The following is a 115343-nucleotide window of genomic DNA, read 5'->3' as shown; positions in this document are numbered from 1 at the left end:
GGTCCCAGTAATATACTACCAGCCCGCCGACAACCAGATTATACCATTCAAAGTACCGCAGCAGGTTCGCATCGGTGAAAGCAATGCCGGTTAGCCGGAAGAAGTAGTGCAGCAGGCCGAATGGTAGAATACGCTGAATACTGTAGGCATTGACGCCCTCAACAAAAACGGCCCGGTAAAAATCCAGCGCTACGGCCCGGTAGAAATATGCTCCCTCGAAGCCAAAGCCATTATTTATCGGAATTCTATCCGGATACCACATAAACCAGCCGGACACCAGCGTAAGCAGGATAAGGAAGAAAGCAGCCGGACAGCGGTACAGGTAGCCTGCCAGAAACGCTGCGCGTTGTTGGTTCATGGAGCGGCGGCCCTAAGCGCACCAAATGCGCCGGAATGTGTGATAGTCACGGATGTAATCGGCCTCGTCGTAGGGCTGCGAGGCTATAGCTACCTGCAGGGTACCAGCCAGGTACTGCATGGTATGCCAGGCATGCGGTGGCACATACAGGCCCAGCGTTGGGCGGTCCAGAATAAAGGTTTGAACTCCCTGAAGGGCCGTTTCCGTCATCACCACGATACGCCCAGCTACGGCTATCAGTACTTGCTGGGTGTGGTAATGCGCGTGCCGGCCCCGTACCACAAGCTCTGGCGTATTGTAGGTCCAGAACGTCCGGTGCACCGGAAACGGGATTGTTTTATCGGCTTCCGCTACCGTCAGGTAGCCCTCCGATTCGCTTCCATACCGTGGCAGCTCAATCAAATATGGGGCTGGATGAACAGGTACAGGCATGAAGCAAAGGTAGACAGAAGGTGCAAAAAAAAGTCCGTCAGCAGCCTGCCGACGGACTTCTTCTATTGGGCACTGCGTATTTAAAATGTCCGCGGCGTGTTATTAACGGTGCCAGTGGCTACACCCGGCACATTCTCTTTGAAATACTCCAGCGTACGGCGCAGGCCTTCGGCCCGGTTTACCTTCGGCTCCCATCCCAGTATCTCCTTGGCCTTGCTGATATCGGGCCGGCGCTTCATGGGGTCGTTGGTGGGCAGGGGACGGTAGTCGGGCTTGAACTCCACGCCGGTGAGGCGGGCAATTTCTTCCCCAAACTCCTTAATGGTAATTTCATCGGGGTTGCCGATGTTCACGGGCAGCGGGTAGTCGCTCAGCAGCAAGCGGTAAATTCCCTCCACGAGGTCGTCCACGTAGCAGAACGAGCGGGTTTGGGAACCGTCGCCAAACACCGTGAGGTTTTCGCCGCGAAGCGCCTGACTCAGGAACGCCGGTAGCACGCGGCCATCGTTGAGGCGCATCCGGGGGCCGTAGGTATTGAAGATGCGGACAATGCGGGTTTCCAAGCCATGGTGGGTGTGGTAGGCCATGGTAATGGCTTCCTGAAAACGCTTGGCCTCGTCGTAGCAGCCGCGCGGCCCTACGGGGTTCACGTTGCCGAAATACTCCTCTACCTGCGGGTGAATCTCCGGGTCGCCGTACACCTCCGAGGTGCTGGCAATCAGCATCCGGGCGCCCTTCACCCGGGCCAGACCCAGCAGGTTATGCGTACCCAGCGAACCAACTTTCAGCGTCTGAATGGGAATTTTCAGGTAGTCGATGGGCGAAGCGGGCGAAGCGAAGTGCAGGATGTAATCGAGCTTGCCGGGCACAAATACGAACTTCGACACATCGGCGTGGTGAAACTCGAAACTCTCGTTGCCAAACAGATGCTCAATGTTTTTCAGGTCGCCGGTAATCAGGTTATCCATGGCAATTACATGGTAGCCTTCCGCCAGAAACCGGTCGCAGAGGTGGGAGCCCAGGAAGCCCGCCCCGCCGGTAATCAATACTCGTTTTTTGTCAGCCATATTTCTGAGAGTTTCTAGTTACTGGTTTCTCGTTTCTGGTTGTTGGCTTCCAGCTGGTATCACACCTAAAAACCAACAACTCACAACGATAAACTCCTTCTTAAGCCGGCTCGTGGTGGGCTGTTTTCACCCCAATGCAGTGGTAGGCGTAGCCGGCAGCCTGCAGCTCCGCTGCATCGTAGATGTTGCGGCCATCGAAGATAACCTTCTGCTTGAGCAGGCGACTCATTACCTCGAAATTTGGTACGCGGAACTCCGGCCACTCCGTCACCACCAGCAAAGCGTCGGCATCTATGAGGGCCTCCATCTGGTCTTTGGCGTAGGTAATGGTATCCTTCAGCGTATGCCGGGCTTCTTCCATGGCCACTGGGTCGTAGGCCGTAACGGTGCAGCCCTCGGCCAGTAGTTTCTCAATGATAACCAGCGAAGGAGCTTCGCGCATATCGTCGGTTTTGGGCTTGAACGACAGGCCCCACACGGCAATCTTCTTCCCGCTTAGTTCGCCTCCGAAGTGCTTTTTCACTTTATTATACAGCACTTCCTTCTGGGCGTCGTTCACGCTTTCCACAGCTTTCAGCACTTGCATCTTATAGCCGTTTTCCTCGGCCGTTTTGATGAGGGCCTTTACATCCTTTGGGAAGCAGGAGCCGCCGTAGCCGATACCGGGGTAAATGAACTTGGTACCAATGCGGGCATCGGAGCCAATGCCTTTGCGCACCATGTTTACATCGGCCCCCATGATTTCGCAGAGGTTGGCAATGTCGTTCATGAACGAAATTTTGGTAGCCAGCATGGAGTTGGCCGCGTATTTCGTCATTTCCGCCGACGGAATGTCCATGAAGATGATGGGGTGCCCGTTCAGCAGGAAGGGCTTATAAAGGCGGCTCATCACCTCCTCGGCCCGCTCAGAAGCCACTCCCACTACAATCCGGTCGGGCTTCAGGAAGTCATCAATGGCCGCCCCTTCCTTCAGGAACTCGGGGTTGGAGGCCACATCAAAGTCGATAGTCTCGTTGCGGCGGGCCAGGGCATCCTCGATTTCCTTGCGCACTTTGGCGGCAGTACCCACGGGCACCGTGCTTTTGGTGACAATTACGCCGTAGGTGCTCATGTTCTCCCCTATCTCGCGCGCTACGCCCAGCACGTATTTCAGGTCAGCCGAGCCGTCCTCACCGGGCGGAGTGCCCACGGCAATAAAGGCTACGTCACACCCTTTAATGGCATCAGCCAGCTTGGTTGAAAAATGCAGGCGGCCGGCAGCTACGTTGCGCGTTACCATCTCCTCCAGGCCCGGCTCATAAATGGGCAGAATTCCTTTGTGGAGGTTGTCGATTTTGCGCTGATCAATGTCAATGCAGGTTACGTCGATACCTACTTCGGCAAAGCAGGTACCCGTTACAAGGCCTACATAGCCCGTGCCTACTACTGCAATTTTCATATGTAAGTCAGTTGATGAGTATTGAGTGGGCGTACTTGTCCTTAGCTGAACAGACCGTACTTGATGATGCAATAGATGGCCCGAAATCCATCGCGCCAGCCTATTTTCTTGCCTTCGGCGTACGTACGCCCGTAGTAGCTGATGCCTACCTCGTAAATACGCACATTGGGCACACGGGCCATCTTGAGCGTCACCTCCGGCTCGAAGCCAAAGCGTTTTTCTTCCAGCGTCAGGCCCTGCACAATATCCCGACGGAACAGCTTGTAGCAGGTTTCCATGTCGGTGAGGTTGAGGTTAGAGAAGGCATTGCATAAGGCCGTGAGCCACTTGTTGCCGATGCTGTGCCAGAAGAACAGGATGCGGTGGGGCTTACCACCCATGAAGCGGGAGCCATACACCACATCGGCCATGCCGCGCACGATAGGCCGCAACAGTACGTTGTACTCCTCGGGGTCGTATTCTAGGTCAGCGTCCTGAATAATCAGGTACTCGCCGGTAGCCTCCCGGATGCCGGTGTGCAGGGCGGCACCTTTGCCCTGGTTTACTTCGTGCTTGCGGTACTGGATGTTCAGCTCCGGATTGGCGGCTATGTAAGTATGAATGGCTTCTTCGGTATTGTCCCGGGAGCAGTCATTCACAATGATTACCTCCTTGGTAAATCCCCCAATCAGCTCCACGGCCTTTACCTGATCCAGAATCAGGTGGATGGTTGCCCCTTCATTGTAAGCCGGAATAATGATAGAGAGCTTACGCGGGAGAACGGGTGCCGACATACAGGAAGGAAAAGCAGGAAGTTGAAATCAAAAGAAACGTGACGTTGCGGAGGCAATCCGGATGTTAGGCCATCATCCATTTTTTCCACCACCACTGAAACACAATCAGGGCCCAGATGCGGGCGTGCACGTCGCCGGGGCTGCTGCTGAACAGCTGCTTTTTCAGGGTGCGGATGCTGTCCACGTCGAACACGCCCTGGGCCTCAATGAAGCCATCCGACAGCAGATCGTCTTCAATCAGGGGGCGCAGCTCGCCGCGGAACCACTTGAGCAGGGGCACCTCGAAGCCGTGCTTGGGACGCTTATACAGCTCCTCGGGCAACATAGGCCGGAAGGCATCCTGCACAATTTTCTTCTTCATCTTCGCGTCAATCTTGCTGCTAACGGGCAGGGAGAAGGCAAAGCGTACCACATTGGGGTCGAGGAAGGGCGGGCGTACCTCCAGGGAGTTGGCCATGCTCATCAGGTCCACCTTGGCGAGCATATCGTAGGGCAGCACCAGCTTGGTGTCGGTGAGGAGCACTTCGTTCAGGTCGCCGTCGGCGTGCAGGTCGGCCAGCAGGTCTTTGCGGCGTTTTTCGGCCAGCTTCTTCCCCACTTTGCGGCGGGAAGAAGCGCTGAGCAAGCCGCGGGCATCCTTTTCGGAGGCAAACGAGGCCCAGTCCCAGTACCGGTCTTTGGGGCCGCTGAGCATCCCGCGCGAGAAGCGCTGAAACTGCCGGATTTTATTGCCGAAGTAGGAGTTGCGCGACTTAGGCAACACGTCCCAGAGCAGGTTGAGGCCGGTTACGGCTTCGGCCTTGAAGCCCCCCTGCCGCACCTGAAACTCGCCCATGTGCTTGTTGTAGCCGGCAAACAGCTCGTCGGCCCCGTCGCCGCTCAGGGCCACGGTGGCTTTTTCGCGGGTGCGCTTGCTCAGGATGTACACGGCCAATGCCGAGGAATCGGCAAACGGCTCATCAATGTAGTTGAGCACATCGAAAATGTGGTCGTACAGGTCCTGGTTGGTGAGGGAGAAAACCGTGTGGTTGGTTTTGTACCGGTCGGCTACGAGCTTGGCGTACTTGGTTTCGTCGAAGAACGGCTCGTCGCGGTAGCCAATGCTGAACGTGTTCAGGTGCTGGGTGTGGCGGGAGGCCAAGGCCACTACCACTGAGGAGTCGATACCGCCGCTCAGAAAGGCCCCCACCGGCACGTCGGCCACAAGGCGGCGGGCCGTAGCTTCATCCAGCAGTTCCACCAGCTTGGCCTGCTGCTGCTCGTAGCTGGTCCGGTTCTTCTCAACCTTTTTGGGGTCGTAGGGCACTTTATACCAACGCTTGCGTACCACCTTCTTGCCCTTCACATATAAATAATGGCCAGGCAGCAATTTCTTAACGCCTTTGAAGATAGTAGCAGGGCCCGGAATGTAGTTGAGCTGCAGGTAGTGGCTCAACGAGACGTAGTCGAGCTTGCGCGGAATGCCCAGGGCCAGCAACGACTTCATCTCGGAGGAAAACAGGAGCTTATCCTCGTCGCGGTAAATCAGTAAGGGCTTCTCCCCCATCCGGTCGCGGGCCAGAAAAACGGAATCTTCCTCCTTATCATAAATAGCGAAATCGAAGAAGCCGTTCAGCTTTTTCAGGAAGTTCCGGCCCTCGGCCATATAGAGGTGCAACACCACTTCCGTATCGGTCTGGGAGTGGAAGCGGTGGCCCTTGGCAACCAGTTTCTGGCGTAGCTCCTTAAAATTGAAGATTTCGCCGTTGAATACAATGGTGTAACGCCCCGATTCATCCGTCATGGGCTGGTTACCATCCGCCGACAAATCGAGAATGGCCAGGCGACGAAACCCCAGCCCGCACCGCTCGAATACAAAGTGCCCCTGCGAATCGGGGCCACGGCTGACGATGGCGTCGGTTGAGGCATGCAGTGAAGCCAGCGAGTTGCGGCCAGCGTCAGTAAAGGCGAATACTCCGGAGATTCCACACATAAGGCGGGCAAAAGTACGAACTATCAGGACTTGAGTTCTTAAAAAAAGTACTGCACGCGCCTGCAACCAAAGCCGGGCCCCTGTAGTACAACCTCTACACTCTCCCCTTCCACCTCCTTTGTTACACCATGACTCTGCAAGATAAAATGAGCCTACAACAAGAGTTTGAAGCCGCTGTGTCGCGGGTAGACCACTTGCCCGGCGACCAGGCCGCCGCCCACATGACCGATTTGTACGGCCTGTACAAGCAAGCCACGGAGGGCGACCATGACACGAAGCGGGATGAAGTAGGCGACGACACGCCCGACAACCCCAACGGCCCTAAGGGCCTTTCGCAGGCCCAGTGGGATGCGTGGAGCAAATACAAGGGTACTGACCAGGACGAAGCCCGCCGCCAATACGTGGAAAAGGTTAACGCAATTGCGGGGCCGGTAGGCGAGAAAACGACCATCATCACCGGAAACGGTCAGCCGGCCACTGCCTCGCAGGTAGGTGGGGCTGATGCCAATTCCCAGCAGTCCGGTAATGGCCCCGGCGTATCGCAGGGCGGCCTGCGGGGTGACATTACGGCTGGTGCTCCTTACGGCGGTGAGGACAAGCTGAAAGGCGCCCAGGAAAATTTGTAAGCACCTGCACAGCGCGCTTACTAGCTCTCCTAAACCTTCTGCTTACAACTACTACAGCGCCCTACCCAGCCTTACGTGCCGGGTAGGGCGCTGGTGCGTGCGGGGCTTGCACTCAGGTCAGGACTTCTTCTAAAACAGAATGCCCCGCCGATTGGTCGCCGCTGGTCCATTGCCACCGCTCGTGCAGGCGCAGGCGCCCGTCGGACAGTACTTCCGGAGTGGTCAGGCAAATGCCCGTTCGGAATTCGTGCTGCTGGTTCAGGTGCTGATAGCGCATGGTCAGGTTGCCTGCGGCATCGGCCAGCGCCAGCAACATTCCCCACCGGATGTCGCCGCCGGAATAAGTAGCCGTTACCAGATTGCCCTCCTGCTGGTAGTAGAAGCTCGTTTCGGCATCTACTTCCCCGTTGGGAGTACTATCAACGGACCGGAAAACGCGGTTGTGGTAGTTGATGGCCGGCATCCTGATTAAAAGATTTTGCCGGGGTTCATGATGCCGTGGGGGTCGAACACCCGCTTGATGCCGCGCATCAGCTCCAGGTTGGTGTCGGGCAGGGCAATGCCGATGTACCCTTTCTGCACCAGCCCAATGCCATGCTCCCCGCTAATGGTACCACCCAGCTTAACGCATAGTTCGAATATCTCGGTGATGGGCTGGCGCAGGCCCACGTTCCACATGTCATCATCGAGGTTGCCCCGGATGATGTTGACGTGCAGGTTACCGTCGCCGGCGTGGCCGTAGCACACGGAGGTAAAGCCGTAGCGGCTCCCAATTTCCTTCACGCCCCGCAGCAGGGCAGGTAGTTCGGCCCGGGGCACCACGGTATCCTCCTCTTTATACACGGAGTTGTAACGCACTGAGTTGCCGATGTTGCGCCGAATGCGCCACAAATCATCCTTCTGGGCCGCCGTATCCGCCAGCAGAATCTCGTCGATGTCGTAGCCTTCCAGCACCCCGTACACGGCCTCCGCATCCTTATACAGTTGGTCGAGGTCCTGGCCATCCAGCTCGATGAGCAAATGGGCCCGGATATCCTCGGGCAGAGTAAGCGGTATTTTCAGGTATTCAGAGGACCAGACAATGGCTTCCCGCTCCATAAACTCCATGCCCGACGGAATGATGCCGGCCCGAAATACGGCTGAAACAGCTTCCGCGGCCTGGGCCTCCTGCCGGAACGGTACCAGCATCAGGATATTCTGCTTGGGGTAGGGCAACAGCCGGAACACCACCTTGGTGATGATGCCTAACGTGCCTTCCGAGCCAATCATGAGCTGGGTGAGGTTGTAGCCGGTAGAGTTTTTGAGCGTGTTGGCCGCCGTCCAGATCAGGTCGCCGGTGGGCAGCACCACTTGCAGGTTCAGCACGTAATCCTTAGTGGTACCGTATTTCACGGCTTTGGGGCCGCCGCTGCTGTGGGCTAGGTTACCGCCCAGCGAGCAGCTGCCCTTGCTGGCCGGGTCGGGCGGGTAAAACAGGCCCACCTCCTTCACCGCATTCTGAAACACCTCATTCACCACGCCCGGCTCCACGGTAGCCTGCAGGTTACGCTCATCTATTTCCAGAATGCGGTTCAGGCGGTCAGTGCTGATAACAACACCTTTATGTACCGGCAAGGCCCCACCCGACAGGCCAGTACCAGCCCCCCGCGGCGTGATGGGCAGGCGGTGCTCGTGGCAGAGGCGTACAATGCGGCTTACCTCTTCGGCGTTACCGGGGCGCACTACCACGTCCGGCGCAAACTGCAGGTCCTCGGTATGGTCGCGGCCATAGTCGGCGTACACGTCTGCCTCCACCCGCTGGGCGGTTAGTACATATGGTGTCCCCACAATGGCCTCAAATTCGGCCACCAGCGCAGGAGTCAGGAGTTGAAAGTCCATAGAAAGATGAGGAGTAAAATGACTGCTTCGCGTATCTTTGCCCCGATGCGGGAACACGCTACGAAGGTACGGCATTCAGCGCAGTGGCAGCGGCCACTCTCTACAGCACTGCTTTTACTGCTGGTCGGCTGGCTGGCTGCCTGCGGCAGCACCAGCAAGGTAAACTACCGCAATGGGCGCTACTATTCGGCCCGCGACATGGCCCGAATAAAAGCAGCTGAGCGGCGCCGGGGCGCGGCCGGCACTACGGTCAAGGCCAAATCAAAGGCCGGAACTACGGCAGGCAAGTCAAAAGTGGTGGTACGGCGGCCCAGCCGGCCTTTGCCGGCCAACGTGCCGGTGCAGTTGGCGGCCGTTATCGAAACCGCCCGCTCCTACCAAGGCACCCCCTACAAATACGGGGGCACCACCCGCCTGGGCATGGACTGCTCAGGGCTGCTGCACGAGTCGTTTGCGGCCATCAATGTGGCTATTCCGCGCTCCAGTAACGAGCAGGCGGCCTGGGGTGAGCCCATAAAACCACAGGATTTACGGCCCGGTGATTTGGTATTTTTTGGAGCCTCGCCAGGCAGCAGCACAATTACGCACGTGGGTTTAGTCACGGAAGCCTCGCCGGAAAGCGTGCAGTTCATTCACTCTTCCAGCTCCTTAGGTGTTGTGGAGAATGCTCTGGAAACCGACTATTACCTCAGCAGATTCATCAAGGCGGTACGTCCCAGATTGTGAATTTCCCCCTTACCTTTGTTCCGTTGTAACCCGACTGAATCCGCTGCAATCATAACAATGCGGTAACGCAGCAGCTAAGTTCATCGAGTAATTTTGCGCCGCTTTTTCACCCCTAACAAGCCCCGCTTTTTTTCACCAATCCCCCTCTTTTATGAAACGCAACCATTACGCTTCAGTCGCGCTGGTACCCATAGCGGTTCTCGCAGCGCAGTTGAGCTGGGCGCAGGGTAGTACCACCTCAGCAATGAACGGTATTATTACCGACAAAGCTGGTGAGGGCTTGCCTGGCGCCACGGTTATTGCCGTACACGGCCCCACTAATACGCAGTACGTTGCCCCAACCAATTCGGAAGGCCGCTTCAACCTGCAGAACATGCGTGTGGGGGGACCATACACCATCCGCGTATCTTTTGTGGGGTATAAGGAAGCCGTGCGGGAAAATATTTTCCTGACCCTGGGCCAGAACCAGCGCCTCGATATCAACTTGAGCGAATCGGAGCAGACACTGGGCGAAGTAGTAGTAAGCGGCCGTCAGGATCCGGTTATCAACGCGGGTCGTACGGGTGCCGCCACCACGGTACAGCGCGAGCAGATTGAGCGCCTGCCCACCATCAGCCGCTCGCTGAGCGACTTTACTCGTCTGACTCCTCAGGCTGGCTCGAACAACAGCTTCGGCGGCCGGAATGGCGGTTTCAACAACGTAACGGTTGACGGTGCCATTTTCAACAATGCCTTTGGTCTGAACTCCACCGTAGGCGGGCAGGCCAGCGCCCAGCCTATTTCGCTGGATGCCATTGATCAGATTCAGGTGAGCATCGCTCCTTTCGACGTTCGTCAGGGCTCGTTCACCGGTGCTGGTATCAACGTGGTTACCCGCTCGGGCACAAACAAATTCTCGGGCTCCGTATACGGCTTCCTGCGTAACCAGGATTTTGTAGGGAATAAGGTAGGCGACTTCAAACAGGACTACCCCAAATTCAACCTGCACAACGAAGGTTTCCGGGTAGGCGGCCCCATCATCAAGGACAAGCTGTTCTTCTTCGTAAACGGGGAGCGGGAGCGTCGTAATGACCCACCAAACGGCAACTTCACGGCTACCCGCGACGGTGTACCGGCCGGTGCTCAGACCTCGCAGGCTCGCTCCGCCGACCTGGACTTCCTGAAAAACTTCCTGCAGACGCAATACGGCTTTAATGCCGGCGACTACGAAAGCTATCAGCTCCGCCAAAACAGCGACAAGGCAACGGTTAAACTGGACTGGAACATCAGCCAGAATCACCGCTTCAACATCAAGTACAACTACCTGAGGTCGTACGCCGACATTCCGCCAAGCACCTCGGGCGCTATTGCCGGTCAACGCTCCCAGTCGCAGTTCGGCCTGCCGTTCTCCTCCTCGTACTACACTATCAACAACAACCTGAACTCGTTTATTGCTGAATTGAACAGCAGTTTCGGGGGTCGGTTCTCCAACAACCTGACGGCTGGCTATTCGGCTTTCCGCGACTTCCGCGAAAGCAGCGGTGGTATCTTCCCGCTGGTTGATATTGGCAATTCCGTTGGTCGTAGCTCGGGTGCTGCCCTGAACGGCATTACGGCTACCGGTTCGCTGACCTCGTTCGGCTACGAGCCTTTCTCAGCTTTCAACATCCTGAACACGGACGTTGCCCAGTTTGGTGACAACTTTACGGCTTACCTTGGTAAGCACAACGTAACGATTGGTACCTACAACGAATTCTACAAGTTCCGTAACGGCTTTGCGCCTAACTACTACGGTAACTACTCGTACAACTCGCTGGAGGACTTCTACGCCTCGGCTGGTTTCAACTACGACCGTACGACCAACCCGAGCAACCCCACCATCACAGCTCTGACGGGTACGCGCCCGGGCCCCGCCCGTTACAACCTGCAGTACTCGGCTCTGCCCGGTGGTGAGTTCCCGTACGCCGATATCAAAGCCGCGCAGTTGGGCTTGTATATCCAGGACGAATGGTCGCCAAAGAATAACCTGCGCATCACCGGTGGTGTACGCGCTGACCTGCCCTTCGTAAGCTCGGACCTACCTCAGAACGCGAATGCCGCGGCTCTGACTTTCCGTGATGGGGTGAAAATCAACACCGGCGACCTGCCCAAGAAGCGTGTATTGTTCTCTCCCCGCGTTGGCTTCAACTGGGATGTAAACGACGACAAGAAAACCCAAGTACGTGGTGGTACGGGTATCTTCACCGGTCGGGTTCCGTTTGTATGGCTTTCGAACCAGGCCAGCAACAACGGTGTCCAGTTCGGCTCGTTCAGCTCGTTGGGTACTAACGCTTCCAGCTACGTATTCAACCCGAGTGTGGACGCTTACCGTCCCCAGAATGCCGCTGCTAACACGTCGTACAACTTGGCCGTTACCGATAAGGACTTCAAATTCCCGCAGGTATGGCGTACTAACTTGGCCGTTGATCAGCAGCTGCCCGGTGGTATCATCGGAACGCTTGAAGGCTTTTACACCAAGGACGTCAACGCAGTTTATCACCAGAACGTGAACCTGCGCGGCAGCGAAGAGGCTCCTTTCGCCCGGGCCAATGGTGCCGACAACCGTCCGATCTTCTACACCTTCGGGGCCGCGCAGACCGGTGCCAATGCTGGCTTGGTATCGACCTCCCGGACTGGTGCTCAGATCTACTCGGGTGCGGGTGGCGTTTCGGCGACCAACCCCAACATCAGCGACGCCATCCTGATGAAGAACACCAGCAAAGGATACTCCTACGCTGTTACCGGCCAGTTGCAGAAGTCGTTCAACAACGGCCTGTACCTGATGGCTGCCTACACCTACTCGGATTCCCGCTCGGTAAACGATGGTGGCTCGATTGCCCAGTCCATCTGGCGTGACCGTTCCATCTCGGGCGACCCGAATGCCGAAGCCCTGAGCTACTCGCAGTTCCTGCAGCAGCACCGCGTAATTGGCTCGCTGTCGTACCGTAAAGAGTACCTGGGCCACCTGGGAACTACGCTGTCGATGTTCTACGAAGGTGCTCCGGCCGGCCGTTACTCCTACGTATACTCGGGTGACATGAACGGGGACAACCAGACGTCGAATGACCTGATGTACATCCCCCGCAACCAGAGCGAAATCAACCTGCGTGATATCACGCTGACGGCTGCGCAAGGTGGTGGTACGTACTCGGCGGCTCAGCAGTGGGCTGACCTGGATGCCTTCATCAACCAGGACAAATACCTGAGCAAGCACCGGGGTGAATACGCGGAGCGTAACGGCGCTGCCCGTCCGTGGCAGCACCGCGTTGACTTGCGTATTCTGCAGGATATCTTCACCAATATCGGTGAGAACCGCAACACGCTGCAGCTGAGCATTGACCTCTTCAACGTAGGCAACCTCATCAACAGCGACTGGGGTACGTTCCGGACTACCAACAAGGTGAACCCACTGACCTTTGCCGGTTACAACAACCAGGGCCAGCCAGTATTCACCTTCCCCTATCTGACTGCTCCGTCGTCGGCGACGGTGAACGGCACGACTACCGTAACGCCCGGCGTTCCGCTGTCCCGCACCTTCCGCGACGACACCGGCGGCATCGGCTCGCGTTGGCAGGGTCAGGTTGGCCTGCGCTACATCTTCAACTAAGCTTCAACCACTTAGCTACCTGAAAGTGGGCTGACGATATCGTCAGCCCACTTTTTTTTATCTGAATGCTTGCGGAAGCAAATAACCGTTGTACTTTTGCCAAACCAAATGCAACCGGTTATTTGGGTTAGTGCATAACACGGGGGATTAGCTCAGCTGGCTAGAGCGCTTGCATGGCATGCAAGAGGTCATCGGTTCGACTCCGATATTCTCCACTCCTACTCGCAACAGGCGAGTGTACTGCCGAACAAACGGGGGATTAGCTCAGCTGGCTAGAGCGCTTGCATGGCATGCAAGAGGTCATCGGTTCGACTCCGATATTCTCCACTCCCGTTGCGAAAGCCCAACCAGAAGGTTGGGCTTTTTCATTTTATCACGGATGAAGACGGATGTACCGGAGTGCGCGGATGTATGCTGCGGGTCGACAGTGAGGAGCGGCAACGGCTACTACTTTAAAGTCAAGAAGCCTTCCAATGCGGAAGGCCTCTTGGTGTATAAAATGATACGGGTGAAGCGCACAGGGCCGCAAAGCGGATCAGCGCACCCCCATACCCCTGGTTACAGCGGAGCTTACACAAACAGCCCCTCTACCGATAGGTACCGCTCACCCGTGTCGTAGCAGAAGGTAAGGACGCGGCCCCCCTGGGGTACTTCGGAGAGCTTTTTGGCAACGGCGGCCAGCGAAGCCCCCGATGACACCCCCATAAAAATGCCTTCCTCACGGGCGGCGCGACGGGCCATGTCGAAGGCTTCCTGCTGGCTTACCTGTATGGTGCCGTCCAGAACATTCTGGTGCAGGTTTTCCGGAATGAAGCCCGCGCCAATACCCTGGATAGGGTGCGGGCCAGGGGCACCGCCGCTAATAACCGGCGACAACTCAGGCTCCACGGCAAATACCTTCATAGCCGGAAACTTTGGCTTCAGTACTTCCGCTACTCCGGTCAGGTGGCCCCCGGTACCTACGCCGGTAATGTAGAAGTCAAATCCTTCCGGGGCGTCGTGCAGGATTTCCTGGGCGGTGGTTTCCTGGTGCACTTTGATGTTGGCGGAGTTTTCAAACTGCATGGGCATCCAGGCGCCGGGGGTGTTTTGTACCAGCTCGTGGGCTTTTTCAATGGCACCCTTCATACCTTTTTCGCGGGGCGTCAGCTCCAGGTTGGCCCCGTAGGCGGCCATGAGGCGGCGGCGCTCTATGCTCATGCTTTCGGGCATCACCAGCGTGAGCTTATAGCCTTTCACGGCCGCTACCATGGCCAGGCCCACACCGGTATTGCCGGAGGTGGGCTCTACAATCAGGCTGTCCGGCTGCAGAGTCCCGTCCTGTTCGGCCTGCTCAATCATACTCAAGGCAATGCGGTCTTTGATACTACCGCCGGGGTTGGCCCGCTCCAGCTTCACCCACACTTCTACATCGGGGCGGTGAGCAAACAGCTTGTTGAGACGGAGCAGCGGCGTGTTGCCGATGGTATCGAGAATGGAAGTGGCTTTCATTTTATTTTGAGAAGTGAGACTGTGAGAAGTGAGATATGGGACAGGAAGAAGTAGGAGGTGAGATATAAGACGGTGAAACAGGCGGTTCGTTCGGCGAAGTCGTCTGTCTCACTTCTCATGTCTCATAGTCCCGTATCTCACCTACTTCAAATTGAAAACAGAATATCCTCGGTAGGGTCCTGGGAGCGGGTGACGTGGATGTGGGCTTGATGGTACACGCGGGAGTGCGAAGGCACGCTTTCCGTGAGCCAGACGTTGCCCCCGATGATGCTGTGGCTGCCCACGGTGGTACTGCCGCCCAAAATAGTAGCGCCGGCATAAATCACCACATGATCCTCAATAGTAGGGTGGCGTTTGATGCCTTGCAACTGCTTGGCCACGCTGAGCGCGCCCAAGGTAACGCCCTGAAAGATCTTGACGCCGGCCCCAATTACGCAGGTTTCGCCGATAACCAGCCCGGTGCCATGGTCAATGCAGAAGGATGGGCCAATTTGGGCGCCAGGGTGAATATCGATGCCAGTGCGCTGGTGAGCATACTCGCTGAGCAGGCGGGGCACGCGGGGCACCCCGCGCAGGTGCAGGCCGTGGGCAAAACGATGCATAGCAATGGCATAAAAACCCGGATAGGTGCTAACAACTTCGGCCATACCCTGCGCGGCGGGGTCGGCGGCCACAATGGCGGCGGCATCGAGCAGCAGGGTTTCGCGCAGGAACGGCAGGGAGCTAATAAGCGCGGCCGCCAGCTCCGGAGCAGGCTGCACAATAGGCACGGCCCGGAGCAGGTCGGTGAGGTCGTCCTGGAGCAGGCGCAGGGTGGCGGCAATGGCATCGGCGTCGCGCAGGGGGCGGGCGGAGCGTTCCGGAAACAGCAGCTCCAGCAGCTGGTCGGCTAAGTGGCAGAAGGCCACCGCGGGCAAGGGCGCAGCCGTGTGCTGATGAGCCTGGGCCAGCTCGTATAAAAAGTCGGACTCGTACATAGACATACGCTCAGGAAAGGCGGCCTCCCATGGCCGCATGGCGGAAGATAACCACACCGAGGCTCCTATAAACTACTCGTTGCCCGGAAGGTTTGGCGGCCGGCCGGGCGCAACCTGCCACCCAACCGGCGCGTTAGTTCAGCAGCATCTTATTCTGTTCTGCCTTCATTTTTACTTCAATGGCTGATACCACCATCACCAAAGTTGACTCGCGCCACTCCCCGACAGGTTCGGACGGCGAAAAATACCTGGCTTCCGGCACGCATATCTCCATGCGCCTGTGGGAAGACGAACAGCCCGGCGAGCCGAAGGAGCCCTCAGCCCGGCCTTATGAAACGGTGGGCTACGTGCTGAAAGGCCGGGCCGAGCTGCATCTGGAAGGCCAGATGGTGCTACTGGAGCCCGGCAACTCCTGGGTAGTGCCCAAAGGAGCCACACACACCTATAAGGTGCTGGAAACGTTTTCGGCGGTAGAAGCCACCACGCCTCCCGCCCAGGTCCACGGCCGCGACGAGGCGTAAGCTGGCTGCGGGTTGCTGGTTTTAAGGCCCTGCCACTGTCCCTCCAACCACCGGGAGGCACGACAGTGGCAGGGCTATTTTATCAGCTCTATTTTATCAATCCGGTCCCCGATGTCCAGGCGGCTTACCACCTCCATGCCCTGCACCACCTGGGCGAAGATGGTGTAGCGGCCGTCGAGGTGGGGTGTGGGGGCGTGGGTGATGAACCACTGGCAGCTTTCGGTGTCTTTGCCGGCGGAGGCCAGGCCCACGGCGCCTTCGCCGTAACGCCGGTCGGCAAACTCGGAGCGTAGGTTGTAGTCGGAGCTACCCCACCCGTCGCCGCGGGGGCAGCCGCCTTGGGCCACGAAGTTGGGCACTACCCGGTGGAAGTTTTTGCCGTTGTAGAACCCCTGCCGGGTCAGGGCCACAAAGCTGGCCACCGAGCCGGGCGCCTGCTCCACCAATAGCTGCAGTATAACATCTCCCTTGCTGGTGCGCACAATGGCCCGCTGCCCCGCCGGAATGGAGCCCACCAGGGCCCAGTCGATGGGGTGGGTAGCGGCGGCGGCCACGGGCACCGGAGTTGCGGGGCGCTGCTGCAAAAAGTCGATGGTTTGCTGCAAGGACTGCCAGGCTTCCAGGTCGCGGGGCAGGATGAGCTGGTTGCGGGCCTGGAGCAGGAAATCGGGGTTGGGCAGCAGGCGGCGCAGCTCCAGCTTGGGGTCCCGGATGGCTTCGGCGGCGGTGCCCAGCAGGGCCACATCACCCGTCAGGACGCCCCGGCGCAGGGCCAGCGCGAAATCGGGGTAGCGGGCCGCCGGGAAATCGGGCTGGTGGCGCAGGGCCAACAGCGCCTCCATCCCATAGGTACCCAGTACCACCGATTGGTTGGGAGTAAAGGTAGCCTGCTGCACAAAGTCGAAGGCGGCAGGGTCTTCACCGAGGGCTTTCAGCAGGTAGCCCTTCTCGTACACGTCGGTGGCGGCGGCGTACCGCTCCTGAATGGCGCGGCGAATAGCCGCCCGCTCCGGACCGGGCTGCCGGAGGGCGGCGGCCAGCAAGGTAGCCCGCACCCGCCACTGGAGCAGGCGGTTGGCTTTTTCCAGAAACAGTGTTCCAGGCTCGTCGGTGGCATGGGCGAGGAAGAACTCGGCCGCCGCCAGGGCCACCTGGGCATTATCGTCGGTGAGGGCCGCCCAGGCGGCTTCCTTCACCGGCACATACATGGCCTTATTCATAGCCCGCAGCGCACTTACCCGCACCCGGTAGTCGGCGTCGCGGCGGGCCAGAGCAGCCAGGGTGGCCGGCACCGTTGGGGCGGTTGCTGCTTTACCCAAGGCCGAAGCCACCCCACTGCGTACGGCATAATGGGCATCCTGCTGGGCGGCGGCACTGAGGGCGGCGGCATATGGGGCCAGGTTCAGCCCCCGGGTACGGGCCAGGGCATTGGCCGCCGCTATCCGGGCACTAGTGGGGTTGGGGCGGCCTAGCAGCTGCACCAAGCGGGCCACGGCGGCCTCGGAGGTGAGCCCCCGCAGTCCGGCCCGGTATAGGCCCCAGGCCTGCCCGCTGAGCGTGGCGGTATCGGCGGGAATATTGGCAGGCAGCTTCGTGAGCAGAACCAGGAGCTTCCGGGACGTGCAGCGGCCGAGGGCCTCCAGCTCGTAGCGGCGCACGGCGGGGTGCTTTTCCTCGGCAACTACCCGCCAGAGCTCTGTTTCAGCGGTGGAGTCGGCGGTTTGCCCCAAGGCGTAGGCTGCCTTCTGGCGCACACGCCATTCGGCATCCTCCAGGGCGGCCAGCAGCTGAGAAGTGGCAGCCTTATCCTGCACGGAAGCCAGAGCCTCGGCCGCCGCTTCCCGGTACTGGGCCGTTGGGCTGCGCAGGTAAGGCAGCAGCGGGGCCGTGCGGCGCTCATCCTGCAGCGTGGCAATCCGCTGCAGCACACTGTCGGCAGCAAAGCGGTTGGCCACGGTGGCCGGAACGGAGGCAGTGGGGCGCGGGGCACAGGCCGCAAGCAAGGCGCCACCGGCGGCCACTGCCACCACACGGGCCAGAACAGAGTAGGTCGTCATGAGTGCTCTAAGGTAAATACTCTGGCAGGGAAGGCAACGCTCCGCGCCGAAAACCCATCTGCAAAGGGAGCAGCTACCTGCCCGGCGCCGTGGCTCCCAGCGGCCGGCTAGCAAGAAACCTATTTATCCGTGCATATTTACGGCCGTATCCCTCCTTCCATGTTCCGCGCCCCCTTCTGCTGGATTTTACTGGTGCTGCTGCTGGCCGCCCGGCCCAGCCGTGCGCAAACTAAACCGGCCCCGCCCCCACCCCAGAAGGTGCTGACGGTGCGCGTAACGCTGCCCACAGTGCTGGGGAAACTGGGGGAAGTAACGGGCCTGTTACCCAACCCCCGCAAAGCCAAAGCCCAGACGTCAACCGATAACCCGGTGGTAACGCTGGCGGTGCCGCTACCCCGGTTTCTGAGCGGCGCTACCAACCCGCCGCCCGAGCCCACTAAACCCTAACCGGGCCGGCCGTTCTTTCACCCGTTTTTTACGCTTCTGCTTCGCCGCATGGAAATCAACGCCTCCGTTTTTTTGTCTGTTGGGCTGGCTGCCGTGGTAGTGCGGAGTATGCGGCAGTTTCTGGACCTGCCTACCCGCACCCCTCACCTGAACCGGCTGATTGGGTATTTCTGGGCCCCGGGCGTGCTGCTGTACCTGTTCGCGCTGCTCATTCACTGGAAAACCGACCGTTTGGATGAGCTGTACACCATGTTTCTGCTGGGCATGGTGGTGCTGGTGCTGGTGCGGGTGCAGGAGTACCGCCCGGCCCGGACGCTGCTGCTGGCGGTGGTGCCGTACGTGCTGTACGCGGCCATTGAACTGCTGTCGGGGGCGCTGAGCAACGCCTTTCTGCGCGAGTACAAGAGTCTGTTCAGCAACACTCAGGGCTTTGCTATTATCTGGCTGGTGACGTTTGTGCTGATTGCCCGTCGGCAGAAAAAGCACCTGGAAGCCGAGCGGGTGGTGCGGGAGGCGGAGGAAAAGGAAAGACGCGAAATAGCCGCCCAGAACGCAGCACTGGAACGCATGGTGGCCGAGCGCACGGCTTCGCTCACCCTGCAAACCGAGGAGTTACAACATGCCCTGGAAGAACTCAAAACCACCCAGGCCCAGCTGATTCAGGCCGAGAAAATGGCCTCGCTGGGGGAGCTGACGGCCGGCATTGCCCACGAAATTCAGAACCCGCTCAACTTCGTCACCAACTTCTCGGATGTGTCGGCGGAGCTGGTGGCCGAGCTGGAAGAGGAGCAGCAGCGCCCCGACCGGGACCCGGAGCTGGAGGCCGAGCTGCTGGCTGATTTGCGCCAGAATCTCCAAAAAATCACCCACCACGGGCAGCGGGCCGCCAGCATCGTGCGCGGGATGCTGGAGCACTCCCGGGCCAGCACCGGCGAGCGGCAGCCCACCGACCTCAACACCCTGGCCGACGAGTACCTGCGCCTGGCCTACCACGGCCTGCGGGCCAAGGATAAGACCTTCAACGCCACCCTCGACTCCCACTTCGACCCTAATCTGCCCAAAATTAACGCCGTGGCCCAGGACCTGGGCCGGGTGCTGCTGAACCTGTTCACCAACGCCTTTTACGCCGTGCAAAAGCGCAAGGAACAGGGCGAAGCCGGCTACGCACCTACCGTAACCGTAGCTACCCGGCGCCTGCCCGACGGGGCCGTGGAAGTGCGCGTGCGCGACAATGGCACCGGCATTCCGGACGGAGTGCGCCAGAAAATCTTTCAGCCGTTTTTCACCACCAAACCCACCGGCGAAGGTACCGGCCTGGGCCTTTCGCTCAGCTACGATATCGTAACGAAAGGCCACGGCGGCACGCTGGAGGTAGAATCGGTGGAGGGTCAGGGCACAGAGTTCAGTATTATTTTACCCGCCTGAGGCGGCCGGCCCGCCGCCGGTTTGTGTTAGTTTTGCTTCCGATGAAGATACTAGTTGTTGATGATGAGCAGGACGTGCGGACGCTGTTTGAGCAGCGGTTCCGCCGTGAAATCCGCAGCGGGGTGTTCACGTTTTCGTTTGCCTATTCCGGCGAGGAGGCCCTGGCCTACCTGCACGGTCATGCCTCGGAGGTGGTATTGATTCTCTCCGACATCAACATGCCCGGCATGAGTGGCCTGGAGCTGCTGCGCCACATCCGGGAGGAGTACAGCGCCCCGCCGCCTACGCCGCCCCAGGTGATGATGATTACGGCCTACGGCGACGAGGTCAGCCGTCAGCAGGCCCTACAACTGGGGGCCAACGACTTTCTGGCCAAGCCCGTCGATTTTGCCGCCCTTAAGGAGAAACTGCTGCACCTCACCGAGCATGAAAACTAAGATTCTGGTAGTGGATGATGAGGCCGACCTGGAGCTGCTCATCAAACAGAAATTCCGGCGCAAAATCCGGGAGAGTGTGTACGAGTTTGTGTTTGCCAGCAACGGACAGGAGGCCCTCAACACCCTGCAGCAGCACCCCGACCTCGACATCATCCTCTCCGACATCAACATGCCGGTGATGGACGGGCTGACGCTGCTCAGCCGCTTGCAGGAAGCTAACCCGGTGCTCAAAACCGTTATGGTGTCGGCCTACGGCGACATGCAGAACATCCGGACGGCCATGAACCGGGGTGCCTTCGACTTCGTGACCAAGCCCGTAGACTTCCAGGACCTGGAGCTGACCGTGGATAAAACTGCCCAGCACGTGCAGCAGCTGCGCGAAACGCTGCGGGCCATTCAGGAAAACAACATTCTGCGCATGTACGTGGATGAAACCGTGCTCAACTTCGTGGGTCGGCCCGAGTTTAAAAACACGCTCATGGCTTCCGAAACGGTGGAAGCCACGGTGGTGTTCATCGACATCTGCGGGTTTACGTCCCTGTCGGAAGTGCTGCCTCCGGCCGATATTGTGACCATGCTGAACCGGTATTTCGACCAGATGGTGCAGGAAATCATTGCTCAGGGCGGCTACATCGACAAGTTTATGGGCGACGCGGTAATGGCCGTGTTCCGGGGCGAGTACCACCTCGACCGGGCCGTGGATGCGGCCCTGGCCGTGCGCCAGGTAGTGCAGGCCAACGAGGACGTGCTGCCCGATGGCCGCCCCTACCAACCGCTGGTGAGTATCGGCATCAATACCGGCGAAATGGTGTCGGGCAACATCGGCTCGGCCTCGCTTAAGCGGCTGGATTACACCGTCATCGGCGACAATGTAAACGTGAGCCAGCGCCTGCAGTCCGTGGCCCAGCCCGGCCAGATTATTATCACGGAGGCCACTTACCAGCGGGTGAAAGAGTCGTTCCAGTGCCGCCCTCTACATGAGGTTACGCTCAAGAATAAGGCGCATCCCATCATGATTTATGAGGTGGTAGCGTAGCAGTGTGATGGTAGTCGTCATGCTTCGGCACCCTGGCTTGATGCGCCACATGGCCTCTGCATGACGGTCACTCACTCACTCACTCACTCACTGCTTCACCAGTTCGTTCTGCTTGCGCAGGCGCTGGCAGAGCACGCGCAGGATGTTGCGCAGCACTTCGGGGCGTTCCTCCATTACATCATAAAAATCGTCCTGGTCGAGGCGGAAGGCCAGTACGGGGGTTTGGGCCACGGCCGTAGCCGAGCGGGGCTCCGCATCAAGTAGAGCCAACTCGCCGAAAAAGTCGCCTTTCCGGAAGGTGGCCAGCTGCTGCTCACCGTGGAAGACGCCCACTTCACCTTCGTACACAATGAACAGCGAAGCGCCCAGGTCGCCCTTGGCGAAAATGTGCTCCTGCGCCGCAAAGGCCACTTCCTTCATAATGGGCACAATGCTGCTGAGTACATTGGCCGGGGTGGCGGCAAACAGGGCGGTGTGTTGCAGCACGGCCACCCGGTCGGCGGCGGAAAGGTGCGCGGCAGTTGCAGAATGGCTCATCAGAAACTCGGGCAAGGAAGGGTGTTGAAGGAGGGCCGCCTGGTAAGCAGCTGGATAAGCGGGTGCCCAGCGCGCCAGAGCAGCGGCGGCACTTTCGCGCACCAACTGGCTGGAGCTTTGCAGGTGGGGCCACAGTAGTGCAAACCCCGCCGCAGCCGGCTGCCACTGCCCCAGCGCCAGACTAATCGTCCAGTCGGAAAATAACGTTTCACCGCGCTCCACTACCAGCGCCACGGCGGGCACCGGCGCGGGGGCAGTAGGCAGCAAACGGTCGAATACCTGGGCTTTTTCGGCAGCGGGGCGCAGTTCCAGCAACGTTTGCAGGGCCTGGTATATGGGCCGGGCAATGAGGTTGTCGAGGATTTCGAGGGCGTTGGCCTGCCGCTCCCGCGCCGCGTGCGTTACGCTGCGCTGGGCGTCGGCAATGGCCTGGGGCGGGTAGAGCTGGAGCAGCAGCCCAAACAGCCGCTGCTCCAGCCGGTGCAGCTCGTAGGCCAGCGCATCGCGCAGGGGCTGCAGGGTGGCGGCAGCTTTGCCGTGCAGCAGCTGCCGGGCCAGCACTAGCTCCTGCTGCACCAAGCCCTGAAATACGGGCGCATCGGTGGGCTCCGGGGCAAAGCCGCGCAGGGCCCGCAAGGCAGCTTCGCGCTGGAGCAAGGCCGGGCGCTGGGCCAGCTCAACCAGCGCGGTCCGGCTGAGCGGGTGCGGCACGTGGCCCAGCAGGTTGGCCAGGCGGCGCAGCTGGGCATCGTCGGGGGCAGAGTGCAGGGCCGCCGCCAGGGCTGGCGCGGCCGTTGCGCCCAGCTGCCGCAGCTTGACTGTAGCGGCGGGGCGGGCAGTTTTGTCCAGCAGGGCTTGAACCAGGCTGATCAGCTCCTCGGCCGAAGCGGCCGTACCATTCGGTGCCTCGGCCGCAGGAAGCTCCTCGGCCAGGGCAAAGCGGCGGCTCACGGCGTGCTGCAATTCGCCGAGGTACTGCCCGTAGGTGCGGTAGAGTAATAGCAGCGCCCCCGTCATCAGCAGGGCCATCCAGCCGAATGCAAAGCCGGTGCCCAGGGCCGGTAGCCGGTGGGGCAGCAACAGCAGCAATCCGGCCAGGCCCATGCCCAGCGGCTCATAGAGGCCCTTGGCCAGGGTGTGGGCCTGCAACCGCTCGGGGGCCGGCAGGGGCTGGAACAGCACCAGAAATACGGGGTCGAAGAAGGCCCGGCGCAGCACTTCCAGCGTGAGAAACAGGGCGCAGAAGTACAGCAATAGGCCTTCATCGGCCCAGGTATCGTGCCAGCCGTACAGCGCCAGGCCGGCCACTACCAGGCCCGGCAGCGCCAGCAGTACCGGCCGCACCCCGGCCCGGTCGAGCACTTTGCCGGTTACCACCAGCTTCACCACCAGCGCCACCAAGTAGGTAAGCGCCAGCACGGTACTCACGTAGCGCATCACCACCGACTGGTCGTGGAAGCGGTGCTTCACGTGCACAAAGAAGGTGTACTCGATGCCGGTGGTTACGGCCGCAATGGCCAGCATACTCAGGCACATGGTAAGCACCAGGCGGCTGCTGCCGAACCACCGCTGCAACGGCGCTGCCACGGCCTCGGTGCGCTCGGCCCGGGCGCGGGAGTGGGCCGCTACCACATGCTCGCGGCCGGTAGCCCGCAGCACCAGCAAAGCCCCCACGTAGGCCCCAAACGCCAATAGCAGCAGCCACAATAGCTCGGTATGATGATGAATAAGCAGCGCCAGCACGGCCCCCAGGGCTTTGGCGGGCATGTCGCCGGAGCTGATAACGCTGAACAGCCGCCGGCCCTGGCGCACATCGAACACCACCGCCGACACGCCCCAGAACTCCAGATTGGTGAGCAGGTAAATCACGCGGTAGCCCGTCATGATGGCAATGGCGGCCCACACCGAATGGCCCACCGCCACCAGCACACCGATTACGGCCATCAGCGCCACCACGGCCAGCAGTACCCGTACGGCTACCCGTTGCAGGCCCAGGTGGTGCTCGTAGTGGGCGTACACCCGGCCGGCCACTATCATGGCCAGGGCAGCCACGCCGTAGGCTAGCGGCAGATTCCGCTCAGGCTGATTTTCTAGCAGAATTACGTTGGCCGCCACGTACACCAGAATGGTGCCGATGCCCAGCAGAAAGTTATGCAGAAAAAACAGCCCTACCGTGCGCCCTTCCTCCGGACGGATGCCCAGCAGCTGTTGCCAACGTGCGCGTAAGGTCATGTTGAGGAGTGAAGTGATGAGGTGATGGGGCTGACAGGTTACAAGTGACAGAGGCAGGTACAAGGGTGCCACAGAATAAAACCTGTTACCCTTTGCCCCCTCCCTTCATCACCGCATCCCCACTACGCCGCAAGATAGGAGGCTTCGGGCGGGTTGGTCACGGATTTTTTGCGCTATTTACGCCTTCTACGCTCTGCCTGCCACCTCATGGACTGCCTCCGCGCCGAAGCTTACGTACTCGACCAGCTCCGCCAGCACCTCTCCCCTACCCTGTTTTACCACGGCCTGCACCACACGCTCGATGTGGTGGAGCAGGCGCTGGCACTGGCCGCAGCAGAAGGCATTACTGATACGGACGTCATAACCCTCCTGCGCACGGCGGCCCTGTACCACGACTCCGGATTTCTGACCACTTACCAGGGCCACGAGGCAGCCGGCTGCGCGCTGGTCCGGCAGGTGCTGCCGGACTTTGGCTACACAACGCCCCAGATTGAGCTGATTGAGGAGTTGATTATGGCCACCCGGATGCCCCAGAGTCCCGGCTCCCGGCAGCTGGCCCGCATCCTCTGCGACGCCGACCTGGACTACCTCGGCCGCCCCGATTTCTGGCCCATCAGCCAGACGCTGTTTGAGGAGCTGACCGTGCGCGGCCTCATGCCCAACGAAATGGCCTGGCTACAGTTGCAAGTGGAATTCTTAAGCACCCACCGGTACTGGACACCCAGCGCCACAATCCGTCGGGAAGCCCAGAAACAGGCCCGCCTGGCCGAAGTGCAGAAGCGGCTGACTCGCTAAAACGGGTACCCCGGAGCTGTGCTCCGGCTCGCGTCAGAAGGTACTCAACTCAAACAGGAAATTACCCCCAGACGCGAGCCGAAGCACAGCTTCGGGGTACAACTTCTGACTGGCCCAGCTTCGGAATACCCGTTCTTTCGGAAAAACCGCCCCTTATACCTCCGTCAGTAGCCGTTCCAGGGCCGCAAACAGCTCCTTATTGCCTTGCTGCTCGTAGCTCCGCAAAGCCGTTTCAAAACCGGAGAGGTCGTAGAGAAATGCTTTCAGGTTGTCGGGGGTAATGGCCGGAAAGTGGCGGCCGTAGCCCAGCTTTTCTACTTCGGCGGCGTTCAGAAACTGCTCGAACTGCGCCGGAATAGGTACTGCACAAATGGGTTTACCGAGGTATACGGCCTCACTGATGAGCGAGAAACCGCCGTTGGTTACCACAGCCCGGGCACTGGCCAGGTCCTGCAAGAAGCCCTGCTCGCTGAAGGCCCGCAGTTGCACGTTGCCGTGGCTTTCTTCCTTGTTGAACCCGTACACCCGAAACTCCTGCCCCGGCAGCTGCTGCAGCTGCGCCACCAAATCCTTCTGCGTGGTGGCCGACTGGTACACCAGCACGTGCCTGCCTTTGGTGGGATGCAGCGCCAGCACCTCGGGCCGCAGAATGGGCGGCACCAGCGTAGTGCGCTCCTTTATAACGGGAAGCTGAAAGAATGACGTGACCAGGTAGTGCCGGCTGCCCGGCAGCTTGGCCCGCACAATCTGCCGGGCCAGCGTGAGGTTGCCCCGCTCCGGCGGCGGCACCGCAATATCCAGCGCCGCCCGGCTGATAATCTGCATGTTATCAATACTGATAACGGGTAGGCGCTTCCACTTGGCAAACAGAAAGCTGAACGACTCGAAGTCGGAAATAACTACTTCGGGCTCGAACTCGCAGAGCAGCTCCCGGTACTTGCGGAAGTTGATGAGCAGGTTTTCCGGGGCGGAGCGCAGCGTAAGCGCCGCCGTGCGCGACTTCGACACCGTGAGGTGCTTGTAGGCCAGGTGAAAGCCCCGGATTTCGTGTACCCGGCCGGGAAAATTGGCCGCCAGCATCTGGTAGGCGCGGGAGCTGCTCACCACGCACACGTTGTGGCCCTGGCTCAGCAGGTGCCCGATAACTACTTTACTGCGGGTTGCGTGGCCCATGCCTTCACCGGGCACGCCGTAGAGAATGTTCACTGTAGAGGAGCGTAATCAAGCAGGAAAAGAAAACCGGGAACCGGCCCAAGGTACAACGCCGGGCCCGACCAGCCCCAAGCCGAGCTGGCAGCCCCGGCGGCTAGCGCAGAGCCAGCCGCCGCGACACCACGTAGCCACCCGCCCCGCGCACCTGCAACAGATACAGCCCGGCCGCCACCGGGGGCAGCGGCACCACTGCCTGCTGCACGCCACTGGTCAGCGGCTGCAAGTACAGCATCCGGCCGGCGGCATCCAGCAGGCAAATATGCAGCCGACCGGCGGGAGCCGGGGCAGGCAGCCGCACCGTGCAGCTGCCCTGGGTTGGGTTGGGGTATACCTCCAGCTGTCCGGCCACCGGAGCCAATGCCGCTGTAGCCAGAGCCAGCGTCCGGAACGGCAGGCCCGCGCCGCCCGTACCGCCGGAAATGACGCCGTTGGTGCAGTTGGTGAAGAAGGTTACATCGTAGAGGGTTGCGGGCGTGAGGCCCGTAAGCAATAAGGGCGAGCTGGTTACGGTGTAGGTGCGCACCAGAGCCGCCCCCACGCCGGGCTGCACGGCGCGTAGCTCCACGGTGTAGTCGCGCACGGAGCCGGGGGCCAGCCCGAATATAATGGTGGCTTCGGTAGCACCTATCTGGGTGGGCTGCACGTCGTTGGGGCCGCCGCAGTAACCGGGCGTAGTGAAGCCCACCTGCGCGGCCGCTGAGGTCAGACCGTTGGTGCAGTGGCGGGCCACGCGCACGGTATAGGTGGTTTCCGGACTCAGGCTCAGCCGGATGCGGCGGGCAGTAGCGGCTACGGTATAGGTCTGGTTGCCGGGCTGCACACTTACCAGGTAGGTACCCGTGCCCGCCGCGGCTGGCCAGCGCACTACAGCCTGGTAATAGGCAATGCTGTCGGCTGTTAGGCTGGCCGGCGGGTCGCAGACGGCCTGAGCGCGGGTGGGCACGGCCGCCAGCACCAACAGTGCGCCTGGCAGGCTACCGGCGGCCCGGTGTAGGTGTAGCATAGTAAAAAGGCTCATAAGGGATGCAGTAACAAGAATAGCTGACCAGCCGCCCGCCCGGGCCGCCCTACTGACAACTTACGAAACAGCCCGCCGTGCGCTGCACAGCGGGCTGCAAAAAATAGGGCCGGCTTTTCCGTCGGAAACAAGCGCCACCGCGGGCGGCGGCTTACCGGCGCGTGGTCGGAATACGGAACTGCAGGCCCAGGCTCGGAATGAAGGTCAGACCGCTGAGCTTGGCGGTTTTGTTGTTCAGCAGCTGATACTCGCCGTAGTTCTGGTAGTATACCGACAGGGCCGGAATGAAGTAGACGTAGCGGTAGCCCAGCTTGGCGTTGAAGAAAGCACCATAGGAGCCAAAATTGCGCCGGGCCGAGGGCAAAGCAGGCAGAGCCAGCCGACCGGCTGTATCAAACAGGTTGCGGGGCTGAAACCCGTATTTGAAGAAGCTATGCGCGTATACTACGCCGTAGGAAATGGCCCCAACCTCTTCCTCCGCTCCCAACGACTTGCTGAACACCAGCGGGATAATCAGGTCGTGGCGGCTGGCCTCAAAGCCCAGAAACGTGGTGACATCTTCCAGAAACGGAATGCTGGGCAGTTTGCTGCGCTGCGTGGCAAACTGCACCCCAATGCTGCCGTAGGTGGCACCAGCGGCCCCACTGCCCGGGCTTTCGGGCGTACCCACGGGGCCCAGAAACTGGTACATGGCGTCGAATACGTGCGAGCCGAAGCCGTACTTGTAGCCCACGTCCAGCCGGTCGATAACCCCGTAGCGGATATAGAGGTCGGAAGTGGGGCGCACGGGGTCCAGCACGTAGGCCAGGGCCCCAATCTGCAGCTTCTCGATGGTTTGGTTGTAGCGGATGGTGTCCTTGTTGGCCGCTGACTTGGCCGCTTCCAGCAGCGCCGAACCGGTTTTACTCAGGGTTTCGGTGGGCACGTTGAAGGCCATATTGCCACCCACCTTGAACTCGCCGCGGGGCGTCACCTTGCCGGTGCTTACAATAGCGCGGGGCGCAGTGCAGGAGGCGGAAAACAACAAGCTTGCGCCAGCCAGTAGGCTCAGGACGGCGCGTAATAAGAAAACGTGGTTCATCTGATAGACTATATTGAAGCAATGGAGCGGAAACTGCCCCCAGGCCAAAACCGGGCCGAAAGTAGGGAATCCGTCGCAACGCTTCCCGCAAATAAATTCCCCTTGGGATACAGCTGAACTCAATGCCCCGTACTGGGCGTTGCATCCGCACGGGTAGTTTTATTACCTTCCATTCTTTCTTATCCCGTTGCATGGCAGCACGTTACTCTCGTCTTTTTTGCATGTGGTGGCTGGTGCTGGCGGGGTTGCTGCCGGGTGGCTTTACCAGGGCGGCCCCACCCAAAGCGGCCACTACGGCCACGGTATACGTGTTTCTCTCCGATACCTGCCCCATCTGCCAGGCGGCTACCCTCACGCTGCGCCAGCTGCACGCTACTTATGCTGCGCGGGGCGTGCAGTTTGTGGGCGTGTTTCCCGGAACCCATGTGCGGCCCGCCGATATTGTGCTGTTTCAGCAGCAGTACGCCCTTCCATTCCCCCTGCGCCCCGACGAGGGCCAGCTGCTTACGCGCCGGTTTCAGGCCCGCACCACGCCCGAGGTAGTGGTAGCCGGGCCCGAGGGCCAGGTGCTATACCAGGGCCGCATTGATGATGGGTACGCGGCCCTGGGCCAGCGCCGTACCGTGGTGCAGCACCAGGAGCTGCGCGACGCGCTGGCGGCCCTAACAGCCGGCCGCCGGGTGGCTGTGGCACGCACGGAAGCCGTGGGTTGCCTGATTAACCGTTGATTTCTCTGGTCTATTCTGTTGTATGAAGCACATCTTCTCTGCCCTGTTTTCGGCTTTTTTCCTACTGCCGGCGCTGGCCGCGGCCCAGGCCCCACAGGCCCTGAACTACAGTGAGCATATTGCGCCCATCGTGTACGCGCACTGCACGCCCTGCCACCGGGCCGGCGAGGTAGCTCCGTTTCCGCTGACCAGCTACCAGGAGGTGGCCAGCCACGGCCAGACCATCAAGTTTGTAACCGGCATCCGGTACATGCCGCCCTGGAAAGCCGACCCGCAGTACACTCACTTTCTGGACGAAAACACGCTGACTACCGCCCAGATTCAGCAGATCCGGGATTGGGTAGACGGGGGAATGCCTCAGGGAAATCCGGCCCTGGAGCCAGCCCTGCCTACCTTCCCCAGCGGCTCCCAGCTAGGTACGCCCGACTTGGTGGTGCCCATGGCCCAGCGTTTCACCCACCAGGGCAACATGCAGGATATGTACCGGGTATTCGTGCTGCCTACCCGCCTGGCGCAAACCCGTGAGGTGGCGGCCGTGGAGTTCCGGGCCGGCAACAAGCGCATCACCCACCACGCCATTCTGGGCCAGGATACCACCCAGCGCGGCCAGCAGTGGGACGCCGCCGACCCCGGCTACGGCTACACGCGCTTTGGGGGCTTCGGCTTTTCGCCCACCGAGGATAACTGGGCCGGCTGGGTGCCCGGGGCACGGGCCCGTTTCTACCCGGCGGGCCTGGGCAAAAAACTCTACAAGAACAGCAGCATTCTGGTGCAGGTGCATTACGGTCCCACGGCCCTCACCCAAACCGACTCTTCGGTAGTGAATGTGTTTTTCAGCCGGCAGCCCGTGCAGCGCACCGTGCAGACGTTTCCGCTCACGCCGCTGCAACTGGTGAACGGGCCGTTTGTACTGCCGGCCAACACCGTGAAAATGTTCCGGGCCGAGCTGGCCGTACCCATTGATGTGAGCCTGGTGAGCGTGCTGCCCCACGCCCATCTGCTGGGAAAGAGTTGGAAAATATGGGCCCTAAAACCGAATGGCGACACTATTCGCCTCCTCAAAATCAACAGCTGGGACTTTAACTGGCAGGGAGCCTACCGGTTTCCTTCACTACTGAAAATTCCGGCCGGCTCCCGCCTGGTGGCCGAGGGCACCTACGACAATACCAGCAGCAACCCGCGCAACCCTTTCTTTCCGCCCCAAACCATTACCTGGGGTGAGGCTACTACGGCCGAAATGTTTGTGGTGTATTTCGATATAGTGCCCTACCGCCCCGGCGACGAAAGCATCGTGCTCAGCGCGCAGTCGGAGCGGGAGCTGCTGCGGCGGCCCGAGTCGAAGCTGTACCCCATTTACCCCAACCCGGCCAGCCGGGGCCCGGTTACGGTAGGCTTCGCCCTGGCCGGAGCCGAGCCGGTTACCCTTACCCTCACGGACCTGCAGGGCCGCGTGGTGCGCCGTCTGGAGCAAGGCCGCCGGTTTGGGGCTGGTCCGCACGAGGTACCGGTGACCACCGATAACCTTCCGGCCGGACTTTACCTGCTGCAGCTACAAACCCCCACCTTCCGCCAGACCCAAAAACTAGTTCTGACGCGCTAAGGCAATAAAACTGTCGAACTAACCCCTCCAAGCTTTTGCGTGGGCAGTGAAACCGCCGACGTCCCGGGTGCTTGCGCTGTGTTACCGAATTGTTACGCCGGGAGCCGAAAATGCTGTAACTTTCCCTTCTGCTTCCCGAATTTGTGCCCTGCCATGCTCCAGTTTTACCTTAATAACCAGCTCATCCGTACCGCGCAGCCGGCCGGCAGTACCCTGCTCGATTTCGTGCGTTACCATCAGCATCTGAAGGGCACTAAAATTGGCTGCCGCGAGGGTGACTGCGGAGCGTGTACGGTGCTGGTAGGCGAGGTAGATGCGGCCGGCGAAACTGTGCAGTATCAGTCCATGACCTCCTGCCTTACCCCGTTGGGCAATGCCCACGGCAAGCACGTGGTTACGGTAGAGGGCATCAATCAGGCCCGGGGCGGCCTTACGCCGGTGCAGCAGGCCATTGTGCAGGAGGGCGGCTCCCAGTGTGGGTTTTGCACGGTAGGTTTCGTAATGAGCCTTACCGGCCACGCCCTCAGCACCCGGCCCAGCACTGAGGCCAGCGTGCGGGCTTCTATTGATGGAAACATCTGCCGCTGTACGGGCTATAAAAGCCTGGAGCGGGCCGCCACCCAGTTGCAGGAGCAGCTGCAGGCGCGGCCGGCCGCTGCTCCGCTGGCCTGGCTGGCAGAGCAGGGCTACGTGCCCCGGTATTTCGCCGATATGCCCGGCAAGCTGCAGGCCCTGCACAGCGCCGCCACGGCCGCTGCCACCGGCGGCTCCGAAACCACTGCCCCAGCGGCCACTTCCAACGGAATTGACACCCAGGCGGCCGTACGGGCCCGCATCTTGGGCGGCGGCACCGATTTGCTGGTGCAGCAGCCCGAGCACCTGCGGGCCACGCCGGTGCAGCTGCTCTACAGCCAGCCGCAGCTGCGCGGCATCCGGCAGGAGGGCAATACAATTGTGCTGGGGGCGGCCACCACGGCCCAGCAGCTGCTGGAATCGGAGGTGATGCTGGCGGCGCTGCCGCAGCTGCCGCGCTACCTGAAGCTGGTCAGCAGCACGCCCATCCGCCAGATGGGCACCGTGGCCGGCAACTTCATCAACGCCTCCCCCATCGGCGACCTGACGATTCTGTTCCTGGCCCTGGGCGCGGAAATTGAACTACAGAATGCCGCCGGCCGGCACCGCACGCTGCCGCTTACTGAGCTGTACCAAGGCTACAAGCAGCTGGCGAAAACCGCCGACGAGCAGGTAACCGAAATCCGGTTCGAGGCCCCGGCCTCCACCGACGCCTTTAACTTCGAGAAGGTATCCAAGCGCACCCACCTGGATATTGCCAGCGTGAATACGGCCATCTGGCTGCGCCTGGAAGCGGGCGTTATCCGGGAGGCGCGGCTCTCGGCCGGGGGTGTGGGACCCACGCCCATGCTGCTGCCCCGGGCCGCCGAGTCGCTCGTCGGCCAGCCCGCTACCGTGGAAGCCTTGCGCCGGGCTCAGGAGCTGGCCCAGCAGGAAATCAGCCCCATCAGCGACGTGCGCGGTACCGAGCAGTACAAGCGCCTGCTGCTGCACCAGCTGCTGGAAGCGCACTTCGTGGAAACCGGCCTCCTCACCGAAGAACAGCTGTAGAGACGCGACACTTCGCGTCTCAATCGTCGGACGGCCCGCAAGTACTGTCAGTCCTCCCTTCGTTCGGCATGACAATTATCCGCCGTTCTGCCCCACTCATTCACTCATTCACTACGTTACTGCTCCCGTGAACCACCTCGACCCTAACCGCCACGTACGCGGCGAATCCCAGTATTTGGATGATGTGCCGGTGCAGCACGGCACCCTGTATGCGGCCGTGGTGGAGTCGGCGGTGGCGCACGGCCGGCTGCTGAGCATTGATGCCACGGCGGCCCTGGCCCTGCCCGGCGTAGTGCACGTACTCACGGCTCAGGATATTCCCGGTGAAAACCAAATTGGCGGCATCGTGCCCGATGAGCCGTTGCTGGCTGAGGGCCACGTCCACTTCCGGGGCCAGCCGGTGGCGTTGGTGCTGGCCGAAAGTGAGCACGCGGCTCACGCAGCCCTGGCCCATGTGCGCGTGGAGGTGGAGCCCCTGCCCATCATTGTAGACCCGCGCGTAGCCGCTGCCCAGGGCGAGCTGCTGGTACCGCCCCGCACCTTCCGCATCGGCGACTCCGGCGCAACCTGGGCCAGCTGCACCCATGTATTTGAGGGCGTGGCCGAATCAGGCGGGCAGGAGCACCTGTACATCGAAACTCAGGGTGCTTATGCCTTTCCCACGGAAATGGGCGGAGTGCGCATCGTTTCCTCTACCCAGGGCCCCACGGCCGTGCAGCGCCACACGGCCCACGTGCTGGGCCTGGGCATGCACCAGGTAGAAGTGGACGTTACGCGCCTGGGCGGCGGTTTCGGGGGCAAAGAGGACCAGGCTACCCCCTGGGGCGCCCTGGCCGCGCTGGGGGCCTTTGTGGCCCGCCGCCCCGTAAAGCTGGTGCTGGACCGCATGGCCGATATGCGCATGACCGGCAAGCGCCACCCCTACTCCTCCGACTTCAAAATCGGGCTGGATGCCGACCTGAAGATTGTGGCCTACGAGGTGACGTTCTACCAGAATGGGGGCGCGGCGGCCGATTTGTCGCCGGCCGTGCTGGAGCGCACCCTGTTTCACAGCACCAACACCTATTTTATTCCGAACGTAACGGCCACGGCCTACAGCTGCCGCACCAACCTGCCGCCCAATACCGCCTTTCGGGGGTTTGGGGGGCCGCAGGGCATGTTTGTAATAGAGTCGGCCATTGCCTGCGCGGCGGAGCGGATGGGCCTGGCGGCCACCGATATTCAGCGGCGCAACCTGCTGCGCGAGGGAGACCTGTTTCCGTACCGCCAGCCCGCCGAGGGCTGCCACGCCGAGCAGGCCTGGGACACGGCCGCCGAGCTATTCAACCTGCCGGCCCGCCGCCGGGAAGTAGATGAGTTTAACCAGCAGCACCGCTGGCAGAAGAAGGGCCTGGCTGTCATGCCCATCTGCTTCGGCATTTCGTTCACCAAAACCGCCATGAACCAGGCCCGGGCGCTGGTGCACATCTACACCGATGGCTCGGTGGGCGTGAGCACCGGGGCCGTGGAAATGGGCCAGGGCGTGAACACCAAAATTGCCCAGGTGGCCGCCCGCACCCTGGGTATTGGCATCGGCCGCATCAAGGTGGAAAGCACCAACACCACCCGCGTGGCCAACACTTCCCCCTCAGCCGCTTCCGCCACCGCCGACCTCAACGGCAAAGCCACCGAGCTGGCCTGCCTGGCGTTGCGGGAACGGCTGCTGCGGCTGGCTTCCACGGAGCTGCGCCTGAACTACGAAGGCCTGCACATCGAAAACGAGCAGGTGCTGGCCGCCGGCAAACCCGCCGATACTACCTGGGAGAAGTTGGTTTCGGCGGCGTACTGGCAGCGCGTGAACCTTTCCGAAAACGCCCACTACGCCACGCCCGACCTGCATTTCGATGCTACTACCAACCAGGGTTACCCCTTCGCCTACCACGTGTACGGCACGGCTCTGACCACCGTGCAGGTAGATTGCCGCCGGGGCACCTACGAGGTAGAAGCCGTACAGATTGCCCACGACTTCGGCCAGAGCCTGAACCCCCAGGTGGACCGGGGCCAGATTGAGGGCGGCGCGGTGCAGGGCATTGGCTGGATGACGCTGGAGGAGTTGGTGTACAACAACGAAGGCCGCCTGCTGAGCAACTCCCTCAATGCCTACAAAATTCCGGACCTGTACTCGGTGCCCAAGGTGCTGGACGTGCACTTCCTGGATACGCCGGGCCACTCCCGGGCCATCATGCGCTCCAAGGCCGTGGGCGAGCCGCCCCTGATGTACGGCATCGGGGCCTACTTCGCGTTGCGCGACGCGGTGCGGGCATTCAACCCCAATTCCACTATTTCTTTCTCCGCTCCTATGACGCCGGAAAAGGTTCTCGTAAATTTGCACCCCCATTTTACGACCACCCCCTCCGACGCTTGGAACTCACCCGCTCCCTTAACCTCCGTAACCACCTCCGCGGCTTCCTGATTTACGCCGCCGGCGACACGGCCGCCGCCCTGCTGCTGCATCAGTTTTCCTGGCCCCGCCTACTGGGCATGGCCCTGGTAGGCGGCATTCTGTACTCCTGGGAAGTACCCGCTTTTTTCCGCTGGATTGACCGGCAGGTACCGGAGCGCCGCAACGCGGGCCTGGGCCGGCAGTGGCTGCGGGCGACCCTGTCACAGGTGTATTTCAACCCTCTCTGGATAGTACGCCACTACGTATTTCTGCACCTGTTCAGTGGGCAGTTCCAGCAGATTTCGCTGGCATTGGTGCCAGTGGCTACCCGCTCGTTTCTGGTGAACGTTCCGGTGGCCCTGGTGGTAAATTACTACATTCAGAACCGGGTTTCGGCCGAGTGGCGCTTCGTAGCCAGTGCTCTGTTTTCCGGAATTATGGCTGTTTATTACGCCCTGAGCGCCACCTGGGTGTAAGCAACGCTTGCGGCTGAAACCGGACGGCAGCTCCAGACTATATAGATTTTTGAAAATATAGTGTCAGCGCAAGAACTCCCTCCTACTCCGGCCAGTTATCCTGCTGTGGATATTCTGACTGCTACGCCAGCTACTCCGCGTGATATGCTGGTGTGGCAGCACGCGGCCGTAAATTTGCGCGCCGGCATTCCGGTAGCTTTGCTGTGCGTGCTGCAAAGTGTGGGCAGCAGCCCCGGTCGGCAGGGCTTCAAAATGACGGTAACGGCCGGCAGCCTGGCTGGGTCCATCGGGGGCGGCATTATGGAGCATAAGTTTGTGGAGCTGGCCCGCACCTTGCTGCGCCAGCCCGGCTTTGCCCCGGTACTCCGTCACCAGGTTCACCGGCGGGAGGCTCCCTCCAACCGCTCGGGTATGATCTGCTCGGGTGAGCAGTGGGTGCTGCTGCTGCCCCTCAGCGCCGCCGACCTACCCGTTATCAGCCGTGTTAAACAGCAACTGCGCGGGCCAGGCCGTAGTCGGCTTTGGCTGACGGCCCGTGGGGGCGTGCAGGTGGAGGAGCTGGCCCCGCCCGGCCCGCATTGTAGCGTACAGCTGGGTTCCGACTGGGCATACTCGGAGCAAATAGGTTTCCGCGACCAGGCTACCATTGTGGGAGCCGGGCACGTAGCCCTGGCCTTGTCGCGGGTGCTGGCCTCCCTGGAATTCGACCTGACGGTGCTGGACGACCGGCCGGGGTTGAATACCCATTTGCTTAACCCGTTTGCGCACTATAAGCGCACGGTGCAGTATGAGCAGCTGCCCCAGGAAATTCCGGCCGGCCCGCACCAATACGTGATTCTGATGACGTTCGGGTACCGCTCCGACCTGGTGGCATTGCGGGCCTTACTGCAGCACCCGGTGCGCTACCTGGGCGTGATGGGCAGCCAGGCCAAAATTGCCGAAATGATGGCCGTGCTTCGGGCGGAAGGCGTTTCGGAGCAGGACCTGGCCCGGGTACACGCGCCCATTGGGCTGCCCATCAACAGCCGCACCCCCGAGGAAATAGCCATTAGCATTGCCGCCGAGCTAATTCGGGAGCGAAACACACCGTAAGCACAAGCCATCAGCAGGCACAGCCCGAAGAGGAGCGGCGGCTCACGCATCCGCGGATGGTTACCTCCGCACGCGGGCCGCAGCCAAGCCTTGGGGTATTGGTGCCGGCGGCGTAGGCCCAGCACTTGTTCTGCACTAGTCGTCGCCCTCACTGGCCGTATTTTGCCCACTGAGGTAGCCTTCGGTGAAGATATGATACTGGTCGAAGATAGAACGGACGGAACGGCGGAGCACAATTTCGCCCTGGGGCCCGGCCGGCACACTCACTCCGGAAGCGTACCCGTTCCAGACGGCCCGATTGGTGCGGTTATCAATCAGCGTAACCAGCAAAGTGCCTTCCGACAGGATAAGCCGTACCGGCTGGTAGCCTTTGCGGTTTTCCTTCGGTGTGTCCTCATCCTCGGTGTAGCCGGCTTTCACCCAGCGCGAAAAATCTTCCTGGGCGTAGCCCCGAAACCGCATGTCCCCCTCGAACAGCCGGAAGTTCACCAGCAGGTCGGGGCGGCGGCGCACGGAGCGGTACCCTTGAATTTTGAGCCGGTTCTGAATGGCCTCGCGCACTGCCGTACCCAGCCGGCTGGTATCGGAGTTGATACCGTCGCCACTGATGAACTCATAGGTGCGGTAGCGCCGGAACTGCCCGGCATAGCTGTAATCGGATTCTACGCGGGCTTCGCGTGACATCAGGCAGCCCGATAGCAACATGCTGCCACCAGCCAACAGAGTAACATACCATTTCATAGGCGCTTGGGAAGTAAGAAGGACGTACCAACTAAAATACGAAAATCCCGGCGCTAATCGATTGGCTATCAGCCGAAAAAATTCATAAATTCTTTTCATGCCTCCCACCTCGCCCAGCTAAAACGGCCTGGAGCCGCTGCTATCCTGTTTATGGCAGTAACTGCCGCCCTTTTCAGGTAGAAAGGTCCAGGCTTTTTTCCAGTACAATGGTCAGCCCATGCTGGCCCTGCAGGGTACCAACTATATCAAAGCCCTGCCGCAGGTTTAGCAGCAGCATGGCGCGCCACCGGTTGTAGGTCTGGGTGCGGATGCGCTGGTAGCCCTGCTCAGCACACCAGGCATGTTGCCGGCGCATGAGCTCAGCAGCAATGCCCTGGCCCCGATACTCGGGATGCACGCCGCCCAGCCAGCTGTAGTAATGGCCCGGCTTTCGCTCGTAGCCCAGCTTGCAGCCAATGAGCCGTTCGTCTGTGTACGCCAGCCACGCCTGCACCGGGCCGCGCGCCTGCTGGTACTGCAGGTCGGCAGTTAATTCGGCGGCCGGGGTTTCCGGGAAAACAGAAGTCAGCAAAGGCAGTAGTGCAACGTGCAACGACTCGGCTGCCAAGGTCAGGACGAATTGGATTTTCACCATCAGGCAAAAGTAATATTCCCGCTTATCGTTACTCAGCAATGTGCAGGTAGAATCCGGACAGGTTGCTGCTACGGCTTATTTGCCAGGGTATTTTTCACTTGCTCTACACAACCAATCCACTCCTTGTATCCCTTCATATGCCATGCAATACGTGCATCAAACGTAGTAGCACTGCCTGCTGGCGGGACGTAGACTATACAACCTTGCTGCTCAAAAAAGTCAGCGTAATTACGTATCTGAGCAAGTTTGGAAGAGGTGTCTCTATTCCCACCTAACTCTAGCCAAACAGTATCCTTCCAGAATTCAAAACTGAACCATACATTCTCACTATCAGCGTGCAGCCTGAAGTGTTTCTCGGGAAACTCTTTATCCAGACATTCAATTTCTCGTTCCAAAAAATGCCCACCAGAGCTGACAGAATTTGAGTCGTACACCTCGGGGTATTTCTGTATCAACTTAGCGGCCACAGCTTTATTGAGTGCAAGAGCGGCTTCAGTGCTTACTTTGATTACTCTATCGAAAGAAAGATCGTAGGCCATCAGGCAGGCGGATAGAAGAGGTAAGGAGTGACATAATTTATCTTACTGATACCCGGCGGCCTGCAGGCGGAACAGCTCGGCGTAGCGGCCACCGCGGGCTAGCAGCTGCTCGTGGCTCCCAATTTCCTGAAACTGCCCGTTTTCGATAACCAGAATCCGGTCGGCCATGCGCACGGTGCTGAAGCGGTGGCTGATAAGCACGGCGGTTTTGCCCTGGGTCAGCTCCTTGAAACGCTGAAACACCTCGTACTCGGCGCGGGCATCGAGGGCGGCGGTGGGCTCATCGAGAATCAGCAGCTGGGCGTCGCGCATGTAGGCCCGGCCGAGGGCAATTTTCTGCCACTCGCCCCCACTCAGGTCCACGCCCCCGTTGAAGCGGCGGCCAATCATCTGCTCGTAGCCCTGGGGCAGCTTGGCAATAACGGAATCGGCGAGGCTTTGCTGGGCCGCCTGCTCGATGCGCGGCTGGTTTTCCTTCTCCTCGATGCGGCCCACGGCCAGATTCTGACCAGCCGGCAGCTGAAAGCGCACGAAATCCTGGAAAATCACCCCAATTTCCTGGCGTAGCTCGGCGGGGTCGTACTCGCGCAGGTCGTAGCCATCGAGCAGGATGCGCCCTTCGGTGGGGTCGTAGAGGCGAGCCAGCAGCTTGACGAGGGTAGTTTTGCCGGCTCCGTTTTCGCCTACCAGCGCCAGCTTCTCGCCGGCCTGCAGCTGAAAGTTTAGGTTACGTAACGCCCATTTTTCGGCAGTACGGTATTTGAAGCCCACGTTTTCGAACGTAAACCCTTGTTTGATTGGCCGGGGAAACGGTATTGGTCTTTCCCCGGTAAGCTCTTGCCGCACAATACGCGGCCGCAGCGCAAAGAAGTCGAAGAAATCCTGCAGGTAGAGGGCACCTTCAGCCACCGAGCTGAACCGGCTCAGAATACCCTCCAGCAGCCCCCGCATCCGGGCAAAGGAGCCGGCCAGAAACGTGAGCTGCCCAATACTGACGCGCCCGTACACGGTTTGGGTGATGATGTACACGTAGGCTGCGTAGTAGCCGGCCGCGCCCACCGCCGCGAAGAACGTACCCCATCCGGCCCGCTTGATTACCAGACTTTTGTTCTGCCGGTAAAACTCATCCGACAGCGTACGAAACCGGTCAATCAGAAACCCCGAGAGACCAAAAATCTTGACTTCCTTGGCCGTTTCGTCGGAAGCGCCGGTCTGGCGCAGGTAGTCCAACTCGCGCCGCTCGGGCGTCCAGCCGTGTACCAGTGAGTAGCTCCGCTCGTTGAAGTGACTTTCACCCAGAAACGCAGGCACCACGGCCACCAGCAACAGCAGCAGCAGCCAGGGGTTGAAGGCCACCAGTCCCACGGCCAGGAAACCCATGGTTATAACATCCTGGGCCTGACCAAGCACCTGGGCCATGAGCACGGTGCGCGAGAGGGTCTGGCGGCGGGCCCGCTCCAGCTTGTCGTAGAAGTTGCTGTCCTCGAACTGGTCCAGGTCCAGCTCGGCGGCGTGCTGCATCAGCCGGATGGAGCTCTGGTTGGCAAACAGGTCGCCGAGCAGCGAATCGAGCAGAGCCACGCCCCGACCCAGGGCATCCGACAGCACCGCCAACCCGAACTCCAGAGCCACGAGCATCAGTACCGGCGTAAGCTGGCGGGCGTCGGCGGGCTGACGGCTCAGGTGCACCACTGCATCAAGAATCAGCTGGCCCACATAGAGCATGGCTACGGGCAAGGCCGCCCGCAACAGGCGCAGGGCCACGTTGCCGAGGGTGAGGGCCGGGCTGGTTTGCCAGATCAGGCGCAAAAAGGCCGGCAGATTGCGCAAAGCCGAAAACCGCTCCTTCACCGTGAGGCTGGGCTTACCGTCGGGGCGGGGCTTTTTGGCGGATATCGTAGAGAAGAAGGAATCGGAACGAGCCATAGAACCGGCTATACGACATACTTCGGGCCGGAGTGCATGAGCAGCCGTTTTGGCAGGAGTTGCCCTGTTCGGGCCACCAGGCCCCACCCGTTCTGACGCAGCAACGTACTTTTACCGTTCTATCTGCCGTTTTCCTGCTTATGCTGCATAGCATTCTGTTTGCTCCCTTCACCGATGCGGCCCTGCAGGCCCGCTACGAGGCTACATTGGCGCTGCTTACGGCGGCCGGTACGCAGGGTATCTTACTCGGCAACCTGCCACTGCCGTCCCATACGCTGCCGGCCGTGCTGGTGCAGCCGGGGAGCGTAGCCGTGTTGCTGTTGGCAGCGGGGGGCGGCTTGCTAACGGTGCCGGCCCTGGAGGCAGGTGGCTGGCTGCTGGATAATAAGCCGTGGGCCATCGAGGAGGAAGCAGCCAATCCGCTGGAGCGGTTCCGGCAGCAGCGCGCGGAACTGGCAAGGTGGCTGGCCCAGCAGCCAGAGCTGCCGCAACCCATCCAGGAAAACGATGTGGCGGGGCTGCTGGTGTTTGAGCCAGCGGTACACCTTGATGCCCGCGCCGAAGCCCAGTTGGCTCACCTGCCCGCTGCCGACGACTTTCAGCTGGTACCCCAGCTGGCTCAGCTACCCCGCCGCCTGGCCCAGCTACCGGTGCGGCTGCGGCTTCCGGCAGCCGCCCTGGCCGAGTGGGCGGAGGCCTTGGTACAGTACGGCCCCGAACCGCCTCAGCCCACCGAAGACCAGCCGCCGGAAGCGGCCCCAGTAGGCTTTTGGGCGCACAAAGCCCGGCAACTCTGGGGTTGGCTAGGGGCCGAAGACGTACCCGCCGACCCACCCTACAGCACCACCCTGGCAGCCGGGGCCCCGCTGGCGAATGAGGAAGAGAAGCACCGGCTGGAACAGTTGCGGCAACAGGTATTTCGGGAGCTTCAGCAGCAGCGCCAGGCGATGGAAGCCCGCGAAGCCGAACGGGAGCAAAGCATTGCCCAGCTTCGGCAGCAGCTCCGGGACGCTCCATCGGCCACGGCCGAAGTGGCAGCCCTGCAGGCCCGGCTAGCAGCCGAAACCCAGGAAAAACAGCAGTTACAGGCCGCTATTCAAGCCTCCCGGGCCGAGGCGGAAGCCCGCAACCAAGCCCTGGATGCCCGCATTCAGCAGCTAGGTCAGCAGCTGGAACTGCTAAGCAGCCGGCCAGCAGCGGCTCTGCTGCCTACTCCCGGCAGTACTGCCGCGCCCCGTCCCGTAGCCGGTGCGCCCCGTTTCCCCGGAGCGCCTGGCTCCGCCCAACCTGCTTCCTGGCAGCTGCAGTGGCAGCGGGCGGCACTGGTATTAGCATCCGTAGTTGCGCTGGGGTCCGGATTGTGGGGGGTAAGTCAGGTGCCGGCATGGCTGAAAGCGTCCCGTCCGGAACAGACCCGCGCCCAAGCCGCTCAACCTACTCCGGCCAACGATAATGCCGAAGCCGCCGCCCCAACGCTGTTCGACATTCAACCAGACACCGTGCAGGTGGCAGACGAAGCTGCTGGTGCTGCCCAGGACTCCGTGCAGCTTACCGATGAGGCTCCGGTTGCCGAGCCACCCACCCCGGGCCAGGAGGAGGTAATGGATTCCGTTGAAACCCTACCCGAGGACATATAACCCGGTGCCCACTCTTGCTATTGGCAGCAGCAACTGAATTACGGCCGCTTGGGTATAGTACGCCAACAGGCCCCCGCCACTTCTGGCGGGGGCCTGTTTTTTCACTGGGCAGTGTAGACAGTCAAGGGAAAGACCATCATGCTGAGCGAAGTTGAAGCATGACGGCCTTTTTGATACTTTTTTGCTGACTGTCCACACAGCCTAGCTGATCAATGACCACCACCTAATACGAGGTGGCGTTTTCGGCAATGGTTTCAGTCTGCTGCACGGTATGGTTGCCGGGCTGGCCGCTCTGGCCCAGACGGCGGCCCATATAACGGCGGGTTGCGGCGCTGGGGTTTTTGGCAGCTGTAGCCAGGCTTTCGCGCAGACGGCGGCCGTACTCGGCGTCGCACTTGCTAAACAGGTCTACCATGCGGGTTTGAATTTCCTCGGTGGCAGCACTCAGGGCGTCGGTCAGGTTGTTGATGAGGTCCTGCTTTTCTTCGTCGTTGTGCAGGCGCCACCGTTCCCCGGCCTGTTTGAAGTCGATGTCGCCGCGGCGGTCAATTTTTTGGCGCACCAGCTTGGCCCGGTATTCCGGCTCGTGCTCGATTCCGGCGCGGGGGCTTTCCGTCAGGCCGTTCAGGGAGCTGGGCTCATAGTTTACGTGGGTATTCTGGTTGGGGGCCGTATCTACATGGTAAGTCATCTGGCCGTCGCGCTGGTTGGTAGCCACATGCTTTTTGGGCGCATTGATGGGCAGTTGCAGGTAGTTGGCCCCCACACGGTAGCGCTGGGTATCGGAGTAGGAGAAGGTACGGCCCTGCAGCATCTTGTCATCCGAAAAGTCCAGGCCATCTACCAGTACGCCCGTCCCAAAGGCCACCTGCTCTACCTCAGCGAAGTAGTTTTCGGGGTTGCGGTTCAGGGTCATCATGCCCACTGGCACATGTGGGAACTGATCTTCGGGCCAGAGCTTGGTGTCGTCGAGCGGGTCGAAGTCCAGCTCCGGATGCTCGTCGTCGCTCATTATTTGCACGCGCAGCTCCCACTGAGGGTAGTTGCCGCTTTCAATGGCCTCGTACAAATCCTGGGTGGCGTGGTTAAAGTTTTTGGCCTGAATGGCTTCGGCTTCGGGTTGGGTGAGGTTTTTGACGCCCTGCTGGGGCTCCCAGTGGTATTTGACCAGCACACCCACTCCTTCTTGGTTTACCCACTTGTAAGTGTTCACGCCCGAGCCCTGCATCTGGCGGTAGTTGGCCGGAATGCCCCAGGGGGAAAACAGGAAAGTGAGCATGTGCAACGACTCCGGCGTGTTGCTCATAAAATCGAAGATGCGGCCCCCATCCTGGAGGTTGGTTATCGGGTCGGGCTTAAGCGAGTGTACCATATCGGGAAACTTCATGGCATCCCGGATGAAGAACACTTTCAGATTGTTGCCTACCAGGTCCCAGTTACCGTCTTCGGTGTAAAACTTCACGGCAAAGCCCCGGGGGTCGCGCAGGGTTTCGGGTGAGTGGCCGCCGTGGATAACCGACGAAAACCGCACAAATACCGGCGTTTGCTTGCCTTTTTGGCTGAACAGCTTGGCGCGGGTATATTTTTCAATGGGCTCGTTGCCTACTTTGCCGTAGGCCTCAAATACGCCGTGGGCCCCGGCCCCGCGGGCGTGCACTACTCGCTCGGGCACCCGCTCCCGGTCGAAATGGCTGATTTTTTCAATGAACTGATAATTCTCCAGAGTAGCGGGCCCCCGGTTGCCCACGGTGCGTGTATTCTGGTTGTCATAGATAGGGTGGCCCTGACGGGTGGTCAGCGTCTGAGCATTTTCGCCAGAGGCCGTACGCTGGTCGTAGGATGTGCCGGCGCCGGTTACGGCCGTACCCGTTCCGTTGCCGGAGTGGCCGTCTTGTGCATGGTTCTGCTGTTCTTGTGCCATAGTGGATGCATGTGGAGGTGTAGGTATACTACTGGTAAGGTAAGCGGGGGGTTGGTCCAGCGGAGAATTTTTCTCCGATAGAATTTTGGCCTTTACGCAAGCTTGCCCCAGCGAGCTGGCAAATACAGCCTGCCCAAACCGCCGTTACCTACCTACCACAACGCACCGCCCGGCGTTTACGGCAAACACCGGGCGGGCCTACTCATCGGCTGAAGTGAGGCTAAGGCTGTACCAGTAGTTGCTGGCTGCCGGCGCCATCGGCCCCCTGCCACCGGAGCCAGTATCGGCCCGGGCGCAGCCCCTGCACCAGTATTGCCGCCGCCTGCGAAACCTTCAGCTGCCGGACCAAATGGCCCTGCTGGTTATAGAGGGCAGCACTGTGGGCGGTGCCCGGCAACAGTATCCGGAGGGCATCGGTGGCGGGGTTGGGATAGATGGTGGCCATAGCCGCCGGGGAGGCCGCCGCACCACGGGCAGCGGCAGTGTTCAAGCGGGCCACAAAGTAGCCGGCCGGCCCGGTTGGGGGCGCGCTTACCGTATTACCCCCAAAAATGCAGAATCCGTTGATGGGCCCGCCCACATGCAACACTGAGCCAGCATAGCCCAGCCCACTGATTTTACTGCTGGCTTCGGGGCTGCCGCTTACTACGCCCAGGCTGCCCTGACTTACACCCGAGGGCTCATAAAACCACAGCTTGCTTTGCGCGCCCAGCGTGCCGGAAGCGGCTATAGCACCGGCCGCCACTACGCTGGTGCCAGAAGCGGCAACCCGCACCGTTCCCAGAGCATCCAACAAGGGTCGCACCCAACTGGTGCTGCCGCTGGCTGCGGTATAGCTGGCCACGTAGCCGCGGGCGGTGGGTGCCAGCAGCGTGTAGGTTCCTCCGAAGGCAATAGTTCCCGAAAAGCCGCCCGTTACGTAGCAGCTGTTGCCCACCACGGCCACGCTGTGGCCGCTGGCAACATCGGTGGTATTGTTGGCCGTGGTACCCCGCAGCCATACTGCCGCCCCGGTAGTTGGGTTGAGCCGGGCCACGAACGACAGACTGGCATTGGCCGCGCCTAGTTGCAAGGTGCCCAGCTGCAGCCCCGAGTAGGCGTAGCTACCCGTAACGTAGCAGTTGCCGCTGGCATCGGTGGCCACACCGCCGCCCCTCGACTGCGTTTGGTAGAAGGCCCCGCCAGTAGGCTGAGTGCTTTGAGCCCATAATACCGAGCCACTGCCGGAATACGCCGCTACGAAAGCCGCCTGTTTCAGGGTGGTACCAATGCTCAGGCTGCCAAACTGCGCGTAGGAGCCATATGTGCCCGTAAGGAAGCAGGTGCCCGCGCTGGTTACGGCCACGCCGGCCGGCGTACAGCTGCGGCTGTTAGTGGTGCCGCCCCCGGCTCCGCGGCCCCAGCTCACGGTGCCGGTGGCCGCTGCAAATTTCAGCACGCAGGTACGGCCCGTGCCCAGACTGCCGCCCACGTACGCTACGGGCACGCCGCCAGTATTCACAGTGAGGGCTGCATCGGCGTAGGAGCCGGCCAGGTAGCCATTACCAGCCCCGTCGAGGGCCAGGCTAATGCCTTCTGCCGTAGCTCCGCTACCGCCCACCTGCCGCGCCCATTTCACGTTGCCATTGGCATCGTAGCGTACCAGAATAATATCAGAGAGGCCTACTGGGGTAAGCGTGCCGGTGAAGTAAGGAGACGAAAATGACACCGGCACGCTGAAGGAACCGGTAACCAGCGCCTCGCCGGCGGCATCGGTTACTGCATCATTCACGGTGAAGTTGGGGGCAGCTTTGGCCCATTGCCAGGAGGCTTGCGCAGTGGCCGTGCGCCACAAGCATAGGCAGCAGGCTGCCCAGAGCAGAAGTGTTTTCATAGCAGGAAATAGAGGGTTAGGGAAAACTGTTCAGGCTGACTCACACGCGCCATTTCTGTCAGCCCGGTACGCGCGAACAGTCAACCATTGTTTTTATAAATCCAAATAAACAGCAGATAAATACTATTATCAATCACATAATAAGGTGGGAATACCCAACCCTGGACTTGGTATATCCAGTTGCGGCGTAGCAACTAGGTTCTGCTGCCAGACTGCTCTACATGATTATCCGAACAGGACAGGCCTTGGATTGTCCGGAATACTCCCAGACAGTTGCCTATCGGGCTTAAAGGGTACCAGCGCCGCTGGGGCCTGGCTCAAAGGCAAGGATATCACGGGAAAAGAAGGCGTGACACCACTGGCCCCCGTATCTTTGCCTTCACAATGCCCGCTACTGTTCCGCCTTCCACTGCTGCCCCGGCCCGCCACGTGTACACCTTCGGGTTCTGGCTGATGTGCTTGTCGTCGCTCTTGTTTTTTATGAGCTTCAACATGTTGCTGCCGGAGCTACCCGACTACCTCACCCGCCTGGGCGGCGCCGACTATAAAGGGTTCATTATTGCGCTATTCACCCTCACGGCGGGTCTGTCGCGCCCGTTTAGCGGCAAGCTGGCCGATACCGTGGGGCGCATTCCGGTCATGGTGTTTGGCTCACTGGTCTGCTTTGTTTGCGGGTTCTTTTACCCGTTCACGGCCACAGTAGCGGCGTTTCTGGGGCTGCGGCTGCTGCACGGGTTCAGCACCGGCTTCAAACCCACCGGCACGGCCGCCTTCATTGCCGATATCATTCCGCTGGAGCGCCGGGGGCAGGCCATGGGGCTGCTGGGCGTGGCGGGCTCGGTGGGCATGGCAGCCGGCCCCATGCTGGGCTCCTGGCTGGCCGAGCGGTTTTCCCTGGATACCATGTTTTACTGCTCCTCGGGGCTGGCCCTGCTAAGCCTGGCCGTGCAAGGCACCATGACGGAAACGCTGCCCCCGGCCCAGCGGCAGCGCTTTAGCTGGCGGCTGCTGCGCATTGAGAGCTGGGACGAAGTGTTCGAGCCCCGGGTGCTGGCCCCAGCCGTGGCAACACTGCTGTGCCTGTTTCCATTCGGCGCCGTTCTGACGGTAATTCCCGACCAGAGCCGGGTACTAGGCCTCATTGGAGAAGATAAAGGCCTGTTTTACACCTGTTACACCGGCGCCTCGCTGGTGGTCCGCCTGGTAGCCGGCCGCACCTCCGACCGGTACGGCCGGCTACCGGTGCTTATAGGTTCTTCCATCATCATTGTGGTGGCACTGGTGGTGCTGGCCCTGGCTCATTCGGGGCCGGTATTCCTGACGGGGGCCGTGCTGTTTGGCCTGGGTACCGGCCTCAACTCCCCTACCCTCTATGCCTGGACGGTGGACCTGAGCCACCCCGAGCGGCGGGGCCGGGCCGTAGCTACCATGTACATTGCCCTGGAGGTCGGCATTGGCCTGGGCGCCCTGCTGGCCGGGTGGGTGTTTGCCAATGAGCCCGCCCACCTGCCGTTTGTGCATGGGCTGAGCGCCCTGAGCGTGTTGGCCGGGTTGGTTTACCTGCTGGTGTGGCAAAAACGCCAGACGGCGTAAGTACCCGGCCCGGCGGGCTGGTTATCCGGGGCAGGAGTGTTACCTTCGTGGTTATTCATTAGGCGGCTGCCTGTTACCACGCTATTCTTGTGTCGTCATCTTACTTCCGGACAGCTGCTATGCTGCTCCTGCTAAGTAGCCTGAACGGGCTCTGTAACCAGGTACTGGCCCAGGAGGCTCCCATCAAATTTGGCAAGCTGGAGGCCCGGGAGGCCGCCGCGCTGCTGGCCAGCCCCACCCCCGACTCGGCTGCGGCCGAGGTGCTCTGCGACTTTGGCCAGTCTACTATTCAGGGCAAGAGCGAGGGGTTTGAGCTACGGTTCGAGCGCACGGCCCGGCTACTGATCCGGCGCCCGGCCGGCTACGAGCATGCCACCGTGCGGGTACTGCTCTACCACGACCCCAAAGAAGGTCGGCGGGAGGAGATTCAGCTGCTGAAAGGCTTCACGTACAACCTAACCGGTGCCACGCTCAGCAAGGAGCCCCTGCGCACGGAGGCTGTTTTCAGCCGCAAAGTAGATGAGCGCCTGGATGAGTACGCCTTTACGCTGCCCAACGTGCGGGAAGGCTCGATTCTGGAATTTACCTACGTGGTCCGGTCGCCGTTCCTGTTCAACCTCCAGGACTGGCAGTTTCAGCAGGATATTCCGGTGCGCTGGAGCGAGTACCGCACCATTATTCCGTCTTTTTACCGCTACAAGGAGCTGAGCCGCACCTACTGGCCTTTCACCATCAACGAAACCGGCACCAAAGCCTATTCCACCACGTACCGGGAGCCCAGGCCAACAGGCTATGGCATGACGGCCGTAACGCAGGATAACTACTACAACATCACCACTATGGCCATAACCCGGCGCTGGGCTATCAAGGAGCTGCCGGCGTTTCGGGCCGAGCCCTTTATAACGACCCGGCGCGACTACCTGAGCCGGGTTGATTTCGAGCTGGAGCGTATTCAGTTCGACCCGCAGCATGACCCGCAGTTTGTGGTGGGGAGTTGGGCCGAAATTGAAAAGCAGCTACTGGAGGACGAAAAGTTTGGGCAGTATCTGAAGGCTACTACCTCCCTCAGCACCAACGCGGCGGCCCTGCGCAGCTTGCCGGCCCTTACCGAGCGGGCCCAGGCCGTGCGCCAGCTGGTGTTGCAGCAGGTAGCCTACACCAGTACCCCCGCCTACCTGGTCCGCCCCGGCAACACGGCCCGGCGCATCGTGGAGCAGCGCCAGGGCAATGCCGCCGAAGTAAACCTGCTGCTGATTGCCGCTTTGCGGGCAGCCGGCCTGGAGGCACAGCCGCTGCTGCTGAGCACCCGCCAGCACGGCCAGATACAAACGGAACTGCCCTTAGTCAGCCAGTTCAACTACGTAGTAGCCTACGTGGCCCTGCCCGACAACCAGGAGTTGCTGCTGGATGCCACCGATGCCAGCCTGCCTCCCACACTATTGCCCGAGCATTGCCTGAATGCCCAGGGCCGCCTGCTGGGCCCGGCTGGGCGCTGGGTAAACCTCATGAACACGGCCTCGCACCTGCTCTATATCCGGGCTCAGCTCACGGCCTCAACTCAGGGGGAGCTGCGGGGTACCATCCGCCAGGAGTATGCCGGCTACGCCGCCTCTGAACACCGGCGGCCCTTGCCGGAATTGCGCCAGCAATGGCAAAAAGAGCACCCCGACTGGCACATCAGCAAAGCCGAAATGAGTGCTCCCGATGTAGCTCACCCAGTGATGCTGGAGCTGACGGCTACGCTGCCCGGGGCCGAGGCCGAGGCCACCACCCTGTATCTGCGGCCGTTGCAGCACCTGCTGATGGCCGCCAATCCATTCCGACACGCGGAGCGCTCCTACCCGGTCGATTTCGCCACGGTACAGCGGGTGGAGTGCGTAACCGACCTGACCCTGCCAGCCGGCTACAAAGTGGCGGAGCTACCCACCGATATGCAGCTGGTGCTGCCCGATGGCGGGGGCCGGTTTCTGTTCAGCATCTCTCAGCCCACCGCCCACACCCTGGCCCTGGTGGGCCGGCTGCACCTGCTCAAAACGCACTACTCTGCCGCCGAATACTCGGCCATTCGGGAGCTGTACGCCAAAGCCGTAGCCAAATTTGCGGAGCCCATTGTGTTGCAGCAGCAATAAGCCGCCGGCACAGGCAGCTCACCTGCCGCCCGGGAAGTTGGAAAACTCGTCTTCACCTATTGTTCATCTTCCAAACAAATAGGATATTTCGGTTCCGATTCTCTGTCCGCTTCTATCCACGGCTATTGTAGTGCACTATTGCCTTCTCTTCTGCCACAGAAGAAGGGAATGTTCGACCCAGCATTTTCATTCCTGACTCATTATTTCTCCTCATGATTTCACCTTTACTGCGTAGGCTGCTGCTGGCGGGCGTTTGCACCGGCGCGTCCGTTTCCCTGGCTCAGGCCCAGGCCGACCCCATCAAATTCGGCAAGATTGACGAGGCGGATCTGACGCCCAAAAATTTTGCTGCCGACAGCGCGGCCGCGGCCGTAGTGCTGGCCGATTTTGGCCGCTCCCGCTTCGAGTACAACGACGGCGACTTTAAAGTGGTGTTTGAGCGGGTAACCCGTATCAAAATCCTCAAGAAAGCGGGCTACGACTATGCTACCGTGGAGGTACCCCTCTACCACAGAGCCGGCAGCGAGGAAAAGATTTCCAGCCTCAAAGGCATGACCTATAATCTGGTAAATGGGCAGGTTGTAAAGGAAAAGCTGAACTCCGACGCCATGTTCCGGGAGGAAACCACCCCCAACATTACTACCCGCAAATTTACGCTGCCCAACGTGCGGGTGGGCTCCGTGGTCGAATATACCTACGTCGTAACCTCGCCGTTCACCTTCAACTTCCAGGACTGGACGTTTCAGCGGGATATTCCGGTGCGCTGGAGCGAGTACCGGGCGGCCATTCCGGAGTATTTCGACTACAAGATGCTGATGCAGGGCTACGAGCCCCTGGAGGTGCAGGAGCGCAACGAAGGCGTTACCCAGTACAACATCACCTGGTCGTCGAGCATGGAATACGGACGCCGCTCCTCGGGCGGGGCGCAGGTGGTTACGCCTCGGGTAACCAACCACCGCTGGGCCATGAAAAATGTGCCGGCTCTGCGGGCCGAACCTTACATGACCACCACGGCCGACTACGAAGCTAAAATTGACTTTGAGCTGGCCGGGATAAAGTGGCCTGATGAGCCCTACACGGCGGTAGCCAATTCCTGGGAGAAAATTGACCGGGAACTACTCAACAGTGACAATTTCGGGGGGCAATTGAGCCGGCCGGCTTTCCTGAAAGAGCAGATGACTGCCCTGCTGGCCCAGCACACCGAGCCGGCTGCCCGCGTAGCTGCCATTCATGACCTGGTGCGCCGCAGCGTGAAGCACAACGGCAGCAACAGCCTGTACGCCTCGGGCTCGGTGCGCCGCGCCTACGACCAGAAAACCGGCAGCGCTGCCGATGTGAACCTGCTGCTGATTGCCGCGCTGCGCGAGGCGGGCCTGCAGGCTAACCCCGTAGTGCTCAGCACCCGCAACCACGGCCGTCTGGAAACCAACGTACCGCTGGTGTCGCGCTTCAACTACGTGCTGGCCCACGTGGCCCTGCCCGACGGAAAATCGATGCTGGTGGATGCCACCGAAGAGCTGGCCCCCTGCGGTATGCTGCCCCCACGCTGCCTGAATGGGGTTGGCCGCTTGCTGCTGCCCCAGGAAGGAGCCTCGCACTGGATAGAGCTGAAGCCTGCCGACCGCCTGCTTTCTTACCAGCAGATTAACCTGACGGTGGATGAGAAGGGTGGCGTGAGCGGCAAAGTGCACCAGGAGCACGCCGGCTACCTGGGTCTGGCGCAGCGGGAAAAGCTGCGCAAGCTGGGTGAAAAGAAATACGTGGAGGAAATGGCCGCCGGCCACGAGGGCTGGAACATTCCGAAGTATGCTTTCAAAGAGCAGACGGCCCTGCACCGCCCGCTTACGCTGGAATTTGAGTTTGCCTCGGCCGGGGGCGAAGCTCCGGTGGGCACCATCTACCTGAGCCCTCTGCGCGACTTTGGCACCGAAAAGAACCCCTTCCTGCACGAGGACCGGCGCTTTCCGGTGGACTTTGGGGCCTCCCTGGATGAAACCCTGCTGGTGAATGTAACCCTGCCCGCCGGCTATGAGCTGGAGGAAACCCCCAAGGCCATGGCCATGGAGCTGCCCGAGGGTGGCGGCCGCTTCACGTATGCTGTGCAGCCCGGCGCGGGTACCGTGCAGATTATGAGCCGCATGAGCCTGGCCCGGCCGGTGTACTCGGCGGAGGAATATGCTTACCTGCGGGAGTTTTTTGCCCGCATGATGGCCAAGCAGAGCGAGCGGCTGGTACTCAAGAAAAAAGGCTAACGGGCTATGCGTACGTTCCTTTCATTGCTGCTGGCCGGTACCGGCTGCCTCCTGCTGCCCACCGCCCCGGCCTGGGCCTACGGTCCGGCGCCTAAATATGCCGTAGCCGACCTGCCCGCTCCCCTGCGCGAAAACGCCCACGCTGTTATTCGGCGGCAGGAAGAAGCACTACTGGTAAAATCGGTGGGGCGCACCGTGGAAACCACCCGCCGCGCCGTTACCATTCTGGATGAGGTGGGGGCCCGCTGGGCCTCGGAGCTGGTGTACTACAGCTCCCTCAACACCATCAGCTACTTTCGGGGGGCGGTATACGATGCCGCCGGCCGCCAGCTGCGGCAGCTGCGGAGCCAGGATATCCACGACATCAGCCTCTCGGATGGGTTTAGCCTGGCTACCGATGCCCGGGGCCGCGTGGCCGACCTCAGCCAGCCCACCTACCCCTACACGGTGGAGTTTGAGTACGAGGTGGTATCCGATAACCCGCTGTTCTACTCTACCTGGCGGCCCCAGCCGGTGGAGCAGCTGGCCGTGGAGCAGGCATCCTTTAAAGTAACCATGCCGGCCGGTATGGCCCTACGCTACCAAGAGCAGCACCTGCCCGCCGGCACAGCCCAGGCCAAGCGTACCCAGGGCAGCCAGGAGGTATACGAGTGGCAGGTGCACGACCTGGCTGCCCGCGAAGAAGAAGCCGACGCGCCCCCGGTAGCCGAGCTGACCCCGACCGTATTCACGGCGCCGGCCGAGTTTGAGGTGCAGGGCCACGCCGGCCACCTCAGCAGCTGGGCCGACCTCAGCCGCTGGACCTATGACCTGAACGCCGGCCGCGACGAGCTGCCCCCGGCCATTAAGGCTGGTATTGCAGCGCTGGTGCAGGGCGAAACCGACGAGCGGGCCAAAATCCGGAAGGTGTACCACTTTTTACAGGCTAACACCCGCTATATATCCGTGCAGCTGGGCCTGGGCGGCTGGCAGACTTTCCCCGCCTCGTCGGTGGCGGCCAACGGCTACGGCGACTGTAAGGCGCTGACCAACTACTGCAAGGCCCTGCTGGGGGCCGCCGGCATCAAGGCCCACGCGGCGCTGGTGAAGGCGGGCTCCGATGAGCAGGACGTTCTTACCAGTTTTCCCAGCTCCCAGTTCAACCACGTGGTGCTGTGCGTGCCCCTGGCCCAGAGCGCCCGGCCCGATACCGTGTGGCTGGAATGCACCAGCCAGACTAACCCGTTTGGGTACATGGGGGGATTCACGGGCAACCGCCACGCCCTGCTGCTGTTGCCCGAGGGCGGCAAGCTGATTCCGACGCCGCGCTACGGTGCCGCCGAAAACCGCCGGGAGCGGCTGGCCAACGTGTTTCTGGATGTGAACGGCGACGCCACCGCCACGCTGCGCACCCTCCGAACGGGCCTGGAGTACGACGGCGTATCCGGACTGCCGGGCCTGGAACTGGCCGAGCAGAAAAAGCGCATCAGCAACCGGCTGGCCCTGCCCAACTTCACCCTGAACAAAGTAGCCTTCAAGCATTCCGGTCCGGAAGCGGCCGTGCCCAGCCTCACCGAGAATCTGGCGCTGACCATGCCGGCCCTAGCCCCGCCCAGCGGCAAGCGGGTGTTCATCACGCCCAACCTGCTCAGCCGCATGGCCCCGCCCCAGGCCACCGTGGGGGAACGGCAAACCGACCTGTGGCTGGACCACGCCTTCACCCAACAGGATACTGTGGTATTGCACCTGCCGGCCAGCCTGCGCCCCGAGCAGCTGCCGGCGCCCGTGCAGCTCACCACGCCATTTGGCACCTACAGCAGCCAGCTGCTGACCCTGCCCGATGGCAGTATCCGCTACGTGCGCCGCCTGGTGATGCCCCGGACCCGGTTTGCCCGCACCGACTATCCGGCCTATCTGGAGTTTCGGCGCAAAGTGAGTGCCGCCGATAAAGCCCAGCTCGTGCTGTTGAAAACGGATGCGTAGCCAACGCACGTTTTACTTGCCACCTATTACCCGCTGCCACTGGCAGCGGGTAATTTTTTGCTAGGTATATGGGGCGGCCGGGACTCCAAGGAGCTGTTTAGGAAGTCTGGCGGAACCTCTCTGAACACTATGCGGAGTGAGGTGGAGCATCTTTCCTGCTTCGTCTTCACACCTGGGGTAGCCGGCGGGAGAGATGCTTCAACGAGCGGCCACCGGATAGCGCACAACGGACTTTCAACTCCCTGAATATATTTATATGATTTTTACGATATAATTAGCCCTCAGGCCTGATAATTTCCCACTAAACTGTGCCCTATTTTGCTAGTTATCCTTCAGTATCAGCCAAATTATCAACGAATACTCAAAATATATCTTTCTTAACCGTCCGCATCCCTAACCAAAAATTCTAACTTGGGGCGCTCTATTTTTCCCTTCCCTCCCCATCGGTTTTCTCTTCTTTCATTCTTATACGATGCAAAAAACATTTACTTTTTCTCCTGGGGCATGGCGGCCGTTGCTGGCTGGTAGCCTGCTGGTGGCAGGCCTGGGTGCCGCCACTACGGCATCGGCCCAACGGGTGCTGTGGGCCGATGCGCCGCAGCTGCCCGCCTCTGCCCGACAAGCCACGCAGCCCCTGTCGCACTTCCGCGCTGTTACGGTTCAGCTGGATGCGGTACGGGCTGCGCTCCAGAATGCGCCGGCGGAACGTAGCGTAAGTGCCCGCAGCTCGGCCACCGTTATTTCATTGCCCCTACCCGATGGTACCTCCCAACGGTTTCGGGTGGTGCAGGTGCCGGTGATGGCACCGGCCCTGGCAGCCAAGTATCCCAGCATCCGGACCTATGCTGCCCAGGGCATCGACGACCCGGCCGCTACGGCCCGCCTCGACCTGAGCCCCGAGGGGTTTCATGCCATGATTCTGTCGGGAGGCAGTACCGTGTACATTGACCCGGCGGAGCGGGGCAATAACACCCACCTGGTATTTGAGCGGCGCGCCATGAACCAGGGTGCTTTCCCGTTTGTGTGCTCTACTCCCTCGCCCGACGGCACCGAGCCATTGCCGGAGCTAACGGCCGCCCAGCGGGCCGCAGTAGCCAACGGCACCACCCTGCGGACCTACCGGCTGGCCCTGGCCTGCACCGGCGAGTACAGCACCTTTCACGGTGGCACCAAAGTAGGTGCCATGGCGGGCATGGTGGCCTCGGTAAACCGGGTAAGCGGAATTTACGAGAAGGAGCTGGCCGTGCGCCTGGTGATTGTGCCCAAGAATGACACGCTCATTTTCCTGGATGCCAGCACCGACCCGTATACCAACAGCAGCGGCTCGGCCATGCTCAACCAGAACCAGACTACGGTGGATGCCCGAATCGGGTCGGCTAACTACGACATTGGCCACGTGTTCAGCACGGGCGGCGGCGGGGTGGCTCAGAAGCCCTCGGTGTGCGTATCGGGTAAGGCCCGGGGCGTGACCGGCTCCTCGGTTCCCACCAACGATGCTTTCGACGTAGACTACGTGGCGCATGAAATGGGTCATCAGTTTGGGGCAGACCATACGTTCAACAGCCAGACCGGCAGCTGTGGCGGGGGCAACCGCGCCGCTGTTTCGGCCTACGAGCCGGGCTCGGGAACAACCATCATGGCCTACGCCGGCATTTGCGGGGGGGATGATATTCAGCCCAACTCCGACCCCTACTTTCACTCCCGCAGCTTCGACCAGATTGTGGCCCACATTACGGGCTTGGGCAATTGCTCGGTGAATACGGCTACCGGCAACACCCCACCCGTGGTGAATGCCGGCCGCAACTACGCCATTCCCATCAGCACGCCTTTCGTGCTGACGGGCTCGGCCACCGATGCCAATAACGATGCCCTTACTTACAGCTGGGAGCAGTACAACCTAGGCCCCGCCGGCGCACCAGCGGCAGCCACCGGCGACGCCCCTCTGTTCCGGGTTTTCTCGCCTACAAGCAGCCCTGTGCGCACTTTCCCTCGCCTGGCCGACATTCTTAACAACACCAATACCCGCGGCGAGCTGCTGCCCAGCTACGGGCGGCGGCTGATTTTCCGGCTGGTAGCCCGCGACAACCGCGTTGGCGGGGGTGGAGTTGACTACGACTCGATGAACGTGGTAATAGTACCCACGGCCGGACCGTTTGTAGTAACGGCCCCAAACACGGCTACTTCCTGGCTGGTGGGTGCACCCCAGCAGGTTACCTGGAACGTGGCCAACACGACGCAGTCCCCCATCAACGCCGCTACTGTGGACGTGCTGCTCTCCACCGATGGCGGCCTCACTTACCCCACTACCCTGCTGGCCAACACCCCCAACGATGGGTGCGAAACCGTAACGGTACCGGCCAGCGTGGCCGGCTCCACGCGGGCCCGCATTCGGGTGCAGGCAACGGGGGGTATTTTCTTTGACGTTTCCAACCTGAACTTTACGCTGGAAGCTCCCAGCGGTCCTACGTTCTTCCTGCAGGGCCCTGGCTGCTCGGCCAGCGCTTTGGCGTTTTGCCCCGGGGCCTCCGGCTCGGTTAGTGTATCAGTGGGTCAGCTCCAGAACTTCAGCGGGGCAGTGGCCTTATCGGCCACCAATCTGCCGGCCGGCGTAACCGTAACCTACGCCAGCCCCACGGTACAGGCCGGGGCCGGCACTACGGCTACGGTAAGTGCTACCAGCGCTGCCGCAGCCGGCACGTATGTTATTCGCCTGACGGGCACCAGTGGCGGCGTCACCCGTTTCCAGGACATCAGCCTTACCGTTCAGCCCTCGGCTACGCAGGCAGCCGTTATTACGGCTCCCAGCGCTACCGCCGGTCCTACTACGCTGCGGCCGGCTATTACCTGGGCAGCAGTGCCCAACGCCACTGCCTACGAAGTGCAGATTGCCTCCGACGCTGCTTTCACCAACGTTATCCAGTCGCAAACCAACCTGACGGCCACCAGCTTCACGCCGTCGGCTACGCTGCAGCCTTCTACTACCTACTACGTGCGGGTGCGGGGCCTGAGCCCCTGCGGCACGGCGCCTTTTTCGGCCGTTACCGCGTTTACTACCGGCGTACAGGCGTGCCAGAACATTGTGGCTACCAACGTACCCCGGCCCATTCCGGCGGGCTCTACGCCTACTGTTACCTCGGTTATTGCCGTATCGACTACGGAACGGGTTTCCAACATTCGCATCAGCAACCTGGCCATTACCCACCCCGATGTAAGCGAGCTGGAAATTTCGCTTACCAATCCGGCGGGTCGGCGGGTAGTGTTGTTCTCACGGGCCTGCCCCGGCACTACCAACCTGAACCTCACGTTCGATGATGCAGCCACGGCAGCTCTGGCCTGCCCGCTTAGCAGCGGCGCCACGGTGCGCCCGGCCAACTCCCTGGGCGACCTGCTGAACAGCTCTGCTGCCGGTAACTGGACCCTTACTATTTCGGACAACAACACCAGCAACGGCGGTACCCTCACGGGCTGGACGCTGGAGCTGTGCACCGTGGGCGAAGTACCGGCCGCTCCCAGCTCCCTTACTACCCTGGCTCCCACCGTTACGGCAGCTTTGGCTACCATCGACATGATCTGGCTGGATAACTCGGGCAACGAAACGGGTTTTGAGATTGAGCGTGCCCGTAGCGGCGGCAGCTTCGCCAAAATTGCTACCGTGCCCGCCAACACCACCTTCTACACCGATCAGGTAACGGCCAACGGCCCCTATTGCTACCGTGTGCGGGCCGTGAATACCACGGGTGTTTCGGGGTACTCCAATGAGAGCTGCCAGACGGTGGCCGGCATTACGGCCGTGCGCAATGCGGCGTTGCTGCAAGGCATTGAGGTGGCTCCGAACCCCAGCGCTGGTGTTTTCAACGTCCGCATCGACAATGCCCAGCGCGGCAGCATTACGCTGCGGGTAACCGACGCCCTGGGCCGCCAGGTACAAGCCCAGACGCTCACTAAAGGGGCCGCTGCCCTTCAGCTGCCCCTGGACCTGAGTGCGTTGAGCACCGGCGTATATACCCTGCACTTCGATATGCCCAACGGCTCAACGGTAGTCCGCCTGCTGAAAGAGTAGAACGGATTCCTGTACCAGCATAAAAAAACTCGGTTCCTGTTTCAGGAACCGAGTTTTTTTATGCTGGTACAGGAATCCGTTTTCCCTTGCCCTTCCTCCTACCACCAATCAAAACCGATACCGTAGCTGCGCCTTTATATCGGAGCGACGGGAGCCTTGAATTTCTTCCAGGCCAGAGCCCACGGTGCGCTGGTAGCGGTACTGCGTATCGGCATAGCGCAGCCAGAGCGTGAGGTGGCGGCTCAAATCGGCCTGTACCAGCACGTAGGCGCGGGTGCCCTGGCCGTACAGAGCCGGTACGGAAAACGCATATAGCACATCCTGCTCAAACACGTACTGTCGGGTGTCGTAATCATCGGTATCGAAGAGGGCGTAGCGAGCCGTTAGGCGCAGGCGCTGTAGGGGCTGCACCGTTACATCCTGGGCCAGCACATAGCCGTGGCGGGCAGGGCCGTCATCTTCCCGGTATGTGGAGCCTTGTACGCGGGTACGCAAGCTCAGAAACGTGGTAGGGCTGGCATCATAAAACAGTAAATAGCTACGGCGCCTGGTAGGTACGGGCATTGGCACTGGCCGTAGGGTATCGGCATCGTAGGACTTGGTGCGCTGCCGGATCTGGGCGTAGAGCAGGCTGGTTTTGGTGGGGCTGAACGCCACCCGTACCAGCCAGTCGTGGCCGGTGCCGGGGGCGCCGGCCTGGTAACGCAGCCACGGAAACCGGAACCGGTCGTAGTACGCCGATACCTCCCAGCGGGCAGCGGGGCGCAGCTTCAGTCCCAGGTACAGGCCACTTTCGTTGCTGTTGCGGGTGTTTTCACTGAGCGCGTTGCCGTAGAGGGTATAAAAGTCGCGGGCGTAATACCGGTACAGGGCCGACACATCGACGTTGGGGGCGAGGCTGGCCAGCAGCCCATTCACGGTACCCAGGCCGCCGCCGCTACTGCGGGCCGTTTCACCGAACAGCAACAGGTTGCGCCACACGTAGTTGTAGTTGGCACTCAGGGCCAGGTTGCGGCGTCCCCGCAGCTCAAAGGCATTATATGGTTCGTCGCGGCGCAGCAGCGGCTTATCGAACAGGGTATTGATGGCCGTGACGCCGGCCTGCAAGTCGCCGCCCGGGCTGGCGTAGCTGAGGTTGCCGCCCGCTACAGTTTCGCGCAGGGCTTGGCGGCTGGCCAGCTCGGTGGGGGTACGGTGCATACCCGTGAGCAACAGGCCAGAGGTAAACTCACTGAAATCGGCCAGGGAGTCGCGGGCCGTTTGCAGGGAGGCATCAACCCGCTTGCGCGACACAAAGGCCGTAGCCCGTACTGTGCTGGTTAGGGCCACCGTAGCCGCCGCCCCCCGGAAAAATGTACTTTCCAGCACCGAGGAGTATGGCCGTACCCCCACTGAGCTGCGTCGCAGGGTGGTAATGGTTTCGGCCCCTTTGCCCACCGCCAGCCCCGACGACAGCAGCAACCCCTGTCCGAATTGCAGCTGGTAGTCGCCCAGGGCCAGGGTTTTGAGCCGCCCGCGCTCCTGCAGCACGAAATGGCCGGAGTAAAAATCGGCCCCGTAGCGGCGGGTTTTGGGGTCCCAGGCAAACTGCTCCCCGGCGTCTTTCTCGGCCGTGAGAGCCAGGCTGAAATCTTTGCTGCGACTCACACGGTAGCGCACCAGCAGCTTATCGGGGGAGCCGAGGTAGCGCGAGGCCGGGGCACCGGTGCTGGTAGTATCGGGCGGAAGGTAGCCGGGGCGGCCCTGCAGGGTCCGCTCGTAGCGCACAAACAGGGCATTGTTATCTTCCTGCCAGATGCGCTGCCACAGCGGCCCGCGGGCGGCGTTGGGGTCGGTATTCAGTACCGATACAAAGGGAGCAACCCGGTAAATGGTCCGCAGATCAAAGCCCTGCACACTCTGCAGCTCGTACAGGCTCAGCAGCGCCCCGTTCCGCTGCCGGTGCTCCAGCAGGTTGGTTATCTGGGTTTCGGAGAGCAGCAGCAGGCCGCGCAGATCCTCGCGGGTGGCCGTGTTGAGATTGAGCGGAGTTTGGTAGTACTGCAGCAGGGTTTCGTAGAGGTCTTCGTACGGCACCTGGTCGCTCTGAATTTCGGCGAATAGCTCCTGCGTAAGCCGGTCCAGGTCGGGCACGGCGGGGCGGGGATACTCCTGAGCCCGGACCCCGGCGGCCGAGAGCAGCAACACTCCGGCCACAACTACCCGGCGACTCATAGCTGGGTGGGCCGTTTAGCCCACACATAGGCCACGCTCAGTTGCTGGCTCAGGCCCAGGGCGTCGTGCCAGGCCGCAGCATAATCTACCTGAAATTGCCCGGCTTTCAGGCCTACGCCCGCAGTCAGCTGCTGCGTGAGCGTTGTGAGGCCCGCGCGCAAAGCCAGCACTGGTATTGGCTGGTACTCCAGGCCAGCTTTAAAATCGGCGTCCTGGGCCACATCTTTCTCTGTTTCGGCCAGCAGTAGTACTTTTTCGGAGGCCCGCCAGGCCAGGCCGGCCCGCAGCACGGTGGGCAGGCGCTCATCCTGGTACTCGTAGAGGCGAGCCTGGTTGAGGTTGTAGAGGGTGGCGCCAAAGGTGAGCTTGCGCGGAATGATATCGGCTTGGCCACCCAGGGAAGCGGCTACTACCCGGCGGCTGCCCAGGCCCTCGAAGCTGGTTTGCAGCACCTCTACCCGCGCCCCTACCCGCACCGTGCCCAGCTGGTAGCCGTAGCCCAGCCCCAGCCGCTGCTCCGAGTATAACTTGCCGCCAAACCGCTGCGCCGTGAAACCAATAACCCCGTAGCGCGGGGCCTGCGTTGCGGCTACGGCGGCTGGCACACCCGCCACAGGTGGAGCCGGCTGCTCAGAGCGGTAGCCTATGGGCACGGCCACCGCCAACGATACCGTGTTTAAAGCAGGCAGCAGATACCGGTTCTCGGCACCTACCCCCACCGTAGGCCGTGCCAGGCTACCCAGCGCGGCGGCGTTGGCGGCACCGGCCCAGCCGTCGTTTTCCAGTACGCTCCCGATGTGTCCCAGCCCGGCCGCCCGGGCACCCCACAAGCCAGGGCCGTTGCCCTGAGCATGGGCAGTACTTGTAAGTCCAATAAACAAACCTGATAAAGCGTAAAGTCTCAGCATAGAGAAGCATAAGAATTTCTATTGCTGTAAAATAGCTACTCCCATTGAACCGTACAATGGCTTGCTCTCAGCTCACAAAAAAAGACCCGATACCAAGTGGCATCGGGTCTTTTTTTTGGGGTTTCATTTTAAGCAGGACAAGTATTCTGACTTATTCATCAGAATCTAACCCAGATTCCTCGCGCTGCCCGGAGTGACATATAGCCTTACAGCATAGCTGCGTCTTTTTTGCGCTTGATTTTGGTTTTACCGCCTTTGTCGGTCTTTACCTTCATCTTTTCCACGTCGCTCATATCGGCACCGGCGGCGGTGGCAGGCCCTACGCCGGGGTTAGGGCCGTTGTTTACCAGCGTCATTTCGTCCACGAGGTGCTTGGCGCCTCCCATTTTCTCAATGCACCAGAGCACGTAGCGAATATCCACGTTGATGCAGCGCTTCAGCTCAGGGTCGTAGGCTAAGTCGCCGGTCATGGCTTCCCAGTTGCCGTCGAAGGCAATGCCAATCAGCTCGCCGCGGCCGTTGATAACGGGGGAGCCGGAGTTGCCGCCGGTAATATCGTTGTCGGTAATGAAGGCCACAGGCAGGTTGCCCTGCTTGTCGGCGAAGCGGCCGTAATCCTTCATTTTAAGCAGCTCCAACTCTTTCTGAGGCACCACAAACTCGGGGTTGGTGGCATCTTCCTTCTCCAGAATGCCCTGGGCCGTGGTTTTGTAGTCGTAGGCAACGGCGTCGCGGCCTTTGTAAGGGCGCACCGTGCCGTAGCTCAGGCGGATGGTAGAGTTGGCATCGGGCGAGTATATCTTGGTGCTGTTTTTCTCGCGCAGGGCCGCCACGTACAGCCGGTTGGCCCGGCCCAGGCCGGCTTGCAGGCCCTGCAGCTTGGGTACAATGTTCTGCACGTAGTTCGAGTACACCGACTGATACGTTTTGTAGCCGGGGTCGGCTTCCAGCTTGGCCAGCGTAGGCGCGGCCAGGAAGGCGTTTACCTTGGCTTCCGAAGTCAGAAAGGAGTTGCTGAACACGTAGTCGGCATATTTCTGCATGGAGCCGCCGTACTGCTTCTGTACCGTCTGGAACACGTCGGGCAGTTGGTCCTTGGGTACATCCTGCATGTACAGATTCATCAGGGCAGCAAATACCTTCTTGTCGGTAGCGGCATTGTAGTCCTTAAAGTACTCCGCTACGGGTTCCTTCAGGTCGGCTACGGCCTTGTCTACAGCGGCCTTATCCTGGGGGGTGGCTTTCAGGGCCGTGGCCAAGGGCATCATGCGGGCTGCCAGCGTTACTATTTCAGTGCCGAAAGCGGCTTCGTTTACGTATTGGCTGCTGAGGTTGTACTGACGAATGCCGGCGTAGCTCTGGTTGATGACGTTGAGGGCGTCGCCGTACTGCTGGGCACGGGCGGGGTCCTGGGCAATCCACTGCAGCAGGGCGTTTTCCTCGGCCTTTTTAGCATCTACCGTTTTCAGGCGCTTCATGCCCTCATTCTGGCCGATGAAGTACTTCCAGTAGTTGGCAATGTTGGCGTACTTGGAGGCGTACTTCAGGCGCAGGGCGGGGTCCTGATCCATATCTTCCTTCCACAGCTTCAAGCGGGTATCACGCAGCTTGATGCGGGCGGGGTTGCTCTGGTCGAGGGCCAGCTGCAGGCCGGCGGCAGGCAGGAAACGCTGGGTACGGCCCGGAAACCCGAACACCATTGCAAAGTCGCCTTCGTTTACGCCCTGCAGGGCCACGGGCAGGTGCTTTTTGGGCACGTACGGAATATTGCCTTCCTCGGGGCCAGCGGTGGGCTGGTTGTTTTTATCGGCGTACACCCGGAACATGCTGAAGTCGCCGGTGTGACGAGGCCACATCCAGTTATCGGTGTCGCCCCCGAACTTGCCTACGGCCTCCGGCGGAGCCCCCACCAGACGCACATCACCAAAGCGCTGGTAGATGAACAGGTAATACTCGTTGCCCCCGAACATGTCGCGCACGTAGGCCACGTATTTGCCGTTTTCCTTGGCGTTGTCGGCCATTTCGCGCTGGCGCTTCTGAATGGTGGCCATGCGCTCGGCTTCGGGGGTGGTAGGCGTAATACCTTCCAGCACCTTACCCGTTACCTCCTCCATGCGCACCAGAATATCCACGAACAGGCCGGGGTTTTTCTTCTCCTCGGCCTTGCTGGCGGCATAGAAGCCGTTTTGCAGAATATTGTTCTGCGGGGTGCTGTGGCTCTGGATGGCATCGTAGCCGCAGTGGTGGTTGGTAAGCAGCAACCCCTGGCTACTTACAAACTCGCCGGTACAGAAGCCGCCCAGCTGCACTACAGCATCCTTCAGGCTGGCAGTATTCACGTCGTAAATTTCATCGGCCGTAAGCTTGAGGCCTTTCTTCTGCATGTCGGCATGGTTGAGGCGCTTTACAAACAGCGGCAGCCACATGCCTTCGTCGGCGCGGGCGGCCAGCGGCAGGAGCAGCGTCAGCAGCAGGACTTTAGCCCAGTGTGTTTTTTGCATGATGGGTAGGGGTGGATGAGTGGGAACTTTCGGCGAAGATAGAAGAAGTGGCCTAAGCGTTGGCTTGGGCCAGGGTACATCTTACTCAGGCGTTGTACTATCACCTGCTTTTCTCCCGGCCCGGCTCCGGCAGAAGCGTAGGCCACATTTTGGCGTTCCTGATCCGTTTCAGGCTAAAGCTTACGCTACTTTCCCGACCTTTACCCACGCCATGACCTACCTGTTCCGCCAGCTGCTGCTGGGCCTGCTCTGGGTGTACCGCCACCTCATTTCGCCGCTCACGCCAGCCAGCTGCCGCTACGTGCCCACCTGCTCAGCCTACGCCGTAGAGGCCGTAACGAAGTACGGCCCCTGGCGGGGCGGCCGCCTGGCCCTGCGCCGCATCAGCCGCTGCCACCCCTGGGGCGGCCACGGCTACGACCCAGTACCATAAGATGGTGAAATGGTGAGGTGGTGAAATGGTGAGTTTAACGTTTTATCCGCGCAGTTTGCGCACCCGGCCCAGACTCGCGCCGTCAGAACGTCAAACTCACCATTTCACCATCTCACTATTTCACCATCTCACCACCTCACTACCTTACCTCTCCGTATAAGGCATTCTGTTGCTGCCGGAGCTGCGTGCTTCGGCGGCATTTTTTTCAGCTTGTTACGGCCATCTATGCGCACGTTATTTTTCGCCGCCGCCCTGGCGGGCACGTTGCTGAGCAGCTGCTCAGAAGCCCAAACCAATACTTCGGAAAGCAAACAGGAAAAGTCGGGCAAGAAGAAGGGTAAGAAAGGGGGCAAAGGAGCCGATATTGCCAACCTCACCCAGGTAGGCTCCATGAGTGGGGTACCCGAAAGCTCAGGCCTGGCCCTGACGGGCGAAAACAACACCTTCTTCACGCACGGCGACGACGGCACCCAGCCCATTCTCTACAAAATCAGCACCACCGGCAAAACCCTGGCCCAGCTGGATATTCCGGTACGCAGCCACGACTGGGAAAGCATTACCCGTGATACCAACGGCCATGTGTACATCGGCGACGTAGGCAACAACAACAACTCGCGGCAGGACCTGGTCATCTACCGGCTCAACCCCGCCAATGTGCAGCAGGTACAGGAAATTCACCTGAAATATCCCGACCAGCAGGAATTTCCACCGGCCAAGGAGGAGCGTAATTTCGATTGTGAGGCCACGTTGTGGTACGCGGGCAAAGTTTACCTGTTTACCAAGGACCGGGGTCAGGAGCAGACCAGCAAAGTATACAGCGTACCCGACCAGCCAGGTACTTATAACGCCCAGCTGGTAACAAAGCTGGCCATTCCGGGGGCCGTTACCGATGCCGCCCTTAGCCCCGACGGCCGCCGCCTGGTACTGCTGGCCCGCCAGGAAATGTTTGTGCTGGAAGGCAACAGCCTCCCCGACCTGTTGAAAGCTGCGCCCCGGCAGATTTCCCTGAAAGGAGCCGGCCAGACGGAAGGCGCCGTTTTTACTGATAACAACACCCTCTACATCAGCAGTGAGCAGGGAGCACTCTATACCTACTCCTTTCAGTAAGCCGATGGCTCCTGCCACATGCAAAAACGGGCCTTTAGCGAAAATTCGCTAAAGGCTCGTTTTTGCATGTGGCAGGAGCTTTTTCTTTTGAGTATGTTTGACCTAAGATTCCAAAACCCGGCGCGGCCTTTCCCCAACCTGCGTCACCATCTTCCAGCAAATGGCTGAACAAACCACTCTCACCGGCCTGCGCGCCGGCGTGCTGCACGGCGACGAAGTGCAGCAGCTCTTCGAACATGCTAAAGCCAACGGCTACGCTCTGCCCGCCGTGAACGTAACCGGCACCGACACGGTAAATGCCGTGCTGGAAGCCGCCCGCGACCTGAACTCGCCGGTTATCATTCAGTTTTCGAATGGAGGCGCCCAGTTCTTTGCCGGGAAAGGCTTGGCCAATGATAAGCAGCAGGCCAGCATTGCCGGCGGCATTTCGGGGGCGCACCACGTACACCTCATGGCCAAAGCCTACGGCGTACCTGTGATTCTGCACACCGACCACGCTGCCAAAAAGCTGCTGCCCTGGATTGACGGCCTGCTCGAAGCCGGCGAGAAGTTCTACGCCGAGCACGGGCAGCCCCTGTACTCCTCGCACATGCTCGACCTCTCGGAGGAGCCCATTGAGGAGAACATCGACATCTGCAAGGAGTATCTGGCGCGCATGGCCAAAATTGGCATGACGCTGGAAATTGAGCTGGGCGTAACCGGCGGCGAGGAAGACGGCGTGGACAACTCCGACGTAGATTCCAGCAAGCTCTACACTCAGCCTTCGGAGGTGGCCTACGCCTACGAGGAGCTGAGCAAAATCAGCCCCCGCTTTACCATTGCCGCTGCTTTCGGCAACGTGCACGGCGTGTACAAGCCCGGTAACGTGAAGCTGCAGCCCGTCATCCTGAAAAACTCCCAGGATTACGTGAAGGAGAAATACGCTTTGGAAGCTGAGCGTCCCATCAACTTCGTGTTCCACGGCGGTTCGGGCTCCTCTCAGGAGGAAATCCGCGAAGCCATCAGCTACGGAGCCATCAAGATGAATATCGACACCGACCTGCAGTGGGCGTTTTGGGATGGTATCCGCGGATATTATCAGAAGAATGAAGGTTTCCTGCAGAGCCAGATTGGCAACCCCACCGGTGAGGACTCGCCCAACAAGAAGTACTACGACCCGCGCGTATGGCTACGCAAGGGCGAAGAAACCTTCATTACCCGCCTCAAGTCGGCTTTTGAGGACCTCAACGCCGTCAACCGCCGCTTCTAAGCTGGTTGTTGGCTGATAACTACCATCCGTAAAACGGCCCCGTGCTCTGGTTGAGCACGGGGCCGTTTTGTTTACCCGCCCCCCGTCCCCTCCGGGAGCCGGGTGCGTTCAACGAATCAGCGTCCTTTAACTCGCGACTGGCACTCCTCTCCCAGAGGATGTCGTGCATCAAGCGAGGTGGGACGGGGGTGGGGTCCCTACCGCTTCGCAGCGGCTAAAGCCGCTTCCTTGGCTTCCTGCTCGTGCAGGTCGCGGGGAGCATCCTCGGGGCGGCCGGGGCGGTTGCGGGCCGTGAACAGCACGTAGAGGCCCATAAACACCAGCGGCACACTCAGCCATTGGCCCATGTTCAGGGTCATGTTCTGCTCAAACGCCACTTGGTCTTCCTTGAGAAACTCGACCAGGAAGCGGAACGAGAACAGCAGCACCACAAACAGCCCAAACAACTGCCCACGGGGCGTGTGCTCTTTGGTGCGGTTCCACATGGAGTACAGCAGCACAAACAGGAACACGCAGAACAGCGACTCGTAAATTTGGGTGGGATGACGGGGCACCGCTACGGGCGAATCGGCAGTAGTAGGGCTTCCTTCGGGCAGCAGGTGGTAGCGCACAGTCCCATCCTGAGCTAAAAATTTTTCGGCGGCTACGCGCACGGCCCCGGCCGGTAGGGGTTGGTCGGGACGTATTTGCTGCAAATGCTCGGTGTCGCGGGGAAACACGAAGGCCCAGGGTGCCGAGCTGGGGTGGCCCACAATTTCGGAGTTCATCAGGTTGCCGATGCGGATGAGGGCGCCGCCCACGGCCACCACCAGCACAATCCGGTCGAGGGTCCAGAGCACATCAAACTTATTGTTGCGACTGAACAGCCACACGGCCAGGATAATGCCGATAGTTGCTCCGTGCGAGGCCAGACCGCCTTCCCAGATTTTGAGGATGCTCAGCAAATCATTGCGGTACTGGGGCCAGTCGTAGAAAAACACGTGGCCCAGGCGCGCGCCCAGCACCGTACCCAGCAGCATGTAAATGGTAATGACATCCACCCAGCGCGGCGACACTTTCTCCGACTTATAGACGTGGCCCAGAATGAAGGTACCCACCACGAAGCCCGACATGAACAGCAGCCCGTACCAGCGCAGCGTAAGCGGCCCTATTTCGGCAATGATGGGGTTTTGATTCCAAAGAATGGCGCTCAGAAAACTCATAGCAAGTGAAAACAAGTAAGCTTACGACGGCAAGGTAACGCGCTGCACGCTACCGTCAACATACACTTTCGCCAGGAAGGGCCGCGGGTGCTGCCGTACAAACCGGCGCAACGCGGGCAAAGCCCGCACCAAGCACTCGGCCAAGGCCGCACCCGACAGGTCCTTGGCCACCACGATAAACGCCCCCACCCCACTGGCCAGCAAAGCCTGCTGCTCCAGGGGGTTGTAGCGGATGCGGCGCTCCTGCGTCAGCACAAAACCGCCGCGGGTCGTTATGGCCGGCAGCCACTCAGTATCGGGCGTGTCGGGCTGAAACTCGTCGGGGTGAGCCAGGAACGACACCTGCTGCGCCCGCAAAGCCTCCCGCACGCGGCGCGTGGCCACCGTGCGGTCCAGGAAAAACAAAGGCTCAGGCAAGGGTTGCACGCTCATACCGAATGGCTTCTTCTACTGACTGTACGCTGAGTCCATACTCAGCGGCAATATCCGGCACCGGGTCGCCGGCCCGGTACATGTTGGCTACCACATCCACGGGCACGTAGTTCTCGGTGAGAACGGGGCGGCCGAAGGCAATGGTGGGGTCCACGGCAATGAGGGTGGGCAGGCCGTCGGGCGCAAACCCCGGCCCGCTGCCGTACACCGGAAACAGCCGCAGCGGAAACCCGTCGGGGGCCCGCTCGATGCGGCGCAGGTAGGCTTCCACCAGCTGCCGAATGGTCATCTGCCCCCGGCGGGAGGCGTTGATGAGTAAGTTCTCATCTTCCAGCGCCCGCACAAACAAATCCACGCCGTCGGTTTCAAACTCGTGCTGGGCCAACGGGTGGTCGGCCCCCAGCTCCTGGCGCACAAACTGCACCGCGTGGCGCACCCGTTGCAAAGGCAGGCCGTGCTGGTGCCGGATGGCGGCCAGCACGTGCACTTCCACCAGGTTCAGAAACGACAATGCCTCCGCACCGGCCGGCTGCACCAGCGCGTCGGCGGCCCGCGTCCAGGTGGTTACGGTGGTAGCAGCAAGCCCCGTCAGGCGGGCCACCTGCCGCGCCGAATACAGCGGCAGCCGGTACGCCTCCCGCTCCTGGTACAATTGATTCAGACTGCTCCCCGCCACGCTGTAAGTAGATTTCAGGCTACGAAAGTACAGGGTAGCGGCAACATTGCGCTACACACCGCCAGAACGCGCCGCCAGAAGTTGTACTCCGGAGCACAGCCCCGGGGGGTACAACTTCTGGCGGCACGTTCTTACAGCGCGTTCAGCTCCTGGGTGAAGCCGCCGCTCAGGATGGGGAAGCGCAGCCAGGAGCGGGGGTCCACGTTGTAGTCGTCGAGGTGGAAGGCGGGGGCGTACCGTTCCCGCTTCCACTGGTTGCGGCTCCAGAGGCTGTAGAAGCGTTTTACGTAAGTTTTAAGCTGTTCCGTGTCGGCAGTAGGGTCTTCCTGTTGCAGCGTGGCCAGCACCTGCCGGGGGCTAAGCCGGTCGTAGAACGCTAGCCGCTCGATGCGGTTGAGCAGCGGGTAGGGCATCAGGTCCCGCTCGTCGGTCTGCTTGTCTTCGAGGGGGCGCAGCTCGGCGGTAGGTTGCAGGGCGTTGACGTGGCGAAGGGCCGGGTAGTTCAGCTCCGTTTCGGCCCAGCGCAGCCACAGCTTTACGAAGGCCTTGTCCACACCCGCAATGGGCGAGATAGAGCCGGCCGTGTCGCCGTCCATGGTGCAGTAGCCCACACTGGCTTCCGAGCGGTTGGAGGTGGTCATCAGCAGGCAGTTCTGCACGTTGGCCAGCAGCCAGATGCCGGGAGCCCGCACCCGGGCCTGAATATTTTGCAGAGCCAAATCGTCGGTCTGCCAGGTCAGCTCGCGGCCCAGGGCGTGCTCAATCTTGCCCACGTAGCCCGTCACCTCCTCGTCAATGGTCCAGTCGTAAAACACCGCCCCAATGGAATCGGCCAGCTCCTTTGCCGAGTTGAACGTGTCGTCGGAGGAGTTGACGGTACCCTGGTAGGCGCAGGTGAGTAAACGAGTTACTAGTTTCTGGTTTATAGTTGCTTGTTGATTGTTTGGGTCCGACAACGAAGCATCCTGGGGGCCGGGGGCGTTGTGGTCGGGCACGGGAGCTACGGGGCCGGCCAGCCGCTCGATTTCCTCGGCCGTGAAGCAGCCGGCCCGGCGCATAAACTCGGCGGTGCCCAGCTCGGCCGTGCCCAGGCGCACCAGCTCGGCCACCGCCACGGCGCACATCACCGAGTCGGCCCCGCCGCTGAGGCTGAGCACGAAGCCTCGGCTGCGGGCCTTGCGCAGGTAGTCGAACAACGCCAGACTCAGGGCCTGGTTCAGCTCCCGGTACTCGTCGGGCGCGGGCAGGGGCACGATGTCGGCGGCGGGCTCCAGGGATTGGCTGAAATCCACGTCCACGCACTCCATGTCCACTTCCTTGAAGCTCATGAGCTGGTTGCGCAGCAGCAGATGGCCGTTGCGGGCCACCAGAATTTCGCCGTCGTAAATCATGCGGCCGGCCTCATTGCCCAGCAAGTTGGCGTAGAGGTAGGTGCAGCGGAAGTTGCGCGATGCTTCCGTGACCAAGTGGTAGCGCACGTCGGTCTTGCTCATGGCAAAGTGCGAGGCCGAGGGATTCACAATCAAATCCACCCGGCCCACAAGCCGACAGGCGGGCCGTACGTCGTCGGGCCGCCACGCATCCTCGCAGATTTCAAACCCGAACTTCACGCCCTGGTGCTCGAAAATTAGGTCGCCCAGCGGCCACTCCTCCCCTTCCCACTGTACCGTGGTGGTTTCGCCGGCCGGCCAGGGGTGGAAGAAGCGGGGCTCGTAGTGCACCCCATCGTTGGCCAGAAACTGCTTGGCTGCAAACCCCAGAATCTGCCCGTCGCGCAGCACGGCGGCCGTGTTGTAGGTGCGGTGGTTCAGCCTCACCGGCAGCCCCACCACCACACAGATGCCCTCGGTCCAAGGCCTTACCTGCTGCAAGTGCGCCAGCGCCGACTCCGGCAGCCACTCGCTCAGAAACAGGTCCTCGCAGCCGTAACCCGTCAGGCACAGTTCCGGCAGACACAGCAGCTCCACCCCGGCCGCCTTGGCCTGGGTTATGGCCTCCTGAATGGTGCGCAGGTTGTGAGTCCAGTCAAACGGAATCTGGTTGAGGGCAGCACCGGCTATTCGCATGGGTTCGGGGGGAAAGGTTCGTTCTGCAAAACAACTCCATTTCCCCGGATTGGGTTGCCAGAACACTGCGCCTTCTGCGTAAACACCGCGTCCTCTACGGGCTAAGTCGTTGTTACAATTTTAGCCCGCAGAGGACGCGGTGTTTTTCGCAGAAGGCGCAGTGTTCTTATTGCTCGCCCTATTTAATTTGTTTAATAAGAGTTCTTACAGAATGGTCATAGAACTTCAGAGTACCCCTACAATCGGCATAGAAGGCTTGTCCGTCTTCATTCGTATAAGTTCCTTCCACTCTCAACCATTCAGTGCTATCATGCTTGCTGTACTGCCGCTTGCTGTTCATCAGATAGTATAGAGAAGCAGATTCCGTTGCTGTCAACTTTCCGGCTACAACTCGCTCAATCTTCCAGATGCAACGAAATTCACTGTCACAGTCCTCGTTACTGGAACGCATAATTACCACAACCTTTTTTTCGACCCGCTGCCATTCATTGTACAGATAGTACACAGCGCCAAGTCCGAAAACAGCCAACAAAGCGAAGGCCAGTAAACGCAGGCAGCTCATTGCCGTTCTTACACCCCCAACGTCTCCAAGGCCCGCTCGGCGGCTAATTGCTCAGCTTGCTTTTTGGAAAGCCCCATACCCGTGGCCACCGGATTTTCATCCACCAGCACCGTGGCCGAAAACTCCATCACGCCGCCGGGGCGGGCTTCGCCGGTGAGGTCGTAGCGCAGGTTTTTGCCGTTGCGCTGGGCCCACTCAATCAGCTTGCTCTTGAAGTTGGTGGTCGTCTGGGTCATAGCCTTCACGTCCACGTAGGGCTTGATGAGGCGGCTGAGCACAAACTTGCGGGCCGTTTTATAGCCTTGGTCGAGGTACACGGCTCCTACCAGCGCCTCCAGGGCGTTGCCGTTTACGGAGCGCGAGCGGGCAGCCCGGCCCTGGCCGGCATCCAGTTGCACCAGCTTGTCGAGCCCAATTTTGAGGGCAATGGCGTTGAGACTTTCCCGGTTCACGATGCGGCTGCGCATCTCCGTCAGGAAGCCTTCCTGCTCGTACGGAAATTTGCGGAACAGGTATTCGGCCACCACCGTGCCCAGCACCGCGTCGCCGAGAAACTCCAGCCGCTCGTTGCTTTGGTGGCGGGCCTGCTCGCCCTGTTGGCGCACCACCGAAGAGTGCGTAAACGCCAGCTGATACAGGCGCACGTTGTCGGGCGTGTGTCCCGTGAGAGTGGCAATAGCCTGCCGAAAAGCCCGGTCACGGCCCAGCAGTCGGCGGAAAAAACCGAATAGCGGCAGGGGCTGACCGGGCTTTGGCATCGTAGTTAATGTGAGAAATGTGGTTGAATGTGTTGAATGTGCGAAATGTACTTACCGGACTGAACGCAGCAGCAAATCAGCCCTCTTTTTCACATTTCACACATTCAATCACATTTTCCACATTACGACTCGATTTTGCGGAAGATAACGGACGTATTGTGGCCGCCAAATCCGAAGGTATTGCTCATGGCCACGTTCACCTCGCGGGCCTGGGCCTTGTTGAACGTGAAGTTCAGCTTGGGGTCCAGCTCCGGGTCGTCGGTGAAGTGGTTGATGGTGGGCGGCACCACGTTGTGCTGCATGGCCAGAATGCAGGCTACGGCTTCAATGGCCCCGGCCCCGCCCAGCAAATGGCCCGTCATGCTCTTGGTGGAGCTGATGTTCAGGTTGTAGGCGTGCTCGCCAAACACCTTCTGAATAGCCTTCACCTCGGCCCCGTCGCCCAGCGGGGTGCTGGTGCCGTGGGTGTTGATGTAGTCCACATCGGCGGGCGAAATACCAGCGTCGCGCAACGCATTCTGCATTACCAGCACTACACCGTTGCCCTCGGGGTCGGGGGCCGTAATGTGGTAGGCATCGGCCGACATCCCGCCGCCAATCAGCTCGGCGTAGATTTTGGCGCCGCGGGCCTTGGCGTGCTCGTATTCCTCCAGAATCAGCGAGGCCGCACCTTCTCCCAGCACAAAGCCGTCGCGCTCCTTATCATAGGGGCGGGAAGCCAGTTCGGGGGCATCGTTCCGCTCGCTCATGGCCTTCAGGGCGTTGAAGCCGCCCACCCCCGATTCGGTGATGGCCGCCTCCGAGCCCCCGGTTACGACCACATCGGCCATGTTCAGGCGGATGTAGTTGAAGGCCGAGATGATGGAATCAGAGGAAGATGCGCAGGCCGAGGTGGTCACGAAGTTCGGACCCCGGAATTTGTGGCGGATGGAGATGTTGCCCGACGCGCTGTCGGCAATCATCTTCGGAATGAAGAACGGGTTGAAGCGGGGCGTGCCGTCGCCGTTGGCAAAGGCAATGCACTCAGCCTGCAGGGAGGTCAGGCCTCCGATACCGGAACCCCAGATAACGCCCACCCGGTCTTTATCCACTCCCTCCAGGTTGGCATCCTTGATGGCCTCATCGGCGGCAATCAGGGCGAACTGGGTGAAGATGTCCATTTTCCGGCCCTCCTTGGTGGGAAAGTAGGTATCCGGGTTGTAGTTCTTCACTTCGCAGGCGAAGCGGGTTTTGAACTTGCTGGCATCAAAGCGGGTGATGGGGGCGGCCCCACTCACGCCGGCTTGCAGGCCTTCCCAATAAGCGGGGGCGGTGTTTCCCAGCGGGGTAATGGCACCCAGGCCGGTCACGACAACTCTCCGAAGAGACATAGGCTGGCTCAGAGAAGCGAAAGAAAGGAAATCACTAGAAAAGCAAAACGGCCGGCGGCAGGCCGGCCGGTAAGCAGCTGTAGTAGTTAGTGCTTAGTTGCTAGTGCTTAGGCTGCACCAGAGCTATCCAGGCACTACGCATTAACAACTAAGCACTAACAACTATTTGGCGTGCTCTTCGAGGTAGCTGATAGCCTGGCCCACGGTGCCGATGTTCTCAGCCTGATCGTCCGGGATAGACACGTTGAATTCTTTTTCGAATTCCATGATCAGCTCAACGGTGTCGAGCGAGTCAGCGCCCAGATCGTTGGTGAACGAAGCCTCCGGGGTAACTTCCGAAGCTTCTACGCCGAGTTTATCGATGATGATGGCTTTTACTTTTTCTGCAATTTCAGACATTTCCGTGGGGGTTTAAGGAAAACTCGGCACAAATAACACCATCTTCGCTAACATTGTCAAACTTCGCCCCCCTAATCTTCCCGGTGCAAGATTATGGCCGGGGGTATTTCGCCAGGGTACTACAGTGCCTATTTTTGCGTTTCTATTCCTTTGCCCCGCTCATGAAAACTCTCACGCTGGATGTGGAGTACGACTGCGACTTCGACCTGTTCGGGCTCGTTTCGTCCAGCCGGGAACATACGCTGGCCTGGGTGCTTAACCGGGCACTGCACCTGCGCTTGGTGAAGCAGCAGGACCTGATTTATGACCTGCTGACGAAAGGCCGGCTGGTCATCAGCAACTACCTGCATGCCACGGAGCACTACACCCTGCGGCTGCTGCGCAACCGCTCCGTAGATCCATCGCCCCTGAAAAAACCCTTCCTGGCTCCCGATATTAAGGAATACGATTATCTGCTGCAGGTAAGCGCGGGCATGGTGAGCCACTCCCCGGAAGAGTTGCTGGTGCAGCTTTCGGCCCTACCCGAAGTTCAGCTGGTTAGTCAGGTTGACCCAAATGACCTTAAATTCAAAGAAAATCTGCTCTTTTGAGAAGTCAAACCCCATTATTCTGAGTGCAGCGCAAGCCCTTGTCCTCTACCGGAACGTTGCTGTTCCGACGGAATAGGGTCCTGCGCTGCGCCCAGAATGATGGGGTTTGCGCCCTGCTGCCGTTTTACATTTTCTGACCATACAACACCTCAATGGAAGCTCGCCCGCATTTTAATAAAACCAAGATTATTGCCACCGTGGGCCCCGCGTCCAACACCTACGAGAAGCTGGGTATGCTCATGCGCGAGGGCGTAGACGTGTTCCGGCTCAATTTCTCGCACGGCAGCCACGAAGACCACCTCTCGGTGATTAACACGGTGCGCCGCCTCAACAAGGATATGCGCACGCACGTGGGTCTGCTGCAGGATTTGCAGGGGCCCAAGATTCGCCTGGGTGAGGTAGAAGGCGGCGGGGTGGAAATCAAACCTGGCGACAAAATCAAGCTGGTGTGCGGCGAAAAGGAAATCAGCACGGCCACGCGCCTGAGCACGATTTACCTGGGCCTGGCCCGCGACGTGAAGCCCGGCGACATGATCCTTATCGACGACGGTAAGATTGAGCTGCGTGTACTGGCTACCGACCGGGACAAGGAAGTGGAGGTGGAGGTAATTTACGGCGGTCTGGTAAAGCCCCGCAAAGGCATCAACCTGCCCGATTCGGAAGTGTCAGCTCCCTCCATGACGGAGAAAGACATCGAAGACCTGAAATTCGGGCTGGAAAACGATGTGGACTGGATTGCGCTGTCGTTTGCCCGCCGTGGCGAGGATATCCGCTTTATCAAGAGCCTGATTGCTGAAAGCGGCAAAACGGCCCGCGTTATTGCCAAGATCGAAACCCCAGAAGGCCTGAAGAACCTCGATGAAATCATTGCTCTCACCGATGCCGTGATGGTAGCCCGCGGCGACCTGGGCGTGGAGGTGAAGATGGAAGAGGTGCCGATGGCCCAGAAGATGATTGTGGAGAAGTGCAATAAGGCCGGCAAGCCGGTAATTGTAGCTACCCAGATGATGGAGAGCATGATTACGGCCCCCCGCCCCACCCGCGCTGAAACCTCCGACGTGGCCAACGCCGTGCTCGACGGGGCCGACGCCGTGATGCTCTCCGCCGAAACGGCCGTGGGGGCCTATCCAGCCGAAGTTATCCGCTCGATGGTGGGCACCATTCTAAGCGTAGAAACCCGCCGCGACTCACTCTACAACCGTTGGTGGCCCATTACGCCGGAGTCGCCCACATTTATGGTGGATAGCGTGCTGTCGGCGGCCTGCCACCTGGCCAAAAACACCGGCGCCAAAGCCATTACCGGCATGACGCACCGGGGCTACACGGCTTTCCAGATTGCCAAGTACCGCCCCAAGGCGAACATCTTCATCTTCACGGATAACCGCGCCCTGCTCACCACCCTGAGCCTGATCTGGGGCGTGCGCGGCTTCTACTACGACCGGATGGTGAGCACCGACAGCACCGTGTCGGACATCAAGTACGCCCTTACCACCACCGGCCACCTCAACAAAGGCGACGTCTTTATTAATACGGCCTCTATGCCCATCAACGAGAAGGGCAAAACCAATATGGTGAAGGTAAGCGTGGCGTAACTACCGCTTCACCTGAAACGCAAAGCCCGCGTAACAGCTGTTGCGCGGGCTTTTTCGTGACTGAATACGGCTTCTCTGGTCGCACGATTGACTGCAGCCGGACCGGCGCGGTGTCAGCAGTACCTTTACCGTGTGGCCTTATATCAACGACGAAAGGCCCTGAGCTGATGCCCAGGGCCTTTCTGTATACAGAGCAGAGCGCCGGTTAGGTGCTTACGCAGCCAGCGACTTCACGAACTTAGCCAGCTTCGACTTGTTGTTGGCGGCTTTGTTCTTGTGAATGATGTTTTTCTTGGCCAGACGGTCCAGCATCGACGATACTTTCTTCAGCAGTTCCTGCGCAACCGAAGCGTCGGTGGTAGCACGCAGTTTCTTAACGGCGGTGCGGGTAGATTTTGCCTGGTAACGGTTCAGCACGCGCTTGGCTTCGTTGGAACGGATGCGCTTGAGGGCCGATTTATGGTTTGCCATGGGGTTGAAAAATGGTCTTCTGCTCGAATTCAGTTCAATTGGGGAGTGCAAAGGTAATGCTTTGGTTGGAAATAACAAATGGATGCCTCAAAGCAGTTCAGGGGAACAACCGTCGTGTAGAGGCGGAGCGGAGTGAAGCATCTCGCGTGCTGACGTTGCCACAGTAACTGTCATGCCGACGAGAGGAGGAATGACGTGCTGGGGTTTAGCGGATTCCGGTTGGCTTTGCGCAATGGATATTTCCTCGGCATGCCGAACTTTTTTGGGGCGCGTTGTTCACCCGATACGGTTTTTGCGTATCTTATCTACTGCTACCGCCGGGCATTTCTGACAACGCACGTCTAGCCGTTTTCTATCATGCCGCTTATTGCCAACTCCCCTTATCAACCGCCGTTTTACCTCTTCAACGGCCATTTGCAAACCATTGTACCCAGCCTGTGGCGCTCCGTACCGGAAGTGCGCTACCACCGGGAGCGGGTTGAAACCGACGACGGCGACTTCCTGGACCTGGACTGGTCGCGGCGCCCCGACGGGCAGCCGACGGATACCCTGGGTATTGTGTCGCATGGGCTGGAGGGCGACGCGGGGCGGCCTTACGTACGGGGCATGGTGCGGGCCCTCAACCACGCCGGCCTCGATGCCCTGGCCTGGAATTACCGCAGCTGCAGCGGCGAAATGAACCGCCTGCTCCGCTCCTACCACCTCGGCGACACCGACGACCTGGATTTTGTGGTGCGCTACGCCCTGGGCAAGGCGCGCTACCGCCGCGTATTTCTGACCGGATTTTCGGCCGGTGGCAACGTTACGCTGAAGTATCTGGGCGAAAATCCGGTCCGGGTGCCCAAGCAGGTGCAGCGGGCGGCTGTGTTTTCGGTGCCCACCGACCTCAAATCCAGCTCTCACCACATTGCCCGCCTCGAAAACCGCTTGTATCTCAACCGTTTCATGAAAACCCTGCGGGAAAAGATGCGGCAGAAGGCGGCGCTGCTCCCCGGCCAGGTTGACCTTACCAACCTCGACGAGCTACAGGATTTCCCACAGTTCGATGACCGGTTTACGGCCCCCATGCACGGCTTCAAGTCGGCGGATGAATACTATGAGTACGCCAGTTCCGGCCGCTACCTGAGTGGCATTCGCATTCCTACGCTGCTGGTAAATGCCCAGAACGACCCGTTTCTACCACCTTCCTGCTTCCCCCGCGAGGTAGCGGCCCAAAGCCCCTGTGTGTTCCTGGAAACACCTACTGATGGCGGGCACGTTGGTTTTGCGGAAGGCCCCCCCGACGGGCCCTACTACTCAGAGCGCCGGGCAGTGGAATTCCTCACGGCGGAAGTGCCGGGATGACCCCACCCCCAGCCCCTCCCCTCCGGGAGAGGGGTGCCAGACGACAACTATTAGAATGTTAGAACACACCCCTCTCCCGGAGGGGAGGGGCTGGGGGTGGGGTCATCCGTTGCGCACCACTACTACTTTCTTCGTTTCAAAAAACGGCTCCTGGAAGAAGTCCGGCAGGTCGATGAGGGTGGCCTGCAGGCCGGACTCCTGAATTTCTTCGGCCAGGTCGCCGCCTTTGAGGTAGTAGAGGCCGCTGCCTGGGGCGGCTTCGTGGCGGGGCTTGTAGCGGTGGGCAATCCAGGTGTGGAAGGTGGCCAGGCGGGCCACGGCGCGGCTCACCACGTAGTCGTACTTGGGGCGCAGCTGCTCGGCGCGGGTTTGCTCGGCGGTAAGGTTGGTGAGGTGCAGGGCGTGGGCCATTTCCTGCACCGCCCGTATTTTCTTGCCGATGCTGTCCACCAGGTGGAACTTCACCTCCGGGAACATGATGGCCAGCGGCAGGCCCGGCAGGCCACCACCTGTACCTACATCCAGCACCGAGGAGCCGGGCGCAAACTCCACTACCTTGGCAATGCCCAGGGAATGCAGAAAGTGGCGCTCTTCCAGGTTGTCCACGTCGGTGCGGGCTACTAGGTTGAGGCGCTCATTCCAGCCCCGAAACTCGGTATCGAGCTGCTGGAACTGCTGGCGCTGGTGGTCGGTGAGGAGGGGAAAGTAGTGGTTGATCAGGTTCATGGTGGGGGCAAAGGTAAACACAGTAGCGCGCAGCTCCGCTTCGCGCACGAGCGAAGCGAGTATCAGGCGTACAAAACTTACGCGTGGGAACTCGCTCCGCTCGTGCGCGAAGCGGAGCTGCGCGCTACTGGGCACGAAAAAGCCCCGGCTTGCGGCGGGGCTTTTTGTTGGCTAGATGATTTCCTTCTTGTTTTTTACCATGTCATAGAGCAGCTCCCGGGCGCGGTGCAGCTGGGCCTTCACGGTGCCAAGGGGGGCTTTCAGCTCTTGAGCAATTTCCTCGTAGCTCAACTCGTCGAAATAGCGCAGCGTTACCAGGCGCTGGTACTTATCGGGCAGCCGGGACACCACGTGCTGCATGATTTCAATTTTCTGGTTTTTGATGGCCGTCTCCTGAGGGTTCAGGTTCTGGTCGCGGAAGTCAATGGTGATTTCATCGCCGTTGTCAATCTTGATGGCCGAGTCGATGGACATCGTCTTGATCTTATTCTTACGAATAAAATCGATGCAGTTGTTGGTGGCAATACGAAACAGCCAGGTACTGAAGGCAAACTCGGGGTTGAACTTGTGCAGGTTGCGGAAAGCCTTGGCGAAGGCCTCGATGGTGAGGTCCTCGGCGTCGTCGGGGTTGCGCACCATCTTCAGCACCACGTGATACACGGGCTTCTTATAGATCTGCATCAGCTCGGCATAGGCCTTGCCGTCGTTCTTTTCCACAGCGGCCCGAATCAGCTTGAAGTCGTGCTTGGCTTTGGCGGAGAACTGTTTTTCCTGATTGTTTACTTCCATCGGAGCGTACGGTAGAGGAACAGCGAGATTCCCAGAGCGAGATAATAAAAAAAATACACAGCATCGAGCACCGGTAACCAGAGGGGTGGCAACCGAGTATCGAGCCTACGGCCGAGCTGGTGAAACACGGCCAGCATAGCAGCGGTGCGTAGCAGGCACACCGTAGCCAAAGGTACCCAATCGGGGCGGGAAAACAGCAGGCCGATTGCCGTACCGTAAAAAACCAGATTGGCCCCCATAAAGGTCCCGATCCGGAGCCGATCTGCCAGCCGGTAGCTGCGGCCGGCCGAAAGATGCCGACGTTTTTGCCGCCACCAAGCGCTCCAGGTAGTAGCTGGTTCGCTGAGGGTGTGCGCCCCTGGCTCAGCCACTACTGCTACTCGGGCCCCACGCTGCACGGCATCCTGCACCAGCAGGTCGTCGTCGCCGGAGAGGCTACGGATGTGAGAAGCAAATCCTTTGGTTAGCTGAAAGACCTGCCGGGTGTATCCCAGGTTGCGCCCTACACCCATGTAAGGCTGGCCGCGCCACGCGAAGGACAAATACTGTGCCCCCGACAGCAAGGTTTCAAACCGGATTAATTTATTCAGAAAGCCTGGCTCCTCGGCGTAGGCCGAATACCCCAGCACTATTTCGGCGGGCCGGCTGAAGCCGCGCTGCATGTATCTGAGCCACTGATTGGTGGCCGGAATGCAGTCGGCATCCGTGAAGAGCAGGCGCGGGTAACGGGCTGTTTTTATGCCCAGTGTCAGGGCGTATTTTTTGGGTGCCAATCCGTCAGGGGTGCGCGTGACAGTGACCAGCCGGACGTGGGGATAGTACTGGGTAAGCTGCTGCACGTAGCGGACGGTATCGTCGGTTGAGCGGTCATCAATCAGCACCAGCTCAAAGCCAGGGGGGTAGTCCTGCTGCAAAATCAGGGGCAGCAGGCGGCGCAGGTTATCCAGCTCGTTGTGGGCGCACACCAGCACCGACACGGGCTCCTCGTCGGGGCCGGTGGTGGGCTCCGGGGGGCGGCGGGCGAAAGGGAGAAAGTAGTAGGCCGCATAACTGAGCTGCACCAGCACGGCGGCCAGCAGCACCCAGATGGCGGGGGAAAGGAAAAACAGCAAAGCGCAAGGGGTGATTCAACTGGCAAAAGTAGGCATTCGGGATGGGGCGAGTACCTTTGCGGCTGTAGCAGTTGTCAGTTGCTGGTTGTCAGTTGTCAGATCGTTCATTTTGAAACACTGACTGACAACTGACAACCAGCAGCTGACAACTTATCTCCCAGAATGACCTTCGACCTCGTAGCCAACGACCCGCACTCCAAAGCCCGCGCCGGCGTGGTGCATACCGACCACGGCGCCATTGAAACGCCCATTTTTATGCCCGTGGGTACGGCCGGCACCGTGAAAGCCGTGCAGCAGCGCGACCTCCAGGACGATATCAACGCCCAGATTATTCTGGGTAACACTTACCACCTGTACCTACGCCCCGGCCTGGAGGTGCTGCAGAAAGCCGGCGGCCTGCACAAGTTCAACGGCTGGGACCGGCCCATCCTCACCGACTCAGGCGGGTATCAGGTATACTCGCTTTCGGGCACGCGCAAAATCAAGGAGGAAGGCGTGAAATTCCGCTCCCACATTGATGGCTCCCAGCACCTGTTTTCACCCGAGGGCGTAATGGACATTCAGCGCACCATCGGGGCCGACATCATCATGGCGTTTGATGAATGCACGCCCTGGCCCTGCGAGTACAGCTACGCTGCCCGCTCCCTGGACATGACGCACCGCTGGCTCAAGCGCTGCATTCAGCGCTTCGACAGCACCGAGGGTCACTATGGCTACTCCCAAACCCTGTTTCCGATTGTGCAGGGCTCGACCTTCAAAGACCTGCGCGTGAAATCGGCGGAGTTTGTGGCCGAGCAGCAGCGGGAGGGCAACGCCATTGGGGGCCTGAGCGTGGGCGAGCCGGCCGAGATGATGTACGAAATGACCGACCTGGTGTGCGGCATCCTGCCCCAGGACAAGCCCCGCTACCTGATGGGCGTGGGCACCCCGGCCAACATCCTGGAAAATATTGCGCTGGGCGTAGATATGTTCGACTGCGTGATGCCGACCCGCAACGCCCGCAATGGCATGCTGTTTACCACCCAGGGCATCATGAACATTGCCAACAAGAAGTGGGCCGACGACTTCGCGCCCATTGATGAGGAGCTGGGCGGCTACGTGAGCACCTTCTACTCGCGCAGCTACGTGCGCCACCTGTTTCACAGCAAGGAAATGCTGGGCCCACAGATTGCCTCCATCCACAACCTCACCTTCTACCTCTGGCTGGTAAAACAGGCCCGCCAGCAAATCCTGGCCGGCACCTTCCGCGAGTGGAAAGACCGGATGGTAAAGCAGGTAATGACACGACTTTAATGAGTTTCTCGTTGCTAGTTGCTGGTTTCTAGTTACCGCTCAACAGGCCTGTAGCATGATAACCAACAACTAGAAACCAGCAACCAGAAACTAGCAACTTTTGATGAAGCTCCTCGATAAATACATCATTAAGAAGTTTCTCACCGCGTTTTTCTTCTCGGTAGTGCTGCTTGTGTCGGTTATCTGCGTGATTGACTTCACGGAGAAAAACGACGACTTTCTGCAGCACAACCTGGGGGCCTGGCAGATTCTGACGGAGTACTACGTGAACCTGTTTCCGTATTTCGCCAACCTGCTCTCCCCCATTACCGTGTTTATTGCGGTGGTATTCGTGACGGCCCAGCTGGCAGCGCGTACCGAGGTGGTGGCTATCCTGGCCTCGGGCATCAGCTTCAAGCGGTTTTTGCTGCCCTACATCATGGGCAGCGTGATTCTGGGGGTGATGACCATGGCCATGACGGGCTGGCTGATTCCGATTGCCAACAAGACACGGGTGCAGTTTGAGAAGGCCTACATCAAAAACCCCTACCGGTTTAGTGGGCGCAACGTGCACATCAAAATCGGGCCCCAGAGCTACGCCTTTATGGAGAGCTACGACAACGTGAACAACGTGGGCTACAAGTTTGCGCTGGAAACCATTGACGGGCAGCTGTTGAAGCGGCGCCTGACGGCCGAGGCCATTACCTGGGATTCCACCAAACGGGCCTGGCACCTTACGCCTCAGCTGGTACGCACGTTCCGGGGCGAAAAGGAAATCCTGCAGACCCTGCCCGCCCGCGACACGGTGCTCAACCTCTACCCCAAGGATTTCGCCAGCACCTACCGCCTGGCCGAAACCCTGACGCTGCCGGAGCTCAACGACTTCATCAACCAGAAAATAGCCCGCGGCTCCGACGATACGCAGGTGTATCTGAGCGAGAAACACGAGCGGTATGCCTACCCCTACGCCATGTTCATCCTCACGGTAATTGGCGTGATTATGAGTGCCCGCAAGAGCCGGGCCGGGGTGGGCGGGCAAATTGCCCTGGGTTTCGTGCTGGCTTTTGTGTTCATCATATTTGTGATTCTGAGCCGCAACCTGGCGGCCGTGGGTACCCTCTCGCCTTTGCTGGCCGCCTGGATTCCCAGCATCATTTTCACCCTCATCGGGGCCGTGCTCTACCGCGTGGTACCGCAATAACGGTGAAGTTGTGAGATGGTGAAATAGTGAGTTGGATGTTCTATTTGCGCCATTTAGCCAAACCCAACTCCTCCCTTCCTACCTCCTTACCCTCCTACCCTTGTTCAAAGACTACCTGCGCCTGCATTTTATTGTGTTGCTCTGGGGCTTCACGGCAATTTTAGGCAAGCTGATTTCGGTGCCGCCGGTGGAGCTGGTATTCTGGCGCACGGGGCTGGCGGCGGTAGGACTGGCGGGCCTGCTGGCTGTACGCAAACAGCCCTGGCGAGTGGGGAGCCGAGGTACTATGCAGCTGCTGGGAGTGGGCGCACTGGTGGCCGCCCACTGGATTACGTTCTTTCTGGCGGCCCGCTTGTCGTCGGTGAGCGTATGTTTGGCGGGTATGGCTACGCTGGCGCTGTGGACCTCGCTGCTGGAACCATTGGTGCTGTGGCGGCGGGTGCGGCTGTATGAGGTGGGCCTGGGCCTGCTTACCATGGTGGGCTTGTACCTGGTGTCGCAGGCCGAGCTGGACCAGCTGGCGGGGCTGCTGGTGGCCATTCTGTCGGCGGGGCTTTCGGCCTTGTTCAGCGTGTTCAACTCCCGGCTGGTGAAGCGCCACACTCCCTTTCAGGTAACGCTGTACGAAATGGCCGGAGCCTGCCTGAGCATAGCATTGTTCATGCCCGTGTATAGCCACTATTTCACCGAAGGCCGGGGCGTGCAACTGGCCTGGAAACTGGGGCAATTCGGCCCAAAATGGTGGTGGGTAGGCGACTGGCTGTGGCTGCTGCTCCTGGCCGGCGTGTGCACGGTGTACGCCTTCAGCACGTCGGTGGAGCTGATGAAGCGCATTTCCGCCTTCGTCGTGAACCTGACCATCAACCTGGAGCCGGTGTACGGCATTATGCTGGCCGTGCTCATGTACACGCTGCACATTCCCGGCTTCGGGCAGGAAAAACTCTCCACCGGCTTCTACTTAGGCACGGTAGTTATTCTGCTGAGCGTGCTCATTCACCCGGTGCTGGACCAATGGAACCAGCGCCGCCAGCGCCAAGCCGAAGCCGCCGATGTGTTGGTGGGCTAGTGGTGAGATGGTGAACTGGTGAGATGGTGAGTTTGATGTTCAATCTGCGCTGTAGGCGCCAGCAGAACATCAAACTCACCATCTCACCAGTTCACCATCTCACCACTACAGTCGTCCGTCCCAGACCTGGTACCCGGCAGGCAGTGCCAGTTTCGGCGGCGTTTCCTGGCCCGGAAACAGCCCGTACACGGCCGAGCCGGAACCCGACAGGCTGGCGTATGCGGCCCCGGCTGCGTACAGCTGCGTTTTGATTTCGCCGAGCACCGGATAGTGTGGGGTTAGAGCGTCCTCGAAGTCGTTGCGGATGGTGTCGCGCCAGGTTTCCAGGGGCTGGCTGATGGCCGTGCGTAAATCGTGGCGCGGGGTGCGGGGCTGTACGTGGCTGTAGGCCTCGGCAGTGCTGATGTGCAGGCCCGGGTAGATGACCTTGCAGGCTACGCCGGTCAAATCCAGGCTACTATCCTCGAACACGTCGCCCCGCTCATAAGCAAAAACCGGTTTGTTCCGGATGAAAAAGGCGCAGTCGGAACCCAGGCGGCGGGCGTAGTTTTCCAGCACTCCAGAAGTCTGCTTCAGGTCGAATAGCTCGTTGAGGGCGCGTAGGGCGAAGGCCGCGTCGCCGGAGCCACCGCCCAGTCCGGCCCCAATGGGCACCACTTTGTGCAGGTGCAGCTGCGCGGGCGGCAGGTTAAAATCGGCCTGCAGCAGCTCGTAGGCCCGCAAGCACAAGTTAGTAGCCGGCTCGCCGGGAATAGGAATGCCGGTGAGAGCCAATGAGGTGGCGGCACCGGCCGGGGCGGGCAGCACTTCCAGCGCATCCGTCCAGGGTAAGGGCACAAATACCGATTCGAGGTTGCGAAACCCATCGGGCCGCTGGCTGGTGATGTAGAGGCCGAGGTTGAGCTTGGCGTTGGGAAAAACGAGCATACGGGTAGGAGGCTACAGCCTGCAAGCTACGCGCTGCACGCCCTTCTGCAAGGCAAAACCGCTCCGGAAGCCGGCCGGCCTATCAGCAAAACCACCGGCAGCGTGTAGCTTGCAGCCTGAAGCTCACTGCTATGCCGCCACGCCCTTCCTGGTATGCCCGCTCCGGCAAGCGCCTCCTCGATGTGGTGGTGGCCGCCCCGGCACTGCTGCTGGCCTTGCCCGTACTGGCAGTGCTGGCCCTGCTGCTGGCCCGGCAGAACGGCGGCCCTTGGTTGTTCCGGCAGCCGCGCCCGGGCCTGCACGGGCGCCTCTTCACCTTCTATAAGCTCCAGACGATGACGGAGCAACGCAACGCCCAGGGCCAGCTGCTGCCCGATGCGGAGCGCCTGCCGCGCCTGGGCCGCTGGGTGCGCGCTACCTCCCTGGATGAGCTACCCCAACTCTGGAACGTGCTGCGCGGCGACCTTAGCCTGGTAGGGCCCCGCCCGCTGCTGGCCCAGTACCTGCCGCTCTACTCGCCCGAGCAGGCCCGCCGCCACGAGGTGCGCCCCGGCATTACCGGCTGGGCCCAGATCAATGGCCGCAACGCCCTGAGCTGGGAGCAGAAATTTGCCTACGACCTGTGGTACGTGGAGCATCTGTCGTTTCCCCTGGATATGCGAATTTTGCTGCGCACCGTGGGCCGGGTGCTGGGCGCCCACGATATTGCCGCGCCCGGTCAGGCCACGATGGAAGCCTTCCGGGGCACCCCGCCCTCCACTTCTACCGATTTGCCCTCGTAACTCAATTTTATGCAGCCAGTTTCTACGTCTTCCGGTACAGGGCAGCCGCTGGCCATTGTGGGGGCCGGCGGGTTGGGCCGGGAAGTGCTGCTGCTGATTCGCCAAATCAATGAGCGGCAGCCCACCTGGCAGGTTACCGGCTTCTACGACGACCAGGTTCCGGCTCAGCCTACTATTCATGGCATCCCCTACCGCGGCACTATTGCCGACCTGAATGCCGCCCCTGAGCCGCTGCACGTTATCATTGCCGTGGGCAGCAGCCGCAGCCGCCAGGCTATTGTAGCCCGGCTTAGTGCCGCCCACCTGCAGTTTGCCACCCTGGTGCATCCTGGCGTGGCGCTGGCTTCTTACCAGCAGATTTCCATTGGGCAGGGTTCCATTATTTGCCAGGGCTGCATCCTCACCTCCGACATTCGGCTGGGCCGCCATACGCTCCTGAACCTGGGCTGCACCATTGGCCATGATGCCGTGCTGGAAGATTTTTGCTCCCTGATGCCCCACGCCAACATCGGGGGCGAGGCACACCTGGAAGCGGGCGTGTACCTGGGCACCAATGCTACCGTCATCAACCAAGTACGGGTGGGAGCCGGTACCGTGGTAGGGGCCGGCGCCGTGGTGGTGCGGGACTTGCCCGGCGGCTGCACAGCCGTGGGCGTGCCGGCCCGGGCAACTTCCCCCAAGCCCCGACCCTGACTTCCGGCACCTTTCCTCTACCCCGGTAGCGGCAAATTCTTCATCTTGCCAACTGCCCGCTTACCTCTCACCCGCCCCCTTGCATGCGCAGTCAGGATTACGACCGGTTGTATTTATCCCCGCCCCACCTCGGCCGCCACGAGTTAAACTACCTGCACAAAGCCGTTGAGGATAACTGGGTGGCCCCGATAGGCCCCAACTTGGACGGCTTTGAGCGGGACATCTGCGAGTTTACCGGAGCGGGTCACTGCGTGGCGCTGTCCTCGGGTACGGCGGCTATTCATCTGGGCCTGCGGCTGCTGGGCGTGGGCCCCGGCGACGAGGTACTGTGCCCCTCTTTCACCTTTGTGGCCACGGCCAACCCCATTCTCTACCTGGGTGCCCGCCCGGTGTTTATTGACAGTGAGGCCGAAACCTGGAATATCTGCCCAGACCGCCTGCGCGAGGCCCTGGAGGACCTGCAGCGGCAAAACCGCCGCCCCAAAGCCCTGATTCTGGTGCACCTCTACGGCATGCCCTGCCGCCTGCACGAAGTTTTGACTGTAGCGCGGGAATACGGGGTGCCAGTGCTGGAAGATGCCGCCGAAGCCCTGGGCAGCCGCTACCAGGGCCAGCCCCTGGGCACCTTCGGCGACGTAGGCGTTTTCTCCTTTAATGGCAACAAAATCCTGACTACCAGCGGCGGTGGGGCCCTGGTAACCAACCGGCCCGACTGGGCCGAGAAGGTGCGCTTCTGGGCCACCCAGGCCCGCGACCCGGCACCCTATTACCAGCACTCCGAGCTGGGCTATAACTACCGCCTCAGCAACCTGCTGGCCGGAATTGGCCGGGGCCAGATGGAACTGCTGCCAGACCGGGTCAAGAAGCGCCGCGAAATCTACGACTGGTACCTTAAGCACCTGGCTGTCATTCCGGGCCTGGCGCTGGGGCCGCAGGAACCGGCCGGGGGCCACTCCAACCGCTGGCTTACCTGCCTCACCCTACTGCCTGCTGAAACGAACATTACCCCCGAGCAGCTGCGCCTGCACCTGGAAACCCACAATATCGAGAGTCGCCCGCTTTGGAAACCCCTCCACCTGCAGCCACTGTTTTCGGCAGCTCCCGTGTACGGCGGCCAGGTGTGTACCACCCTGTTTGAACAAGGCTTGTGCTTACCGTCCGGATCGGCTATGTCATACTCTGATTTACAACGGGTTGTAACTGCAATTCAGGAAATTAACCCCGCATAATTTGCTGAGCACGACTCCCTGATTGGTATAAAAAGTTCGACAGACAGTTTATAGAGTACAAAATTTATTTTCCTAGCATAAAGTAAAATCGTTGCTGGAAGGCTGGTATGCTCGTTTTTTTCTTCTACCACACAACGGGGCCTGCCAAACGGCTGAAGTAAATCAACAGTTTGACAGGCCCCTACTGGTATAATATCTCAGCCGGATTATCTCTTTCCTCCACGGTCATCAACGGGGCCAGTGTGCGCATTGAGTCACACGGCTGCCACTGCATCATCCGGCTACAGCTTACCTGCAGACTCCCTGATACTTAGCCGCCGTTACCGGAGCTGGTCGCCCCCAACGCCTGCTCGATATCTGTCAGGAGTTCGGCAACTGGCTCAATCCCCACCGACAAGCGCACTAGCCCGGCCGTGATGCCCAGCTGCTGCCGCTGCTCCTCGGAGAGGGCCCGATGCGAAGTGCCGGCCGGATAAGACGAGGACGAATCAACTCCCGCCAGGGAAGGCGCAAACGGGAAACGCTGACTACCGCGCATAAACCGGTTCACCGCTTCCACCGAGTCATCGGCCAGCCGGAACGATACCATGCCTCCGAAGCGCCCTGCCCCCTGCTCAGAAGCCAGGTGATGCTGCGCGTGCGTGGGCAGGCCCGGATAAAACACTTCCGCCACGGCCGGGTGCTGGGTCAGGAGCTCCGCTACCGCCTGGGCGTTGTAACAGTGGGCGTTCATGCGCAGGCGCAACGTTTTCAGGCCCCGCACGGCCAGCCAGCTTTCCATGGGGCTGAGCGTAAGTCCAAACAGCGTCCCGATTTGCTTGAGGCGGGCGGCATCTTCCGGCGTGCGGGCTACCACCGCGCCAGCCGTTACATCGGAGTGGCCCGCCAGGTATTTGGTCACGCTGTGCATTACCAAATCGGCCCCAAAAGCCAAGGGATTGGTCAGCACCGGCGAGGCAAACGTATTATCCACTACCAGCTTCACTCCCAGGGCGTGCGCCGCCGCCGCCGCGGCCTGTAGGTCAACTACGCGCAGCAGAGGGTTACTGATGGTTTCACAGAGCAGCAGCCGGGTGCGGGGCCGCGCATACGGGGCCAGGTTGGCGGTCAGGTCCTCGAAGGGCACGTACGTAACCCCAATGCCCAGCCGCTCCAGCTCCTGGTTGAGCAGGGCTGCCGAGCCCCCGTAAATATCCGCGGCACAGAGTACATGGTCGCCGGCAACGCAGTAGGTCAGAACCGCCGCAAAAATAGCCGCCATACCCGAGCCCGTAGCCACAGCTCCGGCCCCGCCTTCCAACCGGTTCACCGCCTCGGCCAGCTCATCGGAATTGGGGTTACCGTTGCGGGAGTAGAGGTAGCGGCTGCCGGGCTCCCCAAAATACAGCTCCAGCTCGTTCAGATCTTCGAACTTGAAAACCGAGGTTTGGTAAATGGGGGTGATTTTGGGGTGGATGTGCATGGATTTCGGGAGTGTGCAGCCGCTATTGGGTGAAAACGGCAGGCCAAGAACACCTGCCTTCCGCAAAAGCTGCAAGCTACAACCTCCGCTTCCAGCAAAACAAAAGCCCCGCACCTGCTGAGCAGGCGCGGGGCTTTTGGGCAGGAGTATCGGCCAGCGTTACGCCGAAGCGCCTTCCGCCAATACAATTACATTGTTACGCAGCACTTCCACCACACCGCCTTCAATGGCAAAGCGGGTAGAACCGCCGTTGAGCACTACCTCGCCGGCTTTCAGGGCCGAAATCAGCGGGGCATGGTTGTTCAACACTTCAAACAGGCCATCTGCACCCGGAAACTGGGCCGATGTAACCTCGCCTTCAAACACCTTACGGTCGGGCGTGATGATTTCCAGATGCATATCAGTTGTCAGTTTTTAGTTGTCAGCTGTCAGTGTCAGAATGCTCTCTGACAACCAACAACTGATAACTGTCAACTAAAAAATTACTTGGCTTCCGCCATCAGCTTCTCGCCTTTCACCACGGCATCCTCAATGGTGCCTACCAGGTTGAAAGCCGCCTCGGGCAGGTGGTCGTACTTGCCGTCGATGATTTCGTTGAAGCCTTTGATGGTGTCTTTGATGTCAACCAGCACCCCTTTCAGGCCGGTGAACTGCTCCGCTACGTGGAAGGGCTGCGACAGGAAACGCTGCACGCGGCGGGCGCGGGTTACCGTCAGCTTATCTTCCTCCGAGAGTTCGTCCATACCCAGGATGGCAATGATGTCCTGCAGTTCTTTATAGCGCTGCAGAATCTCTTTCACGCGCTGAGCCGTGCCGTAATGCTCCTCGCCCAATACCTCTACCGACAGAATGCGGGAAGTGGAGTCCAACGGATCCACGGCGGGATAGATACCCAGCTCGGCAATCTTGCGGCTCAGTACGGTAGTAGCATCCAGGTGGGCAAAGGTGGTAGCCGGAGCCGGGTCAGTCAAGTCATCAGCCGGTACATATACCGCCTGTACCGAAGTGATAGAACCACGCTTGGTAGAAGTGATACGCTCCTGCATGGCACCCATTTCGGTAGCCAGCGTGGGCTGGTAGCCTACGGCCGAAGGCATCCGGCCTAGCAGAGCCGATACTTCCGAGCCCGCCTGGGTAAAGCGGAAGATGTTGTCGATGAAGAACAGAATGTCACGGCCAGCACCGGTGCCGTCACCGTCGCGGAAGCTTTCGGCCACCGTGAGGCCCGACAGGGCTACGCGGGCCCGGGCTCCGGGGGGCTCGTTCATCTGCCCGAACACGAGGGTAGCCTTCGAGTCTTTCAGGGCTTCGGCATCCACTTTCGTGAGGTCCCAGCCGCCTTCTTCCATGGAGTGCTTAAATCCTTCGCCGTACTTAATTACGTCCGATTCCAGGAATTCACGCAGCAGGTCGTTGCCCTCACGGGTACGCTCGCCCACACCGGCAAACACCGACAGACCACCGTAGGCCTTGGCAATGTTGTTTACCAGCTCCATGATGAGTACGGTTTTGCCTACACCGGCTCCTCCGAACAGACCAATTTTACCACCCTTCACGTAGGGCTCGAGCAGGTCAATTACTTTGATACCCGTGAACAGTACTTCCGAAGACGTAGCAAGGTCTTCAAAAGCCGGAGCGCTCCGGTGAATCGGCAGGCCCCCGTCGCTTTTGGGCTGCTCAATACCGTCGATGGCGTGGCCAATTACGTTAAACAGACGGCCGCGTACTCCCTCGCCGGTAGGCATAGTAATGGGCGAGCCCAGGTCACGCACGGCAGCACCGCGGGTTAGGCCCTCGGTCGAGTCCATGGCGATGGTGCGCACACGGTCTTCGCCCAGGTGCTGCTGGCATTCCAGCAGAACGGTTTGGCCGTTGTCTTTGGTGACTTCGAGGGCGTCGAGAATGTTGGGAAGCTTAGAGCCTTCACCCGCGAAGCTCACGTCCACCACGGGACCGATAACCTGGGTGATTTTGCCGGTATTCGCCATTTCTTTGTATATAAGGGGATGGGTTCAACGTTTCAGGTCGCAAAAGTACGGCTTAATCCCGGCATTGCCAAGGCCACTCCCAGGCCCGTTGACCCAACTTTTTTTTCCGCTTCTGAACTCCTGAAAATCAGCTTGGAAAGCTCTTTTCACCCGCTTTACCCCGGGAACCCACTGAAAAAAAATTACCCGGAAATTTGCCTGGAATAAAAGCCGCCGTACATTTGCACAACCAAACGGCACGCTTACACCGGCAGCCGGGCGGAAAATTGTCCGATGGTGTAACTGGCAACACGCTTGATTTTGATTCAAGAAAGTCCAGGTTCGAGCCCTGGTCGGACAACTTTATCACTCTCCAACGCGAAAGGCGCTGATTCTTCCTCATCCGGAAGAGTCAGCGCCTTTCGCATTATAGGTTTCTGCCATGCCGGGCGGCGCGAGGAATCCGGATTACACAGCAGAGGCTGATCCGGATTCCTCGCGCCGCCCGGCATGGCAGTTTTGTTTTTCCTTCTTCTCCACCCCCTTTCATGTCACAGCAGGTTAAGATTTTTGCGGGCAATGCTTCGCACGAGTTGGGCGAACAAATTGCGGCGGCCTACGGCTCAGGACTTGGCGACCTGAGTATTCAGCGCTTCGCCGATACGGAGCTGGGGCCCTCGTTTAATGAAAGCGTACGGGGCTGCGCCGTATTCCTGATTCAGAGCACCAACCCTCCGGCCGAAAACCTGATGGAGCTGGCCCTGATGGTAGATGCAGCCAAACGGGCCTCGGCCTATAAGGTGAACATTGTGATGCCCTACATGGGCTATGCCCGCCAGGACCGCAAGGATAAGCCCCGCGTGAGCATTGGGGCCAAGGTGGTAGCCAACATGATTCAAAGTGTGGGCGCGGACCGGTTGATGACCTGCGACCTGCACGCCGGCCAGATTCAGGGATTCTATGATATTCCGGTGGATCATCTTGACGGCTCTACCGTAACGGCTCCTTACATTAAGAGCCTGAACCTCGACAACCTCATTTTTGCCTCGCCCGACGTAGGCGGCGTGGTGCGCACCCGGGCCTTTGCCAAGAAGTTCGGGGCCGAAATTGTAGTCTGCGACAAAATGCGGCTGCGGGCCAATGAAATTGCCTCCATGCAGGTAATTGGCGATGTAACGGGTATGAATGTGGTGCTGGTAGATGACATTGTGGATACGGCCGGCACCATCTGTAAAGCCGCCGAGCTGCTAATGGAGCGGGGGGCCAAATCGGTACGGGCCGTTATTACGCATCCGGTACTTTCGGGCCCGGCCCACGAGCGGATTCAGAACTCGGTGTTGGAGGAGCTGGTAGTTACTGACACCATTCCGCTGAAGCAGCAGAACCCTAAAATCAGGGTTATTTCGCTGGCTCCGCTGTTTGCTCAGGCCATTCACAACGTCGTGTCGCACGAGAGCATCAGCTCGTTGTTTGTGTAACACTATCATTGCTTCGCCTTCGGCTCGCAATGATAGATGAATTTTCAACTCCCAAACAATCCGCCTATCTTTGCGGCCCGTTTGCCTGCTGTGGGCAAACATTTTTTCCTCAAAAACACCCGTTTATGAAAAGCCTCGAGATTGTAGGGTTTAAAAGAGCGAATCTCGGTAAGAAGGACGCTAAGGCGCTCCGCCTCGACTCGTACGTACCTTGCGTACTGTACGGCGGCGAAGACCAGGTTCACTTCTCCGTTCCGGCCATCCTGTTCCGCGAGCTGCTGTACACCCCTGAGGTGCACGTAGTGGAGCTGAACATTGAAGGTGACATCCGCCGTGCTATCGTGCAGGATGCCCAGTTTCACCCCGTGAACGAAATGCTGCTGCACGTTGACTTCCTGGAGCTGCAGGAAGGTAAAGAAGTGAAGATGGAAGTTCCTGTGAAGTACGTAGGCGTTTCGCCGGGCGTACTGGCCGGTGGCAAGCTGGTAAGCAAGCTGCGCAAAATTAAAGTGCGTGCTACTCCCGAAAACCTGCCCGATTCTGTGGAAGTGGACATTTCGGACCTGGGCCTCGGCAAATCCATCAAAGTGAACAAAGTGGAGCCCAAAGGCTACACCATCCTCACCAACGCCCTGGCTCCCATTGCCACCGTTACCATCCCGCGTGCCCTCAAAGGCCAGCTGCAGGCTGACAAATAAATCACGGATTCAGACGGATTTCTCGGATTACACGGATTCCGTGCCGGGTGATGCCGTCTACCGAAAAGCCGTCCTGCTCGCAGGGCGGCTTTTTTTGTTTGCGCTGAAGGCCGGTTTAGCGGGAGCCTGCCGGACCGGCCGCGTAACCTTGCATCCGTGAAATCCGAAAAATCCGTCTAAATCCGTGATATGAAGTTTCTAGTGCTGTGCCTGGGCAACATCGGGCCGGAATACGCCGACACCCGCCACAATGTGGGCTTTATGGTGGGCGACTACCTGGCCCGCAAGTATGAGGCCGCGCCCTGGCAGCTGGGCCGCCACGCCTTCACCACCGAAATCAAGCATAAGGGCCATACCTACGTACTGGTGAAGCCTACCACTTATATGAACCTGAGCGGCAAAGCAGCGGCCCACTGGCTAAGCACGCTCAAGCTGACCAAAGAGCAGATGCTGGTCGTGACAGATGACCTGGCTCTGCCCTTCGGTAAGCTGCGGCTGAAAGCAAAAGGCTCGGCCGGCGGCCAGAACGGCCTCAAGCACATCCAAGAAACCCTAGGCTCCGACGAATACGCCCGCCTGCGTTTCGGCATCGACTCCAGCTTCTCAAAGGGCCGGCAGGTGGACTACGTGCTCAGCCCCTTCTCCGCCGACGAAAACATCGACCTGGAAGCTCGCCTGGAAAAAGCCGCCGAAGCGGTACTGGCCTTCGGAGCTATGGGCGTGGAGCGGGCCATGAACGTGGTGAACGTAAAATGAAGACCTCCCCCCCCGGCCCCCTCTCCTCGGGGAGAGGGGGAGCCTGACGATTGTTGAGCAATCAATGTGTTGGGGAAAACCAAAAAAGCCGCTGAGGATTTCAGCGGCTTTTTTGGTTTTCAGGCTGTAGTTAGGCTCCCCCTCTCCCCAAGGAGAGGGGGCCGGGGGGTGAGGTTTACGCCACACCCGAACCCGGACGCACGGGGCTGCTGGGCTGCATGAGGCTCAGTACACCGTCGGCGTTTTCGGCCATCAGGAGCATACCCTGGCTTTGGATGCCTTTGATTTCGCGGGGGGCGAGGTTGAGCAGCACTTGCACTTGCTGGCCGATGAGAGCCTCAGGCAGGAAGTGCTCGGCAATGCCTGAAACGATAGTGCGAGGCTCGTCGAAACCGAGGTCTACGCTGAGCTTGAGCAGCTTTTTGGTTTTGGCGACCTTCTCAGCGGCCACGATGGTACCGATGCGCAGGTCCATCTGCTGGAACTGCTCGAAGCTCACGTCGTCCTTGGCGGGGGCAGCTACGGCAGCAGCCAGCTCGTTGGCTTTCTTGGTGTCGAGCAGCTTCTGCACCTGGGCCTCCACGGTGGCGTCTTCGATTTTGGTGAACAGCAGGGCGGCTTCCGAGAGTTGGTGGCCGGCGGGCAGCGCGTCGGGGCGGCCGGCCTGGGGCCAGGTGCCTTTCTCGGTGTTGAGCATGCGGCCCAGACGGGCGGCGGCTTCGGGCAGGAAGGGCTCCAGCAGCGTGACGAGGGCGGCGGCCAGCTGCAGCGACACGTGCAGCACGGTGCCGGTGCGGGCCTCATCGGACTTGATGAGCTTCCAGGGCTCCTGGTCGGCCAGGTACTTGTTGCCGAGGCGCGAGAGGTTCATCAGCTCGTTCAGGGCGTCGCGGAAGCGGTAGTTGTCAATCAGCTCCCCGATACGCGCCGGGAACTCGCTCAGCTGGCGCAGCACGTCCTCATCCTCGGTGGTGAAGCCTACGGCGGCGGGCACTTTGCCTTCGAAGAACTTGTGCGTCAGGACCACAGCCCGGTTTACGAAGTTGCCGAGGTTGGCTACCAGCTCGTTGTTGTTGCGGGCCTGGAAATCCTTCCAGGTGAAGTCGTTGTCCTTGGTTTCGGGGGCGTTGGCGCAGAGTACGTAGCGCAGTACGTCGGCCTGGCCGGGAAAATCCTGCAGGTACTCGTGCAGCCACACCGCCCAGTTGCGGCTCGTGCTGATTTTGTCGCCCTCCAGGTTCAGGAACTCGTTGGCGGGCACGTTATCGGGCAGGATATAGTCGCCGTGGGCCTTGAGCATCGTGGGGAAGATGATGCAATGGAACACGATGTTGTCCTTGCCGATGAAATGCACCAGCTTAGTTTCAGGGTCTTTCCAGTAGGTTTCCCAGGTATCGGGCAGCAGGTCCTTGGTGGCTGAGATGTAGCCGATGGGCGCATCAAACCACACGTACAGTACCTTGCCCTCGGCGCCGGCCACCGGCACGGGCACGCCCCAGTCCAGGTCGCGCGTCACGGCGCGGGGGTGCAGGCCCTGGTCAATCCACGATTTGCACTGGCCGTATACGTTGGCTTTCCAGTCCTGCTTGTGGCCTTCCACAATCCACTCGCGCAGCCAGGGCTCGTACTGATCCAGGGGCAGGTACCAGTGCTTGGTTTCGCGCAGTACGGGGTGGTTGCCCGAGAGCATGGAACGCGGGTTGATCAGCTCGGTAGGGCTGAGCGAAGTGCCGCACTTCTCGCACTGGTCGCCGTAGGCATTTTCGTTGCCGCAGTTGGGGCAGGTGCCCACGATGTAGCGGTCAGCCAGGAACTGGTCGGCCTTCTCGTCATAGTACTGCTCGGAGGTCTGCTCGATGAACTTGCCTTCCTTGTAGAGCTTCCGAAAAAAGCCGCTGGCTACCTCGGCGTGCGTCTTAGAGGACGTGCGCGAATAGATATCGAACGACACGCCGAAATCCCGGAACGAGTCGCGGATGATGGCGTGGTACTTATCCACCACCTGCTGGGGCGTGCTGCCTTCCTTCTGGGCCCGGATGGTAATGGGCACGCCGTGCTCATCGGAGCCGCAGATGAATTTCACGTCGCGCTGCTGGGCGCGCAGGTAGCGCACGTAGATATCGGCGGGCAGGTACACGCCGGCCAGGTGGCCGATGTGCACGGGGCCATTGGCATAGGGCAGCGCAGCCGTGACGGTGTAGCGTTGGGGCAGAGAGGACATATTAAGCAAGCAAAAAAGCACTGTGAGCGTCGCCGGATTCGGCAACGGGAGTGCAAAGGAACAAGTAAAAAAGAGGAATAATGCAGGCAGGCCAGGCTGGAATGTGTACCTGCCCGCAGAAGACTTATCAGGTAAACGCTGGTTTGTGCCAAATCATAACACGCATCGCGCAACTTTCATCTGGTAATACTTCTATATTTCGCCCACCTACTGCGGAGTTTTGCGTAGGGAAACCTACCCTCCCATTTTTTTCAGACCATGAAAAACTCAGACCAGGAAAAACAGGACAAAAAGGCCAAAAAGCAGCAGGACGCCGCCGAAAAGGCCCAACGCAAAGCCGCTAAAGCCACACAATCGACTACAACGGCCATCAACGACTCGAAAGCCAGCAAGAAGTCTACTCAGAAAAAAGCCTTGAAAACTGCGGCTAAACAGCTGCAGAAAGAGTTGGATGGCCGCATCAACGAAGTAGTGAAGCGCATCCGGCAGGAAACGAAAGCCAAGCTGAAGGAAGTGGTGAAGGATGCCACCCGCCGCCTGGATACGGACATGGAACATTTATTTGAGCAGGCATTGCACACCATCGTGAGCCGGCACGAAACCGGTACTCCCGCCGCCTCCGACAGCATCTCGACGGACGTAGCGGCGGCCGGTGCCGCCAGCAACGGTAGTACCGCAAGCAAGACCCCATCCAGAAGCCGCTCGGGCAGCCGTCCGGCGGCAAAGCCTACGCCCGCCCGCCCGGCAGCCACCCCACCAGCAGGAAAGGCCGCCAGCGCCGCAACTAAGCCAGCTTCACGTCCGGCCGCTAAGGCTCCCTCCCGGCAGGCCCCTAAAGCCGCAGCTACCCCCGCGGCAACCAGCCCCGACGCCGCTGCCGAAGCCGCTCAGTAATTCTGCACGCCGAAGCCACTTACCAGAACGCCTGGCCTCTTCCGGAAGAGGCCAGGCGTTCTGGTAAGTGGTAAGTAAGCGGGCCCGGTAGGCTCCGGCAAGCCCTAGCGCGGAAGCCGGAGGGTGTCGGCGGGGGCGCCGTTCACGCGGCGCATCCGGGTTTCGGGCGTGGTTGTGTTGTTGTCGTTGGTGTTAAGCGTTTCGGGCCGTTTGCGGGAGTTAATACCGCTGGCCTGCTCCCGGATAGGAACCCGGCCGGGCGTAGCATCGGGCACGGAGCCTCCGTAGCCAGCGTTGCTGTTGTAGGCGGCCTGCCGGTCGGCGTCGGTGAGGATGCGGGTGGGTGGACGTTGTACGGCGGCTTCCTCTCCAACCGTTTCGGTAGTAGTACAGGCGGCCAGCAATACCAGTACAGGCAGCCCCACTCGAATTGGATGCAACAGATTCATAACACAAACACAGAAGCCAGCTCCCCATGAGCTGGCTTCTGTGCTAACGGGGCCACGGCCAGATGGTTGGCTTATGCTTCCACCGCCTGCAAATCGGCCTTAATTCCATCCCATAGAGCTACCCGGGCCTGCATGCACCGGGTGGCCGTTTCTTGGGCCTGCTGCCAGCGGAGCGGATCTGAGCCGCATAGGTCGCGCACCATTTGCTGGGCCAGCGGAGTATGCACCTCCTCATCCAGCTGAATATGACGGTTAAGGTAATAATCGAACGTATCCAACTGGCCGGGGAAGCGCCGGGTCAGGTCAGCTACCAAGTGGCGGAACATATCCGGAATTACGTCTTCCCGCCCAAACGTGAAAGCCGCCGCAATGGCATGCGGCTGGCCAGAGTGGATGATGCGGAAGGTATCCAGCACGAATGCCCGCACCGAAGCAGGGGCCTGAGCCGCCTCCAGGGCCTGGGCCACAGTGGCACCAGTGGCCAGAGCGGCAAGCAGGCGTTCTATGGGGGCCGTATCGGCACCACACTCATGCATGGCACGCAGGTATAGCTCGAAATGACTGGCCGGGTTGCCGTCGGAATCCACATCGGTTTCCTCTTCCAGCACAATATCGTTGATGAGCCGGCGGGTGGCCGGGTTGCCGCGCGGCACCCACGGCACCTCTACGCAGGTAAGCTCGCGCTGCAGGGCTTTCAGCAACGACATAAAATCCCACACGGCAAACACGTGGTGCTGCATAAACACCCGCAGATCCTCCAGGGAGTGTAAGGAGTGATACACACCGTGCGCTACCAGCTGCTGCCGGGCCGTAGCCAAGGCTTCCTGCAGCTCCACAATGGGGTCAGATTGAACCTGAGTTGACATAGAACAGAAAAAAATGAACGGCAGAGTTTGCACTTTGCAGCTACAACAAATGAAACGGCCCATTGGCTTAGATTGCCAATGGGCCGTTTGGCAAAAGTACGGTCGAACTATCATTCCGGTATTCCGCGCAGCGAGCAGTGGCTGGCCTGAACACATTGAACATCCGCCCCAAACGCCTCCTTCACCGTGGAATAACAGCTACTTAGCCTTCTCGAACACCATGCCATCGGAGTCCATGCAGTAGCGCTGGCCGGTGGGCTTGGGGCCGTCGTTGAATACGTGGCCGAGGTGGCCGCCGCACTTGGCGCACACCAGCTCGTCGCGGCTCATGCCCAGGCTGTTGTCGGCGGTTACTTTCAGGCTGTTTTCCGAGGCCGGGGCCCAGAAGCTCGGCCAGCCGGTACCCGATTCAAACTTGGTTTCGGAGGAGAATAGCAGGTTGTGGTCGGCGGCGCAGTAATAGTTGCCTTTCTGGTGATTGTCGAAGTATTTGTTGGCAAAAGGCCGCTCGGTGCCCTGCTGGCGCAGAATAAAATACTGGGCCGGCGTGAGCTGGGCTTTCCACTGCGCATCGGTTTTGCGCACCGGAAACTCGTCGGGCTTGCCGGTAACCACTTTGGGTTTTGGATAGGCGCTGGCCGCCGAAGCACCCGGCCCTGACGCACCAGCCGGATTCATCCGGGTATCGGTTTTCTTTTGGGAGCAGGCGGCATTGAGCGTCAGGGCCGACAGAAGCAGAATCAGAAGCGAGGAACGCATGAAACGAAGCGGGGTAGTGTATGAGAGGACAGAGCCGGCCCGCCTGGGCCGGTTGCTGCCACAACATACGCAGCCCGGGCAGGGTTCGGTCTTACCCCCCTACATAGCACATTGTCTATCCTTGCGGGAACCGCAGGCGGCCAATAAGTTGTCTGTCTTCTCGCCCGCTGTTTCTTCCTCTCTCATTAACAATTAATTACTGCGCGCTTTTGCCAGTTTCATTCCGTACCTTTGCGCCCGGAAAACCCTTTGTATGCAGAACATTCGGAATATCGCCATCATTGCGCACGTTGACCACGGCAAGACTACGCTCGTGGACAAGATCATTCACGCCTCCAAGCTGTTCGACGAGCACCAGCAGTTCGACGACCTGATTCTGGACAACAATGACCTGGAACGTGAGCGAGGCATCACCATCGTCTCCAAAAACGTATCGGTACGGTACAAAGACGTTAAAATCAACATTATTGACACCCCTGGTCACGCCGACTTCGGCGGCGAGGTGGAGCGGGTTCTGAAGATGGCCGACGGCGTACTGCTGCTCGTGGACGCCTTTGAAGGTGCCATGCCCCAGACCCGTTTTGTGCTGGGCAAAGCCATTGACTTGGGCCTGAAGCCCATTGTAGTGGTGAACAAGGTGGACAAGGAAAACTGCCGCCCCGACGAGGTGCATGAGCAGGTATTCGACCTCATGTTCAACCTGGGGGCCACCGAAGACCAGCTGGACTTCGTGACCCTGTACGGCTCCTCGAAGCAGGGCTGGATGAGCACCGACTGGAAAGTAAAAACCGACAGCATCATTCCGCTGCTGGATGCCGTGGTGGCCTCCATTCCGGCGGCTCCTCAGCTGGACGGCACGCCCCAGATGCAGGTTACCTCGCTCGACTACTCCTCGTTCGTGGGCCGCATTGCCATTGGCCGGGTGCACCGCGGTACGCTGAAAGAGGGCGCCAACATGAGCCTGATTAAGCGCGACGGCACCATCAAGAAGGTAAAAATCAAGGAGCTACAGGTGTTTGAAGGCCTGGGCAAGAATAAGGTAGCCGAAGTTAGCTCCGGCGAAATCTGCGCCGTAACCGGCATCGAGGGTTTCGACATTGGCGACACGCTGGCCGATGCCGAAAACCCGGAGGCCCTGGCCACCATCAGCATCGACGAGCCGACGATGAACATGCTGTTCACCATCAACAACTCGCCCTTCTTTGGCAAGGAAGGCAAGTTTGTGACCTCGCGCCACCTGCGCGACCGGCTGTTCAAGGAAACTGAGAAAAACCTGGCCCTGCGCGTGAAAGAAACCGACCGGGAAGATACCTTCCTGGTGTACGGCCGCGGCATTCTGCACTTGTCGGTACTCATCGAGACGATGCGTCGCGAAGGGTTTGAGCTGCAGGTAGGCCAGCCCCAGGTACTGTTCCGCGAGGACGAGGACGGCAACCGTCTGGAGCCCATTGAGCACCTGGTAGTGGACGTGCCCGAGGAAACCGCCGGCAAGGTGATTGAGCTGGTGACGATGCGTAAAGGCGAGCTGACTATCATGGAGCCCAAGGGCGACCTGCAGCACCTGGAGTTCAACATTCCGGCCCGAGGCCTAATTGGCCTGCGCAACAACGTGCTGACCGCCACCGCCGGTGAGGCCATTATGAACCACCGCTTCTCGGCCTACGAGCCCTATAAAGGTGTAATTCCGGGCCGTATTTCCGGCTCATTGATTTCGATGGATACCGGTGCCGGCACCGCCTACACCATTGATAAAATGCAGGACCGCGGCGAGTTCTTCGTTGATCCGGGCGAAGAGGTGTACGCCGGCCAGGTTATCGGGGAGCACACCCGCCCCAACGACCTGACCATCAACATCCAGAAAGGCAAGAAGCTCACTAACATGCGTGCTTCGGGCTCGGATGAAAACGTGAAAATCGTGCCTAAGCGTCAGTTCTCGCTGGAAGAAGCCATGGAATACATCCAGAAGGATGAGTACCTGGAAGTAACCCCAAAATCGGTGCGGATGCGCAAGATTCTGCTCGACGAAAACGAGCGTCTGCGCGCTGCCAAGAAAGTAGACTAGAAGCCATTTTTCGGGCTTAGCTGCTTGTTTTCAGAGAAAAGGGGGGCGCGGCGTAAGCTGCGCCCCCCTTTTTTGTTGGTGGCAGCATCAGTGGCCCGGCTTTTTGCTGAGTTGTGGCGGGAAGGTTAACCGGGCAAATGGTTATAGGCTGAACCGGCTACCTTCTCCTCATCTTACAGCTACCCTTGCCTGATTTTTCACCCGCTACCCACCCACGCCGCTGGCCGCTGATGCGCCAGCGCTGGAGCAACCTGCTGTTCGCGCACTGGCCCTTACCCCCGGAAGTACTGCACCCCTACCTACCGCCCCGGCTGGAACTTGACCTGTACGAAGGGCAGGCCTGGTTGGGCGTAGTGCCATTTACCATGAGTCACATCCGGCCACTGGGCCTGCCGGCTGTACCGGGCCTAAGCGCGCTGCACGAGTTGAATGTGCGGACCTATGCCCGTCTGGATGGGGTGCCGGGCGTGTGGTTTCTGTCGTTGGATGCTACGCAGCCGCTGGGGGTATGGGCAGCCCGTACGCTGTTCCATTTGCCGTACCTGCACGCCCGTATGCAGCTTACCGGCTCCGGCGGTACGTTACGGGCCACAGCCGAGCGTACCCACCGGGGTGCCCCAGCCGCCACCTTTGCTGCCGCCTGGACACCCGGAGCGGCCTTGCCCCTTGCCCAGCCCGGCAGCCTTGCTCATTTCCTCACAGAACGGTATCAGTTGTACACGGCGGGCCCAAGTGTCCGGCCTGGGCAGCACAGCAGCATTATCTGGCGGGGCCGCTTATGGCATGCGCCCTGGCAGCTGCGGACAGCTACCTTGCAACACTGGAGCTCTACGCTGATAGAAAGCCACGGCCTGCCTACGCCCGTAGGCCCTCCCCTGCTATACGCCGCGGACGCCCTGGACGTGTGGGTGGAGGAATTGCGTCGCGTCTGAGCAGCTACCGTTCTATCTGAAACCCAGTGTACCCTTCCACTGGGCCGGGTACGGGTGTCACCCTGGTTACATTGGCGGCGGGCGGCCCTTGCTGGCACCACGCCTCCAGCCGATTCAACGCCTCGGCGGGGCCTTCGGCTTGGATGGTTACGGAGCCGTCGGGGTTATTGCGCACGGTGCCGGTGAGGCCCAGGCGGTGAGCCTGCTGCTGGGTACTTTGGCGGAAGAAAACGCCCTGTACGCGGCCATAAACGTGAATGGTGCGGTGTTCGGGAGTGGTAGTCATAGTGGTGGTAGTTTTAGGGCACGGGGCGCAGTTTCCACTGACCGGCTTCCTGCTCCCACCGCACAGATTGCGGCAATTGCGTGGGCGCTAGCCATACGCCGGGCAGCCGGAGGCGTTGCTGTTCGCCCGTGGTAAGGTTACGCTGGTCGAGCAGGAGCAGCGGCAGCCGTTTGCGGCGCGACTGATTTGCCGGCCGAAAATACGTGGCAGTGTCGCGCGAGAAGGCCCGGCCCACCCATTGCCCATCGGGCGAAACGGTATACCACGACCGGGACAGGCTATTTCTCCTGTCAGTTTCCGCCAGCGCGGGCAGCTGCACCACGTGGCGCTGATAGGTGCGCAGATCGAACAGCGTGCCCATGGAGTCGGTGGTAGCCAGGTAGAGGTACGTTGCCGGCTGAATAGGCCGCAGCTGATGCCGCCAGTTTTCATCAGAAACCGGACTGATGAAGTGGTACTCGGGGCCGGATGGGGGTACGCGCAACAGATAGGCCCCTGCCTGGTAGCCGCAGCGTACCGTTGCCAGCCAGCGGGGCTCGGCCCCGGGCAGCCGGCGGAGGCTCGTTAGGGTAGGGTGTTTCCCGGCTTGCGGGCAGGTGCCGGGCGCGGGCACCGGGCGTCGCTGGTAGGCCAACCGGATGGCCACAGTATCGTACGCTGGGAAAAAGAACAGCAACAGCCCTTTTCGCTTGATGGTGTAGCGAATAGCTATGGGAGCGGGCCGGAGGTCTGGCCGCGTGAACCTGACCGAGGCACAGGCTCCCAGCACCAGCCCCGCCACTAGCCCTGCCAGCAATAGGTGCGGCACCCAGGAGGCTTTCTGAGAAGGAAGCACCATTGCGCATTGTGGAGCTAACTAAGCATCAAGCTAGCGTAACTTCGGCACTTTCTTGCACTCCCCTGCCCTCCATGCGCTACCTGCTCCGCAACTGCCTCGTGTACACTGGCTCCACCCTGCTGCCGCACCACGCGCTGCTGGTGAAAGACGGGCTGATTGAGGCCGTGCTGCCCGAAGTAGCGGCTCCCGCCGATGTACCCACCGTGGATGCCCGGGGCCTGAGCGTAGCGCCCGGCCTGCTGGATTTGCAGGTGTACGGGGCTGAAGGGCAGCTTTTTTCCGTGACTCCTACTGCAGAAGCCCTGGCTTCTCTCACTCAGTTTGCTTTCCGGCACGGTACTACCGGGGTGCTGGCCACTATGCCCACCAACTCCTGGCCCATAACCCGCCAGGCGCTGGAAGTAGGTCGGGAGTTCTGCCAGCAGCAACCGGGCTTGCTGGGTATTCACTTGGAAGGCCCTTTCATCAACCCTACCAAGAAAGGCGCCCACCAGGCTGCGTACATCCGGGAAGCCACCGTAGCCGACGTTGACGAGCTCCTGCAGCTGGCTAATGGCACCCTAAAAATGATGACGCTAGCTCCGGAAATGGTGTCGGCGGCGGTGTTAGGGCGCCTGCGCAAAGCCGATGTAATACTATCGGCGGGGCACTCCAATGCCACATACCAGCAGGCGGCGGCCGGATTTCGGCAGGGTTTCTCGGCCGCCACGCACCTGTTTAATGCCATGTCGGCGCTACAGGGCCGGGAGCCGGGCCTGGTAGGAGCCGTGTACGATTCGGCTACGGCCTACGCCAGCATCATTGCTGATGGCGTGCATTGTGACTTTGCCTCCGTGCGCATCAGTCAGCAAATACTCCGGCAGCGGCTGTTTCTGATTACCGATGCCGTTACTAACAGTCAGCAGGGGGCCTACCAGTTTCGCTCCCAGGCCAACTACTACGTGGATGCGCAAGGCACACTGGCCGGGTCGGCCCTTACCCTGCCTCTGGCCATTCGCAACTGCGTGCAGCAGGTAGGCCTGCCCCTGGAAGAGGCATTGCGGATGGCTTCGCTTTATCCGGCCCAGCTGCTGGGCCTCGACCACGAGCTGGGCTACCTGGCTCCTGCCTACCGCGCCGACTTCTGGCTATTTGACCAGGAGCTGACGCCCCGGGCTACAGCCCGCGCCGGCGTGCTAACATGGTGGTAGCCGCCCCCGCGGGCAGATAGCCGGGGCCAGCTGCTTTTCTTCCACCGCCGCCGGAAATCCTGCCCGCAGTGGAGTGCAAGGGAACTGGGCCGCTTGACAAAGCCCGCAGGGAGGACTATTTTTGCTGACAGCCGGCCTCAATCGGCACCCTTTATTTTCCGGCTGCCGCTCCCTAGCTTCGTTGCCGCAGCTTCGCCTCCCGCTGCTTCCGCCAGGCGCACCACGGCCTTTCCGCTGATTGTTATGGATCTTCTTCCTCCTGCCCCGCAGGCCAGCGAGCCGACCGGCGACGAGCTGTTTTCTACCCTGTTTTCCATATCCGTTACCGGCGTGGTAGTGCTGCGGCCGGTGTACGCCCCCGATCAGCGTACCATCACCGACTTCGTATATGTCCGGCTGAATCCGGCCGCCCAGCAGCTACTGAGCCTACCCGAAGTACCTGCTACTATTACCCTACGCCTGCGCTACCCCCACCCCGATCCTACCGGCGTGTACCAGTTCTGCCACGATACGTTTGTATCCGGCCAGCCGGGCCACCGCGACGTGCACTATCAGCACAACGACCTGAATGCCTACCTCTGGGTAGCCGCCCAACGCAGTGGCCCTTATCTGCTGGTTAGCGTGGCCGACTCCGCCGATTTTAATGGTCTGGGCACTTCTACCCCCTTGCGCCGAACCCTGGCGCAGGAAATACAGCGCCTGTACGAAAGCAACGAACAGCCCCGCCAGAGTTACGAGGCATTTATGCAGCAACTAGCCGTTATCATCGTATTCAGCGGGCCCGACCACATTTGCCGCTTCGCCAACAACCAGTACACCACATTGGTGGGCCACCGGGTAATACTGGGGCATCCGGTGCGGGATGTGGCTCCTGCGGCGGTAGTGCAGCCCTTTTTGGCCTGGCTGAATACCGTGTATACCACCGGGCAACCCCTGATAGTACCGGAGGCCAGTGCCTGGCCCACGCCTTCATTGGGTGAGACGGTGGCCACGGCGTATTTTACACTGTCGTTCCAGCCCATCCGGAACCAGCAGGGCAAAGTAGAAGGCGTAACCGTGTTTGCCTACGACATTACCCAGCAGCGCAAGACCCGCCTTCACCTGCACAACCTCAATTCGGAGTTGGCGTCGCTGAATGTGGAACTGTCGGAAACGGGGCAACAGCTGGCAAACAGCCAGCGGGAAATGCATCAGCTCAGTCGCTCCTTCGATGAGTGGGTACAGCAACGTACGCAGGGGTTGGAAGCGCGCAACTCCCAGCTCACGCACATGAACCAGGAGCTGGATTCCTTTGTGTACTCCGCCTCCCACGATTTGCGGGCTCCTATTGCCAACCTGGAAGGACTGCTGAATGAGATGGAGCGCACCATTCCGGCCGACCACCCGCTGCGCGTTGAAATGCAGCCCTTGCTCCGGATGATGCACGGTTCGGTGCTCCGCTTTCAGCAAACCATCGGCCACCTGACGGAGCTTTCCCGGGTACCCCAGGAGGGCGAGGCCGCGGATGAGCCCCTTGATTTGGCGGCCGTAATTGCCGATGTACAGCTGGATCTGGCGGCACAGCTTGCTGAGGCCGACGCCCAAGTACTGGTGGAGGTGGAAAACTGCGGCCCCATTCTGCTCTCTCATAAACACCTGCGCAGCATTGTGTACAACCTGCTCAGTAACGCGCTCAAGTATCGCCACCCCAACCGTGTGCCCCAGATCCGGATTACGTGTGAGCAGCAGCCGGGCGCCATGGAGATTCAAGTGCAGGATAATGGACTGGGCCTCAGCCCGGAGCAGCAGCAACAGCTGTTTGGGCTGTTCCGTCGGCTCCATCATCACGTAGAGGGCTCCGGCGTAGGCCTGTTTCTGATCAAGCGCATGATAGAAAATGCCGGTGGTCAGCTCTCCGTTCGGAGCACGGCAGGTGTGGGCTCTACTTTCATCGTAAGGCTTCCCACTCCGTAATTTCTCTGCTACCTTTAGGCTATGGAAAAATTATCCTACGTCATTCTGGTCGACGACGACGACACCACCAATCACATCAATGAGTCGTTGATTCGCAGCCTGGGCATTACTGATTCCATCTTCACGGCCAACGACGGGGTAGAAGCCCTGGCCCTGCTGGAGCAACAAGTAGTAGCGCCTTCGGCTGCCCACCCGGCCCTGCTGCTGCTGGATATCACCATGCCCACCATGGATGGCATGGCGTTTCTGGAGGCGTATCAGCACCTGCCCGCCGCCTACCGCGAGGCCATCCGGATTGTAGTGCTTACCGTGAATATGACCTCTGCCAACCTGGCTCGGGTAGATGACTTGCCAGTGGCCGGCCTGGCCAGCAAGCCCCTTACGGCCGAAAAAATGGACACCATTCTCAAGCTCCATTTCCAGCGTAAGCTCTCCGATTCCTGATCAGCTGTTGCGCTGGCTACCTGCTTCTCAACACAACGCCCTGCCGTGCTTGCCACAGCAGGGCGTTGTGCTGAGAGGCAGGTAGCTAGCTGGCAGGCACCTGATTTTCGCGCTGCCGCACGGCCTCGAAGGTGAGAATGGCGGTGGCGGTGCTCACGTTCAGGGAGTCGATGGCCCCGCGCATGGGAATGATGATGGTATGGTCGCAGGCCTGCCTCAGCTCCGGGGTAAGGCCATCGGCTTCCGTGCCCATCACCAGGGCAGTAGGCCCCCGGAAGTTACAGGTAGTGTAAGCTACTGCCTGCTCGGTAAGGGCCGCCGCATACGTGCGAATACCGTGCTTGCGGCACCAGGCCAGCAACTCGGCGCGGGTGGTAGCAACGGTTGGTACCGTAAATGAGCACCCGATACTACTCCGGATGGCATTGGGGTTGAAGAGGTCGGTGCGGGGGTCACAGACTACCACGGCCGTAGCCTGGGCGGCATCGGCGGTGCGCAGGATAGCCCCCAGGTTGCCGGGTTTTTCTACCGCTTCCAGCACCAGCAGCAGCGGCGCGGCCGGTAGCGGCAGCTGCTCCAGGGTAAGCAGCGGAGGCTTCACCAGGGCCAGTACTCCATCGGAGCCCTCCCGGTAAGCCACTTTCTCAAATACCGCTTTTGATACCTCAAACCAATCGGTAACACTGTTTGCCACCAGCTCCCGCAGCTGCTGCTGCCGCCCGGCTCCGGCCAGCTCGGAACACACAAACAGGGCCGCCACCTCAATACCCGCGCCCCGGGCAATGGTTAGCTCGCGCAGGCCTTCAATGATAGTAAGGCCCTGCGCCCGGCGCTCCGAGGATTTCTGCTGTAGCTTAAGCAGGTTTTTGATGCGCGGGTTCTGGGGCGAGGTGATGGGGTCGAAGAGAGGCATAGCAGCGGCGGCCGGCCCACATCTACGGGCCAGCTTACGGGCAAAGATACGGAAGCCAACCTGCCGCCCCGGCTACCCGTTGTAGGCCCAACCAACCGGCTGCCCGTACCTTGCAGCCGGCTACTGCGCCTCCTCTTTCTGCGTTTCTGCCTATGGGCCTCAAGCTCAATACCAAAATTATTCTGGGTTTCGTAATTGCAGTAGGCGTTCTGCTGCTTACTTCGGCCGCATCCTGGTACAGCATTCAGCAGCTGGCCTACTACACCCGCCTGGTGGAGCACACCTACCAGGTGCTGGAAAATGCCTCCAGCCTGCGCAGCCACATGCGCGACGGGCAAAGTCAGGTACGCGGGTATCTGTTGCTGAACGACAGTACCTACCTGCCGGGCTTTTACGCCAGCATACCGGAGGCCCGCAAGGACCTGGAGGCTTTACAGCTGCTCACTACCGACAACCGCCAGCAGCAGCAGCGCCTTGATACCCTGCAACGAGATGTACAGCTAGAGTTTGCCTACCTGCGGCGCTGGACGCGGCTGACGCCCTCCACGGATGCGGTACGCCAGCTGGTGCGCCAGGACCGGGACCGGCAGTTGCGCCTGCGCCAGCTTATCGGGCGGGTACAGCGCGAGGAGAACCGGTTGCTGCAGGAACGGCGGCAGCAGCAGGATTTCTTTGAGAATACGACTCCGGTGGCCCTCCTGGTATCGGCTATTCTGGCTACGCTCATTGTATTCTGGCTGTTTACCAAAATTACCAAGGAGCTACGAGCTAACGAGGAGCTACAGGCTGAGCTGACCCGCACCAACGCCGATGTAGCCCGCCGCATCCAGCTGATTGAGAGCCTGGCGAACCGCGTAGTGCAGGGCGACTATTCAGTGAAGATTTCCGACCAGGAGCAGGACACTCTGGGCAACCTGGCTACCTCCCTCAACCACATGACCCAGACCCTGGACACCAGCTTCGCCGCGCTGGAAAACCGCAACCGGGAGCTGGATCAGTTTGCCTACGTAGCCTCCCACGACCTGAAAGCTCCGCTGCGTGGGGTGGTAACGGTAGTGAAATGGATTGAAGACGAGCTTCCGCACGAGCTCAGCCCCCAGATGCGCCAGTACCTGGATATGATGAAAGGCCGCCTGCACCGCCTGGAGGACCTCATTAACGGGTTGCTGGCTTATGCCCGCGCCGGTCGTACGGAGCGTAAGCTGGAGCCGGTGGCAGTGCAGCAGCTGGTTGCGGAGGTAACGGAGCTGGTGGTGCCGCCCACGTTTCGGGTGGAAACACCGGCCCCCTTACCCCTGCTCACCACCGACCGGCTGAGCCTGCAGCAGGTATTCACCAACCTTATTGGCAACGCAGCCAAGTACCATAACCGCCCCGACGGCGTAATTACCGTAACGGCCCGCGACCTGGGGGAATGCTACGAGTTTCGGGTGCAGGATGATGGGCCCGGCATTGCTCCGCAGTTTCACCAGAAAGTGTTCCTGATGTTTCAGACTTTGCGCGACCGGAACACCGCCGAAAGCACCGGCATTGGACTCAGCATTGTAAAACGAATTGTAGAAGAACAAAAAGGCACCATTCACATCGAGTCCGAAGAGGGCCAGGGCGCCGCCTTTGTTTTTACCTGGCCCAAGTAGATAACCTAGGCTGTGAGGGTGCTCCCCGCGGTTTAATCAGCTGATTAGGTCGGCACTCGACTCAGCCAACCCACAAGGACTATGTACGAGGTGCCGTCAGAACGGCAAACTCACTAGTTTACCATCTCATCATTTCACCGCCATGCGCTCCGTACTGCTAGTTGAAGACGATTTTTTTGATACCATGACGGCGCAGAAGGCCTTCGAGAAATTTAGCGTGCCCCACAAGCTGTACACTGCTTTCAACGGGCTGGAGGCGCTGGACCTGCTGTTGGGCACCAATGGAGTGGAGCCCATCCGGCCGCTGCCGGAAATTATTCTGCTGGATTTGAATATGCCCAAAATGAACGGGCACGAGTTTCTGGCTGAAATCCGCGCCAACCCCGAACTGGCCCGGATACCGGTGTTCATCACCACTACTTCCGGCATGGATGTGGATCGGCTGAATGCGCAGAACCTTGGGGTAGCCGGCTACATTCTGAAGCCCCTGGATTTCGAGTCCAGCACCGATATGGTAGACAGCATGAGCCTGCTGGAGAAGCTGCTGCGCTAGGTGGTACTCCTGCTCAACTCCCTGGGCCGCCCCTACCCTGGCATTTCGTAAAAACCAGCTCTGCACAATTCTCTCCGATGGCCACATTCCGGCGCTCCGCCAGCAATGCCAGGAGCTGGTGCCGGGTGCCTGCTCAAAATGCCTTATGCCGCTGTTGCGGTCCTACAGGCACCGCTTGGTATCAGCTAACACCCGGCTTATGCGCCTCACTTCAAAGGCGAACCAGCAGTTAGGTACGGGGCGTTTTTTGCAGGGCAATACCGGCCGGCTACCCGCGGGTTACTATTTCGTAGTCGGAAGATGCAGTCAACCTTACACCAAGTCGGCACAGTGTAGCCGGCATCAGCCGCAATACGCTGGAACAAGTAACCCGTTTTCAGGAGGCTAATGACAGCGCGGAGCTGGTTGCGGACAGATAAAAAACGGGGCTTTCTGCAACGGGCGGCAGCGCCAGGTACTCTTCTGCAAACAAGGGCCCGGCGCGGGCGTCTACCAGCTAATTCTGCCGGATGGAGCGCGCATGCTTTTTGCTGGTAGCCGGGGCAGCCGTTCCCTGGGCATTCTGCCAGTGGCCGGGCACCTTTGCCCCAGCCTGGCTGTTGATGCGGCAGCCGGGACGCCGCACACGGCTTGCTCGCAGGCCAGACCCGTTATTTCGTTCTTTCTGCCTTTATTTATCCCTATGTTGCTCCGCTCTCTCCCTGTTCTGGCTCTGTTTGCGCTGGCGGCTCCGGCCCTTGCCCAGCAAACACCCCGCGAGCTGAATACGCTGCCCGGTTCGCCGGCTCCGGCCCCTGCTACTCCAGCCGCTCCCGTAACCACTGCCCCCGCCGATACTGCCCGCCGGGCTCCGGCCCCCCGCGTCCTGGCCTCGCCTCCGGTCGTGCCCGACTCGGCCCGGGCTCAGCGGGCGGCCCCGCTTCCTCCCGCCAATACTACCCGCTACGCCGTGGGCCTGAAATCGGGACAGGTGTTACGGGGGTACGATGTGGAAGTGAAGCAGCCTGTATTTGGGCGCACGTTTCTGCTGGTAGATGGGCAGCAGCGCCTCGACCTGAACGATGTGCGCTACTACGAAGATGAAACCGGCTTTTACGTGCGCACTACCTTGCCGGGCCGTTCCAAGCGCGAAACCACTTTGCGCCGCGACCGGGTGGGCCGCATCAGCCTGTACTCCATCACCAGCCAGCAGTACGTTAGCAACCCCGGTGGTTTTGGCCCTTATGGATACGGACGTTATGGGGGCTTTGGCTACCCCTACGGCGGCTACGGCGGCTTTGGAGGCTACCGCACGGTACGCACCGAGTATTTCAGCAAGGATAATGGCCCGATTGAGGATTTGAGCGTGCGCAACCTGCAGCTGGCCACCGTCGATAACCCCGGTTCGCAGAAGTTGCTGGCCGACGCCCGCCGCTACCAGCGCATTACTACCCTAAGCTATATCGGGGCTGGGGGCCTGCTGCTGGCCGGAACGCTCTCCAGCTTCGGCAGCAGCAACGGTTTTTCGGTGTCGCCCCTAATGTACGCGGCTATTCCACTGGCCATTGTGCCCCTGGTAATCGGCGGCAAGTCGCAGAACAGCGTGAAACAGGCCATATTACTGTATAACCGCGGACAGTAGCCGGCCCATTGAACCAGCAGGTTTTTACCAAACAAAAAGCCTCCGCCCTACCCGGCGGAGGCTTTTTGTTACCGGAAAGTCAGCCCCGCGCCCGGTACTTCGCGTAGGCAGCAGGGTGACGACGTCTGTACTTTCCTCGACTGTAGCTGAGCGCCAGGAGCTGGCCTTGTGGGTACATAGCCGGCTCTGCGCCGAGTATGGAGCCCCGTTTGCCTTTTTCAGCACCAAGGACCCGCTCAGTGAGCTCATCAGCTCCCTGCTCTCCCACCGCACCCGCAACCAGGATTCGCACCGGGCCTACCAGGAGCTGCGGGCCCGCTTCCCCACCTGGGATGCCGTGCGCGACGCCCCCACGGCCGAGGTGGAGGAGGCCATCGGGGCTTGCACCTGGCCCGAGCAAAAGGCTCCGCGCCTGCAACAGGTATTGCGGGAGGTGAGCCAGCGCTGCAACGGGCCCTGTCATCTGGAGTTTCTGGCCGAGCTACCTATTCCGGAGGCCCGCGCCTGGCTGGAGCAACTGCCCGGCGTGGGCCCCAAAACCAGCGCGGCGGTGCTGCTGTTCAGTACCCTGCGCCGGCCGGCCATGCCCGTGGACAGCCACCACCACCGGGTAGCGCAGCGCCTGGGGCTGATTGGCCCCAAAGTAGGCGAAGCGGCTGCCCACGCCCAGCTGGCGGCCCTGCTCCCACCCGACTGGGATGCCCAGCAGGTGTACGACCACCACGAGGCCCTGATGTTTCATGGGCAGAAATGCTGCTACTTTCACACGCCGGCCTGTGGGCGGTGCGTGGTGCTGGCCCGCTGCCCGTTTGGCCAGGCCCGGGTTCAGTAACTTCCCGCAATTTTCGTTTTCAGTCCTTCTTCGCTATGAAACCAACCTACGGCCTGCCGGCTCTGCTGTCCATCTTTGTGCCGGGCCTCGGCCAGCTTATCAAAGGGCACATTCTGAAGGCGTTCCTGATTTGGGCCCTGGGCGGCCTGATTGGCTTTTTGCTAGCCTGGACTATTGTGGTACCCTTCGTTATCTGGGCCTGGAACGTGTACGACGCCTATAACTCGCCGGCCTGATTTGGGCCAGTACCAACGGGGAAGCCCGGCCCCAACGCCCGGCACACCCCGTTGGCCCTCGTTCCCGTCGGCAGCGTAGCGGTCCGCCCGCATAGGCCACCGCAGCAGGGCAAGACCAACGAATATCCGGGGGTTACTTGGCCGAAGTAGGTGGTGTGAGCAACGCCAGCGTACCACCCCCGAGTGGTTACGCCGCACGCTATAAGGAGGTAGTTTCGGGCCGGGTAGCATCCTTTGTGTGGCAACCGGCGTTGAACGGTCCACTCGCTCCGCTCATGCAGCGGCCTGGCGGGCATTCCCACATTCTCCTTCTCCTCTCATGCATTCTGTTCCTACCTGGGCTGTGGCTGGCTTCTGGGGCCTGGTTTCGGGCTCAGCCCTGCTGTTGGGCGCGGCCATTGGCTACTTTCTGCGGGTTCCCCAGCGGCTGATTGCGGCTGTTATGGCCTTCGGCAGTGGCGTTCTTATTGCTACCCTCTCCCTGGAGCTGATGGAGGAAGCCTATCAAAAAGGCGGCTTCGACTCGACGGGGCTGGGGTTTGTGGGCGGCGCGGCGGCGTACACGGCCGCCAACTGGCTGCTGGCCCGCTACGGTGCCAAACACCGCAAACGTTCCGGGGAGCACCAAAACCAGGAGCGGGATGCTGTGCAGCGGGGCAAAACCGAAGGCAACGAAGCCGGCGACGACAACAGCATGGCCCTGGCCGTGGGGGCACTGCTGGATGGCATTCCGGAAAGCATTGTGATTGGCCTGAGTATGCTGGCCGGGGGCAGCGTGAGTTTGGTGGCCGTGGTAGCCATCTTTCTGAGCAACTTACCGGAAGGCCTTAGTAGTGCCGCCGGTATGCGCAAAGCCGGCCGACGGCCGGCCTACGTGCTGGGTTTGTGGGCCGGCATTGCGGTTATTTCGGGCATTTCATCCCTGGTGGGCTATTCGGTGTTCAGCGGTTTCTCGCCGGAGGTAGTAGCGGCCACCACGGCCATATCGGCGGGGGCAGTACTGGCCATGATTGCCGATACCATGATTCCGGAAGCTTTTGCCGTGGCCCACAACTTTACGGGCCTTATCACGGTGCTGGGCTTCCTGGTATCGTTTATCCTCAGTAAGATGGGGAGCTGATTGCTGGCTGTTTATTGGTGAGAGTTGATGGGGAGCTGTTTCGTCATCCTGAGCAGCGCGAAGGACCTTATCACGCCAGAATGAGTTGTTAAGAAGTAGTTCAGCGCCACAATGCTCTTCGCGCTGCTTAGGACGGCGGACCAACCAACACCTGACAATCAGCACGCAAAAAAGAAGGCCACCGGATTCCCCGCCGGTGGCCTTCTACTTAAAATAATGTACCCCTCATTCCTTCTCTAACCCACCTGCTACCAGAGGGGTACCCCAACTTTTCCGGAGGTTGGGGCGAGGAGTAGCAGGTGTTGTCGTTACGCATTTTCCGTAGCTAACTCGCGGCGGTACGTGCGCTCAAATTCTTCGTCGATATGGTAGGTAGATTCCTCGTGCTGGCTCAGGTCGAGGCCCAGCTCTTCTTCCTGCAGCTTTACGCGCAATCCAAAGATACGATCAGTTATTTTCAATAATACCCAGGCCCCGACGAATGAGTAGGTTATGACGATGAGCAGCCCCAGCAGGTGGTAACCGAAGGTGGTAAAGGAGCCGTGAATCAGGCCCACCTTATCAGCAAATACTCCGGTCAGCAACATTCCTACAATGCCGCCTAGGCCGTGACAGGGAAATACATCCAGGGTATCGTCGATGGTAGTGCGCGAGTTTTGCCAGTGCACGGCCGCGTGGCTGATCATGGCGGACAGGACGCCAAACAGAATGCTTTGTCCGTAGTCGACGTAGCCGGCGGCCGGTGTAATAGCCACCAGCCCTACTACTGCGCCCGTGCAGGCCCCAACGGCCGTGGGCTTACCACCCCGCGCCACTTCAATAAGTACCCAGGCAATAAGCGCCGCCGCCGAGGCCAGGTTGGTGTTCACAAATGATAAGGCGGCCAACTCGTTGGCGCCCAGGGCCGAGCCGGCGTTGAACCCAAACCAGCCAAACCACAGCAAACCGGTTCCCAGCAGCACATACGGCACATTGGGAGTGGAGAAAGATGAGGGCCGCAGATTGGCCGAGCGGCGCCCCAGCACCATTGCCCCGGCCAGCGCCGCTACCCCAGCCGAAATGTGCACCACCGTACCGCCCGCAAAATCGAGGACGCCCCACTTGCGCAGAAAGCCCTCGGGGTGCCAGGTCCAGTGGGCCAGCGGACAGTAGATGAACAGGCTGAACAGCACCATAAAAGCCAGGTAGCCCTTAAAGCGGACCCGCTCGGCGAAAGAGCCGGTAATAAGAGCCGGCGTGATGATGGCAAACTTCAGCTGAAACGCAAAGTAGAGAATGAAGGGAATGGTAGCAGCAAATGCCGGGTTGGGCGCGGTACCCACATTGCGCAGCAGCGCAAATGTGAGCGGGTTGCCAATCAGGCCGTGCCAGGAGTCGCCGTAGCAGAGGGAGAAACCCACAAAGTAAAACAGCACCGAAATAACCCCTAGCGCGACAAAGCTCTGTAGCATGGTGCTGATAACGTTTTTTGGCCGCACCATACCCCCGTAGAAAAACGACAAGCCCGGCGTCATAATCAGTACGAAGGCCGTGGCGGTCAGCATCCAGGCCACATCGGCGCCGTTAAGTGCGCCCGGCGCCGCCGCCGGGTGCGGGACCTGCACCAGCGCCGCCAACAGGGCCAGCAGCAATAGAGTACCCAGCGTAAACAAGCTAAAACCGGGTCGAACGGCTGAACTTTTCGGAGTCATATTGATTATTTTTGAAAAGTCGTCTCTTTTTTAAGGTCAATATAGCCAAAACAGTTATAAATTTTACGCTACCCCTTATTATTTAACACCCACTTCATCAATATAGCACGTTAATTCATCAATACACACCTAAGTTTCATACCCCTCACCATAGCAGGTGTCTGAGTTAATGATGGCCTTAGCGTATGTTGGGAAGTAGAGTTTTTGGCGGTGGTCTAAAGCGTGGTTTTGCTATCTTGTGAGATGCTACACACGCCCCTCACCTGCGCTAAATGCGGAAGCACGGCCTTGCGCAAAAATGGTCATAGCCACGGTCAGGCGAAGTACCTGTGCACGAGCTGCCGCCACCAGGCGGTATTCCAGCCAGCGGCCCCGCGCAAAGCGGCACAGTATGCGCAGGTAGAAAAGCTGCTCCTGGAGCGGGTCTTGCAGCGGGCCATCGTGC

General features: G+C 60.3%; 96 protein-coding genes and 3 tRNA genes (1 of these 99 running past the window's edge). 52 read left to right on the top strand and 47 right to left on the bottom strand.

Going from position 1 to position 115343, the window contains the following annotated elements; translation table 11 throughout:
- The 6 genes from EI290_RS03845 to asnB form a co-directional block, all read right to left on the bottom strand.
- Positions 1 to 358, bottom strand: the 5' portion of a protein-coding gene (locus EI290_RS03845; RefSeq protein ID WP_125426952.1) for a hypothetical protein. Its footprint begins 1190 nt before the window's first position; 358 of the gene's 1548 nt are visible here — the first part of the coding sequence; the start codon lies at positions 356 to 358; its stop codon lies beyond the left edge, outside the window.
- Positions 359 to 370: 12 nt separating this feature from the next.
- Positions 371 to 790: a sugar 3,4-ketoisomerase gene (locus EI290_RS03840; protein WP_125426950.1), complete on the bottom strand. Its 420-nt coding sequence runs from the start codon at positions 788 to 790 to the stop codon at positions 371 to 373.
- A gap of 80 nt (positions 791 to 870) precedes the next feature.
- Positions 871 to 1857 carry a UDP-glucuronic acid decarboxylase family protein gene (locus EI290_RS03835; protein WP_125426948.1) on the bottom strand — a complete coding sequence of 329 codons (987 nt, stop codon included), beginning with the start codon at positions 1855 to 1857 and terminating at the stop codon, positions 871 to 873.
- A gap of 100 nt (positions 1858 to 1957) precedes the next feature.
- On the bottom strand, positions 1958 to 3295 hold the full coding sequence (locus EI290_RS03830; RefSeq protein WP_125426946.1) for a UDP-glucose dehydrogenase family protein: 1338 nt from the start codon (positions 3293 to 3295) through the stop codon (positions 1958 to 1960).
- 41 nt (positions 3296 to 3336) lie between these two features.
- A complete protein-coding gene (locus tag EI290_RS03825; RefSeq protein ID WP_125426944.1) occupies positions 3337 to 4068 on the bottom strand; it encodes a glycosyltransferase family 2 protein in 732 nt (243 codons plus the stop codon).
- Between the two features lie 64 nt (positions 4069 to 4132).
- The gene (asnB, locus tag EI290_RS03820; protein ID WP_125426942.1) at positions 4133 to 6040 is read right to left on the bottom strand and encodes an asparagine synthase (glutamine-hydrolyzing); all 1908 of its coding nucleotides are present in this window, start codon (positions 6038 to 6040) and stop codon (positions 4133 to 4135) included.
- 128 nt (positions 6041 to 6168) lie between these two features.
- On the opposite strand from asnB, the gene EI290_RS03815 reads away from it, so the two are divergent.
- Complete coding sequence (locus tag EI290_RS03815) at positions 6169 to 6666, top strand: acyl-CoA-binding protein (protein WP_125426941.1); 498 nt, start codon at positions 6169 to 6171, stop codon at positions 6664 to 6666.
- A 112-nt stretch (positions 6667 to 6778) separates the two neighbouring features.
- Here the strand turns inward: EI290_RS03815 and EI290_RS03810 are convergent, their stop codons facing one another.
- Both EI290_RS03810 and EI290_RS03805 read right to left on the bottom strand, forming a co-directional pair.
- Entirely contained in the window at positions 6779 to 7129 is a 351-nt protein-coding gene (locus EI290_RS03810; RefSeq protein ID WP_125426939.1) for a n-acetylglutamate synthase, read from the bottom strand.
- A 5-nt stretch (positions 7130 to 7134) separates the two neighbouring features.
- Positions 7135 to 8544 (bottom strand): FAD-binding oxidoreductase, encoded by a 1410-nt coding sequence (locus EI290_RS03805; RefSeq protein ID WP_125426937.1) that lies wholly within the window; start codon positions 8542 to 8544, stop codon positions 7135 to 7137.
- A gap of 45 nt (positions 8545 to 8589) precedes the next feature.
- Between EI290_RS03805 and EI290_RS03800 the strand changes: the two genes are divergently transcribed.
- From EI290_RS03800 to EI290_RS03785, 4 genes are all read left to right on the top strand, one after another.
- Positions 8590 to 9270: a C40 family peptidase gene (locus EI290_RS03800; protein ID WP_246008841.1), complete on the top strand. Its 681-nt coding sequence runs from the start codon at positions 8590 to 8592 to the stop codon at positions 9268 to 9270.
- Positions 9271 to 9514: 244 nt separating this feature from the next.
- A complete protein-coding gene (locus EI290_RS03795; RefSeq protein ID WP_221766229.1) occupies positions 9515 to 12895 on the top strand; it encodes a TonB-dependent receptor in 3381 nt (1126 codons plus the stop codon).
- A gap of 141 nt (positions 12896 to 13036) precedes the next feature.
- Positions 13037 to 13110: transfer RNA gene (locus EI290_RS03790), tRNA-Ala, on the top strand.
- Positions 13111 to 13148: 38 nt separating this feature from the next.
- Positions 13149 to 13222: transfer RNA gene (locus tag EI290_RS03785), tRNA-Ala, on the top strand.
- 243 nt (positions 13223 to 13465) lie between these two features.
- On the opposite strand, the gene cysK is transcribed toward EI290_RS03785, so the two are convergent.
- Both cysK and EI290_RS03775 read right to left on the bottom strand, forming a co-directional pair.
- A complete protein-coding gene (gene cysK / locus EI290_RS03780; RefSeq protein ID WP_125426933.1) occupies positions 13466 to 14386 on the bottom strand; it encodes a cysteine synthase A in 921 nt (306 codons plus the stop codon).
- Positions 14387 to 14532: 146 nt separating this feature from the next.
- Positions 14533 to 15369, bottom strand: coding sequence for a serine O-acetyltransferase (locus EI290_RS03775; protein WP_125426931.1), 837 nt, complete (start codon positions 15367 to 15369; stop codon positions 14533 to 14535).
- Positions 15370 to 15542: 173 nt separating this feature from the next.
- Here EI290_RS03775 and EI290_RS03770 point away from each other — a divergent pair, with 173 nt between their 5' ends.
- Positions 15543 to 15884, top strand: coding sequence for a cupin domain-containing protein (locus tag EI290_RS03770; RefSeq protein ID WP_125426929.1), 342 nt, complete (start codon positions 15543 to 15545; stop codon positions 15882 to 15884).
- 74 nt (positions 15885 to 15958) lie between these two features.
- Here the strand turns inward: EI290_RS03770 and EI290_RS03765 are convergent, their stop codons facing one another.
- Positions 15959 to 17941 (bottom strand): peptidylprolyl isomerase, encoded by a 1983-nt coding sequence (locus EI290_RS03765; protein ID WP_125426927.1) that lies wholly within the window; start codon positions 17939 to 17941, stop codon positions 15959 to 15961.
- A gap of 159 nt (positions 17942 to 18100) precedes the next feature.
- Here EI290_RS03765 and EI290_RS03760 point away from each other — a divergent pair, with 159 nt between their 5' ends.
- Genes EI290_RS03760 through EI290_RS03745 form a run of 4 tightly spaced genes read left to right on the top strand, consistent with a single transcriptional unit; the run spans position 18101 to position 21286 of the window.
- Positions 18101 to 18388: a hypothetical protein gene (locus EI290_RS03760; protein WP_125426925.1), complete on the top strand. Its 288-nt coding sequence runs from the start codon at positions 18101 to 18103 to the stop codon at positions 18386 to 18388.
- A gap of 48 nt (positions 18389 to 18436) precedes the next feature.
- A complete protein-coding gene (locus EI290_RS03755) occupies positions 18437 to 19813 on the top strand; it encodes a sensor histidine kinase (protein ID WP_125426923.1) in 1377 nt (458 codons plus the stop codon).
- Between the two features lie 41 nt (positions 19814 to 19854).
- A complete protein-coding gene (locus tag EI290_RS03750) occupies positions 19855 to 20250 on the top strand; it encodes a response regulator (protein WP_125426921.1) in 396 nt (131 codons plus the stop codon).
- Entirely contained in the window at positions 20240 to 21286 is a 1047-nt protein-coding gene (locus tag EI290_RS03745) for an adenylate/guanylate cyclase domain-containing protein (RefSeq protein WP_125426919.1), read from the top strand. Before EI290_RS03750 ends, EI290_RS03745 begins: the two co-directional genes overlap by 11 nt.
- 87 nt (positions 21287 to 21373) lie before the next feature.
- On the opposite strand, the gene EI290_RS03740 is transcribed toward EI290_RS03745, so the two are convergent.
- A complete protein-coding gene (locus tag EI290_RS03740) occupies positions 21374 to 24055 on the bottom strand; it encodes a cyclic nucleotide-binding domain-containing protein (protein WP_125426917.1) in 2682 nt (893 codons plus the stop codon).
- 207 nt (positions 24056 to 24262) lie between these two features.
- Here EI290_RS03740 and EI290_RS03735 point away from each other — a divergent pair, with 207 nt between their 5' ends.
- On the top strand, positions 24263 to 24850 hold the full coding sequence (locus tag EI290_RS03735; protein WP_125426915.1) for an HD domain-containing protein: 588 nt from the start codon (positions 24263 to 24265) through the stop codon (positions 24848 to 24850).
- A 153-nt stretch (positions 24851 to 25003) separates the two neighbouring features.
- On the opposite strand, the gene EI290_RS03730 is transcribed toward EI290_RS03735, so the two are convergent.
- The 3 genes from EI290_RS03730 to EI290_RS03720 form a co-directional block, all read right to left on the bottom strand.
- Positions 25004 to 26056 (bottom strand): MJ1255/VC2487 family glycosyltransferase, encoded by a 1053-nt coding sequence (locus tag EI290_RS03730; RefSeq protein ID WP_125426913.1) that lies wholly within the window; start codon positions 26054 to 26056, stop codon positions 25004 to 25006.
- Positions 26057 to 26156: 100 nt separating this feature from the next.
- Positions 26157 to 27065: a T9SS type A sorting domain-containing protein gene (locus tag EI290_RS03725; RefSeq protein ID WP_185816835.1), complete on the bottom strand. Its 909-nt coding sequence runs from the start codon at positions 27063 to 27065 to the stop codon at positions 26157 to 26159.
- Positions 27066 to 27231: 166 nt separating this feature from the next.
- Positions 27232 to 28161, bottom strand: coding sequence for a hypothetical protein (locus tag EI290_RS03720; RefSeq protein ID WP_125426909.1), 930 nt, complete (start codon positions 28159 to 28161; stop codon positions 27232 to 27234).
- 191 nt (positions 28162 to 28352) lie between these two features.
- Here EI290_RS03720 and EI290_RS03715 point away from each other — a divergent pair, with 191 nt between their 5' ends.
- From EI290_RS03715 to EI290_RS03690, 6 genes are all read left to right on the top strand, one after another.
- Positions 28353 to 28889: a redoxin domain-containing protein gene (locus EI290_RS03715; RefSeq protein WP_185816834.1), complete on the top strand. Its 537-nt coding sequence runs from the start codon at positions 28353 to 28355 to the stop codon at positions 28887 to 28889.
- Between the two features lie 22 nt (positions 28890 to 28911).
- The gene (locus tag EI290_RS03710) at positions 28912 to 30489 is read left to right on the top strand and encodes a T9SS type A sorting domain-containing protein (protein ID WP_125426905.1); all 1578 of its coding nucleotides are present in this window, start codon (positions 28912 to 28914) and stop codon (positions 30487 to 30489) included.
- Positions 30490 to 30642: 153 nt separating this feature from the next.
- Positions 30643 to 32112, top strand: coding sequence for an FAD binding domain-containing protein (locus EI290_RS03705; protein WP_125426903.1), 1470 nt, complete (start codon positions 30643 to 30645; stop codon positions 32110 to 32112).
- Positions 32113 to 32239: 127 nt separating this feature from the next.
- Positions 32240 to 34564, top strand: a complete 2325-nt coding sequence (locus EI290_RS03700) for a xanthine dehydrogenase molybdopterin binding subunit (protein ID WP_125426901.1) — start codon at positions 32240 to 32242, stop codon at positions 34562 to 34564.
- Positions 34513 to 35010, top strand: a complete 498-nt coding sequence (locus EI290_RS03695; protein ID WP_125426899.1) for a hypothetical protein — start codon at positions 34513 to 34515, stop codon at positions 35008 to 35010. Before EI290_RS03700 ends, EI290_RS03695 begins: the two co-directional genes overlap by 52 nt.
- Before the next feature lie 105 nt (positions 35011 to 35115).
- A complete protein-coding gene (locus EI290_RS03690) occupies positions 35116 to 36102 on the top strand; it encodes an XdhC family protein (protein ID WP_125426897.1) in 987 nt (328 codons plus the stop codon).
- Between the two features lie 135 nt (positions 36103 to 36237).
- Here EI290_RS03690 and EI290_RS03685 read toward each other — a convergent pair whose 3' ends face one another.
- From EI290_RS03685 to EI290_RS03670, 4 genes are all read right to left on the bottom strand, one after another.
- Entirely contained in the window at positions 36238 to 36843 is a 606-nt protein-coding gene (locus EI290_RS03685) for a DUF4136 domain-containing protein (RefSeq protein ID WP_185816833.1), read from the bottom strand.
- A gap of 172 nt (positions 36844 to 37015) precedes the next feature.
- Positions 37016 to 37477, bottom strand: a complete 462-nt coding sequence (locus EI290_RS03680) for a GNAT family N-acetyltransferase (protein ID WP_125426893.1) — start codon at positions 37475 to 37477, stop codon at positions 37016 to 37018.
- A gap of 68 nt (positions 37478 to 37545) precedes the next feature.
- Positions 37546 to 38016 (bottom strand): hypothetical protein, encoded by a 471-nt coding sequence (locus tag EI290_RS03675; RefSeq protein ID WP_125426891.1) that lies wholly within the window; start codon positions 38014 to 38016, stop codon positions 37546 to 37548.
- Between the two features lie 42 nt (positions 38017 to 38058).
- Positions 38059 to 39942, bottom strand: coding sequence for an ABC transporter ATP-binding protein (locus EI290_RS03670; protein WP_125426889.1), 1884 nt, complete (start codon positions 39940 to 39942; stop codon positions 38059 to 38061).
- Positions 39943 to 40082: 140 nt separating this feature from the next.
- Here EI290_RS03670 and EI290_RS03665 point away from each other — a divergent pair, with 140 nt between their 5' ends.
- Positions 40083 to 41579 (top strand): hypothetical protein, encoded by a 1497-nt coding sequence (locus EI290_RS03665; RefSeq protein WP_125426887.1) that lies wholly within the window; start codon positions 40083 to 40085, stop codon positions 41577 to 41579.
- Between the two features lie 223 nt (positions 41580 to 41802).
- Here the strand turns inward: EI290_RS03665 and EI290_RS03660 are convergent, their stop codons facing one another.
- The gene (locus EI290_RS03660) at positions 41803 to 43500 is read right to left on the bottom strand and encodes a catalase (protein ID WP_125426885.1); all 1698 of its coding nucleotides are present in this window, start codon (positions 43498 to 43500) and stop codon (positions 41803 to 41805) included.
- 220 nt (positions 43501 to 43720) lie between these two features.
- Complete coding sequence (locus EI290_RS03655) at positions 43721 to 45373, bottom strand: SBBP repeat-containing protein (RefSeq protein ID WP_125426883.1); 1653 nt, start codon at positions 45371 to 45373, stop codon at positions 43721 to 43723.
- Positions 45374 to 45757: 384 nt separating this feature from the next.
- On the opposite strand from EI290_RS03655, the gene EI290_RS03650 reads away from it, so the two are divergent.
- The 5 genes from EI290_RS03650 (at position 45758) to EI290_RS03630 (ending at position 57369) form a co-directional block, all read left to right on the top strand.
- Positions 45758 to 46966 carry an MFS transporter gene (locus tag EI290_RS03650; protein WP_246008840.1) on the top strand — a complete coding sequence of 403 codons (1209 nt, stop codon included), beginning with the start codon at positions 45758 to 45760 and terminating at the stop codon, positions 46964 to 46966.
- A 119-nt stretch (positions 46967 to 47085) separates the two neighbouring features.
- On the top strand, positions 47086 to 49095 hold the full coding sequence (locus EI290_RS03645; RefSeq protein ID WP_125426881.1) for a transglutaminase domain-containing protein: 2010 nt from the start codon (positions 47086 to 47088) through the stop codon (positions 49093 to 49095).
- 212 nt (positions 49096 to 49307) lie between these two features.
- Entirely contained in the window at positions 49308 to 51347 is a 2040-nt protein-coding gene (locus tag EI290_RS03640) for a DUF3857 domain-containing protein (RefSeq protein WP_125426879.1), read from the top strand.
- A gap of 6 nt (positions 51348 to 51353) precedes the next feature.
- The gene (locus EI290_RS03635) at positions 51354 to 53309 is read left to right on the top strand and encodes a DUF3857 domain-containing protein (protein ID WP_125426877.1); all 1956 of its coding nucleotides are present in this window, start codon (positions 51354 to 51356) and stop codon (positions 53307 to 53309) included.
- A gap of 472 nt (positions 53310 to 53781) precedes the next feature.
- On the top strand, positions 53782 to 57369 hold the full coding sequence (locus tag EI290_RS03630; protein ID WP_125426875.1) for a reprolysin-like metallopeptidase: 3588 nt from the start codon (positions 53782 to 53784) through the stop codon (positions 57367 to 57369).
- A gap of 108 nt (positions 57370 to 57477) precedes the next feature.
- Here the strand turns inward: EI290_RS03630 and EI290_RS03625 are convergent, their stop codons facing one another.
- From EI290_RS03625 to EI290_RS03615, 3 genes are all read right to left on the bottom strand, one after another.
- Positions 57478 to 59583 carry a ComEA family DNA-binding protein gene (locus EI290_RS03625; RefSeq protein WP_125426873.1) on the bottom strand — a complete coding sequence of 702 codons (2106 nt, stop codon included), beginning with the start codon at positions 59581 to 59583 and terminating at the stop codon, positions 57478 to 57480.
- Positions 59580 to 60491, bottom strand: a complete 912-nt coding sequence (locus EI290_RS03620) for a hypothetical protein (RefSeq protein WP_125426871.1) — start codon at positions 60489 to 60491, stop codon at positions 59580 to 59582. Before EI290_RS03620 ends, EI290_RS03625 begins: the two co-directional genes overlap by 4 nt.
- A gap of 206 nt (positions 60492 to 60697) precedes the next feature.
- The gene (locus tag EI290_RS03615) at positions 60698 to 62992 is read right to left on the bottom strand and encodes a S46 family peptidase (protein ID WP_125426869.1); all 2295 of its coding nucleotides are present in this window, start codon (positions 62990 to 62992) and stop codon (positions 60698 to 60700) included.
- Between the two features lie 211 nt (positions 62993 to 63203).
- Here EI290_RS03615 and yidD point away from each other — a divergent pair, with 211 nt between their 5' ends.
- The 3 genes from yidD (at position 63204) to fbaA (ending at position 65781) form a co-directional block, all read left to right on the top strand.
- The gene (yidD, locus tag EI290_RS03610; RefSeq protein WP_125426867.1) at positions 63204 to 63425 is read left to right on the top strand and encodes a membrane protein insertion efficiency factor YidD; all 222 of its coding nucleotides are present in this window, start codon (positions 63204 to 63206) and stop codon (positions 63423 to 63425) included.
- 225 nt (positions 63426 to 63650) lie between these two features.
- On the top strand, positions 63651 to 64532 hold the full coding sequence (locus tag EI290_RS03605) for an SdiA-regulated domain-containing protein (protein WP_125426865.1): 882 nt from the start codon (positions 63651 to 63653) through the stop codon (positions 64530 to 64532).
- Between the two features lie 160 nt (positions 64533 to 64692).
- Complete coding sequence (gene fbaA, locus EI290_RS03600) at positions 64693 to 65781, top strand: class II fructose-bisphosphate aldolase (RefSeq protein ID WP_125426863.1); 1089 nt, start codon at positions 64693 to 64695, stop codon at positions 65779 to 65781.
- 197 nt (positions 65782 to 65978) lie between these two features.
- Here the strand turns inward: fbaA and lgt are convergent, their stop codons facing one another.
- The 7 genes from lgt to EI290_RS03565 all read right to left on the bottom strand — a co-directional run bounded on the left by lgt (position 65979) and on the right by EI290_RS03565 (position 73246).
- Positions 65979 to 66983: a prolipoprotein diacylglyceryl transferase gene (gene lgt, locus EI290_RS03595; RefSeq protein WP_125426861.1), complete on the bottom strand. Its 1005-nt coding sequence runs from the start codon at positions 66981 to 66983 to the stop codon at positions 65979 to 65981.
- Positions 66984 to 67004: 21 nt separating this feature from the next.
- Entirely contained in the window at positions 67005 to 67388 is a 384-nt protein-coding gene (locus EI290_RS03590) for a PIN-like domain-containing protein (protein ID WP_125426859.1), read from the bottom strand.
- Between the two features lie 4 nt (positions 67389 to 67392).
- Positions 67393 to 68091 (bottom strand): DUF433 domain-containing protein, encoded by a 699-nt coding sequence (locus EI290_RS03585; RefSeq protein ID WP_125426857.1) that lies wholly within the window; start codon positions 68089 to 68091, stop codon positions 67393 to 67395.
- A 131-nt stretch (positions 68092 to 68222) separates the two neighbouring features.
- Positions 68223 to 70157, bottom strand: a complete 1935-nt coding sequence (gene nadE, locus EI290_RS03580) for an NAD(+) synthase (RefSeq protein ID WP_125426855.1) — start codon at positions 70155 to 70157, stop codon at positions 68223 to 68225.
- A gap of 570 nt (positions 70158 to 70727) precedes the next feature.
- Positions 70728 to 71477: a ribonuclease III gene (gene rnc / locus EI290_RS03575; RefSeq protein WP_125426853.1), complete on the bottom strand. Its 750-nt coding sequence runs from the start codon at positions 71475 to 71477 to the stop codon at positions 70728 to 70730.
- A gap of 122 nt (positions 71478 to 71599) precedes the next feature.
- The gene (gene fabF / locus EI290_RS03570; RefSeq protein WP_125426851.1) at positions 71600 to 72847 is read right to left on the bottom strand and encodes a beta-ketoacyl-ACP synthase II; all 1248 of its coding nucleotides are present in this window, start codon (positions 72845 to 72847) and stop codon (positions 71600 to 71602) included.
- Between the two features lie 162 nt (positions 72848 to 73009).
- On the bottom strand, positions 73010 to 73246 hold the full coding sequence (locus EI290_RS03565) for an acyl carrier protein (RefSeq protein WP_019948606.1): 237 nt from the start codon (positions 73244 to 73246) through the stop codon (positions 73010 to 73012).
- A gap of 161 nt (positions 73247 to 73407) precedes the next feature.
- Between EI290_RS03565 and EI290_RS03560 the strand changes: the two genes are divergently transcribed.
- Both EI290_RS03560 and pyk read left to right on the top strand, forming a co-directional pair.
- Positions 73408 to 73836, top strand: coding sequence for an IPExxxVDY family protein (locus tag EI290_RS03560; RefSeq protein ID WP_125426849.1), 429 nt, complete (start codon positions 73408 to 73410; stop codon positions 73834 to 73836).
- A gap of 152 nt (positions 73837 to 73988) precedes the next feature.
- Positions 73989 to 75428: a pyruvate kinase gene (pyk, locus tag EI290_RS03555; RefSeq protein ID WP_125426847.1), complete on the top strand. Its 1440-nt coding sequence runs from the start codon at positions 73989 to 73991 to the stop codon at positions 75426 to 75428.
- 213 nt (positions 75429 to 75641) lie between these two features.
- Here the strand turns inward: pyk and rpsT are convergent, their stop codons facing one another.
- Positions 75642 to 75899 (bottom strand): 30S ribosomal protein S20, encoded by a 258-nt coding sequence (gene rpsT, locus EI290_RS03550; protein ID WP_125426845.1) that lies wholly within the window; start codon positions 75897 to 75899, stop codon positions 75642 to 75644.
- A 357-nt stretch (positions 75900 to 76256) separates the two neighbouring features.
- Here rpsT and EI290_RS03545 point away from each other — a divergent pair, with 357 nt between their 5' ends.
- Positions 76257 to 77243, top strand: coding sequence for a YheT family hydrolase (locus tag EI290_RS03545; RefSeq protein WP_125426843.1), 987 nt, complete (start codon positions 76257 to 76259; stop codon positions 77241 to 77243).
- 102 nt (positions 77244 to 77345) lie between these two features.
- Here EI290_RS03545 and rsmG read toward each other — a convergent pair whose 3' ends face one another.
- From rsmG to EI290_RS03530, 3 genes are all read right to left on the bottom strand, one after another.
- Positions 77346 to 77969, bottom strand: coding sequence for a 16S rRNA (guanine(527)-N(7))-methyltransferase RsmG (gene rsmG / locus EI290_RS03540; RefSeq protein WP_125427534.1), 624 nt, complete (start codon positions 77967 to 77969; stop codon positions 77346 to 77348).
- Positions 77970 to 78140: 171 nt separating this feature from the next.
- Positions 78141 to 78758 (bottom strand): RNA polymerase sigma factor, encoded by a 618-nt coding sequence (locus EI290_RS03535; protein ID WP_125426841.1) that lies wholly within the window; start codon positions 78756 to 78758, stop codon positions 78141 to 78143.
- The gene (locus EI290_RS03530; protein ID WP_185816831.1) at positions 78749 to 79870 is read right to left on the bottom strand and encodes a glycosyltransferase; all 1122 of its coding nucleotides are present in this window, start codon (positions 79868 to 79870) and stop codon (positions 78749 to 78751) included. The genes EI290_RS03535 and EI290_RS03530 overlap by 10 nt, the downstream gene beginning before the upstream one ends.
- Positions 79871 to 80032: 162 nt before the next feature.
- Between EI290_RS03530 and tgt the strand changes: the two genes are divergently transcribed.
- The 3 genes from tgt to EI290_RS03515 all read left to right on the top strand — a co-directional run bounded on the left by tgt (position 80033) and on the right by EI290_RS03515 (position 83409).
- Positions 80033 to 81163, top strand: a complete 1131-nt coding sequence (gene tgt, locus EI290_RS03525; protein WP_125426837.1) for a tRNA guanosine(34) transglycosylase Tgt — start codon at positions 80033 to 80035, stop codon at positions 81161 to 81163.
- Between the two features lie 103 nt (positions 81164 to 81266).
- Positions 81267 to 82343, top strand: a complete 1077-nt coding sequence (locus EI290_RS03520; protein WP_125426835.1) for an LptF/LptG family permease — start codon at positions 81267 to 81269, stop codon at positions 82341 to 82343.
- A gap of 100 nt (positions 82344 to 82443) precedes the next feature.
- The gene (locus tag EI290_RS03515) at positions 82444 to 83409 is read left to right on the top strand and encodes a DMT family transporter (RefSeq protein WP_125426833.1); all 966 of its coding nucleotides are present in this window, start codon (positions 82444 to 82446) and stop codon (positions 83407 to 83409) included.
- A 105-nt stretch (positions 83410 to 83514) separates the two neighbouring features.
- Here EI290_RS03515 and ispE read toward each other — a convergent pair whose 3' ends face one another.
- Positions 83515 to 84336: a 4-(cytidine 5'-diphospho)-2-C-methyl-D-erythritol kinase gene (gene ispE, locus EI290_RS03510; RefSeq protein ID WP_125426831.1), complete on the bottom strand. Its 822-nt coding sequence runs from the start codon at positions 84334 to 84336 to the stop codon at positions 83515 to 83517.
- Positions 84337 to 84467: 131 nt separating this feature from the next.
- Here ispE and EI290_RS03505 point away from each other — a divergent pair, with 131 nt between their 5' ends.
- The 3 genes from EI290_RS03505 (at position 84468) to EI290_RS03495 (ending at position 87040) form a co-directional block, all read left to right on the top strand.
- The gene (locus EI290_RS03505; protein ID WP_125426829.1) at positions 84468 to 85118 is read left to right on the top strand and encodes a sugar transferase; all 651 of its coding nucleotides are present in this window, start codon (positions 84468 to 84470) and stop codon (positions 85116 to 85118) included.
- Between the two features lie 9 nt (positions 85119 to 85127).
- Entirely contained in the window at positions 85128 to 85811 is a 684-nt protein-coding gene (locus EI290_RS03500) for a NeuD/PglB/VioB family sugar acetyltransferase (protein ID WP_125426827.1), read from the top strand.
- 83 nt (positions 85812 to 85894) lie between these two features.
- A complete protein-coding gene (locus tag EI290_RS03495) occupies positions 85895 to 87040 on the top strand; it encodes a DegT/DnrJ/EryC1/StrS family aminotransferase (RefSeq protein ID WP_125426825.1) in 1146 nt (381 codons plus the stop codon).
- A 310-nt stretch (positions 87041 to 87350) separates the two neighbouring features.
- Here EI290_RS03495 and EI290_RS03490 read toward each other — a convergent pair whose 3' ends face one another.
- The 3 genes from EI290_RS03490 to atpD all read right to left on the bottom strand — a co-directional run bounded on the left by EI290_RS03490 (position 87351) and on the right by atpD (position 90490).
- A complete protein-coding gene (locus EI290_RS03490) occupies positions 87351 to 88502 on the bottom strand; it encodes a trans-sulfuration enzyme family protein (RefSeq protein ID WP_125426823.1) in 1152 nt (383 codons plus the stop codon).
- A 159-nt stretch (positions 88503 to 88661) separates the two neighbouring features.
- On the bottom strand, positions 88662 to 88901 hold the full coding sequence (gene atpC / locus EI290_RS03485) for an ATP synthase F1 subunit epsilon (protein WP_125426821.1): 240 nt from the start codon (positions 88899 to 88901) through the stop codon (positions 88662 to 88664).
- 83 nt (positions 88902 to 88984) lie between these two features.
- Entirely contained in the window at positions 88985 to 90490 is a 1506-nt protein-coding gene (gene atpD / locus EI290_RS03480; RefSeq protein ID WP_125426819.1) for a F0F1 ATP synthase subunit beta, read from the bottom strand.
- A 267-nt stretch (positions 90491 to 90757) separates the two neighbouring features.
- On the opposite strand from atpD, the gene EI290_RS03475 reads away from it, so the two are divergent.
- The 4 genes from EI290_RS03475 to pth all read left to right on the top strand — a co-directional run bounded on the left by EI290_RS03475 (position 90758) and on the right by pth (position 93401).
- Positions 90758 to 90830, top strand: a tRNA-Gln gene (locus tag EI290_RS03475).
- A gap of 187 nt (positions 90831 to 91017) precedes the next feature.
- Positions 91018 to 91947, top strand: a complete 930-nt coding sequence (locus EI290_RS03470; RefSeq protein WP_125426817.1) for a ribose-phosphate pyrophosphokinase — start codon at positions 91018 to 91020, stop codon at positions 91945 to 91947.
- 125 nt (positions 91948 to 92072) lie between these two features.
- Entirely contained in the window at positions 92073 to 92645 is a 573-nt protein-coding gene (locus EI290_RS03465) for a 50S ribosomal protein L25/general stress protein Ctc (RefSeq protein ID WP_125426815.1), read from the top strand.
- A gap of 189 nt (positions 92646 to 92834) precedes the next feature.
- Positions 92835 to 93401 carry an aminoacyl-tRNA hydrolase gene (gene pth / locus EI290_RS03460; RefSeq protein ID WP_125426813.1) on the top strand — a complete coding sequence of 189 codons (567 nt, stop codon included), beginning with the start codon at positions 92835 to 92837 and terminating at the stop codon, positions 93399 to 93401.
- 175 nt (positions 93402 to 93576) lie between these two features.
- On the opposite strand, the gene metG is transcribed toward pth, so the two are convergent.
- Positions 93577 to 95622, bottom strand: coding sequence for a methionine--tRNA ligase (gene metG / locus EI290_RS03455; RefSeq protein WP_125426811.1), 2046 nt, complete (start codon positions 95620 to 95622; stop codon positions 93577 to 93579).
- 258 nt (positions 95623 to 95880) lie between these two features.
- On the opposite strand from metG, the gene EI290_RS03450 reads away from it, so the two are divergent.
- Positions 95881 to 96516 (top strand): hypothetical protein, encoded by a 636-nt coding sequence (locus EI290_RS03450; protein WP_125426809.1) that lies wholly within the window; start codon positions 95881 to 95883, stop codon positions 96514 to 96516.
- 104 nt (positions 96517 to 96620) lie between these two features.
- On the opposite strand, the gene EI290_RS03445 is transcribed toward EI290_RS03450, so the two are convergent.
- The 3 genes from EI290_RS03445 to msrB form a co-directional block, all read right to left on the bottom strand.
- Positions 96621 to 96965: a hypothetical protein gene (locus EI290_RS03445; RefSeq protein WP_125426807.1), complete on the bottom strand. Its 345-nt coding sequence runs from the start codon at positions 96963 to 96965 to the stop codon at positions 96621 to 96623.
- Positions 96966 to 97036: 71 nt separating this feature from the next.
- A complete protein-coding gene (locus EI290_RS03440) occupies positions 97037 to 97831 on the bottom strand; it encodes a DUF3050 domain-containing protein (protein ID WP_125426805.1) in 795 nt (264 codons plus the stop codon).
- 198 nt (positions 97832 to 98029) lie between these two features.
- Positions 98030 to 98590 (bottom strand): peptide-methionine (R)-S-oxide reductase MsrB, encoded by a 561-nt coding sequence (gene msrB, locus EI290_RS03435; RefSeq protein WP_125426803.1) that lies wholly within the window; start codon positions 98588 to 98590, stop codon positions 98030 to 98032.
- Between the two features lie 253 nt (positions 98591 to 98843).
- Between msrB and typA the strand changes: the two genes are divergently transcribed.
- On the top strand, positions 98844 to 100652 hold the full coding sequence (typA, locus tag EI290_RS03430; RefSeq protein ID WP_125426801.1) for a translational GTPase TypA: 1809 nt from the start codon (positions 98844 to 98846) through the stop codon (positions 100650 to 100652).
- Between the two features lie 185 nt (positions 100653 to 100837).
- Positions 100838 to 101584 carry a YqjF family protein gene (locus EI290_RS03425; protein WP_221766228.1) on the top strand — a complete coding sequence of 249 codons (747 nt, stop codon included), beginning with the start codon at positions 100838 to 100840 and terminating at the stop codon, positions 101582 to 101584.
- 4 nt (positions 101585 to 101588) lie between these two features.
- On the opposite strand, the gene EI290_RS03420 is transcribed toward EI290_RS03425, so the two are convergent.
- Together EI290_RS03420 and EI290_RS03415 are read right to left on the bottom strand one after the other, a co-directional pair.
- Positions 101589 to 101870, bottom strand: coding sequence for an acylphosphatase (locus EI290_RS03420; RefSeq protein ID WP_125426799.1), 282 nt, complete (start codon positions 101868 to 101870; stop codon positions 101589 to 101591).
- A 13-nt stretch (positions 101871 to 101883) separates the two neighbouring features.
- Positions 101884 to 102708: a hypothetical protein gene (locus EI290_RS03415; protein ID WP_125426797.1), complete on the bottom strand. Its 825-nt coding sequence runs from the start codon at positions 102706 to 102708 to the stop codon at positions 101884 to 101886.
- Positions 102709 to 102779: 71 nt separating this feature from the next.
- Between EI290_RS03415 and nagA the strand changes: the two genes are divergently transcribed.
- The 3 genes from nagA to EI290_RS03400 all read left to right on the top strand — a co-directional run bounded on the left by nagA (position 102780) and on the right by EI290_RS03400 (position 106295).
- Positions 102780 to 103898: an N-acetylglucosamine-6-phosphate deacetylase gene (nagA, locus tag EI290_RS03410; protein ID WP_125426795.1), complete on the top strand. Its 1119-nt coding sequence runs from the start codon at positions 102780 to 102782 to the stop codon at positions 103896 to 103898.
- Between the two features lie 243 nt (positions 103899 to 104141).
- Positions 104142 to 105851 (top strand): PAS domain-containing sensor histidine kinase, encoded by a 1710-nt coding sequence (locus EI290_RS03405; protein WP_125426793.1) that lies wholly within the window; start codon positions 104142 to 104144, stop codon positions 105849 to 105851.
- 21 nt (positions 105852 to 105872) lie between these two features.
- Positions 105873 to 106295 carry a response regulator gene (locus tag EI290_RS03400; RefSeq protein WP_125426791.1) on the top strand — a complete coding sequence of 141 codons (423 nt, stop codon included), beginning with the start codon at positions 105873 to 105875 and terminating at the stop codon, positions 106293 to 106295.
- Positions 106296 to 106380: 85 nt separating this feature from the next.
- Here EI290_RS03400 and EI290_RS03395 read toward each other — a convergent pair whose 3' ends face one another.
- Complete coding sequence (locus EI290_RS03395; protein ID WP_125426789.1) at positions 106381 to 107208, bottom strand: TrmH family RNA methyltransferase; 828 nt, start codon at positions 107206 to 107208, stop codon at positions 106381 to 106383.
- Positions 107209 to 107360: 152 nt separating this feature from the next.
- Here EI290_RS03395 and EI290_RS03390 point away from each other — a divergent pair, with 152 nt between their 5' ends.
- The 6 genes from EI290_RS03390 to EI290_RS03365 all read left to right on the top strand — a co-directional run bounded on the left by EI290_RS03390 (position 107361) and on the right by EI290_RS03365 (position 113207).
- Entirely contained in the window at positions 107361 to 108845 is a 1485-nt protein-coding gene (locus EI290_RS03390; RefSeq protein WP_125426787.1) for a sensor histidine kinase, read from the top strand.
- 142 nt (positions 108846 to 108987) lie between these two features.
- On the top strand, positions 108988 to 109398 hold the full coding sequence (locus tag EI290_RS03385; protein WP_125426785.1) for a response regulator: 411 nt from the start codon (positions 108988 to 108990) through the stop codon (positions 109396 to 109398).
- Between the two features lie 682 nt (positions 109399 to 110080).
- Complete coding sequence (locus EI290_RS03380; protein ID WP_125426783.1) at positions 110081 to 111019, top strand: hypothetical protein; 939 nt, start codon at positions 110081 to 110083, stop codon at positions 111017 to 111019.
- Positions 111020 to 111134: 115 nt separating this feature from the next.
- Positions 111135 to 111851, top strand: a complete 717-nt coding sequence (locus tag EI290_RS03375) for an endonuclease III domain-containing protein (protein WP_125426781.1) — start codon at positions 111135 to 111137, stop codon at positions 111849 to 111851.
- Positions 111852 to 111886: 35 nt separating this feature from the next.
- A complete protein-coding gene (locus EI290_RS03370) occupies positions 111887 to 112087 on the top strand; it encodes a hypothetical protein (protein ID WP_125426779.1) in 201 nt (66 codons plus the stop codon).
- Positions 112088 to 112406: 319 nt separating this feature from the next.
- Entirely contained in the window at positions 112407 to 113207 is an 801-nt protein-coding gene (locus tag EI290_RS03365; RefSeq protein ID WP_125426777.1) for a ZIP family metal transporter, read from the top strand.
- 308 nt (positions 113208 to 113515) lie between these two features.
- Here EI290_RS03365 and EI290_RS03360 read toward each other — a convergent pair whose 3' ends face one another.
- Positions 113516 to 114898, bottom strand: coding sequence for an ammonium transporter (locus tag EI290_RS03360; RefSeq protein WP_125426775.1), 1383 nt, complete (start codon positions 114896 to 114898; stop codon positions 113516 to 113518).
- A 243-nt stretch (positions 114899 to 115141) separates the two neighbouring features.
- Between EI290_RS03360 and EI290_RS23085 the strand changes: the two genes are divergently transcribed.
- A partial coding sequence (locus EI290_RS23085) for an IS1/IS1595 family N-terminal zinc-binding domain-containing protein (protein WP_449404923.1) occupies positions 115142 to 115343 on the top strand: 202 nt, incomplete at its 3' end.

Source organism: Hymenobacter metallilatus (assembly GCF_003944705.1).
GTDB lineage: Bacteria > Bacteroidota > Bacteroidia > Cytophagales > Hymenobacteraceae > Hymenobacter > Hymenobacter metallilatus.
Note: the sequence above shows the minus strand (reverse complement) of the source record. Positions and strands in the feature narration are given on the sequence as shown.

Excerpts from the sequence above, each read along its gene's own strand:
- EI290_RS03840 (WP_125426950.1), bottom strand. The coding sequence starts at position 790 with ATGCCTGTACCTGTTCATCCAGCCCCATATTTGATTGAGCTGCCACGG.
- EI290_RS03835 (WP_125426948.1), bottom strand. The coding sequence starts at position 1,857 with ATGGCTGACAAAAAACGAGTATTGATTACCGGCGGGGCGGGCTTCCTG.
- EI290_RS03830 (WP_125426946.1), bottom strand. The coding sequence starts at position 3,295 with ATGAAAATTGCAGTAGTAGGCACGGGCTATGTAGGCCTTGTAACGGGT.
- EI290_RS03825 (WP_125426944.1), bottom strand. The coding sequence starts at position 4,068 with ATGTCGGCACCCGTTCTCCCGCGTAAGCTCTCTATCATTATTCCGGCT.
- asnB (WP_125426942.1), bottom strand. The coding sequence starts at position 6,040 with ATGTGTGGAATCTCCGGAGTATTCGCCTTTACTGACGCTGGCCGCAAC.
- EI290_RS03815 (WP_125426941.1), top strand. The coding sequence starts at position 6,169 with ATGACTCTGCAAGATAAAATGAGCCTACAACAAGAGTTTGAAGCCGCT.
- EI290_RS03810 (WP_125426939.1), bottom strand. The coding sequence starts at position 7,129 with ATGCCGGCCATCAACTACCACAACCGCGTTTTCCGGTCCGTTGATAGT.
- EI290_RS03805 (WP_125426937.1), bottom strand. The coding sequence starts at position 8,544 with ATGGACTTTCAACTCCTGACTCCTGCGCTGGTGGCCGAATTTGAGGCC.
- EI290_RS03800 (WP_246008841.1), top strand. The coding sequence starts at position 8,590 with ATGCGGGAACACGCTACGAAGGTACGGCATTCAGCGCAGTGGCAGCGG.
- EI290_RS03795 (WP_221766229.1), top strand. The coding sequence starts at position 9,515 with ATGAACGGTATTATTACCGACAAAGCTGGTGAGGGCTTGCCTGGCGCC.
- cysK (WP_125426933.1), bottom strand. The coding sequence starts at position 14,386 with ATGAAAGCCACTTCCATTCTCGATACCATCGGCAACACGCCGCTGCTC.
- EI290_RS03775 (WP_125426931.1), bottom strand. The coding sequence starts at position 15,369 with ATGTCTATGTACGAGTCCGACTTTTTATACGAGCTGGCCCAGGCTCAT.
- EI290_RS03770 (WP_125426929.1), top strand. The coding sequence starts at position 15,543 with ATGGCTGATACCACCATCACCAAAGTTGACTCGCGCCACTCCCCGACA.
- EI290_RS03765 (WP_125426927.1), bottom strand. The coding sequence starts at position 17,941 with ATGACGACCTACTCTGTTCTGGCCCGTGTGGTGGCAGTGGCCGCCGGT.
- EI290_RS03760 (WP_125426925.1), top strand. The coding sequence starts at position 18,101 with ATGTTCCGCGCCCCCTTCTGCTGGATTTTACTGGTGCTGCTGCTGGCC.
- EI290_RS03755 (WP_125426923.1), top strand. The coding sequence starts at position 18,437 with ATGGAAATCAACGCCTCCGTTTTTTTGTCTGTTGGGCTGGCTGCCGTG.
- EI290_RS03750 (WP_125426921.1), top strand. The coding sequence starts at position 19,855 with ATGAAGATACTAGTTGTTGATGATGAGCAGGACGTGCGGACGCTGTTT.
- EI290_RS03745 (WP_125426919.1), top strand. The coding sequence starts at position 20,240 with ATGAAAACTAAGATTCTGGTAGTGGATGATGAGGCCGACCTGGAGCTG.
- EI290_RS03740 (WP_125426917.1), bottom strand. The coding sequence starts at position 24,055 with ATGACCTTACGCGCACGTTGGCAACAGCTGCTGGGCATCCGTCCGGAG.
- EI290_RS03735 (WP_125426915.1), top strand. The coding sequence starts at position 24,263 with ATGGACTGCCTCCGCGCCGAAGCTTACGTACTCGACCAGCTCCGCCAG.
- EI290_RS03725 (WP_185816835.1), bottom strand. The coding sequence starts at position 27,065 with ATGCTACACCTACACCGGGCCGCCGGTAGCCTGCCAGGCGCACTGTTG.
- EI290_RS03720 (WP_125426909.1), bottom strand. The coding sequence starts at position 28,161 with ATGAACCACGTTTTCTTATTACGCGCCGTCCTGAGCCTACTGGCTGGC.
- EI290_RS03715 (WP_185816834.1), top strand. The coding sequence starts at position 28,353 with ATGGCAGCACGTTACTCTCGTCTTTTTTGCATGTGGTGGCTGGTGCTG.
- EI290_RS03710 (WP_125426905.1), top strand. The coding sequence starts at position 28,912 with ATGAAGCACATCTTCTCTGCCCTGTTTTCGGCTTTTTTCCTACTGCCG.
- EI290_RS03705 (WP_125426903.1), top strand. The coding sequence starts at position 30,643 with ATGCTCCAGTTTTACCTTAATAACCAGCTCATCCGTACCGCGCAGCCG.
- EI290_RS03685 (WP_185816833.1), bottom strand. The coding sequence starts at position 36,843 with ATGAAATGGTATGTTACTCTGTTGGCTGGTGGCAGCATGTTGCTATCG.
- EI290_RS03680 (WP_125426893.1), bottom strand. The coding sequence starts at position 37,477 with ATGGTGAAAATCCAATTCGTCCTGACCTTGGCAGCCGAGTCGTTGCAC.
- EI290_RS03675 (WP_125426891.1), bottom strand. The coding sequence starts at position 38,016 with ATGGCCTACGATCTTTCTTTCGATAGAGTAATCAAAGTAAGCACTGAA.
- EI290_RS03670 (WP_125426889.1), bottom strand. The coding sequence starts at position 39,942 with ATGGCTCGTTCCGATTCCTTCTTCTCTACGATATCCGCCAAAAAGCCC.
- EI290_RS03665 (WP_125426887.1), top strand. The coding sequence starts at position 40,083 with ATGCTGCATAGCATTCTGTTTGCTCCCTTCACCGATGCGGCCCTGCAG.
- EI290_RS03660 (WP_125426885.1), bottom strand. The coding sequence starts at position 43,500 with ATGGCACAAGAACAGCAGAACCATGCACAAGACGGCCACTCCGGCAAC.
- EI290_RS03655 (WP_125426883.1), bottom strand. The coding sequence starts at position 45,373 with ATGAAAACACTTCTGCTCTGGGCAGCCTGCTGCCTATGCTTGTGGCGC.
- EI290_RS03650 (WP_246008840.1), top strand. The coding sequence starts at position 45,758 with ATGCCCGCTACTGTTCCGCCTTCCACTGCTGCCCCGGCCCGCCACGTG.
- EI290_RS03645 (WP_125426881.1), top strand. The coding sequence starts at position 47,086 with ATGCTGCTCCTGCTAAGTAGCCTGAACGGGCTCTGTAACCAGGTACTG.
- EI290_RS03640 (WP_125426879.1), top strand. The coding sequence starts at position 49,308 with ATGATTTCACCTTTACTGCGTAGGCTGCTGCTGGCGGGCGTTTGCACC.
- EI290_RS03635 (WP_125426877.1), top strand. The coding sequence starts at position 51,354 with ATGCGTACGTTCCTTTCATTGCTGCTGGCCGGTACCGGCTGCCTCCTG.
- EI290_RS03630 (WP_125426875.1), top strand. The coding sequence starts at position 53,782 with ATGCAAAAAACATTTACTTTTTCTCCTGGGGCATGGCGGCCGTTGCTG.
- EI290_RS03625 (WP_125426873.1), bottom strand. The coding sequence starts at position 59,583 with ATGAGTCGCCGGGTAGTTGTGGCCGGAGTGTTGCTGCTCTCGGCCGCC.
- EI290_RS03620 (WP_125426871.1), bottom strand. The coding sequence starts at position 60,491 with ATGCTGAGACTTTACGCTTTATCAGGTTTGTTTATTGGACTTACAAGT.
- EI290_RS03615 (WP_125426869.1), bottom strand. The coding sequence starts at position 62,992 with ATGCAAAAAACACACTGGGCTAAAGTCCTGCTGCTGACGCTGCTCCTG.
- yidD (WP_125426867.1), top strand. The coding sequence starts at position 63,204 with ATGACCTACCTGTTCCGCCAGCTGCTGCTGGGCCTGCTCTGGGTGTAC.
- EI290_RS03605 (WP_125426865.1), top strand. The coding sequence starts at position 63,651 with ATGCGCACGTTATTTTTCGCCGCCGCCCTGGCGGGCACGTTGCTGAGC.
- fbaA (WP_125426863.1), top strand. The coding sequence starts at position 64,693 with ATGGCTGAACAAACCACTCTCACCGGCCTGCGCGCCGGCGTGCTGCAC.
- lgt (WP_125426861.1), bottom strand. The coding sequence starts at position 66,983 with ATGAGTTTTCTGAGCGCCATTCTTTGGAATCAAAACCCCATCATTGCC.
- nadE (WP_125426855.1), bottom strand. The coding sequence starts at position 70,157 with ATGCGAATAGCCGGTGCTGCCCTCAACCAGATTCCGTTTGACTGGACT.
- rnc (WP_125426853.1), bottom strand. The coding sequence starts at position 71,477 with ATGCCAAAGCCCGGTCAGCCCCTGCCGCTATTCGGTTTTTTCCGCCGA.
- fabF (WP_125426851.1), bottom strand. The coding sequence starts at position 72,847 with ATGTCTCTTCGGAGAGTTGTCGTGACCGGCCTGGGTGCCATTACCCCG.
- EI290_RS03565 (WP_019948606.1), bottom strand. The coding sequence starts at position 73,246 with ATGTCTGAAATTGCAGAAAAAGTAAAAGCCATCATCATCGATAAACTC.
- EI290_RS03560 (WP_125426849.1), top strand. The coding sequence starts at position 73,408 with ATGAAAACTCTCACGCTGGATGTGGAGTACGACTGCGACTTCGACCTG.
- pyk (WP_125426847.1), top strand. The coding sequence starts at position 73,989 with ATGGAAGCTCGCCCGCATTTTAATAAAACCAAGATTATTGCCACCGTG.
- rpsT (WP_125426845.1), bottom strand. The coding sequence starts at position 75,899 with ATGGCAAACCATAAATCGGCCCTCAAGCGCATCCGTTCCAACGAAGCC.
- EI290_RS03545 (WP_125426843.1), top strand. The coding sequence starts at position 76,257 with ATGCCGCTTATTGCCAACTCCCCTTATCAACCGCCGTTTTACCTCTTC.
- rsmG (WP_125427534.1), bottom strand. The coding sequence starts at position 77,969 with ATGAACCTGATCAACCACTACTTTCCCCTCCTCACCGACCACCAGCGC.
- EI290_RS03535 (WP_125426841.1), bottom strand. The coding sequence starts at position 78,758 with ATGGAAGTAAACAATCAGGAAAAACAGTTCTCCGCCAAAGCCAAGCAC.
- tgt (WP_125426837.1), top strand. The coding sequence starts at position 80,033 with ATGACCTTCGACCTCGTAGCCAACGACCCGCACTCCAAAGCCCGCGCC.
- EI290_RS03520 (WP_125426835.1), top strand. The coding sequence starts at position 81,267 with ATGAAGCTCCTCGATAAATACATCATTAAGAAGTTTCTCACCGCGTTT.
- ispE (WP_125426831.1), bottom strand. The coding sequence starts at position 84,336 with ATGCTCGTTTTTCCCAACGCCAAGCTCAACCTCGGCCTCTACATCACC.
- EI290_RS03505 (WP_125426829.1), top strand. The coding sequence starts at position 84,468 with ATGCCGCCACGCCCTTCCTGGTATGCCCGCTCCGGCAAGCGCCTCCTC.
- EI290_RS03500 (WP_125426827.1), top strand. The coding sequence starts at position 85,128 with ATGCAGCCAGTTTCTACGTCTTCCGGTACAGGGCAGCCGCTGGCCATT.
- EI290_RS03495 (WP_125426825.1), top strand. The coding sequence starts at position 85,895 with ATGCGCAGTCAGGATTACGACCGGTTGTATTTATCCCCGCCCCACCTC.
- EI290_RS03490 (WP_125426823.1), bottom strand. The coding sequence starts at position 88,502 with ATGCACATCCACCCCAAAATCACCCCCATTTACCAAACCTCGGTTTTC.
- atpC (WP_125426821.1), bottom strand. The coding sequence starts at position 88,901 with ATGCATCTGGAAATCATCACGCCCGACCGTAAGGTGTTTGAAGGCGAG.
- atpD (WP_125426819.1), bottom strand. The coding sequence starts at position 90,490 with ATGGCGAATACCGGCAAAATCACCCAGGTTATCGGTCCCGTGGTGGAC.
- EI290_RS03470 (WP_125426817.1), top strand. The coding sequence starts at position 91,018 with ATGTCACAGCAGGTTAAGATTTTTGCGGGCAATGCTTCGCACGAGTTG.
- EI290_RS03465 (WP_125426815.1), top strand. The coding sequence starts at position 92,073 with ATGAAAAGCCTCGAGATTGTAGGGTTTAAAAGAGCGAATCTCGGTAAG.
- pth (WP_125426813.1), top strand. The coding sequence starts at position 92,835 with ATGAAGTTTCTAGTGCTGTGCCTGGGCAACATCGGGCCGGAATACGCC.
- metG (WP_125426811.1), bottom strand. The coding sequence starts at position 95,622 with ATGTCCTCTCTGCCCCAACGCTACACCGTCACGGCTGCGCTGCCCTAT.
- EI290_RS03450 (WP_125426809.1), top strand. The coding sequence starts at position 95,881 with ATGAAAAACTCAGACCAGGAAAAACAGGACAAAAAGGCCAAAAAGCAG.
- EI290_RS03445 (WP_125426807.1), bottom strand. The coding sequence starts at position 96,965 with ATGAATCTGTTGCATCCAATTCGAGTGGGGCTGCCTGTACTGGTATTG.
- EI290_RS03440 (WP_125426805.1), bottom strand. The coding sequence starts at position 97,831 with ATGTCAACTCAGGTTCAATCTGACCCCATTGTGGAGCTGCAGGAAGCC.
- msrB (WP_125426803.1), bottom strand. The coding sequence starts at position 98,590 with ATGCGTTCCTCGCTTCTGATTCTGCTTCTGTCGGCCCTGACGCTCAAT.
- typA (WP_125426801.1), top strand. The coding sequence starts at position 98,844 with ATGCAGAACATTCGGAATATCGCCATCATTGCGCACGTTGACCACGGC.
- EI290_RS03420 (WP_125426799.1), bottom strand. The coding sequence starts at position 101,870 with ATGACTACCACTCCCGAACACCGCACCATTCACGTTTATGGCCGCGTA.
- EI290_RS03415 (WP_125426797.1), bottom strand. The coding sequence starts at position 102,708 with ATGGTGCTTCCTTCTCAGAAAGCCTCCTGGGTGCCGCACCTATTGCTG.
- nagA (WP_125426795.1), top strand. The coding sequence starts at position 102,780 with ATGCGCTACCTGCTCCGCAACTGCCTCGTGTACACTGGCTCCACCCTG.
- EI290_RS03405 (WP_125426793.1), top strand. The coding sequence starts at position 104,142 with ATGGATCTTCTTCCTCCTGCCCCGCAGGCCAGCGAGCCGACCGGCGAC.
- EI290_RS03400 (WP_125426791.1), top strand. The coding sequence starts at position 105,873 with ATGGAAAAATTATCCTACGTCATTCTGGTCGACGACGACGACACCACC.
- EI290_RS03395 (WP_125426789.1), bottom strand. The coding sequence starts at position 107,208 with ATGCCTCTCTTCGACCCCATCACCTCGCCCCAGAACCCGCGCATCAAA.
- EI290_RS03390 (WP_125426787.1), top strand. The coding sequence starts at position 107,361 with ATGGGCCTCAAGCTCAATACCAAAATTATTCTGGGTTTCGTAATTGCA.
- EI290_RS03385 (WP_125426785.1), top strand. The coding sequence starts at position 108,988 with ATGCGCTCCGTACTGCTAGTTGAAGACGATTTTTTTGATACCATGACG.
- EI290_RS03380 (WP_125426783.1), top strand. The coding sequence starts at position 110,081 with ATGTTGCTCCGCTCTCTCCCTGTTCTGGCTCTGTTTGCGCTGGCGGCT.
- EI290_RS03370 (WP_125426779.1), top strand. The coding sequence starts at position 111,887 with ATGAAACCAACCTACGGCCTGCCGGCTCTGCTGTCCATCTTTGTGCCG.
- EI290_RS03365 (WP_125426777.1), top strand. The coding sequence starts at position 112,407 with ATGCATTCTGTTCCTACCTGGGCTGTGGCTGGCTTCTGGGGCCTGGTT.
- EI290_RS03360 (WP_125426775.1), bottom strand. The coding sequence starts at position 114,898 with ATGACTCCGAAAAGTTCAGCCGTTCGACCCGGTTTTAGCTTGTTTACG.